The organism is Pseudofrankia sp. DC12, assembly GCF_000966285.1.
Taxonomy (GTDB): Bacteria; Actinomycetota; Actinomycetes; order Frankiales; family Frankiaceae; genus Pseudofrankia.
In genome coordinates this window covers 1,086,580-1,197,404 of record NZ_KQ031391.1, presented here as the reverse complement: position 1 = coordinate 1,197,404, position 110,825 = coordinate 1,086,580, and the positions used below count along the sequence as shown (strand labels likewise).

The window sequence follows — 110,825 nt, the reverse complement described above, 5'->3', positions numbered from 1 at the left end:
CGCAGGTCCGCAGGTTCCATTCCACGGCTCCCGATGCTAGGGAGCCCCAGGAACCAGCGCTATCGGCGAGCCTGTCGGCTTGGAGTCAGTGTCCTGCCGCGAGTTTCAGGTGGGGAGATCGACCAGTTTGGCCGAGAGATCCCAGAGCTCGCGGGCCAGGTCGGGGTCGCGGGCCTGCGCCGGCGTAAGGAATCGGTCCCGTGGTCGATAGCGGTGGAGGTAGGCGCCGTTGACGGATTCCGGGTCCGGACGGGTCGCGACGGCGACCAGCGGCTCGGCGCCGTTGTCCACGGTGGTCGCCCTGCCGAGCAGGCCGAGCGGCCGGCGGTAGCAGTTGCGCACGATCCAGGCGTCCCGCCCGAACTCGCTGTTGATCAGTCCCGGGTGGACCGCCGTGGCGGTCGGCCCGGTGGATGCCGCACGGCGGGCGAGCTCCCGGGCGAACAGGATGTTCATCAGCTTGCTGTCGGCATAGGCGTGGAACTCGCCGAGGACCCGGGGGTAACGGTTCAGGTCGGCCAGGTCGACCCGGCCCGCGATGTTGGCGACGCTGCTCGTGATGACGACCCGTGAGCCCGGGGTCGCGACCAGCCGCGGCATCAGCAGGCCGGTCAGCAGAAACGGCGCCAGATGGTTGACCTGAACCGTCGTCCCGTGGCCGTCGTCGGTCGTGGTCGCGCCGGGGAACAGCCCGCCGGCGTTGTTGACCAGCACGTCGATCCGTGGGCAGAGCTCCGTTACCTCGGCGGCCGCCCGGCGCACCTCCGAGAACCGGGCGAAGTCCGCGACGACACCGGTCCCGCCGACCCGCTCCGCCACCGCCGCGGTCTTCGACGGCGACCGGCCCAGGGCGATGATCCGTGCGCCGAGCGCCGCGAGCTGGCCGGCCGCCGCGGCGCCGATCCCGGCGCTCGCGCCGGTGATGACGACCGTCTTGCCGGCCAGCGGCTGGCCGGGTGTCGTCGGATCGGCAATCGGCGTGTCCGCCATCGTTCTCCTTGTTCGGTTGCCCGCGGACCTGCTCGGCGTGCAGCATCCTTCGGCCCGGTATGGCGATTTCGGGCGATCAGGGCAGGCGTCGACCTGCAGGCCGGCGGCCCGCGGCGCCGAGTTCTGCGACGATGCGACGGGTTCGCCCGACGGTGGTCGAGCGTCCAGGTCTCGTGAGGCAGGTCGACCGGGTGCACCGACGGCTGTACCGCCACGCGGGCGCCGTACGTGTTCGGTACGTGGCTCCCCGTCGGCATTTTCGATCATGGTTCTGGGTGCGGGCCGGCCGCGCGGATAGCATGAACGGTCGCGGGGCCTGGTTCGGGCCAGCTCGCGGAGGCCTGGTTCGGGTCATGACGTAGGGCCAGTCGCGGGCCCATGACATAAGGCCAGTCGCGGGCCATGACGAACGGCGGACATGAAGACCTACGGAGACATCGCCGCGCTGACCGGCCCGGCTCGCCGGCGGTTGCTGGCCCGGCTTCGGGCGGTCGAGCCGGCCGTGACGGGCGTGGCCGCCGAGTACGTCCACTTCGTCGACCTGGTCGACGGAACCGGTGCCGGTGCCGCCGAAGGAGCCGGACCCGACGGGGACGCGAGCCTCGGGCCGCAGGACGAGGCGCGGCTGCGCGGCCTGCTCAGCTACGGCGAACCGTTCGACGGTGACCGGACCGCGGCCGCCTGCTCGCTGGTCGTGCTGCCGAGGCTGGGGACGACCTCGCCCTGGTCGTCGAAGGCGTCCGACATCGCCGCGTCCGCCGGTCTCGCCGCGGTCCGCCGGATCGAGCGGGGCACGGTCTACTACCTGTACGGCGACGGTTCCGTCGACCCGATCCCGCTCGCGCCGTTGCTGCACGACCGGATGACCGAGGTCGTCGCGTCGTCGGTCGCCGCCGCCGACGCCCTGTTCGCCGCCGAGCGCCCACGGCCCCAGCTCGACGTCGACCTGCTCGGCAGGGGCCCGGCCGCCCTGCAGGAGGCCAACCAGACGCTGGGGCTCGCGCTCGGCACGGGCGACATCGCCTACCTCGTCGACCAGTACGGCTCCCTGGGCCGCAACCCGACCGACGTAGAGCTGATGATGTTCGCCCAGGTCAACAGCGAGCACTGCCGGCACAAGGTCTTCAACGCGGCCTGGTCGATCGACGGCGAGGCCCGGCCGAAGAGCCTGTTCTCCATGATCAGGAACACGTTCGAGCAGTCGGGCGAGCACGTGCTGTCGGCCTATTCCGACAACTCCGCCGTGCTGCGCGGCGCGGACGCCCCGTGGTTCTACGCCGACCCCGAGACCCACGCCTACGGCCGCCACGACGGCCCCGCGCACGTCCTGGTCAAGGTCGAGACGCACAACCACCCGACCGCGATCGCTCCCGGCCCGGGCTCGGCCACCGGCGTCGGCGGCGAGATCCGTGACGAGGGCGCGACCGGCCGTGGCGCCACCCCGAAGATGGGCCTGTCCGGCTACACCGTGTCCCACCTGCGGATTCCCGGTGACGACTCACCCTGGGAAGGCCCTGAGGACCGTCCGGACCGGATCTCCGCCCCGCTGGACATCATGGTCGAGGCGCCGCTCGGGGCCGCCGGCTACAACAACGAGTTCGGCCGGCCGAACCTCGCCGGCTACTTCCGGACCTACGAGAGCGACGGCGGCCCGGGCGGCCGTTGGGGCTACCACAAGCCGATCATGATCGCCGGTGGCGTGGGCAACGTCCGCGACGCCCTGGTCCACAAGAACCGGCTCCAGCCGGATGACCTCGTCATCGTGCTCGGCGGACCGGCGATGCTCATCGGCCTCGGCGGCGGCGCCGCGTCCAGCATGCAGACCGGCGCCGGCGACGCCGATCTCGACTTCGCGTCCGTGCAACGCGGCAACGCCGAGATGCAGCGCCGCGCGCAGGAGGTCATCAACGCCTGCTGGGCGCTCGACGAGGCCAACCCGATCGTCTCCATCCACGACGTCGGCGCCGGCGGCTGGTCGAACGCGCTGCCCGAGCTGGTGCACGACGCGGGCCGGGGCGCCGTCTTCGAGCTGCGCGACCTGCCCAACGCGGACGCCGCCATGTCGCCGCTCGCGATCTGGTGCAACGAGGCGCAGGAGCGTTACGTCCTCGGCATCGCCGCCGCCGACCTCGCGGCCTTCACGAAGCTGTGTGCCCGGGAGCGTTGCCCGTTCGCCGTTGTCGGCACGGTGACCGACGAGCCGCGGCTGGTCGTGCGTGACCGGTTGTTCGGCGGGTCGCCCGTCGACATCCCCATGTCGCTGCTGTTCGGCGACGCCTCCCGGCAGAGCCGCGCGGCGACGACGGGCGCCGTCACGGTGGGCACGTTCGACGAGACGGGCATCGAGCTAATCGAGGCCGTCGAGCGGGTCCTGCGGGTGCCGGCCGTCGGCAGCAAGAAGTTCCTCATCACCATCGGCGACCGGACCGTCGGCGGGCACACCGTGCGCGACCAGCTGGTCGGCCCGTGGCAGGTCCCGGTCTCGGACGTCGCGGTCACCGCGGCCGCTTATGGCAGCCGCACCGGCGAGGCGCTCGCGATGGGGGAGCGCACGCCGCTCGCGACGGTCAGCGCGCCGGCCGCGGCGCGGATGGCCGTCGGCGAGGCGATCACCAACCTGGCCGGTGCCGCGGTCGCCGACCTGTCCCGGGTCGCGCTTTCGGCCAACTGGATGGCCGCCGTGCAGGTCGACACGCAGCAGGCGGCGCTGTTCGAGGCGGTCCACACGCTGGGCGAGCAGTTCTGCCCGGCGCTGGGCATCCCTATCCCGGTCGGCAAGGACTCGACGAGCATGCGCACCGTCTGGTCCGACAGCGCCGGTGACCACGCGGTGACCTCGCCGGTGTCGCTGATCGTCACCGCGGCCGCGCCCGTCGCCGACGTCTCCCGGGTGCTCACCCCGCAGCTCGCCCGGGACGAGGCGAGCCGGTTGGTCTTCGTCGACCTGTCCGGCGGCCGGTCCCGGCTCGGCGGGTCGGCACTCGCCCAGGCCTACGGCCGCGACGGTGCCGCCGAGGTTCCCGACGCCGACGCGGCCACGCTGAAGGCGTTCTTCGCGGTGACCCGGGCGCTGGTCGCGGACGGCGAGGTGCTCGCCTACCACGACCGCTCCGACGGCGGCCTGCTCGCGACGCTGGTCGAGATGGCCTTCGCCGGCCGGGTCGGCCTGGACGTCGACCTCGCGGCCCTGCCCGGCACGCTGGTGGGCCGGCTGTTCGCCGAGGAGCTCGGCGCGGTCCTGCAGGTCGCGGGAGCCGGCGTCGAGCGGGTCGCCGCGACGCTGGCCGCGGCCGTCGGAGCCGGGAACGTGCACGTGCTGGGCCGGCCGACCTACCACCAGCGGGTTGTCCTGCGCGACGGCGGCGCGGTCGTCTACGAGCGCGGCCGGGCCGAGCTGGAACGCACCTGGGCGACGACCAGCTATCTCATCCAGCGGCTGCGGGACAACCCCGAGACAGCCGACCAGGAGTTCGACGCGATCCTCGACGACACCGACCCGGGCATCACCGAACGGGTCACCTTCGCCCTGGACCGGCGTGCCTACCCGGCCCGGCCGAAGGCCGCCGTGCTGCGCGACGAGGGAGTCAACGGCCAGGTCGAGATGGCCGCCGCGTTCGACGCGGCCGGGTTCGACGCCGTCGACGTCCACATGACCGACCTGCTGGCCGGCACGGTCACCCTCGACGAGTTCCAGGTGCTCGCGGCCTGCGGTGGCTTCTCCTACGGCGACGTGCTCGGAGCTGGCCTCGGCTGGGCGAAGTCGATCCTGGCCCACCCCGAGCTCGCCGCCGCGTTCCGCGCCTACTTCCACCGGCCCGACACCCTGACGCTCGGTGTCTGCAACGGCTGCCAGATGGTCGCCGGCCTCGGCGAGCTCATCCCCGGCGCGACCGGCTGGCCGACGCTGCTGGAGAACACCTCCGAGCGTTTCGAGGCCCGGGTCTCCAGCCTGCTCATCGAGGACTCGCCGTCGGTGCTGTTCGCCGGAATGGCCGGCGCGGTGCTGGCGGTGCCCGTCGCGCACGGCGAGGGCCGGATGGAGTTCGGCCCGCCCGGCCCGGGTGCCGTGTCGGCCCGCTACGCCGACAACCACGGCAAGCCGACCCAGGGGTATCCGGCGAACCCGAACGGCAGCCCCGGCGCCGTCGCCGCCGTCACCTCGGACGACGGCCGGGTCACGCTGATCATGCCGCACCCCGAGCGGGCGTTCCTGGCTCAGCAGCGCTCCTGGCTGCCGCTCAGCGCCGGTCCCGCCGGCGGCGACGAGTGGTACGGCCCCTGGCTGCGCCTCTTCCAGAACGCCCGCGCCTGGATCGGCTGACCTCGACACGGTCTGGCGGTGGCCTGGCCGCCGCCACTGGCCCGATCGACCGGTCGGCAGGACTGCCGGTCTGCCGGACCTGCCCAGCCGGCTGGGCTGGCCGGGCCGGCCGGGCCGGCCGGGCCGGCGACGGCGTGACGCTGTTGCTCGTCTCTGGCGACCGCCAGCAGTTCGCCACCCGGCGGGCCGTGTTCATGGTGAGCCCGTTCGTTCTCGCCGGGCTGCGTCGCGTTCGGGATGCTCGTCAGCTTCGCGCTGCTCGCGGTCGTCGCCGCGGTCTGGAACGCCGTTCTACGGTGGCCTCATCTGGAAGCTGCGCCGCCCCTACGTCGGCCGCGGCTTCGGCATCCCCAGCGCCGCCCCCGCATCGAGCGCCGCCCCGGGCTGAACGCGACGCCGCCAGGCTGACCCGAGGCGGAGCGACGCCCAGGCCATGGTCGGCCCGGCTTTCTCGTCCGGAGACGTGATCGCGCAGTGTCGCGGCACTCCTGGCGGCGTCGGCCGCCGGCTGACCGGTTCATCCCGCATGTGTGACATCGGCGAGACGGGGCACATGACCGATGGTTCTCGCTGGTCATGGGGTTGGGCTGAGGAGGTACAGCTGCGCATGGGGCCGACCAGGCCGGAGCCGTCGTGAGCCACAACGCGACCGGGCGGCCCGGGGAGGACGCGGGACCGCCTGTCCTGGTGCTGATGGGCGTCTCCGGCTGTGGCAAGTCCACCGTCGCCGCGATGCTGTCCGGGCGGCTGGGCTGGCCGTTCGCCGAGGGGGACGATCTGCACCCGCGGGAGAACGTCGAGAAGATGGCCGCCGGCCACCCCCTGACCGATCTTGACCGCTGGCCCTGGCTGCTGCGGGTCCGCGGCTGGATTCACGACCAGATCGAGGCCGGCGAGCCCGGTGTGATCACCTGCTCGGCACTGCGCCGCGGCTACCGCGACGTGCTGCGCGGCCAGGCCGTCGACGGCGCTGGGATCCCCGCGGGCGCGGACGCCGCCGCGGGCGCCGGTAGCGGCTCGGAGCTGTTCGTCTACCTGCGGGGCTCCCGCGAGGTCATCGGCCAGCGGCTCGCCACCCGCCACGGGCACTTCATGCCGTCGGCCCTGCTCGACTCCCAGTTCGCCACGCTTGAGGAGCCGGGGCCGGACGAGAACCAGCTGACCGTCGACATCGGCCCGGAGCCGGCCGAGATCGTCCAGACGATCGTCGACAAGCTCGGCCTCGCCGCCACACCACGGGCGGGGGAGGCCCGATGAACGCCGCGGTCGTCGCCGCCGGAGCGGCCGGGCGCTCGTCCTGGACCGGGCACGACACCCGGCTGATCACCGTCGCCGTGCTCGGCATCGCCCTGATCGTCGGCCTGATCGTGTGGGCGAAGCTGCACCCGTTCCTCGCGCTGATCCTCGGCAGCGCCTTCGTGGGTCTTGCCAGCGGGGTGGGGGCTCTCCAACGTCATCAAGAACTTCGAAACGGGCGTCGGAAGCACCCTGCAGGAGGTCGGCCTGCTCATCGCGCTCGGGGCGATGCTCGGGAAGCTGCTCGCCGACTCCGGCGGCGCCAACCGGGTCATCGACTGAAGGCGACCTGGTGCAGCAGGCGCGTCTGCCCGAGGTCGACCGACGGTGACGGCCGAGTGATCCCGGTCGGGAGAGTCGGGGCCTCGGGCACCGCGGGCAGTGGGTAGTCGGGGAACGACGGCGGTGGGCCCGGGACCAGCGTGACCCGCGGACCGTTCGCCGCGCCGAGGTTGAGCCGGACCTCACGGGTGACGTCGACGCGCCGGACCCGGTGGCCGTCCAGCCAGGTCCCGTTGGCGCTGATGTCCAGGACCGACCAGCCCTGCTCTGTCTGCCTGACCATGAGGTGCCGCCGGGACACCCGGGCGTCGGTGAGCCGCAGATCGGCCCCGGGCCCGCGACCGATGACGAACGGCCGGTCCACGGGCACCGCGGCGACCTCCGCCCCATGGCAGATCATGAGCTCCTCGGACATCGCTTCTCGACCTCCGTCTCGCCACCGCGCCGAGCGTCCCGGCGTCCCTGTCGAGGGTCGCCCCTCGCGGCCCTAGCGGACCAGTCCTTAGAAAGTCGCTTACTGTCGCCAACCCGACTCGTCCGTCCAGCAACCAGTCAACCCGCTTGCGATCGCCGTGGCCAGGCCTTTGTTGCCGTGACCGCGGCTACGGCGCCGACCAGGCCGCCCGACGGCCGCGCGTCCGGCGGTCGTCGCATGTGGGCTGGTGGGCTGGGTACACGAACCGTGATGAACGAGCGGCCGCAGGTGTGGGGGAGCCAGACCGACGGTGCCGGGCCGGTCGTTGACGATCTGCATCGGGTGCTGGCCGGCTTCGGGATCGGGATCTTCGACTGGGACGTCACCGGCGGGCGGATGTTCGGTCGAACGCCGGGGCTGGTCGCTGACGGCCCAGCTTGCGGCGCTGGCCGCTGCCGCCCTGACCGTGCCGGCGGTGTACCGGGACGACCCCGACGCGCTCTGTGACCACATCCTGCAGGCGGTCGCGCCGGTCGCGCCGGTCGACCGTGAGGACGACCTCTGCCTGCTGGCCGTCGTGATGGCCTGACCCTCGCCTGTGCCCAGATTCTCGCCTGGGCCCAACCGCCGGCCGGGCCCAGGCCTCCGGCGGGCTCAGGCCTCTGGCTGGATCGCGTGCCGGCGCTCGTAGCCGAACTTGCCGGCCCGCTTGAGGAACTCGGGGCCGCTCATCAGGCCGGTGACCAGAAGCCGGTCGATGTGCCGCTGGGCCGTCCGGTCCGAGATGTCGGCGTACATGTCGACGGCGAGCTTCGCGATGCCGAGGACCTCCGGCGGGATGTTCGTCAGGTCCCGGCAGAACGCATACACCTCGTCCATGAACGTCTCGCTCGGGAAGACGTCATGTACGAGGCCGATCTGCTTGGCCTGCTCCGCGCCGACCCGGCGACCGGCCATCGCCATCCACTTGCCCCAGGCCGGGCCGATCAGCCTGGTCAGGCGGCTGGTGCCGCCGCTGCCGGCGAGCATCCCGATGTGCACCTCGGGCACCCCGAACTCCGCGTCCGGCGTGCAGAACCGGAAGTCGCAGCTCACCGCCATCTCCACCCCGGCTCCCAGGCAGATCCCGTTCGCGGCGACGATGATCGGCTTCTCGATCGACTCGAACTCGTCGTAGAGCAGGTGGTGGCTGCGGTAGTTGCGCCGGAAGTTCCAGCCGGGGTGCAGATGCTCCGTCTCGGGGTTCGCCGGCCGGTTGCCCACCCTGGCGGACAGGTCGACCCCGGCGGTGAAGTAGGGGCCGACGCCCGTGATCACCAGGCAGCGCAGGTCGTCCCGGTCGCCGAGCATGGTCGCGGCCCGCCAGAGCAGGTCGGTGACCTGCGGGCTGATCGCGTTGCGCTTGCACTGCCGGTCGATCGTCAGCGTGAGGATGCCGTCCTGCTCGGTGAGCCGGGCGTGCTCCTCCGCGTCTGCCGAGGGCTTCTCTCGGGTCTGGCGGTCCTGGGCGCTCACGGTTCTCCCTGGTGATCCGGGCTGGCGCACCGAGGCGGCTGGCTGTTCCCGCCTGGTGTGTCCCGGGTGGTGTACGTCGTATCAAGTATTTGTTATACGTACCCCACTCGTGTCGGGTCGACCTGCCCGCCGTCCGCTACCCGGCGTCCGGCGGGGTGGCCAGCGTCGTCAGCGTCCCCTGCGCGAGCGCGCTCAGCATCGGCGGCGCCTCGGCACCGGCGTCGGCCGCGACCTCCAGCGTGATCCGGACATCCTTGCGCAGCAGGCCCTCGGCGCCGCGCAGCCCGGTGAGGTCGAACTTGCCCGCGGCCAGGATGCCGGCGGCCCGCGAGCCGCCGGTGCCGCCGGCCAGCACCTGCGCGGCCAACGCCCGGTCGATGCTGAGCCGGTCGGCGAACGCGAAGGTCTCCAGGGCGAGCCCCACCTGCGCGGTGAACACGAAGTTGTTCAGCAGCTTGGCCACCTGGCCGCTGCCGAGCGGGCCCAGATGCAGCAGTGGGTCCGCGAAGGTCTCCAGCACCGGGCGGGCGCGGGCGACGTCCTCGTCCGTTCCTCCGACCATCACCGACATCCGCCCCGCGGCCGCCGCGGGGCGGCCGCCGCTGACCGGCGCGTCGATCACCGCGACCCCCCGGTCGGCGGCGGCGTCGGCGATCAGCCGGCAGGTGTCCGGGTGGATCGTCGAGTGCAGCATCAGCAGGCCGCCCGCGTCCATGCCGGCGAGCACCCCGTCCGGGCGCAGCACCACGTCGGTCACGTCCACGTCGGCCACGACGCAGATCCCGACGATGTCGCTGGCGGCGCCGAGCTCGGCCGGCGTCGCCGCGGTTGTGGCCGCAGTGTCCGCGAACGGCTCGACGGCGGCCGGGCGCCTGGCCCAGACCGTCAGCGGGAAGCCGGCGTCCACGATGCGCCGTGCCATCGGCTCGCCCTGGCTGCCCAGCCCGATGAAACCGACCTTCGTCATCGGTCCTGTCCTCTCACGTCGGACGTCCCTTCGCGGCGTGTCAGCACGTCCGCGTGGCTGGCGAGGGCGTCCCGCGGCGAAGCCGCTCTGCCTTGCCTACCGCGCGGTCACCGCCGCGCGCATCCGAACTGGCGCTCCCGTGGCCCGGGCGCCGGGCGACCAGGCCGTTCCGCGAGTTCGAGGAGCCTCGACGGTGTGCGGCAGATCATGCGTGCCTGCGGGTCGTTCGCGGCCAGATCCCAGGGCGGGACAAGCCGCGGTCCGCGCGCACTCTTGAAGCGGTTTGTCGCCATACCGTCATTCCCACGACCGCTCGCCCGGTCGATGATGGTACGAGGGGATCCCCGAGCGACAGGTGTGCCGTGTCCGAGTCCAGCTGGCCATCGCCCGAGCCGACCTCGCGGTCCGAGCCGACCTCGCGGTCCGAGCCGACCTCGCGGTCCGAGCCGACCTCGCGGTCCGAGCCGACGGTGCGGCCTGAGGCGACGTCGCGGCCCGCGCCGCCGCCCGCTGGTCCGCCTCCCGCCGAGGCGGCCCCCCAGCCGGTCGCGTCCGGGTTCGAGGGTGCCGACGACGACGGCGACGTCACCCAGGTCCTGCCGCCTCCGCTGAAGCCGCCGCCCGCGGCCGCGCTCGCCTCCCCGGCGCAGCCCACCCCGCCCCAGGCGGCCTCGCCCGGGCCACCGGCCCCACCGCCCCAGCCGACGCAAAGCACGCCCTGGCCGCAAAGCACGCCCTGGCCGCAAAGCACGCCCTGGCCGCAAAACATGCCCTGGCCGCAAAACATGCCCTGGCCGCAAAGCATGCCCTGGCCGCAGGGCATGCCCTGGCCGCAGGGCACGTCCTGGCCGCAGGGCACGTCCTGGCCCGCGAGCCAGCCGCCGGCCGCGTCCGGGCCGTGGCCGTCACAGGGGCCGCCGGCCGCGTCGGGCCGGGGCCTGCGGATCCGGGCACTGCCGGTGTTCGACCAGATCGTCGCCGGTGTCGCGGGTGTCCTGGTCCTGGTCGCGATCGTGCTGACCGCGATCGCGCCGGTCTACCCGCCCCGGGGCCGGGTGGAGAAGCTGTACGCCGACCGGCTCCAGCCGCCGCCACCGGCCGCCACGGCCACGGCGCAGCCGGTCCCGAGCGGGTCACCGACGACCGCGGCCGACCAGCTGCCGGCCAACCTGGTCGGCACCTGGACCGGCAGCGTGACCCAGACCGACCCCGCGCACGACTTCGACGCGACCTACGACGTGACGCTGGTACTGCGCGGCGGAACGGTCGGCGAGGTGGTAGGCACCTCGAGCTATCCGACGATTCCCTGGTCCGGCGACCTGCAGTTGAACCAGGTCGGAACGGGCGTCCAGGTGACCGAGCACATCGTGAACGGCACGAACTGCTCCGATACCACGCTGTTGCTCAGCCTCGACGGGAGTGGAAATCTCGCGTACCACTTCGACGACGTCGGCGCCGGTACCGGCGACGGGCTGCTCACCAAGCAGCGCTGACCGTCGGGGCGTGATCACTCAGCCGGGGGCGACCAGCAGCATGGCCCCCTTCAGTAGGCACAACGTGCTGACGGCCCCGAAGGCGAACACCCAGAGAAACGCCGGGACGTGAGTGATCAGGGCAAGCTTGTCCGCGTCGGAACCGCTTGGCCCCATCCTGCGGACCTGCCGCAGAATGACGACGGACTTCACCCCGGACAGCAGCAGGAACCAGGTGAGGAAATAGGCGCACCACCGTCCGGGCCAGCCCGGCGCATACCGTTCCAGCCCGACGAGCCCGGCGGCGCTCGTCAGCAGGACGACGATGCCGAACCTGTTCTCGACGACGAGGAGCAGCCCGGCCAGCGCGAGCACGGCAAGAATGAGCACAGCGGTCTCGTTGCCCGCGGCCAGCAGGCTCGCCGACGCGAGCCCGGCCAGCGGTGGGCTGCTGTAGCCGGCGAAGAAGATCATGGACTGGCCAAATCCGCCCACCGACGAGATGTCGAAGTAGGTGGTCCCCCCATGGCGGCGGATGTGCACCTTCTTTACCCACCCACCGTGCGCCCAGGTGACGAGCGCGTGGCCCCCCTCATGCAGCGTCGTATCCAGGTGACGGCCCCACCAGTTGGCCGTCACCGCCCACAACGCCAACAGCCCAGTCATCACAGCCACAGCGCCACCCCCCGACAGCGCGTCCTGTTGTCTTTCGTCTCATGATGCGGCCGTGGGGCGGACTCTCGAAGAAGTTTTTCGTCGCGGCGGCGGCAGAAGCCCCGCCGCCAATCGGGACGGCCGGCCTCGGTCGAGGTCGTCAAAGCTCGCGCGTCAGCCAGATGGACTGTTCGAGCTGAAACCCGTGGCGGGCGTAGAACCGGCGGGCGGCGTCGTTGGGTGCCTCGGTCTCGAGGAAGACGCGCTGGACACCCGCGGCCCGGCAGGCGGCCAGGAGCGCGGGCATCGCGGCGGAGCCGAGGCCGAGCCCGCGCCCGTAGATCTCGTCGAGCACCGCCTCACGGCCGCCCGACTCGAGGCTGTATCCCCAGCACAGGACCGCATCCCCAGCACAGGACCGCATCCCCAGCACAGGACCGCATCCCCAGCACAGGACCGCATCCCCAGCACAGGACCGCATCCCCAGCACAGGACCGCGTAGCCGGCCGGCTCGGGGCCTGGACCGTTGATGAGCCAGACCTGGCCGTACTCGTCGCCGGTCAGCAGCGGGGCGAGCGCGCGGCCGGCCCGGGGGTCGTCGTGGTCATGGCCGTCGACCGCGTTGAACTCCGTTGAACTCCCGCACGAGCGCGAGAACGATCTCGGAGTCGGCGGGCCGGGCGCGGCGAATGGCGGTCACCCGCGCATTCTGCCGCTGGTCCTGGCCAACTCCACGCCCAGCCGGCCGCTGGCCGACGCCGGAGTGGTCCCCGGCCAGGGAGGGCAGGCGGTACGTCTCTAAGGAGCCGGTCGGCGGCCTGGCAGCGGGGACGCGATGGCCACGGGCCCGTGCCGCGGGCTCTGGGCGGCGGTGACTGGAATTTCGTTCCCGGCTTTGGCCGCCGCGGTCCCAAAGGAGGTCGCGCGGTCGAACGGCCGCAGATCGAACGGCCGCAGGCGTCAGAGATCGCTCATCGGGCGTGGATAACCCGCCCGGACCTGGGCTTGCGCAACCATCGGTCGCCTTCGGCACCCGTCACCGCTATCGTCGGAGGTGTGACATGGGTCTCTTCTGGAGGTCGCCTTAGATCGCGGCCAGAACGAGGTTCTTGTCACTGTCGTGGTCATCGCACCCGCCGCGCCACTGCCGGCCGCCGGCCTGGGGCCGCTACGGCCAGGCCGACGCCGGCCACTGGAGCCAGGGAGGGCCCGCCATGTACCCCGGCCAGTTCGCCGTGACCCATCCGGAGAAGACCGCGGTCGTCACGGGTGGCCCGGGCTGGCCGGCGGCCCCCGATGCCGCCGTCACGCGGCTGCGCTATGCGGAGCTCAACGCGCGCTCGGTCCGGCTGGCCCGGCTGCTGGCGCAGCGGGGGCTGCGGCCGGGTGACACGCTGGCGATTCTCGCCGAGAACCATCCGCACTATTTCGAGGCCTTCTGGGCCGCCATTCGCTCCGGCCTCTACCTGACCGCGGTGAACTGGCACCTGGCGCCGAGCGAGGTCGCCTACCAGGTGGCGGACTCCGGCGCCCGTGCGCTGGTCGCCACCCGCAGGTTCGGCGAGCTGGCCGCCCAGGCCGCGGCACAGGTACCCGGCTGCCGGGTCCGCCTGATGATGGACGGCGTCATCGACGGGTTCGAGCCGTACGAGGAAGCCGTCGCCGCGGTCTCCGCCGAGCCGCTGGCCACCGAGCCGGTAGGCGAGGTGATGCTCTATTCCTCCGGGACGACGGGGCGTCCCAAGGGCATCCAGCGACCGCTGGCCGACCGGCAGGTGACCGACCCGGAACGCAGCCGGATCTCGCTGTTCGGCGAGCTCCTCCTGCAGTGGACCGAGGATCTGGTCTACCTCTGCCCGGCTCCGCTTTACCACGCGGCCGGGCTGCAGTGGTCCGGAGCAGTCCACGAGGTCGGCGGGACGCTGGTCATCCTGGAGAAGTTCGATCCCGAGCAGCTGCTCGCGGTCATCGAGCGGGAGCAGGTCACCCACGTCCAGGTGGTGCCTACCATGCTGGTGCGTCTGCTGAAGCTGCCCGCGGAGGTCCGCGACCGCTATGACCTGTCCAGCCTGGTCAGCGTGCTGCACGCGGCCGCTCCCTGCGCGCCGGAGGTCAAGCGGGCGATGATCGACTGGCTTGGCCCGATCATCGACGAGTACTACGCGGCCACCGAGGGCAGCGGGCTGACGTTCATCGGCTCGGCGGACTGGCTCGCGCACCCCGGGTCCGTCGGCCGGGCGCTGGTCGGAATACCGCATATCTGCGCCGAGGACGGCGCCGAGCTCCCGGCCCGTGAGCCCGGCCTGCTGTTCTTCGAGCAGGAGCGGGCGTTGTTCGAGTACCACGGCGACCCGGAGAAGACGAAGGCCAGCCGGCACCCCGACCACCCGAACTGGGCGACGACCGGCGACGTCGGCTACCTGGACGAGGACGGCCTCCTCTACCTGACCGACCGGAAGAGCTTCATGATCATATCCGGTGGCGTCAACATCTACCCGGCCGAGGTCGAGGCCGCGCTGATCATGCACCCGAAGGTCGCTGACGTCGCCGTCTTCGGGCTGCCCGACCCGGAGATGGGGGAGTACGTCCACGCGGTCGTCGCCCCCGCCGCCGGCGTCGAGCCGGGCGACGAGCTCGCCGAGGAGCTACGCGCCTACGCCCGCGTGTCCGTGGCCCACTACAAGGTCCCGCACGCTTTCGCGTTCCGCCCCGACCTCCCGCGCATGCCCACCGGCAAGCTCAACAAGCTCAAACTCCGCGAGGAGTACCTCGTCGTCCCGTGATGATGTCCGGCGCCTGCCGCCACGCTTGCGCGCTGATGGAACTGGGTTGCAGAGGTCCTGCTGCTCGCCATGGCGCCCGCACGATCCACCTGCCCGACCAGCCCGGGCGAGCGCGGCCTGCCGCAGTACTCCGACCCGCGTTACGACCCGCTGTGGGCCCGGCTACAGGGGATGCGGATGCCGGTCTGCGTGCATCTGGGCGTCTCGGACGCCACCTGGGACATCGCGGCCCGCGACCCGACTCCGCGGATGGGCGACTTCGTCGAGGTCGGCTGTGGCGGAGCTCCGATGATCGGCCACAGCGAGACGCCGGCCGCCGGGCTGGCGGCCGACCCGGCGCAGCTGAGGGGCAGCCCGCTGGGCAAGCGGTTCGTCATCGACGGCGACACGTCGCTGGAGCTGCTCGTCACCCGCGGCGGCAAGGGAAGCCTGACCGCGGGTGGCGTGGCCCTGGTCGAGAAGGAAACGGCGCGGCTGCCGTCGAGCGACTTATCGTGCCGTGCGCCAGGCGGTCGGGTAATCCGCGGCCGCCTTTGGCGTTTTGGCCCGCGCCGTACCGAGGCCGGGCCGGTAATCCGGTTCGGTAGTCGAGGGGTACCCGATAGCGGTGGCCACGGACTGGTCGCGGCGGCCCCGTCTCGACCGCCGCGACGGCCGTCGCCGATCCAGCGACGGCCGGGTCGCGCGGCCCGGCGAAGCGGCGGCAGCCCGGCGGGAGTGGACCGCGCGATGGTCGCTTCCGGGCCCAATTGCTGCCGACAGTGATGGTGGCAGTCCACGGTCGTGAATGTTGTTGCGCACCGTCACATCGTTGTGGCGAAATTGTGGGGGTCTGACGCCCGTATCGAGGCCTAGGCTCATAGCTGGTGAACAGGCGACCCAGGCCCCTCAAGGGGCCTATAGCCCCACCTGGACAAAGCTTGACATTGACGTCGAAAACTGTAGCCTGACCCACACGCTGTAGCGGTAGCTGGCGTGACGGCGGTCCGCCCCGGCCGCCCCGGCAGACCCTTGCTGAAGGAGGCAGTTGGTGATACTCCGGGCGATCGAAGATCCCAACCGCGCTGTCGCGCCTTAATGATGAGCCGCCGGATGCCGGTGCGGAGGAAGTAGCATGCTGCAGTACATAGTGGCCGGTTTAGCCCTCGGGTCCATCTATGCGATCGCGTCGTCGGCCCTGGTCGTCACGTTCGTCTCGGCGGGGGTTTTCAACTTCGCCTTCGGGTCGATTGCCTTCTTCGTCGCCCGTTTCTACTACTGGCTGAACTCCGAGCACCACATGGGCACCTGGACGGCCGGCGTGCTGTCCATCCTCGTCCTCGCGCCGGCGCTCGGGGCCTTCCTCTACGGCGCGCTCTTCCGGCACCTGCGGGGCAAGACGACGCTGGTCAAGCTGGTCGCGACGATCGGCCTCTCGGTCGCGCTGCCGCCGGTCGCGAACCTCATCTTCGGCAGCCAGGCCATCACGGCCGCTCCCGGCCTCGCGGCGCTGACCGACAAGCCTTACCACGTCCTCGGCACCGCGGTCACCACGGACCAGGTCATCACCTACGGGTTCCTGATCTTCGTGGTGCTCGCCGGAACCGCCGTCCTGCGGTTTACCGACGTGGGCCTGCGGGTCCGCGCGATGGTCGACTCGGAGGCCATGGCGTCCCTGTCCGGCACCAACCCAGGCCGGGTGTCGCTCGGGGTGTGGACCGTCAGCACCGCGCTGGCCGGTCTCGCGGGCATCCTGGTCGCCCCGACCAGCGGGCTCTCGCCGATTGGTATGACGGCCCTGCTGTCGGCGGCCATCGCCGCGATGGTCGCGGCCCGGCTGCGCTCGCTGCCGGGAGCGGTCCTCGCATCGCTGGTCATGGGCGTCATCACCGACGTCATCCAGAAGTACCTGCCGACGAACAGCACACTGTCCGCCGCGATCGTGCCGAGCATCCCGTTCGCGTTCCTGACCGTGTTCCTGCTGTTCTACGTCCTGCGCAAGGGCACGATCGACGAGGAGGCCGCTGGCGGCGGCCCACTCGACGCGGCCATCAAGCCGGCCCACCAGGACGCCGACACTGTGATCACGGGCAACGAACGTGCCTGGGAGCGGTATTTCGGGCTGATCCCGTTCGTGATCGTGGCCGCCCTCCCGCTGCTCTTCAGCGGCTCGCCCTACTGGCTTGGCCTGACCGCGAGCGGCCTGACCTTCGCGATCACCTTCCTGACGTTCACGGTCTCCACCGGTGAAGGCGGGATGCTCTGGCTCTCGCAGATCATCTTCGCTGGCGTGGGTGTGCTGGGAGCTGGCCAGTTCGTAGAGATGTGGCATGTGCCGGTCCTGCTCGCGATCTTCCTGGCGGCGGTCGTCGCGGCCGTCGTCGGCGCGATCATCGGCCTGCTCACGATCCGCCTGGGCGACCTCTACGTCGGTCTCACGACGCTGACGTTCGGTCTGCTCGTCGAAACCCTGGTGTTCACGCGGGACCGGTTCGCCCACGGCGGTCTCGGTATCACGCTCAACAGGCCGAGCTGGGCCGTTGACGACCTGCCGTTCGCCTACCTGTCTCTCGGAATCTTCGTCATCCTGGCGCTGCTGATCCTCAACCTGCGCCGCTCGACCAGTGGCCTCGCGCTGCGGGGCGTGCGGGACAGCACTCCGGCGGCACGGACGCTCGGCCTGAGCGTCGTCCAGGTGAAGGTCGTCATCGGCGCGATCGGCGCGTTCGTCGCCGCGATCGGTGGCGGCATGCTGGGGCTGTACAACATGTCGGCACAGCCGGCGTCCTACGTGACGTTCGGCGGCCTCGTCTGGCTCGCCGTCGTGGTGACGATGGGGGTCCGCTCCATCACGGCCGCCGCGGTGGCCGGGGTCCTGTTGACCCTGTCCGGTGGGGCCGTCACCAACTGGCTGCCGGCCCGCTTCGGCGAGATCCCGGCGATCCTGTTCGGACTCGGCGCGATCGGCGTCGCCAGCAACCCAGAAGGAATCGTCCTGCAACAGGGCCGGCTGATCCGTCGCCAGGTCGCGAAGCTGGTCGACCGGATCGTGCCTCCCGCGCCGGTGCCGGCGGTGGTGGGGGCCGGTAGGCCCGGCATTCGCCCCACCGATGGCCCGGGCGGCCAGCCAGTCGCCCACGCCGGCTCCAACGCAACCAGCGCGACCGCGAAGGTGGAGTCATGACGGGAGGTCTCGTGGAGACGGCGGGCACCTTGAACGGTGCCGTCAGGGGCCGGCCGCGGCTGGAATGCGTCGACGTCACGGTGCGCTTCGGCGGTCTTGTCGCGGTCGACAAGGCGAACCTGGCGGTCCCGGCGGGCACCATCGTCGGACTGGTCGGCCCGAACGGCGCTGGGAAGAGCACCCTGTTCGGCGTGCTGTCCGGGCTGATCCGCCCCGCGAACGGCAAGGTGCTGCTCGAGGGCCAGGACATCACCGGCACCAGCGCCCAGTCCAGGGCCGCGAGCGGCGTCGCCCGTACCTTCCAGCACACCGAGCTTTTCGACAGCCTCACGGTTCGCGACCACCTTGTGCTCGCCTACCGGGCCAAGCACGAGAAGTCGCGGGTCTGGACGGACCTGTTCACGATCGGCAGCCTCCGGCCCGCTAGCAAGACGGAGCGCGAGACGGTCGACGAGCTCATCGAGCAGCTCGGCCTGGTCCCGGTCCGCAACCGCCCCGCGCTCGGCCTGCCGCTCGGCACCGCCCGGATGCTGGAGCTGGGCCGGGCGCTCGCGACCAGCCCGAGCGTGCTGCTGCTGGACGAGCCGTCGTCGGGGCTGGACCCGAACGAGACCGCGCAGATGGAGCAGGTGCTGCGCCGGGTCGTCGACGAGCGCGGCATCTCGGCGCTGCTCGTCGAGCACGACGTCGAGCTGGTCATGCGGTTGTCCAGCGCCGTCTACGTGCTCGAGTTCGGCAAGATGATCGCCAGTGGCCCGCCCGCGCAGGTCCGCAACGACCCCGCTGTCCGCGCGGCCTACCTCGGCGAGGAGGTCAGCTCCGAGGCCACGGCGTCCGCGGACGCGGAGGCCGACGAGTTCGGCATTCTCCCGGCGCCCAAGGTCTCGGCCCAGCCCCGGCGTCAGGTCGACACCGCTGGCGGTCCGCTGCTGACGGTCGAGAACCTGTCGCTGCACTACGGCGACGCCCTCGCCCTCAACGGGATCTCCTTCACGCTGGCGGCCGGCAAGGCGCTGGCGGTGCTCGGGGCCAACGGAGCCGGCAAGAGCAGCCTGGCCCGCGCGGTCTCCGGCCTGGTGCCGACCAGCGGCGGCAAGATCCTCATCGGCGGCGAGGACGTCAGCGGCTGGCCGGCGCACCGGGTGCGCAGGTCGGCGCTCGTCCACCTGCCCGAGGGCCGGGGTGTCTTCCGCGGCCTGACGGTGATCGACAACCTGAAGATGGCCGCGGCCGTCGTGCCCGGCCGCAAGGCCCGCAAGCAGGCCGTCGACCTGGCGCTGGAGATCTTCCCGGTCTTCGCCGACCGGCGCCGGCAGTCGGCCGGCCTGCTGTCCGGCGGTGAGCAGCAGATGCTGTCGCTCGCCCGGGCACTGGCCACCGCGCCGAAGCTCGTCATCGCCGACGAGATGTCCCTGGGCCTGGCCCCGAAGATGGTCGACCTGGTCTTCGACGGCCTGGACCGGGCCCGGCAGGCCGGCGTGACGGTGATCATGATCGAGCAGTACGTGCACCGGGCGCTGGCGTTCGCCGACGAGGCCCTCGTCATGCACCGCGGTGAGATCGCCTGGGCCGGGCCGACCGGCGCGGCGCACGGAGAGGTACTGCGGCACTACCTCGGTGACGCGACCACGGCCTAGGCCTAGCTCTCGCCGTGCTTTCCGGCCCGTCGGCTCTTTGCCGGCGGGCCGGATCTCCATTGTTCCGACACGCTCCGTGTTGGCGTGGCAGGAAGTCGCGAGATGAGGAGTGACAGTGATTCACGGCCGGAAAGGCTGTTCCCCGCCCCGCCGCGCAGAAGCTCGTCACCCAGAACCACGTGATCGCCGTCGTCGCCCAGGCGACCCTGGCCTTCAGTGCCGCGCACTACCTGACCTCGCACGGCGTTCCGGTGGTCGGCATCAGCGAGGACGGCCCCGAGCGGGTCGCCTCGAAGAACATGTTCTCGGTCAGTGGCGTGCTGCAGCCGACTCAGGTGACGACGACCGCCGGCAAGTTCTGGAAGGCGCAGGGCGTCACCAACCTGGCCTCGCTCGGCTACGGCATCTCCCTGTGGATGACCAAGCTGGTCGGGCAGAAGTTCGAGCTGGTCTCGGGCGCCGACCCGGTCTGCGGCTCGGTGATCCCGGGCAAGACGGTGGCGGCGGCGCAGTGACTCCAACGTTCGGTTAGACCGGTTGCCGCCGGTCGGGTCCGCCCTGCGGGCAGGATTCGACCGGCGGCGCCGCTCCCCCTGACCGGAGGCCGCGCAGCGCTGGCTCCTGCCGTCCAGCAAGGGCATGCTGTTCCGGGGAAGGACTGTCCCTTTCCGGGCAGCCGTGGCCTCGGCCAGCCAGGTGGGTCCAGACCGGCCGAGTCCCTTCCCGAGCAGGCAGAGTATGTCTCAGCAGGCAGAGTGCCCTTGGACGGGCAGAGTGCCTTTTCCGGTCGACGGCACCGGGGCCACGACCAGTACCAGGAGGACAGGATGGGCAAGCTCGACGGCAAGGTCGCCTTCATCACCGGAGCGGGCCGGGGGCAGGGTCGCAGCCACGCCATCAAGCTCGCCAGCGCGGGCGCTGACATCATCGCGGTGGACATCTGCGAGGACATCCCGAGCGTCAACTACGAGATGGCCAGCGCGGACGACCTGGCGCAGACCGTCAAGGAGGTCGAGGCGCTCGGCCGCGGCATCGTCGCCGTCAAGGGCGACGTCCGGATCAAGGAGCAGCTGAAGGCCGCGCTGGAGCAGGGCCTCGCCCGGTTCAGCCGGGTCGACATCGTCTGCGCGAACGCCGGCATCCTGCCGATGAAGGACAACACCCTCATCGAGGGCTTCATCGACGGCATGGACGTCGACTTCGTCGGCGCGCACAACACCGTCGCCGTCGTCGCGCCGCACCTGCAGGCCGGCGCCTCGATCATCATCACCGGCTCCACCGCCGGCCTGATGAAGAACACCACCGAGGCGATGGGCAATACCGGTGGCGTCGCCTACTCGTTCGCCAAGCGGCTTGTCTTCCAGTACATCGAGACGCTGGCACTGCAGCTCGCGCCGCACTCGATCCGGCTGAACGCGATCCACCCGACCAACGTCAACACCCGGCTGCTGCAGAACGACGACATCTACAGCGCGTTCCGGCCGGATCTCGTTGCCGAGGGCAAGAAGCCGACCCGCGAGGACGCCGAGGTTGCCTTCCCCTCCATGCAGCCGATGCCGATCCCGTTCATCGAGCCGGGTGACGTGTCCGCCCTGGTCCTGTTCCTGGCCAGCGAGGACTCCCGGTACATCACCGGCCTGAACATCCGGCTCGACGCGGGCTCGATGCTCAAGGGCGAGCGCGCCTTCTGAGCTGGGCGCATCCGCGCCAGGTTCGCCGCCCGGCCGGCCACCAGCCTCGCTGGTGGCCGGCCGGTGGCGTTTGCCGCGGGTGGCGTCCCTGCGCGTGCGGGGGCATCAGGTCCGGCGTAAAGTCCCGGCGCCGGGCGAGGCTTGGACCATTCGTGGATATAATATGCGATTGTTCTCCGCCCGCGGCCAGGCCGTCGAAGCCGTCCTCCTCCCACATGTTGATCACCTGCGGCCAGCGGCCCGTGGTCCCGATGACGCCCCAGACGGCGTAGCAGAGCTGGTCGCGCTCCTCCTGGGCGATCGGGCTCCAGCTCGCCGTCATGTGGTGGACGTAGCTCGCCCGGTTCGACCCGCGGATGTCGATGAACTCGTGTGTGTAGACCTTGGTGTTCTCGCTGGTCATCTGCTCGGCCCTTCTGCGCCCCGCGCCGCCGGCCGCGCGGCGAGAAGAGCGGTTGCGCGGGTCGGTGCTGGTGAGTCATGGTGTGGCCGCGAGCGGAGACGCGTCGCCCCAGCCGTCTTCTCCACCGCGGGGCTGGCGGTGGAGAAGACGGTGGCCGGGGCTCGGCGCTCGGTCGCGTCCCGGGCCGCCCAGGTGGCCAGGGACGGCGAGCCGCTCATGTGTAGATTGTATATAACATACCTTCCGGGTCTGGAAGGGACGAGAAGACGCATGGCACTGGGGGACTGGCTGAGCCGCCAGGGCATTCCGTTCGTGATCGAGACGCCCGGCGGGCCGGGGAGCCGGCCCATCCCGGGCCTGCGTTCGGTACCCGCCCCGGACCTCGACTGCGCGGGCGCGCTGGCCGAGGCCGTGGCGACGGTGGGTCCGGGCATCGCGGCGCTCTGGGACCGCGACGTGCTCACGGTCCTGTCCCGTCGGGTGGACCTCGGCGAGCCGACGGTCGCGCGCACGGCGCCGGAGCTTCCGGCCGCCCTCGAGGCCGCCCGCAAGCTCGGCTCCGGCGGACCTGCCGGCCCGCGTCGTCACGCTCGACCCAGCCGACCTTCCGGCCGCTGCCGCGACGCTGCGGGCCCGGACTCCCGTCGTCGAGGACGGCGAGCGTCCCGCGCTCTACCGCGACCTCTCCGCCGTCGTCGGCCCGCTCTACGCCGGGACGGCCGCGCCGCTGAACCCGCCTGCGCGGCCGCCGACCTCGCCGCCGTGCTGCCTGCGCACGGACCGGTTTTCTCCGAGCCGGGACCGGCCGCACACTGGTTGGGAAGGACCTTCTCCACGGTCCGGCTCGGCAGCGTCCGGGTGCCGGCGGCCGGCGGTGCCGGCCTGGCCATCGGCGGGGCGATCGCCGCCGGGCTGACCGGGGCGGGTGTCGCCGTGGCCATCCGACTTCGACAGCACGACCCGACCCCGGCGGCCACGACCCAACCGGAGCCCTGGCAGCCCACGACCTCGCGAGCGGAGACTGGCATGCAAGCCGATGACCTCATCCTGATCAGTGTCGACGACCATCTGGTCGAGCCACCCGACATGTTCAAGGGCAGGCTGCCCGGGAAGTTCGACGACGTCGCCCCGAAGGTCGTCCGCCGTGACGACGGCTCCGACGTGTGGACGTTCAACGGCACCGTCATCCCGAACGTCGGGCTCAACGCCGTCGCGGGCCGGCCGAAGGAGGAGTACGGCGTCGAGCCGACGGCCTTCGAGGAGATGCGCCCGGGGTGTTACGACATCCACGAGCGCGTCAAGGACATGAACGCGGCCGGTGTGCTGGGTTCGATGTGTTTCCCGTCGTTCCCGGGTTTCGCGGCGCGTCTGTTCGCGGCGGCGGAGGACAAGGAGCTGGCGCTGTCGGTGGTGCAGGCGTACAACGACTGGCATATCGACGAGTGGGCCGGTACCTATCCGGGCCGGTTCATCCCGATGGCGTTGCCGGTGTTGTGGGACCCGGAACTGGCGGCGGCTGAGGTCCGTCGGGCCGCGGCGAAGGGCTGTCACTCGTTGACGTTCACGGAGAACCCGGCGACGTTGGGGTACCCGAGTTTCCATGACAAGCACTGGGACCCGTTGTGGAAGGCGCTGGTCGACACCGGCACGGTGATGTCGATCCATCTCGGCTCGTCGGGGAAGCTGACGCTGACCGCCCCGGACGCGCCGATGGACGTCCTGATCACCCTGCAGCCGATGAACATCTGCCAGGCGGCGGCCGACCTGCTCTGGTCGCGTGTGATCAAGGACTTCCCGGACATCAGGATCGCGCTGTCCGAGGGCGGCACCGGCTGGATCCCGTACTTCCTGGAGCGTGTCGACCGGACCTACGACATGCACCACCTGTGGACCGGTCAGAACTTCGGCGGGAAGCTGCCGAGTGAGGTGTTCCGGGAGCACTTCCTGACCTGTTTCATCGAGGACCCGGTCGGTGTGGCGCTGCGGAACAAGATCGGTATCGACAACATCTCGTGGGAGTGTGACTACCCGCATTCGGACTCGACCTGGCCGTACCCGGGCGAGGAGCTGCTCAAGGCGTGTGACGGGGTGCCGGACGACGAGCTGAACAAGATGACCTACGAGAACGCGTGCCGCTGGTACTCGTTCGACCCGTTCGCGCACCGCTCCAAGGCCGGCTCCACGGTCGGGGCGCTGCGCGCCGAGGCCGCCGGCCACGACATCTCGACGCGGTCCTTCGACCAGGGCCGCTTCGAGATCACCCACGGCGGCATCTCCCTCGGCGAGATGACCGCACGCGCCACCGCCTGACCAGAACCCGAACCACGGTGGCCGGCGGCGTCCCGCGATGCCCGCCGGCCACCGATCGTCCCGTCACTCGGAAGCGAGCCGGTAGATGAGCGGCACCGTCCCGAACAGCGTCCCCGGCCTCGACGCCCGGCCCGCCGGCGTGGACCCCCCGGTCCCAGGGACGTTCTGGGAGATGGTCGAGCGGCGTGCCGCCCTGACACCTGACACCGAGCTGTTCGCCGACGGCCTGGGCCGCAGCTTCACCGCGGCCCAGTTCAAGGTGGCCGCCGAGCGCACCGCGGTGGCGCTGGCTGGCCGCGCGATCGGCGTCGGCACGGTGGTCAGCTGGCAGCTGCCGACGACGCTCGAGTCGGTCGTGCTGATGATGGCGCTGGCCCGGCTTGGCGCGACCCAGAACCCGATCATCCAGACCCTGCGCGAGCGCGAGGTCGGCTCGATCACGGCCAAGGCCGCGACCTCGGTGTTCGTCACCGTGCCGAGCTGGCGCGGCTTCGGCCACGGGGCGCTGATGTCCGCGCTCATCGCCGAACGGGGTGCGGTGGGTCAGCTGCTGCTCGTCGACCACCGCGCGGCGGCGGCCGAGGGCCGGCTGGCGCTGCCGATGGCCGACGCGGGGGAGCCACTACCGCCGCCAGCGCCACCCGCCGCCCCGGGCGAGGCCCGCTGGATCTACACCACCTCCGGCACGACGGCAGACCCCAAGGGCGTGCTGCACACCGACCACTCGGTGGCCGTGGCGGCCCGCGGCAACGTCACCGGGGCCGCGCCGACCCCAGCGGACCTGTACCCGATCGCGTTCCCTCTGGCACACATCGGCGGCGCGGTCATGCTGGCCGCCTCGTTGCTGTCCGGCCTGCGCCTGCTGCTGCTCGACAGCTTCGACCCCGAAGCCACCCCGCGGCTGATGGCCGCGGCCGGGGCCACGATGCTCGGCTCGGCGGCGCCGTTCCTCAACGCCTACCTCGCCGCGCAGGCCGCGGACCGGGTGGGCGACCCCGGTTCCGTTCTCTACCCGAAGCTGCGGGCCGCCTACAGCGGTGGCGCGCCCAAGCCGCCGGGGCTGCACGCGGCCATCGCCCGCGAGCTCGGCGGCCGTGGGGTGCTCTCCAGCTGGGGGATGACCGAGTTCCCGCTCGCCACCCACGCCCGGCTCGACGACACCGACGACGAGCTCGCCGCGACCGAGGGGCGCGCGGCCCCGGACGTCGAGATCCGGGTCGTCGGGCCCGACGGCACGACTTGCCCGCCGGGGGAGGAGGGCGAGCTGCTGCTGCGCGGGCCGCAGCTCTTCTCCGGCTACCTCGGGGCTCCGGCCGAGGAGCTCGCCGAGCTCTTCGACGCCGACGGCTTCTTCCGGACCGGCGACCTCGGCGTCGTCGGGCCTCGCGGGCACGTCCGGGTCACCGGCCGGCGCAAGGATGTGATCATCCGCAACGCCGAGAACATCGCGGCTCCCGAGGTCGAGGAGATCCTCGCGACCCATCCGGCCGTGGCCGAGGTGGCCGTCATCGGACTGCCCGACGAGCGGACCGGCGAGCGCTGCTGTGCCGTCGTCCGGCTCGCCGGCGGTGCCGCTCCGGTCACCTTGGAGGACCTGGCCGCCCATGCACTGGCGGGCGGCCTCGCGAAGTTCAAGCTCCCCGAGCAGGTCGAGCTCGTCGACGTCCTGCCCCGCACCGACATGGGCAAGGTCGCCAAGAACCTGCTGCGCAAGCGCTACCTCGCCTGACCTGACTCGACGGCTCAGCCGCCGGCGAAGGTGAGGGTGGGCGCGGCCCGAGCCGCCTCGAGGGCGAGCAGGTGGCGCTTGCGGTCGAGACCACCGCCGTAGCCGGTGAGGTCGCCGGCCGAGCCGACCACCCGGTGGCACGGCACGATGATGCTGATCGGGTTGCGGCCGTTGGCGAGGCCGACGGCGCGGGCCGCGCCCGGCCGGCCGACGCGCGCGGCCAGCTGGCCGTAGCTCACGGTCTGGCCGTAGGGGATCTCGCGAAGCGCGGCCCAGACGGTTCGCTGGAACGGCGTCCCGCCCGGCGCGAGCGGCACGTCGAAGGCCGTCAGGGTGCCGTCGAAGTACGCCCGCAGCTGGGCGGCGACCGGGCCGAACGGCTCCGCGTCCCGGTCGCCGAACCTTTCCTCGGCTGGCCGGTGTCGATGTTGTTCCATGTAGAGGCCGGCCAGTGCGCCGTCGACGGCGACCAGCGTGAGGTCCCCGATCGGGCTGTCGATAACAGTGTGGGTCACGGGGGGCTGGTCAGGAGGCATCGCTCGTCCTCGCGGTCGGTATCCGATTGATCGGGTGGTCGCTGGTGGACCACAGGTACTGCACGGCGTAGGCCCGCCACGGCCGCCAGGCCGCGGCCCGGGCCGTCAGCGCCGCCGGCCGCGCCGGTAGGCCGAGACCCTCGGCCGCCCGACGGACCCCGAGGTCGGTGGCCACGAACGCGTCGGGGTCGCCGAGGGCCCGCATCGCCACCGACTCGACGGTCCAGGGGCCGATGCCCGGCAGTGCCGCGAGCTGGGCCCTGGCGTGCTCCCAGTCACCGCCTACGTCGAGCTCCAGGTCACCCGTGGCAAGAGCGGTGATCAGTGCGGTCATCGTCGCCCGGCGTGACCGAGGCATCGCCAACGCGGCGGGGTCCAGCTCGGCCAGCGCGGTCGGTGTCGGGAACAGATGAGTGAGCCCGCCCTCCCGGTCCTCGACCGGCTCGCCGTGCGCGGCGACCAGCCGGGCGGCGTGCGTGCGGGCTGCCGCCGTCGAGACCTGCTGGCCGAGCACCGCCCGCACGGCGAACTCGGGCGGGTCCGTGGTGCGCGGCACCCGCCGACCGGGGCTCTTGGCGACCAGCGGAGCCAGCGCCTCGTCGGCGCCGAGCTGGGCGTCGACAGCGACCGGGTCGGCGTCCAGGTCGAGCAGCCAACGGCAGCGGCTGATCGCCGTGGTGAGGTCGCGCAGGTCGGACAGGGTCAGCCGGCACTCGACGTGGTCCGGCGTGGGCCGCAACGCCACGATGCCGTGCCCGCGCGGCAGCCGCAGAGTCCTGCGGTAGGCGCCGTCGCGCCACTCCTCGACGCCCGGCACCGCGGTGGCCGCTAGGTGCCCGAACAGGTTGTCCGGGCACAGCGGGCGCCGGAACGGCAGCCGCAGCACGAGGGTGCCCTGCGTCCTTGGGTCCACCGTCGTCTTCGCCCGGGCCCGCAGCTCGCTGGGCGTGAGGGCGAAGACCTCGCGGACGGTGTCGTTGAACGTGCGCACGCTGGCGAAACCGGCCGCGAAGGCCAGGTCGGTCATCGGCAGCGTGGTGGTCTCGATGAGCAGCCGGGCCGTCTGCGCGCGCTGGGCGCGGGTGAGAGCGAGCGGCCCGGCCCCGAGCTCGGCGAACAGCTGCCGTTCGAGCTGGCGCACGCTGTAGCCGAGCCGGGCGGCCAGCCCCGGCACGCCCTCGCGGTCGACCAGCCCATCGGCGATCAGCCGCATCGCTCGCCCGAGCAGGTCGGCACGCTCGTTCCACTGCGGGGAACCGGGCACGGCACCCGGCCGGCAGCGCTTGCAGGCCCGGAAGCCGGCCTGCTGCGCCGCCGCGGCGCTCGGGTAGAAGCGCATGTTCTCGGGCCTGGGCGGCGTCGCCGGGCAGCTGGGCCGGCAGTAGATCCCGGTGGTGAGCACCGCCGTGAAGAACCAGCCGTCGAACCGCTCGTCCTTCGCCTGGACGGCCCGCACGCACCGCTCGACGTCCTGGTACATAGGACCAGCCTGCTCGCCGACGCCGCCCAGGTCTCGCGGAAAAACGACATGACGGTGCCGCCTCGTGGTCATCTGCTTCTCGCGAGTCCCGTCCCGCTCGAGAGGCAGCCCGCCCTGCGTGTGCGCGTACGTGCACACTCCGACTACTGTGCGCGTACGTGCACACTCCGACTGCTGTGCGCGTACGTGCACATCGACTAGGCTGTGCACGTGCGCGCACAGCCAGGTCCCGAGGTGCGGCTCGACAACGCCCGAAATCTTGGACTGTTCGTCCGTTCGGAGCGCCAACGCCACGGCATGACGCAGACCCAGCTGTGCGCGGCGGCCGGCGTGAGCCGGCGCTGGCTCGCCGACCTCGAGGCCGGCAAGCCCACCGTCGAGATCGGGCTCGTCTTCCGAGTCATGCACGCCCTCAGCAGAGTGCTCCTCGCCGCGAACGTCGAGTTGGCTCCGGACGGCATCGACCTGGACGAGGTCCTCCGGGACTACGAGAACCCCGGCCGCTCCGCCGGAGTCTCAGATGGCTGACGAACGCCGTCTCGTGGTGCTTCTCGGTGGACATCGCGTCGGCGAGGCGCACATGGACGCCGCGGGCACCTTCCGCTTCGGCTACGACGCCGCCTGGCTGGCTGATCGTGCTGCGACCCCGTTGTCGCTGTCGATGCCAGTCACGCGCGCGACCTACGGTGATGGGCCCGTACGCGCCTTCATCTGGGGCCTTCTTCCCGACAGCGAGCGGGTGCTGGAAAGGTGGGCGAGGGAGTATCAGGTCTCACCGCGTAACCCTTTCGCCCTGCTGCGGCACGTCGGCGAGGACTGCGCAGGCGGCGCGCAGTTCGTTCGGTCTGAACGGGTCGACGCCCTTCTCGCCGGTGAGGGCTCAGTCACCTGGCTCGAAGACGGGGAGATCGAAGAGCGACTTCGAATCCTGCGGGCCGACCCGACGGCGTGGCATGTGCACAGCACGGGCCAGTTCAGCCTTGCTGGTGCGCAGGCCAAGACGGCGCTGCACTTTGACGAGCGAACCGGTCGATGGAAAGATCCGTCGGGAGCCACGCCGACCACGCACATTCTCAAACCTGCCATCACCGGCCTGGACGATCACGACCTCAACGAACACCTGTGCCTGTCAGCCGCTGGCCTCGCTGGCCTGCCGGCCGCGCGGACCGAGGTCGTTTCCTTCGGCGCCGAGCGGGTCATCGTGGTGACCCGATATGACCGCAGGCAGACCGGCCAGGGCCAGGTCATCCGCATCCACCAGGAGGACATGTGCCAGGCGACAGGGATAGCGCCGATGGTGAAGTACCAGAGCGAAGGAGGCCCCAGCCCCGAACTGGTCATCGACCTGCTGCGGCGAAACGTGCGGCCGGCCGCGCTGGCCACTGACCACCTGAATCGGTTCGTCGACGCGCTGGCCTTCAACTGGATCATCGCCGGGACCGATGCGCACGCCAAGAACTACTCGGTGCTGCTTGCGGGCAGCCAGGTACGTCTCGCACCGCTCTATGACGTGGCCAGCATGCTTCCCTACGACGATGTCTATCTGCCGAAACTCCGGCTGGCTATGAAGATCGGTGGCGAGTACCGCGTCGAGTTCATCCACGGCCGCCACTGGCGTCGCTTCGCGGCGGCGAACGGTCTGGACCCGGAGGATGTTCTCGACCGGGTGAGCCGTCTCGTCGCGCGGGTTCCCGACGCGTTCGCCGAGGCCGCCGCCACCCCGGCCGTCCGGTCGCTGGGCAGCAACCTGCCCGCGCGACTGGCCGAGCGGGTCGCCGACCGCGCGGAGTCTCGTGCTCGGGCGCTCCTTGACTGACAGACCGGGTGTACCGGGTGGGTCCGTCGCCGGAGCGCGCTGAGGCCGAGGCGGCCTTTCGGCCGCCTCGGCCTCAGCTGGTGCGGGTCTGCCTGGATCGGTTCGGGCCGCTCGGACGTCAGGAGGTCCCCGCCGCGGAGGGGGTGAGCAGGCCCGCTTCACGCAGGTAGTTGACGACGGCCTCGGCCGAGGATTCCGGTGTGGTGGTTCCGGAGGCGTCGAGGTGGATCTCGGGGTTGTGGGGTGGTTCGTAGGGGGAGTCGATGCCGGTGAAGTTGGCCAGCTCGCCGCGGCGGGCCTTGGCATAGAGGCCCTTGCGGTCGCGGGACTCGGCGACCTCCAGCGGGGTGTCGACGTGGACCTCGACGAACTCGCCGTCGTCAAGCAGGTCGCGGGCCAGCTGGCGTTCGGCCCGGAACGGGGAGATGAACGACGTGAGGACGATGAGGCCCGCGTCGGCCATGAGCCGGGCGACCTCGGCGATGCGGCGGATGTTCTCGACACGGTCGGCCTCGGTGAAGCCGAGGTCCTTGTTGAGGCCGTGGCGGACGTTGTCGCCGTCGAGGAGGTAGGTGTGGAAGCCCTCGTCGTGGAGTTTCTTCTCGACGAGGTTGGCGATGGTGGACTTCCCGGCGCCGGACAGCCCGGTGAACCAGACGACCGCGGGCCGTTGGCCCTTGCGGGCGGCCCGGGCGGTCTTGTTGACCTCGACGGCCTGCCAGTGGATGTTGTGTGCCCGCCGGAGCGCGAAGTGAAGAAGGCCGGCGGCGACGGTGGCGTGGGTGAACTTGTCGATGAGGATGAATCCGCCGGTGTCGCGGTTCGCCGTGTAGGGGTCGAACGGGACGGCGCGGTCGAGGTTGAGGTTCGCGACGCCGATCTCGTTGAGCTCCAGCGTTTTCGTCGCGGTGCGTTCCAACGTGTTGACGTTGACCTTGTACTTCGGCTGGGCGATCGTCGCGTTGACGGTTCGGGTGCCGAGCTTGAGCAGGTAGGGCCGGCCGGGAAGCATCGGTTCGCCGGCCATCCAGACGAGGTGGCATTCGAACTGGTCGGCGACCTCGGCGGGGGCCTCGGCGGCGGCCAGGACGTCGCCGCGGGAGACGTCGATCTCGTCGGCGAGAGTGAGCGTCACCGACTGGCCCGCGTAGGCGGCGTCGAGGTCGCCGTCGGCGGTGACGATCCGGGTGATGGTTGATTCCTGGCCTGAGGGCAGGGCCCGGACCTTCTGTCCGGGGCGGATCACGCCTCCGGCGACCTGGCCGGCGAAGCCGCGGAAGTCAAGGTTCGGCCGGTTGACCCACTGGACGGGGAGCCGGAACGGCCCCTCGCTGGCGGTGTCGGCGATCTGCACCGATTCCAGGTAGCCGACGAGGGTGGGCCCGGTGTACCAGGGGGTGTGCGCCGAGTGTTCGGTGATGTTGTCGCCGCGCAACGCCGAGAGCGGGATGGCGCGGATGGCGTCGCCTTCCAGGCCGATCCGGGCGGCGAACGTCCGGTAGTCGGCCTCGATCTGGTCGAAGACATCCTTCGAGTAGTCGACCAGGTCGAGCTTGTTGATTGCCAACACCACATGGCGGATACCGAGCAGCGACACCAGGTAGCTGTGGCGGCGGGTCTGGGTCAGGACGCCTTTGCGGGCGTCGATCAGGATGACGGCGAGGTCGGCGGTCGAGGCGCCGGTGACCATGTTGCGGGTGTACTGCTCGTGCCCCGGGGTGTCCGCGACGATGAACTTCCGCTTCTCGGTGGAGAAGAACCGGTAGGCCACATCGATCGTGATGCCCTGTTCCCGCTCGGCGGCCAACCCGTCGACCAGCAGCGCGAAGTCCAGCTCCCCGCCCTGCGTGCCAACCTTCTTCGAGTCGGACTCCAACGCGGCAAGCTGGTCGGAGAATACGAGTTTGGCGTCGTAGAGCAGCCGCCCGATCAGCGTGGACTTGCCGTCGTCGACGCTGCCGCAGGTGATGAACCGCAGCATCGGCTTGTCTTCATGCCGGCGCAGATACGCCTCGACGTCGGTCGTGAGGAGATCGTCGGTCGCGTGCGCCATGTCAAATCCCTTCGGAGGTCTCCGGGCGCGCGAAAGAAAACCAGTTTCGCGCGCCCTCCGACCTGGTCAGAAGTACCCCTCGTGCTTCTTCTTCTCCATCGACCCTGAGGAGTCGTGGTCGATGACCCGGCCCTGACGCTCCGAGCTCGTCGTCAACAACATCTCCTGGACGATCTCCAGCAGGGTCGACGCCTCGGACTCGACCGCCCCGGTCAGCGGATAGCAGCCGAGCGTGCGGAACCGGATCGAGCGTTGCTGCGGAACCTCGCCCGGGTTCAGCGGAATCCGGTCGTCATCCACCATGATCAGCGCGCCGTCGCGTTCTACCACCGGCTGCGGCGCGGCGAAGTACAACGGGACGATCGGAATGTTCTCCCGATGGATGTACAGCCAGATGTCCAGCTCGGTCCAGTTCGACAGCGGGAACACCCGGATCGACTGCCCCGGCGCCTTCCGCGCGTTGTACAGCCGCCACAGTTCAGGCCGCTGGTCCTTCGGGTCCCACCGGTGCTGCGCGGAGCGGATCGAGAACACCCGCTCCTTCGCCCGCGACTTCTCCTCGTCCCGGCGGGCACCTCCGAACGCCACGTCGAACCCGTATTTGTCCAACGCCTGCTTCAGACCCTCGGTCTTCCAGATATCGGTATGCATCGCCGACCCGTGGTCGAACGGGTTGATCCCCCGCTGCAGCGCATCCGGATTCTGGTGCACCAACAGATCCAGCCCGAGGTCAGCGACGTGCTGGTCGCGGAAGGCGTACATGGCCTGGAACTTCCACGTCGTGTCGACGTGGAGCAGCGGGAACGGTGGCTTCGACGGGTAGAACGCCTTCATCGCCAGGTGCAGCATCACCGCGCTGTCCTTGCCGACCGAGTACAGCATCACGGGCCGCTCCGCCTCGGCGACAGCCTCCCGGAAGATCTGGATACTCTCCGCCTCAAGCCGCTGCAGATGCGAGAGGTGGGCGGTGCCCGGGCGCAGTGGCCGGGGGGCGTCCGTCCGCGTGGTCACGCCCATTCGATCAGATCCCGCACCGTGGACCGTTCGAGCATGTCGTACGTCTCCTCTCCGTCCCAGCCGTACCGGCACCCGCCCTGGAACAACACAGGGAAGTTCGGCATCTCCGGCCGGTGGACGGTGTCGTGCGTGGTGTTCACGGTGGTGCCTTCGATGCCGGTGATGCCGAGCCCGGACTCGAACACGACGGGGACTGGGTCGCCCGACGGTACCAACCGGCGCGGCCAGGGAGCCTCGACTTCGCGGGCCGGGATGAGCTTCCCCTCGCCGAGAAACAGGTAGCCCTCGTTGGATACAGGACGACCGTCGGGGTGCGGCGGGTGCGTGATGAAGCCGAAGCCCCTGCCGCTGGGGAACACCGCGGACTGCCAGGCGTGGCCGCGGAACTCGTCCAGGTTCCGGACGCCCTGCCGCTTGATCCGCAGGCCGCTGCCGGTGAAGGTCTTCTCCTCGCCGGGCACCCGAACGACGGCCTGGGCGGTGCACAGCTGCTCGCTGCGCGGGCCGTGGCCCATCATGTCGCCGTCGGAGGTGTTGGTGTGAGCAGGTCGGCCGCGTCGGCGCGCAGCGCGCCCTGCTCCCACGGCAGGACGGCCATCGTGGTGAGGACCTCGACCTGCAGGTTCACCATCGAGCTCCAGGCCCTCCCGGAAGCTGTCGCCTCCGAAGTCGTCGAGGCCGGTCGCGGACCGGGCCTCGTCGATCAGACCCTGGGCTGATCGCATGTGGTGGCTCCCTTCACGCCGGCAGCGTCAGCCGGCACGATCGGGACCCACGCGGGGAGGCGGATCCCGTGAGCGTCGTCGGCACCGGGTGGGGCAGGTGCCAGACAGCGGCGGGTTCGGGACGATGGGAGGACCGGCCGCGACGAGCAGCCGGCAGATTTGGTGACAGTAGGGTGCCATGAATGGCATCGCGCCGCAACCACCGCCAAGGAGGCGAACCCGACCATGGCGACCGAGGCAGTGAACGAGCGTGGCGCCGGCGACCGGGCCGGGTCCGGCGGTGACGAGACCGCCGGTCGCCGTCGCTACGACAGCCCGCTGCGGCGCCAGCAGGCCGCCCAGACGCGGGAACGGATCCTCACCGCCGGCTCCGAGCTGGTGCACGAGTTCACGACCTGGGACTGGCGCGGCCTGACGTTCCGCGCCGTCGCCGAGCGGGCCGGCGTGGGGGAGCGGACCGTCTACCGGTACTTCGCCACCGAGCGGGAGCTGCACGACGCGATCATGCGTCGGTTGGGCGAGGAGTCCGGGATCAGCTACGACCATCTGAGTCTGGACAAGATCGGCGTGGTCACCGCGCGACTCTTCGCGATGCTGCCGTCGTACGCGGTCATGCGATGGGACGTGACGGAGCCGGTCGGGCCGACGCTGCTGGCCGAGGAGATGCGCCGGCGGCAGGCCATGGTCGACGCGGTCGCCGCGCCGACGGCCGACTGGACCGACGAGGAAGGCCGCATGGCCGCCGCCATGCTCGACCTGCTCTGGAGCGTGCCCTCCTACCAGCGGCTGGTAAGCGCCTGGTCACTGGACGGCCAGCAGGCGACCAGAGCAATCACCTGGGCCATCGGCGTCCTCGCCGACGCCATCCGCGCCGGCCGCCGCCCACCCCCCGCCAGCGAGCCCACCGCGGACAGCGACCAGAACCCGCCCTAAAGCGAAACGCAACCGAGTTCGCGCCCTTGAACGGAACGCAACCAGGTTGGGGAGTGTCTCTATGACGTTGTCAAGCGCTCATCGGCGACCTCATCGACCGACCGCAGCTCCGCCACAAGGGCTCGCCCTGGCTCGACGCTCAGACCGTGCGGGCGAGGTCAGGAAGGGGCTTCCTGGTCAGCGTTCGGGGGAGCGTCGAACGCGCTGAGGTACTCCTCGATGAGAGCCAGCGTCTCCTCGTGGCCGGTGGCGACGCCGAGGACGTCCTCGGAGATGAGGATGCGGCCGACGCCGGTCATGAGGACCGTGAGCACCGGCGGCGAGATCCCCGCCAGGCCCGCGCCGGTGCCGCCGGCCAGCAGGTCCGTCAGCGCCTTGACCTGCAGGGCGCGGAACCGTTCGGCGTAGTCCGCGATCTCGGTGCGAATGGCCTTGCGGTGGTTGGCCAGCGCCTGGAACTCGGACAGCAGGACGTTGCCCTCGGGTTCGCTGGCCAGCTCCCACAGCGCCCGCACGGGGTTCGCGGCGGCGAGCGCCTGCTCGTAGCGCTTCAGGTTCGCCTCGGCGCCCTTCCGGAACAGTGCCAGGAAAAGGTCGTCCATGGTACGGAAGTAGTAATGGACAAGGGCGGGCTTCACTCCAGCCCTGGCGGCGACCCGCCGCGAGGTCGCGGCCGCGTAGCCTTCCTCGATCATGATCGAGGCGGTGACGTCGAGCAGCGTGACCCGGGTCTTCGAGTCGGCTGCGCCCATCCGCCGGGGAGTCGTCATCGCGCCGCGAGCCCGGCGGCCGGTAACTGGGACGAGGGCCCGGCCAGCCTCGACGGCACACCCCTTGACGGACAGGGCGGCCGGAGGATAGGCATCGGCCCAGCATAGCGATTGGGCGGGCGCTCAGCACCGGCTCGGCGCCACGGGCAGTACCCAGGTCCACCTCGGCACCCTCCAGCTCAGCACTCAGGGCCAGCTCGACGGCCAGCGCCACCCGACGGCCAGGCCACCTGGCAGCACGCGTCGCGAGGAGCGAGACACATGACCGACACCGTGACGGCTCCGGCCGTGACGCAGCCCCCCTTCGCCGGCCGCAGGGTGCGCCGAGTCGAGGACGCTCGGCTGCTCACCGGGCACGGCACGTTCGTGGACGACATCCAGCGGCCGGGAATGCTGCACGCCTGCTTCGTGCGCAGCCCGTTCGCCCGGGCGACTATCAACAGCATCGATGTCTCGGCGGCGCTCGACCTGCCGGGGGTTCACGCCGTCTTCACGGCGGCCGACCTCAACCACGAGGTGCACGCGGCCTGGTACAGCTCGTACGGCCCGAAGGTCCCGGACACGCCGCGCCCGCCGCTGGCCGTCGAAGAGGTCCGGTTCGTAGGTGACCCGGTCGCGCTGGTCATCGCCGAGAGCCGGTACGTCGCCGAGGACGCGGTCGAGCTGGTCGACGTCGACTACGAGCCCCTGCCGGCCGCCGCCGACTACCGCCAGGCCCGCGGCTCGGACGCCGTGGTGCACGCGGCCTTCCCGGACAACGTCGCGGGCGGGCTCGCCGGCCCACCGCTGGCGGTGGTCGAGCCAGCCTTCGCCGCCGCCGCGTACGTCGCGGACGAGACCTTCTACCAGCAGGCGTACCAGGCGGTCCCGATGGAGACCCGCGGCCTCGTCGTCGAGTGGGCGCCCGGTCCCGGCGGCCCGGACGACGGCGAGCTGACGGTCTGGGCCGCCACCCAGACACCGCACGAGGTGCGTGCGTTCGGTGCCCGCCTGCTCGGCCTCGACCCGGACCGGGTACGGGTGATCATGCGGGACACCGGTGGCGGCTTCGGCCAGAAGGTCGTCCCGATGCGCGAGGACATGTGCCTCCTGCTGGTGGCGCGCAAGGTCCCGGCGCCGGTGAAGTGGGTCGAGGACCGCCGGGAGAACCTGATGGCCGCCGGCCAGGCCCGCCACGAGCACGGCCGGGCCCGGATCGCCTTCGCCGCCGACGCCGCCATCACGGCCGTGAGCCTCGAACACGTCCAGGACTGCGGCGCCTACCCGACACCGTGGCCGGTCGGCGCGTCCGGGGCGGTCGGGCTGCTCTACCCGGGGCCGTACAAGGTGCCGCTGGCCGCCTGGACGACCTCCACGGTCTTCTCGAACACCGCCGGGCGCACCGCCTACCGCGGCCCGTGGCAGTTCGAGTCGGTCGCCCGCGAGGTGCTGCTGGACATCGCCGCGCGCGACATGGGGCTCGACCCGGTCGAGCTGCGCCGCCGCAACCTGATCGGCCGCGACGACCAGCCGTACCCGAACCCGGCCGGCATGCCGCCCTATGACCACTCGTCTCCGCTGGAGACCTTCGAGCTCGCCCTGAAGATCCTCGACTACGACGCCTTCCGGGCGGAGCAGGCCGCCGCCCGCGAGCAGGGCCGCTACCTGGGGGTCGGCACGGGCACGTACATCGAGCCGACCGCGACCGGCCAGCCGTACTACGCGTCCGAGGGAGCGGTGATCCGGATCGGCCCGACCGGCCTCGTGACGGTCATCGTCAACGGCGGAGCGGCCGGCAACAGCCTGGAGACGACCGTCATCCAGCTGACCGCCGACGCGCTCGGGGTCGACTTCGACCAGGTCGTGACCATCCAGGGCGACACGGCGGTGACCCCGTTCGGCGCGGGCACGGCCGGTAGCCGCAGCGGCTCCGCGATGGCCGGAGCGGTCGCCGAGACGGCAAGGGTGCTACGGGCGAAGCTGACGGCGCTCGCCGCCGAGCGGCTCGGCGTCCCCGAGGACGCCGTGACCCTGGGCGACGGCCGCGCGAGCGCCGGTGCGGCCTCGGTCAGCTACGGCGAGCTCGCGTCGCCGGACGGCGTGGCGGCGACGGCCACCCATACCCAGAAGGCGCCGATGCTGTGGTCGAACGCGACCCATGTCTGCACCTGCGAGGTGGATATCGCCACCGGCAAGGTGACGCTGCTGCGCTACGTGGTCGGCGAGGACGTCGGCCCGATGATCAATCCGAATGTGGTCGAGGGCCAGATCGCCGGCGGCACCGTCCAGGGGATTGGCGGCGCCCTGCTGGAGCACATGGTCTACGACGACGACGGCAACCCGATGGCCAGCACCTTCGTCGACTACCTGCTGCCGACGTCCACCGAGGTCCCGCACATCGAGTACGGCCACATGGAGACGCCGGCGCCGGGTCCCGGCGGTCACAAGGGCGCCGGGGAGGGCGGCGCGATCGGCGCCCCGCCGGCCGTCATCAACGCGGTGGCTGACGCTTTGGCCCCTCTGGGCGTGAAGCTCACCGAGCTGCCCCTGAGCCCGTCGGCCCTGGTCGAGCTGCTCGTCGCCGCTGGCCACTAAGCCGGGCCGCCCGAGTGCTGGGCAGTCGCCCAACAACCGGTTATTGTTCGGGTGAGCCGGTTCGTCCCCCCATCCGGTTCCTGCTCGATGCCACCCCGCGAGGCGGGGCCGGAAGGGGCGCGGCGAACGGGCCTGAGCGAACGCCCAGCAGCCGATCCCAGGGCCGACGTGGAGGACGCACGCAGGTGGAGTTGGTCAACGAGTTCCGAGTTCCGCTGCCCGTCGAGAGGGCGTGGGAGCTGCTCACCGATCCGGAACGGATCGCGCCGTGCATGCCCGGTGCGCAGCTGCTCTCGGTCGACGGCGAGGACTTCCACGGCGCGGTCAAGGTGAAGGCAGGCCCGATCGTCGCCCAGTACAAGGGCAAGGCCACCTTCCAGGAGAAGGACGCGACGGCACACCGGGCTGTCATCAAGGCGGACGGCAAGGAATCCCGCGGCCAGGGCAACGCGAGCGCCATCGTCACGATGGGCCTCACCCCGGACGGTGACGAGACGGCCGTTCACCTGACCACCGATCTCACCATCTCCGGGAAAGCGGCCCAGTTCGGCCGGGGTGTGCTCGCTGACGTCAGCTCGAAGCTCGTCGCGCAGTTCGTCCGCAACCTGGAGGCCGACATCCTGGCCTCGCGCGACGCACCGGCCGTGGCTGAGGCGCCCGTAGCTGAAACTCCGGCCGTCGAACAGCCAGTGGTCGATGCGCCGGCCGCCGAAGCGCCTGGTGCCGAGACCACGGCCGCCGCGGCTCGGCCCGTGGAAGAGGCTTCGGCGCCCGAGGTTCCGGCTGCCGCCCCGGCGAGCGTCGCGGCGCCGGTCGCGGCGCCCCCCGCGGCGCCGGTCCGCGCGAAGGCCACGCCCGAACCGGCCGGCCCGTCGGCTCCAGTGGCCCCGGTCGCGGCGGTCCAGGCTCCCGCGGCCCAGGCGGCTTCGAGCGCGGCGCAGCCGCCGCCCGGGCGGCCGGTCGTCGTCGCGCCGGTGGCGGGCGCTCCGGTCAACCTGCTCGGCGTCGTCGCCTGGCCGCTGCTGAAGCGAGCGCTGCTGGTGATCGGCGCGGTGGTGCTCGCCCTGCTCATCTGGCTGGTGGTCCGCGCGGCCCAGAGCTGACACGGAGCGCCCAGTTCCTGTTCCGGCGGTCCCGCCCGCCGCCGTACCGACCCAGAAATCGTCGCACCGAGCCGCGGAAGGGCACACCAGTGACGACCGACACCGCGATTGCCTGGGATCCCTACACCCAGGCCTACGCCGCGGACCCGTACCCGATCTTCCAGCGGCTTCGCGAGGAGGTCCCGCTCTACTACAACGAGCAGTACGACTTCTTCGCGGTCACCCGGTTCTCCGACATCGAGCGCGGCCTGCCGGACTGGCGGACCTTCTCGTCCGCCAAGGGCGGCATCCTGGAAATCATCAAGTCCGGCATGGAGCTGCCGCCCGGGACCCTCATCTTCGAGGACCCGCCGGCCCACGACATCCACCGCAAGCTGCTGTCCCGCGTCTTCACGCCGAAGCGGGTCCTCGGGATCGAACAGCAGGTCCGTGATTTCTGTGTCCGCACGCTCGATCCGCTGATCGGCGAAAAACAGTTCGACATGTGCAAGGCCTTCACCATCGAGTTCCCGATGCGCGTCATCGGCATGCTGCTCGGCATTCCCGAGGCCGACCAGGCGGGGATCCGCGACGCCGGCAACGACCGGCTGCGCACCGAGGAGGGCGGACAGATGGATCTCTCCGAGGGCGCCCTGCTGTCGGGCGAGGTCTTCGGCGAGTACATCGACTGGCGGCGCGAGCACCCGTCGGACGACCTGATGACCGAGCTGCTGAGAGCCGAGTTCACCGACGAGAACGGCGTCACCCGGACGCTCACCCGCGACGAGATCCTGACCTACGTCACCGTCGTCGCCGGCGCCGGCAACGAGACCACGGGCCGGCTGATCGGCTGGGCGGCCTCGACGCTCGCGAAGTTCCCCGAGGCCCGCGCCGAGCTGGTCGCCGACCCGTCGCTGATCCCGAACGCGATCGAGGAGCTGCTTCGGTTCGAGCCGCCCGGCCACGCGATCGGCCGCTACGTCACCACCGACGTCGAGTTCCACGGCCAGCAGGTCCCCGCGGGCTCGGCGATCCTGTTCATCGTCGCGGCCGCGAACCGGGACCCGGCTCGTTACCCAGACCCGAACACCTTCGACATCCGCCGCCAGATCGGCCAGCAGCTGACCTTCGGGCTCGGCGGCCACTACTGCCTCGGCGCCGCGCTGGCCCGCCTCGAGGGCCGCGTCGCGCTGGAGGAGATCCTCAAGCACTTCCCCAGCTGGGACGTGGACTGGGACAACGCCAACCTGGCCTCGACGTCGACCGTCCGCGGCTGGGAATCCCTTCCCATCACGATCGGCTGAGCCGCGATGAAGTCGGCGTCGTTCGAGTACCACCGACCGGAGACCGTCGAGGCGGCGCTCGCGCTGCTCGCCGAGCTCGGCGATGAGGCCAAGCTGCTGGCCGGGGGGCAGAGCCTGGTGCCGATGCTGGCACTGCGCCTCGCCTACTTCGACCATCTGATCGACATCGCGCGCCTGCCCGAGCTGCGGGGGATCACCGTGGCGGACGGCTGGCTGCGGGTCGGCGCCGGCGAGACAGAGGCGGCGGTGGGGCGCGACGCGGCGGTGGCGAGTGCCGTTCCGCTGCTGACCCGGGCGACGCCGCTCATCGGGCACTTCCAGATCCGCAACCGCGGCACGCTCTGCGGCTCGGTCGCGCACGCCGACCCGGCCGGGGAGTACCCGACCGTCGTGCTCACCCTCGACGCGGAGATGATCGCCGCCTCGGCGGCGGGCGGTGAGCGCACGATCCCAGGGGCCGAGTTCTTCACCGGCCTGTGGAGCACCGCGCTCGAACCGGACGAGATGCTCGTCGCCGTGCGGTTCCCGGTGCGGGCCGGCCGGGCTGGTTTCGCGGTCGAGGAGTTCGCCCGCCGGTCGGGTGACTTCGCCATCGCCGGCGCCGCCGTCGCGGTCGAGCTGGACGGCGACGACCGGGTCGCGCGCGCCGCGATCGGCCTGCTGGGGATGGCCTCGGTGCCGTTGCGTGCCGCGGGGGCCGAACTGGCCGCCGTCGGGCAGCGGGTCGACGCGCTGGACGCGGCGGAGCTCGGGGCGCTCGCGATGAGCGAGCTGGACGACGTCCCCGCCGATCTGCAAGGCTCGGCTGCCTACCGGACCCGGGTCGGCGCGACGATGGCCGCCCGGGCCTGGACGTCGGCGATCAAGGAGGCTGCCGGCGCGGCCGCCGGAGCCGGAGGAGCCGTCCATGGCTGAGCTGCCGGTCCGCCTCACGGTCAACGGCCAGGCGGTCGAGAACCTCGCCGAGCCCCGGATGACCCTGGCCGACTTCCTGCGCGAGCGCTGCGGCCTGACGGGCACCCATCTCGGCTGCGAGCATGGCGCCTGCGGTGCCTGCACGGTCCTGGTCGAGGGCGCCGCCGTCCGCTCGTGCCTCATGTTCGCCGTCCAGACCGACGGGCTCGACGTGACGACCGTGGAGGGCATCGCCGCCCCCGACGGGACGCTTTCCCCGGTGCAGGCGGCGATGCGTGACTGCCACGGCCTGCAGTGCGGCTTCTGCACCCCGGGCTTCGTCGTCTCGATCACGGCGCTGCTGCGGGACAGCCCGGCCCCGACCGACGAGCAGATCCGCGAGGGCCTCTCCGGCAACTTCTGCCGCTGCACCGGCTACCAGGGCATCATCGCCGCCGTGCGCCAGGCCGCGACGGCGACCGCGCCGGCTTAGCCGACGGCGAGCAGGCCAACCGTCGGCGGGCGCCCTACCGGTCCGTCGACGTTGGGCCATGCCTGTCGGCAGCCGACCGTGGCGGTGTGGGGCCGGGCCTGTGGCCAGCTCCCACCCCCGGCCCGTGGCCGGCGTCCTGTGTGTTCTGCGTCCCGGTGCCGCGGCACTCCGTGGCTTCGCTTGAGTCCGACACTCGTCAGGTGAGAACGTTCTTCTCAATCCTAGAGAGGATTGCTATCATGGGCCTCTGTCCGGGTACGGAAAGGAACCGCACAACATGGCTCACTTCCCGAAGCCAGCTGAGGGCAGCTGGACGGCGCACTATCCCGGCCTGAGCACGGCGGATGCCTCCTACGAGGACTCGATCTCGCCCGAGCACTACGAGCTCGAGCGCAAGGCGGTCTTCGGAAAGACGTGGCTGAACGTCGGCAGGGTCGAGCGGCTCCCCAAGGTGGGCAGCTACTTCACCAAGGAGATCGACGCCGCCCGGTCCTCGGTGATCATCGTGCGGACCGCTGACGGCATCAAGGCGTTCCACAACGTCTGCCGGCACCGTGGCAACAAGCTGGTCTGGCAGGACTACCCGCGCGAGGAGACCTCGGGCACGGCGCGGCAGTTCATCTGCAAGTACCACGCCTGGCGTTACGACCTCGGCGGCGCCTGCACCTTCGTCCAGCAGGAGTCGGAGTTCTTCGACCTGGACAAGGCGAAGTACAGCCTCGCCGACGTCCGCCTGGACATCTGGGAAGGCTTCATCTTCATCAACTTCGACAAGGACGGCACCCAGTCCCTTGCCGACTACCTCGGGCCGCTGGCCGCCGACCTCGTCGGCTACCCGTGGGGCGAGATGACCTCGGTCTTCAAGTACAAGTCCGAGATCGGCGCCAACTGGAAGCTGTTCATCGACGCGTTCGCGGAGTTCTACCACGCGCCGGTGCTGCACAACCGCCAGGCGACGGCGGAGGAGTCCCGCAAGCTGCAGCAGTACGGCTACGAGGCGCTGTACTACAAGATCGACGGCCCGCACTCGATGGTCTCCAGCTGGGGCGGCATGTCCCCGCCGAAGGACCCGAGGATGGTCAAGCCGATCGAGCGGGAGCTGCGCACCGGCCTGTTCGGCCCGTGGGACAAGCCGTTCGACATCACGCTGCCGCCCGGCCTGAACCCGGCCCGGCACAAGGCGTGGGGCGTCGACTCGTTCGTCTTCTTCCCGAACTTCATGATTCTGGTCTGGGAGCCGGGCTGGTACCTCACGTACCACTACTGGCCGACGTCGGTGAACTCGCACACCTTCGAGGCCGCGCTGTACTTCGCGCCGCCGAAGGACGCCCTTGAGCGGCTCCGCCAGGAGATGGCGGCCGCGACGTTCAAGGAGTACGGCCTGCAGGACGCGAACACCCTCGAGGCGACCCAGACCATGCTGGAGTCCCGGGCGGTCAGCGAGTTCCCGCTGAACGACCAGGAGATCCTGCTGCGTCACCTGCACCAGACCGCGCGCGCCTTCTGCGCGGAGTTCGTGAAGAGCACCCCCGGCGCCACGCCGTCGCCGGCGCTGGTCTGACCCGCCCGCTCAAAGAGGGGAGACACCCGTGGCTACCCTGCCCGCGGACTTCGCGGATCTGGAGCCCTTCGCCGACTGGGCCCTCCCGACGGAGGACGAGCGGTTCGCGAAGCGCTACGCGGCCAAGATGGACGACCTGCAGGCGTTCTACGACGCCGCTCTCCCGCGGATCCAGGACGCGATCGCGTACCTGAACAGGTTCCCGCTGGAGGAGCTGCCCGAGGATGCGTACAACCTGCTGCTCGTCTACTACTCGCTGTGCAGCGTCTCGTTCTCGGTCGAGGCCTGGCACCAGCCGCGGGTGCCGGACGCCGGCGCCGCGCACATCTCGAACGTCTTCGCTCCCGCGGTCTGACGTCCGAGTCGACCACTGGCCCCTGTGGGCCGGTGCTGGCCGCGTCGCTGTGGACGTCGCCGGGTGGGCTGGCCCCCGACCCGGCGCCGCCACCGACGTCCGGCCGCCCGGGTCAAGCAACCGGCCCGACCGGTGCCGGCGGTTCCGCGTAGACCAGCCCCGTCGACGCGGAACCGCCGGCATTGGCATGTGGGTGACCTGGCCGATCGATGGCACGTCGACGCGGGAGCGCGAAAGACTGGACTGACCGGTCGCCTCACAAACCGCCCAGACCGCCGCACACGGCGCCGCTGTCCACCGATCATGGCAAAGGGGACGTCGCATGGCACGCATCGAGCCGCTTCCGCTCAAGCAGTGGCCGAAGGAGATGCGGCAGGTGCTGGCCGCGCTGGAGCCGCCGGGTACCCCGGCGAGGCTGTCGCCGGAGGGTCGCTCGAAGGCGTTGAACACGCTTGGGGTGTTCGCGTACCACACGACCCTTTCGCAGGCGTTTTTCACGTTCAACGGGCACATCCTGTCGACGAGCACGCTGACCGGCCGGCAGCGGGAGCTGATCGTGTTGCGGGTCGCCGCGCAGCGCCAGGCGGGCTATGAGTGGTTGCAGCACACCTTCATCGCCCGCGACGCGGGCCTTTCGGATGAGGAGATCCAGCGGATCGCGCTCGGGCCGGACGCGCCGTTGTGGGACCCGCTGGACGCGGCGATGCTGCGCGCGGTGGACGAGCTGGTCGGTGATGGCAAGATCGGCGACGAGACCTGGGCGGTTCTGGTCAAGGAGCTTGAGGTCAAGCAGATCCTGGACGTGATCTTCACGGTTGGCGCCTACGAGACGCTCGCCTACATGATCCGTTCGTTCGACATCGAGATCGACGACGACATGCGCGAGGCCGTCGCCCGCCGCCAGTCGCCGACAGCCTGAGCGGGCGCGCCCCGCGCCCCGATCCGACGGGAGCCTCCGATGTCCGTCACCGTCAGCCCGATCAGCGCCGAGGTAGGCGTCGCGGTCACGGGCCTTGCCGGCCACCAGCTGGCGGACCCGGCCGTCGCCGCCGACACCCTCAGGTACCTCGACGAGCACGGCGTCGTCATCTACCGCGAGGCGCACATCGGCGACGCCGACCTCGTCGCGCTCAGCCGGCTGCTCGGTGAGGTGGTCGTCGCTCCGATGGGCGGCGAGGAGGAGTTCCCGGAGGTCTCGGCGATCTCCCTCGACCCCGCCCAGAGCGCCCTGGCGGCCTATCGGACGGGCACCTTCTACTGGCACATCGACGGCGCGAACGACCTGGTGCCGCAGAAGGCGACCCTGCTGACCGCGTTGGAGGTCGCGACCGAAGGCGGCGACACCGAGTTCGCCAACCTCTACGCCGCCTACGACTCGCTGTCCGCCGAGGACAAGGCCCGGTACGCCGAGCTGCGCGTGGTCCACAGCTTCGCGGCCACCCAGCGGCTGGCCCACCCGGACGCGTCGGCCAAGGTGCGTGCCAGCTGGGAGAAGGTTCCCTCGCGGGAGCACCCGCTGGTCTGGACCCGGCGCAACGGGCGCAAGTCGCTGCTGGTCGGGGCGACGGCCGACCACCTCGTCGGCTGGCCGGAGGACGAGAGCCGCGCGCTGCTCGACCGGCTCCTCGGCTGGGCCACCCAGCCGCGCTTCTCCCTGCGCCACCACTGGACGCCGGGCGACCTCGTCATCTGGGACAACACGGGCATCCTGCACCGAGCACAGCCCTACACCGCTCTGTCTCGCCGGCTCATGCACCGCACCACCCTCGTCGGCGAGGAAGCGGTGGCCTGACTGGCCCGCGCCGCCGTGAAACAGACTCGGCATGTGAACCGTTGCCGACCGAAGGGAACCGCGCGCAGATGACCGCGGCAGCAAGCGACAGCCTGGCCGGCAAGGTCGCGATCGTCACTGGTGGTGGCTCGGGCAGCGGGCGTGGCTGCGCCGTGCGCCTGGCCGCTGACGGCGCGAAGGTCGGTGTCTTCGACCTGGACCCGGGCAACGCCAAGGCGGTTGTGGACGAGATCGTCGCGGCGGGTGGCGTGGCGCACCCGGTCACGTGTGACGTGACGAGCCGTGAGCAGATCGACGCCGGGGTGGCCGAGATCAGGGCGCTGTACGGGCCCGCCACGATCCTGGTGACGTCGGCCGGCCGCGAGGGCTTCCGCCGCCTTCGACGTCGTCGCTCTCGCCGGACCGGCCGAAGAACTCAGGGTCATGGCGGGGAGCCCACTCGCACGGCGCATCGCACCAGCCCGCGGTGCCCGCGGGTGTGGCCTGGCGTTCCAGGTAACGCGCGGGCCTCGGGATTCGCGCCGTCGGCGCCGCGCCCAGGGGCGGTTACGGGCGGTCGAAGTCGCGGGTGATGGCGTGGAAGCGGCGGCTGGCCTCTTCCTCGTCGTCGGGGGTGCGCGTGTCCTGCCGGACGACGTCGGCGATGCACAGGTAACAGGAGACGGCCGCGACGACGGCGTAAGCGAGCCAGATCGGGTTCTTCCCGTGGGCGATCACCGAGTACACCGGCAGCACGGTCAGCGCGAAGAAGAAGGCGCTCACGACGGCCGCCGTGACGCGAGTGACCGGGTGCTTGCGCCAGTGGGGTGTCCGGCGGACGGGCCAGGCCTCGACGGAGTCGGCCTCGGCTGTGCCGGCTGCCGGCGCCTGACTGGTGGAAAGCTCGGTCATGGCGGAGACGGACGGCTGAAGGTCGGTCACGAGGTCACCTCGTCTTCGGTTCGGTGGCGGATGGGTAATTGGATCAACACTACCCGTAATGCTGGCGCCTCGGTACCTCCCTGGGGGTATCTGGCGGAAGTCTTTACCTCCCGCCGCGATCTGCCGAGTCGACCTCGGCACGATCCCCAGGGAACGCGCGTCCGGTCCGACCTGATGACTCAGGTACTGACTGGTTCGACTCCGGGTAGCTCTTGTAGGTGGTGTGCGGGAAGAGCAGCGGGACCAGGTCCGCGGCGGAGCGGATCTCCTCGACGCCTTCGGCCTTGGCCCGCTGGGCGAGCACCGGTACCTCGGTGTTCAGCTGGGTGATGGGCCGTGCCGACTGGCCGGCCCCGGACCCGGGGGCGCATCCAGGCCGCCGTCCGGCTCCTCGTCGGCGTCCTGCGCCCGTGACACGCCGCCCGCCCCGCCCGCCCCCGGCCCTGACACGCCGCCCCCGCCGCCTTGCCGCCGGCCGGACGGTCAGTACCTGAGCGACAGGATGGTACGGCTGGGCGCCTCGGCCGGGACGGTCAGACCGAGGACGACGGCCAGCTCCGGGTTGGCGGCGTCGCGCAGGGCGGCGAGCGGCGCCAACCGCGCGCGGACCGCCGGGTCCCGGGAGGCGCCGCCGCTGAGCACCAGAGCGTTGATCTTCTCCCAGCCCAGGTCGTTGCGGGCGAGCATCGCCGCGCAGTGCTCGATGGCCGGCGCGAGCACGGGCTCGACCAGCTCCCCGAGCTGCGCCGGCGTGAGGGTGAGCTCCAGCAGCAGATCGGGCAGGAAGACGTCCGCCGACCGCTGCTCGGCCAGCTGCTCTCGCAGCATCCGGGCGGCGTCGCGCAGGTAGCCGGCCCGCCGCCGGCCGGCCTCGCCGTCGCCGTCGTCGATCTGGTATCGCTCGCGCAGCCGCGCGACGATCGCCGTGTCGATGGCGTGGGCGCCCGCCCGGTCGTCGCCGACCTGGTCGATCACGGCGGCCACTCCGCGGTCGGCCGTCACGAGGGCAGCGTCGAAGGTTCCGCCGCCGATGTCGGCCACCACCCAGGTGCCGTCCTCGGGCCGCGGGCCGAGCACGGACCGGGCGGCCGCCGCGCCCTCGTCGACGATTGTGATGGTGTCCGGGGCGAACCCCGCGTTCTCACCGGCCTCGACCAGCACCGCGCGCTGCTCGTCCGAGAAGATGACCGGCGCCGAGAGGGTGAGCCGGTCGAACCCCCGCCCGGCCTGACGGCGAGCCTGTCGAGCCGCGTACAGCAACGGCTGGGTGACGGCCTCGACCGGGCCGAACGGGTGTCCGCCCAGCATCCGGGGCTCGTGCTGGCCCAGCTCCCGCTTGACCTCGCTCCAGCACCAGTCGGGCCGGCTGGTCCGGCGGGCCTGGGCCGCGTCGCCGACCAGCCAGCGCCCGTCCGACGAGCGGGCCACCGCCGTCGGGAACCAGGCCAGCTGGGTCGCCGGTACCCGGACGAGGACCGGGTCAGTACTGTCCGCGGTCGTGTAGGCGGCCTTGGTCCAGGTGGTCCCCAGATCGACGGCTAAGAGCCACTCGCGCGCCATTCTTCGCCCGTCCTCTCGGCAGTTCCGTCCCTGTCGAGGAACGACATCGAGTGTGGGGCACCCCAGGGGGTGGCGAGGGCGCGCACCCGTGTGCCCCGGTCGCCGTAAGGCCCCGGCGCGGGGTGGAACGGCGGTGTGGTCATGACTACCACACGGCACCGGGTACCACGGCGTGTCCCGCTGCTCTGTGTCACGAGGACCACCCGTTGGGGGCGTCCGCCGGCCCAGGAAGGGCGTCTCGACGGGGAGTGGATAACGTATCCAATATCGGATCGTCGCTCGGGTCGCATCGTTCCGACGCCGACACTGCCGAACCGCTGATGACCATCGAGGTGCCGCTCATGCCCGACGAGACTGCTTCCCGGCCGTCCGCGACCACTCTGCTGGCCGGGGTGCGCATCGTCGACGTGTCGATGCTCGGCCCCGGGGCGCTGACCACGCGCCTGGCCGACCTGGGCGCGGACGGCTGCGCGCGGCCGGCGCGTTCGGCCGGGCCTGAACGCGGGGCGGGCCTGAACGCGGGGCGGGCCTCGCGCGGCCGTCGTCGGGCGTTCCGCGGCGCCCGAGACAGTCTTATGATATTTTATACAATCTGATTGCTGAAGGTAGCCGCAGCTGAAGGTGGCCGCACCTGCGCGCGGTCGTCCGGCGCCGTCGCGCCAGGCAGTTGTGGTGCGCAGTTCGTCTGGTCAGTAGTGGAGCGAAACCGAGGTGCTGGGCATGGGGCTGCTCGACGGCAAGGTCGCGATCGTCACCGGGGCCGGGCACGGCATCGGCCGGGGCCACGCCCTTGAACTGGCGAAGCAGGGCGCGAAGGTCGTCGTCAACGACCTGGGCGGCACGCTGCGCGGCGAGGGCCAGGGCCGCGCGGCCGACGAGACCGTCGCGCTCATCGAGAATCGCGGCGGCATCGCGGTCGCCGACTACTCCGACGTCGGCGACTTCGACCAGTGCGGCGAGCTGATCGCCCGGGCGGTGGACGTCTTCGGCAAGCTCGACGTCCTGGTGAACAACGCCGGGATCGTGCGTGACTCGGTGATCTGGAACATGCCGGTGGACGACTTCGACGCGGTCATCCGGGTCCACCTGCGCGGCACCTGGGCGACCTGCCAGCACGCCGCCAAATACTGGCGCGCCGCGGCAAAGGCCAAAGGCGGCCCGGCCGGCGGCCGGATCATCAACACCACCTCCGGGGCGGGCCTCGGGGGCAACTTCGGCCAGTCGAGCTACGCGGCGGCCAAGGCGGCGATCGTCGCCGTCACCCAGACGCTCGCGCTGGAGCTGCTGCGCTCCGGCGTGACGGTGAACGCGGTGGGCCCATCGGGGCTCACCCGGATCACCGCCACGATCCCGGGCATGGGCCCGGCGTTCGAGCCGGACGAGCTCGCCGAGGGCGAGTACCACCCGATGGACCCGGCGAACAGCTCCCCGCTGGTCGCGTGGCTCGCCAGTGACGAGGCCGACCATGTGACCGGCCAGGTCATCCGGGTGATCGAGGACAGGATCATCTGGATGCGGGGCTGGACCGAGCGCAAGGTCATCTCGGCCGGCGGCAAGCGCTGGGACCCGACCAGGCTCGGCGGGGTGCTGGCCCAGGACGTCTTCGAGACTCGTGGCCGCGGGATGCGGTTTCCTCAGTCCTGACGGGCGCTGGTCCGGACGAGCGCGAGCCGGACGGTGGCTGGGAGAAGAGGTCCGATGGCGGTAGATCTCGCCGAGTTACTGAGCCCTGCGCACACCGTCCTGCTCACGCAGGAATGCCAGAACGGTGTCATCGGCACGCCCAGCTCGCTTCCGGTCCTCGCCGAGGTCGCCCGCGAGTCGGGGATGATCGCCAACGTGGCCCGGCTGGCCGCCGGCGCCCGGGCCGCCGGTGTCGGCGTGCTGCACGCGGTGGCGGCGCGCCGGCCGGACGGCCGCGGTTCCAGCACCAATGCCCTGCTGTTCCTCGGCACCGACAAGGCTCCGGTCACGCAGCTGCTCGGCACGCCGGCGGTCGAGGTCCTCGACGAGATCGGCCAGCAGCCCTCGGACCTGGTCTCGGTGCGGCTGCACGGCGTCTCGCCGATCGCGGGGACAGACGTCGACGCGCTGCTGACCAACCTGGGCGCGAAGACCGTGGTGATCGTCGGGGTCTCGTCGAACGTCGCCATCCCGGCGGCCGTCTTCGACTCGGTGAACCTCGGCTACCAGGTTGTCGTGGCCCGGGACGCGATCGCCGGCGTGCCCACCGAGTACACCGACCTGGTGCTGCGCAACTCGCTGTCGTTGTGCGCCACGATCGTCGGCACCGACGATGTTCTCGCGGCCTGGAAGAAAACCTCCGCGGACTGACGGCCAGTCGGTAGCGTGGGCCGGGGCCCGTCGCCTCCCAGGCGGGTGAGGCCACTGCCGCTGAGCGCCCCGACCTGATCGGCGCTGGGCGGCAGGTGCCTCCCGGCGAAACTCAATGTTGACGTCGGTGTCAAATCCATCTAGCGTGGGAGGGCCACGGCCCACGTGGTGAACACCCGACGACGGGAGGACGACATGGCAGCCCTGAAGGCCGGCGCCCGGCTGAAGGACGAGGCGACTGGCGTGGAGGCGGTCGTCGTCCGGGTCACCGCCGAGTCGACCCTCGAGCTGCGTCCGGGCGGCCCGGCCGCGCTGGGTAAGCGCTACACCTGCGCCGTGTGCGAGGCCCAGGTTCTCGTCGCCAAGGCCGGCGCCGCCGAGCCGGTGTGTCACGGCGAGCCCATGTCCCTCGCCCAGGCGAGGCCGCTCCCGTCCTCGGACTGAGCGAGCGCCTGCTGTTCCTGGGCTGGGCCAAGGGGTCACGTCCTCAGGGACATGGGCCCGGCTGAACGTCCGGCACCCGGTTGGCGGGCGCTAAGCGTCCGCCGCCGGCTCCGCCAGCTGGAGCGCGTTCAGGCAAAGGCGGACGAGTTGTTCCACACCGTCGTCGAAATCGAACTCGAACAGCTTCTGTACAAACCACATCTCGGCGAAGCGGTTCATCATCGCGCTCATCGCCGCCAGCGCCACCTCGGGGATGATGCTCGGGTCGGCCCAGCCCTGCTGTTGCATCCGGCGGACAGCCCGGGCGGCGCGGATACGATCCGCCTCCTGATATTCGAACCGGATACTCGTCAGTTCCGGGTCGTATCTCGAGACCATCTCGATGACGCCGATGATCCGGGCCTCGTCCCGGTAGCTCGCCAGGAACTGCGTGGCCAAGTGCCGGATCGTCTCGGCGGGAGTGCCGGCGCGTGGCCCGTTGAACACAGAGGTGTACATCGGCTGCTGGAGAAGGTCGCCGACCGCCATGGCGACCTCGCGGAAGACCTGCTCCTTCGAGTCGAAGTAATGGTAGAACGAGCCGTGTGACATTCCGGCGCGCTCGGCTATGTCGGAGATCCGGGCGTCCAGAAAACCGTCCTCCTCGAAGACGGCCTTCGCCGCGTGCACCAGGCGGGCCCTGGTCGCGGCACCCTTGCGGGAACGCGGTCCGCTCGCCTTCGCTCGCCCCTCCGGCCTGGCACCGGGCACCGGCGCGGGCGGGGACACATTATCCGTGGACGCCACGGCAGCCTTCCACGAATGGCCCTCCGATCGACACCGGTGTTTACCGGTGAGTCTACCGGTGGATTGTCATTGACGTCGACGTTAAAATGAGCAGAGCGTGTCGGGTACCAGAGCTCGCGGCGTCTCGGCCCTTCGGCCGGCCGCGGACCCGGCCCGAGCGCGGCTCGCCAGCGGCCTCGCCACGCAGTGTCATCGTGGTCCCGCGTCGTGGTCAGCCTCTCCATTGGCGTCACCAGGCTCAGGGGAGATCAATATGTCGGTCCACTACCTGCTGGGCAAGTCTTGAGCGAGTCAGGCGAGGTCCTCGACGGCATCCCCGGGCCTGGGGCGATTCCGTCGCTTGAGATCGAGACAGTTGACGTGCCGGGCATTCCCAACGCCCGCCAGGTCCGCCACAGCGCGCGGGACGGACACACCCTCGGCCCGATCATGATGGCGACGCGCCGGGCCGGCGACGAGCTGCGCGGCTCCTGCCCGGTCTCGCCCGGAATGTGCGTACCGGGGACGACCACCGTCCAGCTCGCTCCGCTCGTGGTCTGGGCGGATGTCATCGGCGGGCGGCTCGCGGTCGGCGAGCTCGCGCCGCGGGTGCCCGTCACCCTCGACCTGGACGTGCAGCTGACCGTCCCGCCGCGCCCGAGCAGCCAGATCAACGCGACCGGACGAGTCATCAAGACTGGTCGGTCGGTTGTCGTCATCGGCGCGGAGTTCACCGATGAGGCGGGTGAGCTGGTCGGCGTTGCGGCGGCGGCGTTCATGGCCGCGGGCGACCCGTCGCTCGTGATGCCGCCGATCGTCTGGGAGGACCCGGACGAGGCGCCGCCGCGCCCGCCGCTGCTGACGAGCCTCGCCGAGCACGCCGGCTGCCAGGTCAGGGAGCCCGGTGTCGCGGCCGTCCACCGGACCGTGCACGGACTGAACTCGTCGAACACCGTCAACGGCGGGCTGATCGCGCTCGCCGTCGAGCAGGCGGCGCTCTCCCTGAACCCGAGCGTTCCGCTTGCGTCGATTACGTTGCGTTATCTGCGGCCGGTCCGAATCGGGCCCGCGGTGGCGACGGCGACGGCCCATGGCGGGATGACGACCGTCGAGGTCCGCGATGCGGGCGCCGACGGGCGGCTGGCGGTCCGAGCGGTCACGAGAAGCTTCTAGTCCCGGCCGGGGTCTGGATCGTCCGGTTTGTGCGCCTGCTCAGGTGCCGGGTGCTGGGAAGCCTTGCAGCCGCGGCCGGCCAGCCAGCAGGCGTCCGCGCCGGTGCCCGCCCCCGCGTCGAGGACGGTCCCGGCCGGCAGGCTTGCGACCTGCTCGGCCAGCACCGGGCTGGGCTGGTCCCCAGCCGGGTGCGCCTCGGCATGGACCCGGTGCCGAGCGTCCCAGGCGTCCGGGCCGAAGACGAGGTCCTGGCGGCCGGCGTCGGGCGTGACCTGGGCGGTCGCGTCGATCGGATCCCCCATGGTGTGGGGCCCGGTGGCGAGCTCGCCACCCCGCGGCTCGTCAGCTGTCTCGATCGGCAATGCCTGCCTCCTGTGCGAGCCGCGGGCCCGCCTGTTGTCGCGAGGCCGTGGACCCCTCGCCTCGACCACTGGGCGCGACTGTGCGCCAGCGCGGCCGGGTTGACAAATATCTTTGCCAGAATGGCAAACTGGCTGCATGGTGGACCAGCGACTGGGCGACACGCCTGAGCCCGCGGACGAGCCCGCGTTCGACGACGTGCTGGCGGCGGTGGGCCCGCGGCTGCGGGCGCTGCGGCACGAGCGTGAGGTGACGTTGCCGCAGCTGTCCCAGGCGACCGGGATCTCCGTCAGCACGCTGTCGCGGCTGGAGTCCGGGCAGCGCCGGCTCACCCTGGAGCTGTTGCTGCCGCTGGCCCGGGCACATCAGGTGCCGCTCGACGAGCTGGTCGGCCACCCGCCGACCGCGGACCCGCGCATCCATCCGCGCCCGTTCCAGCGCAACGGCATGACGTTCCTGCCGCTGACCCGCCGCCCCGGCGGGCTGCAGGCGTACAAGATGCTCATCCCGGCCCACTGGCCCGCGAGCGAGCCGCAACCGCAGGTCCACGAGGGCTACGAGTGGCTCTATGTGCTCTCCGGCCGGCTGCGCCTGCTGCTCGGTGAGCACGACCTCATGCTTGGCCCGGGCGAGGCCGCCGAGTTCGACACCCACCTGCCGCACGCCTTCGCGAACCCGACCGAACGCCCGGTCGAGATCCTCAGCCTCTTCGGCCCGCAGGGCGAGCGCCTGCACCTGCGCGCCCGCCCGACGGCACGGGCCGACGGCTGACCGGCCTCGCCGGCGGTCAGCCGGAACCCGCCAGGCCAGCTACCCGGCGTCGGTGCCCGGCCGGCGGCCCGATTGCCCCGGTGGCGGGATAACCGAATTGCCTGAGCACGTTCGCGACCTTTCCGGCGCGACCTCGCCGCGCTGGGGAAACGGGATCAGGATCACGCCATTGGCGGCGGTCCTTTACCCGTCGTCCCGCCGGCGTGGGTTAGCGACGGCGCCGGGTCGGCTCAAGGGCCGGGAAAAAGCCCTTCACCGTGCTCCGCGAGACCAGGGTGACGGCCCGGTCCTTGTTGAACAGGTCGTTGTGCCGGGTTTCCAGCGCGAGCACCAGCGCGATGCCCATGACGGCCCGGGCGGAGATGTCCGGCGACTCGAACTCGAAGCCGTACCTGTCCTCGACCTCACGCCAGGCCTCGGCCAGCCGGTCCATCGCGACGGTGAAGTGCTTGCGGTAGAAGCGGCGGGCCACCTTCGGGTCGCCGAACAGCACCAGCCCGAGCAGCGGGAGGATCTCCTCCAGGGTGGCGATGAGCCGGCGGTACAGGCCGTTGAGCGCCTCCAGCTGGCGTTCCGGGGTGAGTGGCTCGTCGAGGTCGACCACATCGGTGGCTGCGACGAGCTCGTCCACCGCCTGGCGCAGCGGCTCGAAGACCGCCTCGTAGAACAGCTGGTCCTTGCTCTCGAAGTGCCGGTAGATCACACCTTCGCTGATACCGCCGCGTTCGGCGATCTGCTTGATGGTCGTCCCGTTCATGTCACCGGTCTCGACGAACGCCTGCCGGGCGGCCTTCAGAATAGAGCTCTTGCGGGCCTCGGCTGTCAGCCGTCGCGGCCGCGGCCTCGCCTCGGCGGCCGCGCTCGCGCCGTCGGACGCCGCCGTCCGCTCCACGGTCGGCTGGTCGGCCATTGGTCCTCCAGTAGCGGTGGTTCTCCCGACACGGAGCTCCTCCGGATGCGGGGCACAGTCGCCAGGTGAATGAACGTACGCTATCTTACTCACCCGATCATGAGAGTTTTGGCAACCGCCCCGCCCGCCGCCGCGCTGATCTCGACATCAATGTCGGTCGCTTGACGCGCGCGGATCCACGATCTTAGGCTCGTCAGTGAAATGAGGACTTACTTACTTCACTACGTCGTGGGCGAGCGCAGCCTCGACGACGCCCCGGCCGGCGACGACTACCTGGCCGCGATGGCCGCCGTCGTCGGAACGGCGATCGACGCGGGTGCGCTGGGCTTCTCCACGTCCCGCACTTTCCTGCCACGGTTCCCGACGGCCGCCCGGTGCCGGGGGCCCACGCCCGCCCCGAGGAGCTGGCCGCGATCGCGGGGGCGCTCGCCGCCCGAGGCCGCGGCGCGATCGAGGTCGTCCCGCGCATCGGCGAGCGCGACCGTGCCACCCGGCAGAACTCGGTCGCGGAGCTCGCCTGGAGGGAAGACGTCAGCCGCTCCTCAACTCGCCCGCTCACCTTCGCGGTCACCCAGGGTGATCGTCGGCGCGACCTGTGGGCCCGCGAATCGGGCCGGCTTCGGAGAGTGACGCGAAAAGTTCGTCGTCGGTCGATTCCAGCGCCTGTCGTCCGTCAGCGTGCTCGTCGATGGGTCGGGAAGTGGCGCCCTGGGGCCGGCCTCGGACCGGGCCGACGCGCTGCTGGAGACCATCCCGCGGAGGTGCGACACCGCCGCCGCGCTCGGCCGCGTCCCACTGGAGCTCGGCGTCGCCGGCAAGCTCCCGAACGTCCCCGGAACCGACGGGACGCCTGACCTGACGGCGGCCATCGACGGCCTGCCGGCGCTGGTCGAGGCCGGTCACCGACGTCCGCCTGCAGCTACCAGTCCCGGCCGACGTCAACGCAGCCGAGGACTACCTGACCCCATGGGTGACGGCCTTCCGCAAGGCCACTGCCTGACCCGAGCAGCCCGGCTCCCGCCCGCTGGCACGAGAGGGCTGGTCCTACGTCGGGGTTGCCGATTCGGGCCGGGCCGGCGCCACGGCGAATGCGTGAACGAGCGCTCGCGTCCGGACGGGCCCAACTGGCGTCCCGAGGCTCGATGGAGGCCGGCCGGGACGCAGCGCTAGCCCGTGGTGAGGCGCAGGCTGGTGAGGCCCAGCTCGGGGGAGGTCTTGCGGGCGGTCTCGGGGGGCTCGCCGCAGACGAGGACGGGGACGTCGCGAGTGACCGCGACGGTGGCGATCGCCGAGCCGGTGCCGGTGGGCCCGTCCCAACCGAGATGGACGGTGGCGGAGCGGCGGTCGGCCGCGACGTCGCTGCTGGCCGACGTCAGCCGGTGCTCCAGCCAGGCCCAGCCGAAGCGGTCGAACAGCTCGCGTTCGGCGACCTGGCCCCACTGGTCGAGCGCGGTCGTACCCCGGTAGCTGCCGCGTACCGGCGGCGGACCGGACCGGCGCACCACGGAGTCGAGTACGGCCGCGTCGAGGAATCCCCAGGCCAGGCCGTCGGGCAGGGTGAAGCCGGTCGGCGCGTACCGGTGGCCGCCGGTGTGGCTGCAGCGCCGGACCCGGACTCCCGACCAGGTTCCGCCCGCGTCGAGCGCGAGCCGGGTGCCGAGCCGTCCGCAGCAGACGTCGCGCGAACCGTGCCCGCACAGCAGCACCTCCGGCGGCGCCGGCTGTCCCTGGCCCGCCGGGCGGCCGTTCTCGATGGGCGCCGTGGCCAGCCGGGCGACCTCGTCGACGAGCCGCTCGGCCGGGATGAGGTGGTCGGTACCGGTGAAACGGCTGGTCTCGGCTCGCCGCCAGATCGTCACCGCCACCTGGGCGGCACCGGTGGAAGCGCCGACGGCCCCGGAGCCGTCCATGCTGGAGCCGAGGGCCGGGCCTTCGTCCGGCGGACGCACGGCCAGCAGGCGGGTCGAGCGCAGCCCCCGCTTGGACAGCTCCGCGAAGATCGGGATCTCTCCGATGTCCTGAGGCCACGGCGGGGGCGTCTCGATGAGAACGAACGTGTCGCAGGTGAGCGCTGACCCGACGGGGTCGACTCCCTGGGCCAACGTCCACGGCGCGCAGCGGTAGGAGATCGCAGGGCTGGAGACGGTGACGGTCACAGCGGCCTCCCGATCGTCACGGTGCTTGCTCAGCGGACGGACGGTCCACCGCTCGCGTGAAGGAACGTGCACGGTTCACGTGAGGTTCCAGCCAGGCTGAGGACCGAGACCGGCGCCAACGGTGGTTCTCGCGACACTGCCACCGCCGTCCTGCCGGCCTTGGCGGGCCGGCGCGGGCATGAACGCCAGTTGCGCCCTTTCATGGCTCTGGCCAGGCCCGATTCACGACCACGAGCGGGTGAAGGCGGCGAGCGCGGGACGGTCGCGTAGACCGAGGCCGAGCTCTGGTTGACTCGACCTGGCCCAACTCGCAGGAGTTGCTGCGCAAGCGCTTCGCCGGCATCCCCCAGCACGAGGCAATGATGACGGCGGGCGACGGGCTGGGCCGAAGCCGGCGTCTGCTGCGCCGAGCCCGCCGTCGATGCCTGCTCGACGGGCGCGGCTGGCTGCAGCGGTCTGACGGAGAGGGCGAGCCGACGAAGGTCTCGCCAAGGCGATACGACGTCAGCCGGACGATCCACAGATCCACAGACAGTCTTCACCCGACCAGGGTGCGCCGTCAGGCGCACGGACTACTGATCCCGCGTACCGACGGGGAAGACCTTCATGACCCACGAGGACTGATCTCCGTACATCCCGTTCGGGTTGGCGTCGTGACGAAGAAGAAGCCGCGGTCCGAGGCGGACGACTTCGCGGGGATGAGCCGCGGTGGGGTGGCCGTCATGCTGGCGATCGTGGCCCTGGGACACCCGTGGCAGGCCCTCCGGGAACTGTTCGCGGCGGTCCGTCGGCTGGGCCGACGGATGCGACGGCTCGCACTGGCACCTGCCGGGCCGGTGGCGGCGGTGCTGTGGTCACGCCACAGAGACCGGCGCCCCACCTTCGAGGACTACCTACATGGCCGCGATGCGGACGGCGGTCCTCCATCGCTCGGGAGAGCAGTACGTCGACCGCCAAGGTCAGCCGCCGCGTTGATCGCTGTTTCGGTCCTCCCGTGGCCGCGAAACAGGCCCGGTTGCAACCATCGGAGAGCCGAAGCAGCGATCATGGGGACGCGGGGACCGGTCGAACGTCGGGCGAGGCGGCAGTAGTGAGAACTGACGCGGACGGCCACCGCGTGACGGCCGGTGCCAGCAGGGCGAAGAACGCGATGCAGGCAGTTGTGGAAAGGGCGACGGGTCGTAGTGAAAGCTTTCGACACAGCCGTCCCACGACTCTCCTCTTTACGCGGAGCAGGTGATCGGCCTATCCGGTGCTCTCCTTTTGTTCCCTTCGAGGGCCGGGGGTACACGTGCTGTTTCAGCTGTGCGCGGCGGCGATCCCGTTGCTCGGCTGGCCGGCCGTGGCAGACCCCTCGGTGCGCTGCCGCCCGGCGCGCTGCCGGCGCCGGGCCAGCAGCACGTCCGCGAGCGCGTCCGCGCGCTCCATGTCGTCGAGAGTCGCGCGGGCCCGCCCGTCGACCGCGAGGATGGCGGCGAGCAGCTCGGCGGACAGCCTCGTCCGGGCCGCCAGCCGCGCCACGCTCGGGGGCAGGCTGGCCGGCGCCGACGCGGCCGGCGGTTGCGAGCCGGTGTCGATCCGCGCCGGGATCCGCTGGTACGGCACGAGCCGGCCTTCGCGGACGACGCGGACGTGGGCGCGAGGCCGGGTTCCCAGGTGGGAGCTGAGGAGATCGAACATACATTCGATCCTGGCGGCTGGCGGATCACCCTGTCAAGTAGCTGCGACCCAGGACGCGATGACCGTCCGTCAGCCGGGCCGCTGCGCCGGGGCGGCTCGGTCTGCGCGTCGCGGCACCGCCCGCGGGGGTGCCGTGCGGGCCGGGCGGGACGGTTGGGGCTCAGCAGGCGAAGTGCAACGGCAGGCCCGGCCAGGGCCACGGGAAGGAGTACAGAATGCCGCGGCCCGCCGAGCAGAGGAACGCCGTGTCGCCTTCGGGGCCGCCGAAACAGATGTTCGTCACGAACGGGTCGTGCTCCGGGGTGGCGAACTCGCGTAGCACCTGGCCCTCGGGGCTGATGACCGTGACGCCCGACTTCCCGAGGTTCGCCACGCACACGTTGCCGGCTCCGTCGATCGCGAGGCCGTCCCAGTGGTGCTCGCCGCCGGTGGAGTACAGCTCGGCCCTCGCGGCGAGAACGCCCGGCGCGGTCACGTCCCAGGCGAGCACTCGCCCCGAATAGGTCTCGGAGACGTAAAGCCTCGTACCGTCGGGAGAAAGACCCATGCCGTTCGGGTAGGAAAGGCCTTCCGCGACGACCTCGATTGTGCCGTCGATAGGGTCGGCGTAATAGATGGCGCCGTGCGTGGTATCGACGAGATAGCAGGATCCGGCGGCGTCGAAAACGATGTCGTTGAGGTTTCCGATACGGCTTCCCGCCACGTGGGTGAACACGACCTCGACGTCGCCGGTCTCGAGGTCGACCCGCTGGACGTAGCCGCCCGCGTTACCCTCGGCGTGGTCGACGGGGAAACGGATGCCGTCCTCGGTGGTGAACGCCAGCCCACCGTCGTTGCAGACGTAGATCGCTCCGTCGGGACCGGCGGCGGCTCCGTTGGGGCCGCCGCCGCAGTGGATCGGCGTGACCGTGCCGTCCGCCGCGACGCGGGTCAGCGCACCACCCTCGATCTCCACCACGAGGACCGAACCGTCGGCGAGGGCGATCGGTCCTTCGGGGAAACGCAGCCCGCTTGCTAAGACTTTCATTCCGAACCTCCGGCACGGCTCGACAGCGATGGCGAGGCCTGATCCTCGCATCCGCCGGGCGCCGGATGTCGGTCTACGGAGGTCCGCTGGTCCGCGGCCGGAAGGCGGCGAGCAGGCCGGGCGCATGGGGCTGGTCGACGAGCCGCGGGAGAAGGTTCTCGCCGTGCTCGAGGCCCAGGGTGCGATGTTCGCCGAACCCGGCCACCGGGGCTGCGCCTTCGTCGCCGCCAGCGCCGCGGCACCTCCCACCGGCACGATCGACGACGACGCCACCGCCTTCCGCGGCTGGATTCGGGCGTTGTTCGTCGACCTGGCTACCGCCGCCGGCGCACCCGATCCCACCACGCTGGGACGAAGGCTGCACCTGCTCTACGACGGCGCCAGCCTCTCCGCCGGATGGACCGTGACCCCACCGTCGTGGCCGACGCCCGCGCGGCCGCCGAGACGTTGCTCGACGCGGCCCTCCCCGGCTGATCGGAGCGGTCGCGGCCGCGCCGCCAGGAGGCCGGCCCGACGGGTCGACGGGCCGGATCCGTGCTCTCGTTGTGGGAATCGGGCGCCCGGGGGCGGGCCTCGCCGGAGGTGGCCGGATGCGAGAGAACCTGCTGGATGCCTGGCGCACCATCGTGCCGGCGCGCGACGACCCGTCCGGGCCGCTTCCGGCGCTGCTGGTCGTGCTGACCTTCGTGACCGGACTGGTCGATGCGTTCAGCTATCTGGAGCTTCGGCATGTCTTCGTCGCGAACATGACGGGCAACGTCGTCTTTCTCGCATTCTCGCTGGGCGGGTCACGCGAGTTCGTCTGGTGGGCCTCACTGCTCGCGATCAGCGCGTTCGTGGTGGGTGCGCTGGCGGGCGGCCGGATCGCGCACCTCCACGGCGGGCACCGAGGCCACCAGCTGTTCGTCGCGGTCAGCGGACAGACGGTACTGGTCGTGCTCGCGTTCGTCCTCGATGTCACCCTGGCCCGTCCCTACTCGGATGGCGCCGCGACGGCGATGATCAGCCTGCTCGCTGTCGGCATGGGTCTTCAGAACGCGACCGTCCTGACGTTGGCCGTGCCCGGCCTGACGACGACCGTGATGACCCGGACGATCACCGGCATCCTGGCGGACACCGCCGCCAACGGGAGTGGGAACCGCCAGATCGGCCGGCGAGTCGTGTCGGTCGGGTGCCTGTTCGTCGGAGCGCTGACCGGCGCGATGGTGATCGAGCACGGCCACGGCCGATGGGAGCTGCTGATCGCGGTCGCCCTGCTGATCGCGGTCGTCGCCGCGACCGCCCGCGTCCACGCGGCGACCGGTGGCTGGGCGAACAAGCGGTCCTGAACAGGGCCTGGGCCAGGGCCGGTCCGCGCGGGATGCTCTCATAGCGATATGCGGACACCTGGGAGCGGCGCGGCGACGGGCCCGGAGATCGACGGCGCTGAGGCGGGCGCCCGGTGAGGACCAGCCGGCTGGAGGCCTTCAGCGACGGCGTCCTGGCCATCATCATCACGATCATGGTCCTGGAGCTGAAGGTTCCCGAGGGGGACACGTTCGCCGACCTTCGGCACACCGCAGGCAAGGCCCTGCTCAGCTATGTGCTCAGCTTCGTCTACGTCGGCATCTACTGGAACAACCATCACCACATGTTCCAGCTGGTCCGCCAGGTCGCTGGCGGGGTCCTGTGGGCAAACCTCGGGCTGCTGTTCTGGCTCTCGCTCTTCCCGTTCACCACCGCCTGGATGGACGAGACAGACTACGCCCGCACCCCGGTCGTCATCTACGGGGTGAACCTGCTTTTCGCGGCGATCGCCTATTTCGTCCTGCAACAAGTGATCATCCGCGGCCAAGGGGCTGAGTCCCAGCTCAGGCAGGCTGTCGGCCGGGATCTCAAGGGCAAGCTGTCACCGTTGTTCTACCTTGCCGGCATCCTGTCCGCGCAGTTCGTCAGCACCCCGCACGAGCTCGGTGTCGCGATCGCCATTGGCTGCTACGTCCTCGTCGCCCTCAGCTGGATCGTCCCGGACCGCCGCATCGACCGGGCCGTCCGTGAGTTCGGCTCCCCGGACTGACGTCGCTGGCCGCGTGAGACCGGAACCAAGGACAGGAGAACGAGCGATGGTGACGACCGGGACCCGGGTGGTGCCGTTGGAACTGTTGCCACACCTGCGGCGGGTCCGGGACCACATCGACCGGCACTACCGGGAGCCGCTGGACCTCGACGAGCTGGCCAGGGTCGCGGCCGTGTCGAAGTACCACCTGGTCCGCTGCTTCGAGGCCACCTACGACGAGACGCCGATCCGTTACCTGACCCGTCGCCGGATCGAGCGGGCCCAGGACCTGTTGCGCCACGCCAACCTGACCATCACCGAGAGCTGCATGATGGTCGGTTTCGCGAGCCTTGGCTCGTTCTCCGCGCGCTTCACGCAGCTTGTCGGCGAGAGCCCGACGGCCTACCGGGACCGCTGGGCCGCCCGCGGCGCCCCGCATGTTCCCGGCTGCTTCCTGTTCATGCGCGGCTCGATGGACCTGCGCGGCACCGCCGGCGGCAGCGATCCCGCCGGCGGCGCGACCGGCCGTGCCGACCGGTGATCGGCCTCGGGACATGCGCAATCTCGGAGAAGCCCGAGCCGGACCGGCTGCCCTAGGCTGAGTTCATGATCACAAACATCTCGCTGGTGACCAGCTACTGCCTCGACCAGGAGAAGGCTCGCGACTTCTACGTCGACGCGCTCGGCTTCGAGGTCCGCACCGACGTGACCATGGGTGAGGGCTTCCGCTGGCTGGAGGTCGGCCACCCGAGCCAGCCGGAGCTGACGATCACCCTGATGATCCCCGGCCCGCCGCTCGACGCGGAGGCCGCCGACTTCTACCGCCGCCAGCTCGGCAAGGGCCAGCTCGGCGGCCTCGGCCTCAAGGTCGACGACTGCCGCAAGACCTACGAGGAACTGAGCGCCAAGGGCGTCGAGTTCGTCCAGGAGCCGGCCGACCGTCCCTACGGGGTCGAGGCCGTCATCCGCGATGTCTCCGGCAACTGGCTGGTGCTGGTGGAGCCCAAGGCGTTCAGCCCGGCTGACTTCGGCTGACCGCCGCGGCCGTCGTCTCAGCCGGCCCGCGAACCGGGCTGGCCTGGACCCGCCGAGCCCGCGCGGCCGCGCGCCGGGTGGCCCGGACGCGGGCTGCCCGGCGCCAGTCGTGACGCGGGTGCCCACCGAGGCCGGCCGCCGTGGCGACGGCCTCCGGTCCCTCGCCGGCCGCGATGGCCGACTCGCCGGAGCGGACGGTCATGATGCCGGCCAGGACGAGCAGGCCGCCGACCAGCTGGACTGGTCGTGGCAGCTCGCCGAGCAGCAGCCAGGCGAACACGAGCGCGGAGAGCACCTCGAAAAGGGAGACGAACGAGGCCAGGCGGGGCCCGAGCAGCCGGCTGGCGGCGATCCCGGCCCAGTAGGGCAGCGCGCAGGTCACCAGCCCGAGAAGCGCGACCGGCAGCCACCACGGCATCGTCAGGTTCTGATACCTGACCGGCCCCGTCGACATCGCCATCGGCACGATGCCGACAACCCCGGCCGCGAGCAGACCGAGAGCGCCCACGACCAGAGCGCCGGCGGCCAGCACGATCGGCGGCAGCCCGGTGTCGTCCGCCGCCGACAGGACGAAGTAGATCGCCGCGCCGACCATCGCTCCGGCCGCCCACAGCACGCCGATGAAGCTCACCTGCAGGCCGGCGACCAGGTCGAGAACCCCCACCAGTCCGAGCGCGCACAGCACGGCGCCCAGGACGGTGCGCGACCCCGGCCGCTGGCCCCGCCGGGCCCACAGCCACAGCACCACGGCCACCGGCGAGGTGTACTCCAGCAGCAGTGCCGCGGAGACCTCCATGTGCATGACGGCGTTGAAGTAGCAGAGCTGGCAGCCGGCGATGGCGATGAGCCCGTAGGCGATGATCAGGCCGACGTTGCGCCGCAGCAGCCACCAGCGCCGCCGCAGCGCGACCAGGGCCGGCCCCAGCAGCGCCAGTGCCGCGAGCGTCACCCTGGCCAGGACGGCGGCTCCGGCGGTCCAGCCGGAGTCCAGCAGCCCGCGGGCGAGCGCCCCGGAAAGCCCGAACGACCCGGCCGCCACCAGCGCCAACGCCGTCCCGGCAGCCGGCCCGCCGGCCACCCTCGCCGCCCGGGCTCCGCCCGAGCCCTGGGCCGTACCCGTCTCGCTACCCACGCGCCGCCGCCTTTGTGTCATGTGTCAAGGACCCCGTGGCTCATGACGGTATGGGGCGGAAGTGTAATATGTCAACATGCTGTTCGCTCATGACACCGAGGCGTCGCTGCTTGCGGCGGTGTGGCTGGTCAACTCGGCCGAGCATCCGGACACCCTGGAGACGGTCGGACAGCTGGACGACTTCTTCGACGAGTTCCACTACACGGGCCGCCGGGACGACGACGAGGTCGAGCTCGCGGCCGTCCGGGCGCTGCGCGCCGACCTGCGCCGGCTGCTCACCAGTGACCGCGACGACGCCGCCGAACTGGTCAACCGCCTGCTCGCCGCCGCCCACGCCGTCCCGCTGCTCGTCCGCCACGGCGGCTTCGACTGGCACGTCCACGCGATCTCCCCCGACGCGCCGTTCGCCGAACGGATCATGGTCGAGACCGCGATGGCGATGGTCGACCTGATCCGCGCCGACGAGCTGTCCCGGCTGGCCGTCTGCGCCGCCGACGGCTGCGACGGCCTGGTCATCGACCTCTCCCGCAACCGCTCCCGCCGCTTCTGCTCCACCACCTGCGGCAACCGCGAGGCCGTCGCCGCGTACCGCGCCCGCCGCTCGACCCAGAAGGTGCCCGGAGGCAGCCAGTGAGCCGGCGAGGGTGGTTGCTGTTCGCCGCGATGAGTGTGATCTGGGGAATTCCGTATCTTCTGATCAAGGTCGCGGTGCAGGACGTGTCGGGGCCGGTGATCGTGCTGGCGCGCACGGCCGTCGGAGCGTTGGTGCTGCTGCCGGTGGCGCTGCGCGACCGGCCCGGGCTGGCGCAGGTGCGCCGGCACTGGAAGCCGATCGTCGCGTTCGCCTGCATCGAGATCGTCGGGCCGTGGATTCTGCTCTCGGACGCCGAGCGGCGGCTGTCCAGCTCGCTGACGGGCCTGCTGATCGCGGCGACGCCCGTCGTCGCGGTGGTGCTGAGCCGGTTCGCGGGTGGCGCGGAGCGGGTCACCCCGGCGCGCTGGCTGGGCCTCGCGGTCGGGACCGGCGGCGTGACCGTGCTCGCCGTCCCTGGCATCAGCCATGTCGGTGTCTGGCCGGTCGCCGAGGTGCTGATCTGCGCGGTCTGCTACACGGTCGCCCCCATGATCGCCGCCCGGAAGCTCGGCGACGTGCCGCCGCTGCCGATGACCGCCGCCTGCGTGTCGCTCGCGGCGCTGGTCTACGTAGGCCCGGCGATCGCGACCTGGCCGCACGCCATGCCCAGCGGGCGGGTCCTCGGCGCGCTGGCCGGTCTCGGGCTGGTGTGCACCGCGACGGCGTTCGTGCTGTTCTTCGCGCTGATCCGCGAGGCCGGCAGCGCCCGCTCGGTCGTGATCACCTACGTGAACCCGGCTGTCGCGGTGGCGGCCGGCGCGGTCATTCTCGGGGAGCCGCTGACCTGGACCATCGGCGCCGGCTTCGCGCTGATCCTCGCCGGCTCTGTCCTGGCCACGAGCACCAGCCGACTGCCCGACGAGGCGACGCTGGCGCCGACGCCAGCACTGGCACCGACTGGCTGTCGCGGGCCGCGCGGCCGGCTCACGGTCCTACGCCGGCCCGCCCGCTGACCGGCTGGCTTGCTGACCACGGCCCCGAAACGGGCGTGGAGGTCCACTTCGCGGATCTTGCCGCCGGCGTGGCGGGAGAGGGGATCGACGATCTGGGAGCCCCATTCTGGCCCCGCGATCGCCCGCGGCACGCGTCAGCGTCCGCCTTCCGGCGCCGTTCCGTGTGCCGTCAGCGTCCGAGGCGGGCGCGGACCTCGGGGCGACGCAGCGGCGGGACCGTGGCCGGCGGCTGACGGCGGGCCGGCAGTGCCTCCAACAGCCGGTGGACCGAGGCCGCGACCTCGGCCGCCGCCGTCTCGAAGGCCTCGGCGGCCCCAGGCGGAGGCTGCCGCAACCCGCTGACCTTGCGGACGAACTGCAGCGCGGCCGCGGCGATCTCCTCGTCGGTCGCCGGCGGTTCCAGCCCTCGTAGCTCAGTGATGTTCCTGCACATACGTCCACGGTAGGTCCGAGCACCGACAGGCCGGGTCGCGGCGCGGGGGTCACCGGGGCGGCGAGGCCCCGTCGACCGGCGGGAAGACGTCGAGGAACGCCGCGCCAGGCCCGGCGAGCGGGTCGTTGAAGTACTCGTGGCCACCGAGCAGCGCGAACAGTGCCACAGGCAGGCGGACGGCCAGGCGGCGCAGCCTGGCGGGCGCGGAACGGCCGCGCAGCTGGGAGCCGTGGGCGGCGAGCGCCGCCCGCTTCCGCCGGGCGAACCGGCCGACGTCGACCCGGTACGCGATCTCCCGGCGGGGCGTGAACATCGGCGGGTTCGGCGAGTAGGCCCGGTCCAGGTCGCCGGCCGGCCGATCGCCCGGCTGCTGACCCGACGCGGGGCCGTGCGGACGACTCGGCCGCAGGGACGCGAGAAGCCGGGCGAGGCGGACGCCCCGGTCCACGGTCTCGCGGGGGAGGGTCGCCTCCAGCACCCGCACGCCACCAGCGAGTTCGGCCGCGCGGGCGCCGACCTCGTGGACGCGGACATGGTCACGGTGGCCGTAGCCGCCGCGGGCGTCATAGCTGACCAGCACGTCAGCCGCCTCGGCCCGCAGCACGGCGGCCAGCCTCCCGGCCGCCTCGTCGAGATCGGCCCGGGCGAACCGCCGCCGGCCGACCGGGTCCGGGTAGAGCAAAGCCCCGTGCCCACTGTCGGCGTAGCCGAGATACTCGACCTGGGCGACCCCCAGCGCCGCGGCGCTCGCGGAAAGCTCGGCGAGCCGAGCCCCGGCCGCCGGCCCATCGCCCATGTCCCCGTCCGTCGCGACCACGATGACGACCCGGTGGCCCGCCGTGGCCAGCAGGGCCAGCGTTCCCCCGGTCCACAGCGCCTCGTCGTCCGGGTGCGCGTGGAACGCGACCACCGTCGCCATGGCGCCGATCCTGCCAGGCTGCCAGCCCGGTCCGGCGCTCGGGCGGGTGGCATCAGGGCCTACGGGCGACCGCGGACCACAGCGGCATCGGGGGCCGGGCCGGCGCCGGGGCCGGGGCGCATGAGAATCCCGGCCCGTCGGTCAGCGGTGGCATGGCTGAGGATCAGGTATGGCTGTGTTCAGCCCGGCGGTGCTTGCTGCTCCGGCGCGACGTGCCCACCCACCCCCGCCGGTCGGTGCCTGCCTGTCGGCGAACGCCCGGTGACCCGGGCGTACCGGGCCAAAGTCGCAGAGCATCGGGCCAGGTGGGGCAACCTACTCCTCGCCGACGGGGGACAGGTTGTCGTAACGCTGGTGCGCGAACGGGATGACGTCCTCCTGTGGCAGGCGGCGCACGATCGCGCCGGTCTGGACGCTGGACCGCTCGGCGATCTCGATCCCGACGAGGCGACGGACCGGCAGGTCCGCGACCGGGTCGAACCGGGACTCTCGCAGGATGACCTCGCCGTCGACCCTGAACAGCGCGCGGGTCTTCTCCCGGCGCTGGACGTGCACCAGGCCGGGGTCGTCGTCGAAGCCCTTGCCGTCCGGGGCGGGCTGGAACTTCAGATAGAAGCTGGTGCGCACCCGGTCGGCGGGCAGCGGCAGCGCCTCGACGAGCCTCCCGTCGATCTCGACATAGGTGACGCCGAGCCGGGCGAACGAGCCGGTCAGCCGCGTGCCGACGGCGAGCTCGCCGTCAAGGTCCAGGCGGACGCCGGCGATCTTCTTGGGTTCGCCGAACGTCTCCCGGCCGCCGATGACGGACTGTTCGGTGGACATCGGCATCGTCAGCGCGTAGTCGCCGGTGATCCCGTCGTGGCCGGCGCCGACGGCGAACGTGCCGGCGCCGAACGGCGGCAGGTCGCGGATGTCGACCCGCGCGATCGTGACCCGGACGTGCTCCGGCACGGACGCCACCAGCGGAGGGGGTAAGACGGCCGCGACGAGCGCGGGGTCGGTCTCGTAGATCGCGACCAGCGAGGTCGCCCAGGTGCCGACGGAGGTCGCCTCGACCTCGCGGTTGCGCAGCTGCTCGGGGGTGCGGGCGCCATATCGGATGCGGGTGGCCACGGCGTCTCCTCCTGGGGATCGCGATCGTCCTGGGACCTGGTCGTCACGGACGGGGTGGATCAGTTGGCGGGGGTGCCGTAGCCGATCAGGGCCGGACACTGCTCGGCCTCGGCCGGCAGGGACGCGGGTTTCAGCGGCTCGGCGATCTCGGCGACGGTCGGGCCGCACCGGTCGGCGACCGGCCGCAGCGCGTCGAGGTCGAAGCCGTACGCGGCGGCGGCGTTCGTCGCGAGCATCCGCTCGACGTCGACCGGGTCGACGCCGGCGAACGCGGCCCGCAGCGCCTCCCGCGAGAACGGGTGGCTGCCCTCCCGGTGTGGGTAGTCGCTGCCCCACATGATCTTGCCGAAGCCGACCTGGCTCGCGGCCGGCATCTCGTGGCCCCGGATGAAGCTCGCGCCGATCGACACCTGCCGGGCGAAGTACTCACTCGGCGTGCACGACATCCGGCCGACGAGCTCCTGGCCCCAGACGGCCTCCTGCGAGCCGGACCGGTCGGTGCCCATCCGGTCGAAGAAGTAGTCGAGCCGGGCCAGCTCGGCCGGGATCCACGCGGTGCCCTGCTCGGCCAGGATCAGCCGCAGCCCGGGGTGGCGCTCGAGCACCCCGCCGACCAGCAGGTGTGAGAAGGCCCGGTGCGCCCACCAGGTGACCTCCAGCAGGAGAATCACCTTGTCCTCGGCGCGTTCGCCGGCCGGCGGCGCGGCCGATCCGGCGTGGTGGTTGACCGGCAGGTCCAGCTCGGCGCAGACCGCCCACAGCGGCTCGTAGTACTCGGGGTCGTAGAGCGCCGGCACCCCCGACCCGGGCGGCGCCCCCGGCAGCAGCACCCCGCCGGTCAGCCCGTTCTCCTTGGCCCACCGCACCTCGGCGACGGCCGCGGCCACGTCGTGCAGCATGATCTGCGCGATCCCGGCGCGCCGGCCCGGGGCGGCGGCGCAGAAGTCGGCCATCCACCGGTTGTGGGCGCGCAGGCCGGCCCAGCGCCGGTCCAGGTCGCCGGAGTTCGGCGCCGGCGGCTGCTCGACCAGGGAGCTGTTCGGGTAGAACGGCGGCACCGTGTTGGGGTAGATCACCTCGGCGACGATGCCGTCGGCCTCCAGGTCGGCCAGCCGCCGGGACGAGTCCCAGTTTCGCGGGCCGAGGTCGCCTTCGAGGTCCGAGTACGGGTTGACGTAGTCGCGGGCCCAGGCGTCGAAGTCGTCGAGGAAGCGCTTCTCCAGGTACGGGCGGTAGCCGAGAATGCTGCCGCCCCCGTGGCAGTCGGCGGAGATGACGACGTACCGGTCGTCGGGCGCGAGCCGCGTCCCACTCATTCGGCGACCCCCATCGGCAGGTCGTCGCCGGTCAGCCAGTGCCGGCCCGCGGCTTTCGCGCGAGCCCAGCTGGCGATATTGGCCGCGTCGTCGGTCTGGCCGAGGCTCTCCGGGGTGACCGCGAGCCGGTCGGCGATGGGCCGCAGCTCGTCGAGGTCAAACCCGAAGACCTCGGCCGCGGCCGCGCCGAGCATCCGGCGGGTCTCGTCGACCGGCACGTCGTGGAAGGTCTTCTTCAGCCATTCGCGCGACCGTGGCCAGGTGCCCTCGGGGTGCGGGAAGTCGTTTCCCCAGAGCATGTTGTCGACGCCGATCTCGTAGCGCATCCCGATCTCGCGCCGCTTGGTGTTCGACGAGCAGATGAAGATGTTCCGGTCGAAACAGTCGCTCGGGGCCATCGTCAGGTCGCCGAGCGAGCCGAGCTTCTCCGCACCCTTCGAACCGAGGTACAGCCGGTCCCAGAACCACAGCAGGTTCGCCACCCACCAGCAGCCCGCCTCGGCGACGCCGAACCGCAGCCGGGGGAATCGTTCGAACACGCCCGACCAGAGCAGGAACCACATCGGGCGGGCCGGCCACCAGGTCACCTCGGTGACGTAGATGCCCAGGTGGTCGCCGTAGCTCTCCTTGTCCGCCGGGCCGGAATGGGTCAGCACCGGCATCTCCAGGTCCTGGCACAGCGCCCAGACCGGGTCGTAGCGCCGGTCGTGGTACGGCTCCTGGCTCATCCACATCGCCGGGATCATCACGGCCCGCAGTCCCGATTCGTGGGCCCGGCGGATCTCGGCCAGCACGTCGTCCAGCGGGGCCGTGATCTGCACCAGCGCGACCCCGCGACGGCGCTGCGGCGAGCCGGCGCACAGCTCGGCGAGCCAGCGGTTGTGCGCCCGGGCACCCGCGAGGCCGAGCGCCGGGTCGAGGTCACCGGAAAGCCCAAGCCCGGTGCCGAACGGCGCGCAGGTACGGCTTTCCACGGCGTCCGCGTCCGGGAAGATGATCTCGGCGCAGATACCGTCGGCGTCCATCTCCTTGTTGCGCCGCCCCGCCTCCCAGCCGCCCTCCAGGCCTTCGGCGTTCTCGGTGAACCATTTCCGCGCGAACTTCTCGTCGGTCACGCCCCTGCGGCGGATCTCCTCGACCGCGGCCGGGCGGCCGGCGAGGAACTCGTCGAATGCCGGGTGGAACTCCTTCTCCAGATAGTCCCGGTACTGCTCGGTGGGTAATCCCGCGTGGCTGTCGGACGAGATGACGACGTACGCGCTGGTGTCATGCGCGCTTTCGGGGTTGGGCATGGGGATGTCCCTCCGGCTCGGCCGGCCGCATCGGCGTGACGGCGGGCCCTGTCCGCCGCCCGATCAGGGAACCTCCTTGCATAAAGCGTGTCAATGTTTGCACTATGCAAAATCGTGCGACTAGAGTGCGGCGCATGTCGTCCCGCCCGTCGCCGCAGACCGACCGGGTCGTCGCGGTCGTCGAGATGCTCGCCGGCGCGGCCGGCGGCCTGAGTCAATCGGAGATCGCCCGGCGGCTCGACGCGACGCCCGCGACCTGCTACCCGACGCTCGCCGCCCTGGAGCGCGCCGGCTGGCTGCGCCGCCACCCGACCCGGCGCACCTACGCGCTGGGACCCGGCCTGATCGCCGCCGGCCAGGCCGCCGCCGCGGGAACCGACGCGCTGTCCGCCGGGCGTGCCCTGATGGCCGACCTGCACCGCCGGCTCGGCCTGTCCGTCGTCGCGCTCGTCCCGGCCGTCGAGTACGCGACCGTCGCGCACCTCGTCGTCGACCCACACGGCCCGCGCCCGGTCGCGACACTGCGGGTCGGCGACCGCATCCCGTTCCACCCGCCGCTCGGCGCCACATTCATGGCCTGGCAGCCCGACGCCGTCGTCGATGCCTGGCTGGACCGCGGCGCGCAGGACGCCGCCGACCGCGCGCAGTACCGCGAGATCCTCCCCGTCATCCGCGCCCGCGGGTACTCCGTGGAGCTCGCGGCCTCCCTCGACGAGCGCATCCGCCGCCAGGTGGGCGCGGCCGCCGCGGCCAACCTGCGGGCCCAGCTACCCGCGCTGCTGTGTGAGCTCGCCGCCCACCTCCCGCACCCGGCCGACTTCGTTGCCGGCGAGCTCGACCCGGCGGCCACCTACCGGGTCGACTCGCTCTCGGCCGCCGCCTTCGACGCCCATGGCGAGGTGGCGCTGATCCTCTCGCTGCGCGGGTTCGACGCCGACCTCACCGGCGCCGAGGCCGCCCACGTCGGCGCCGCCCTGCGTACCGCCACCATCGCCCTCACCGCCGACACCGCGGGCCGCCACCCGCCTCCGCGCACCCCTGAGAACCAGCCACAGGCTCTGGCGACGACCGGGCTCTGTCTCAGGCACGCAGATCGCTTTGGACGGGGATGACCGGCCTGATACTGTCTGCTCGGACAGTGGTTGAGTCGTCAGTGTCCGACCGAGCAGCCCTGGCTGGGTAGGGCTCGCTTGCGATGGAGCGGAGGGATCGCTGTGGCTGGGCTGGACGGATGCTGGGGCCGCGCCGGACGAGGACCGCGATGGCGGATCAGGTGCACGGCTGGGCTGCCACGCGGGACCACGTCGGAGCCGGTGGGCCCTGTCCTGTGGGGCGAATACGTCCTGTTGCCGCAGGTGCCGCCTGATCATGTTGCGGCCCTGCGTGCCCTGCTCCACGATCCGGGCGGTGCGGGCGGTGCAGGCGTCGAATCTGATTGTCAGATTACACTGGCCCTCATGAGGACCATGACGGCGACCGAGGCATCGCGGCGGTTCTCGGACCTGCTGGATGCGGTCGAGGCCGGCGAGACCATCACGATCACGCGCGGGAACCGTCGGATCGCCGAGATCGGGCCGGCGCGTCGTCGGACCGGCGCGGACCTGGACGCCGCGCTGGCTGGTACGACGCCGCCGGACGACGCGTTCCAGGAGAGCATCGCCGCCGCGATCGCCCTGCTCAGGCCGTATGAGGGTGACCCGTGGGCAGACGCCTGATCCTGGACACAAATCTCCTGATTGATTACGAACGCCGAGTCATCGATCGTGCGGCCCTGGACGACGACGAGATCGCCATCGCGGGCGTCACTCTGGCGGAGTATCGCGTGGGTATCGAACTGGCCAGCACCGCGCCGCGTGCCACGGACCGGGCTCGAACCTTGGCGGCGATGATGCCGAACCTGGAAGTGCTGGCCTACACGGAGAGCACGGCGGTGCATCACGCCCGCCTGCTCGCCTGGGCCCGCAGAAGCGGGCGACCGCGGGGGGCGCACGATCTGATCATCGCGTCTCATGCCGCCGAGACCGACCGGGTGATCGTGAGCAGCGACGCGAAGGCGCGGTTCGCGGATCTTCCAGGCGTCCTCGCCATCGAACCGTCGTAGGTCGGCGGGTGCAGCGGCCTTCCCGCCGGTCGGCGGCCTACCGGCCCCAGTGGTTGGAGTCGGCCGGGACGGGCCAGGTGGCCTGCGGGGTGGTGGAGCGGGTCGGATCCTCCCCGGAGAGCCTGACCAGGCCTTTGGTGCCGCCCAGGTCGCAGACGGCGTAGAGGGCGAAGGTTCGGTCGCCGGCGGTGCGGTGGGCCCAGCCGAGCACGTCAGTGACGTCGGTGTCGGTGATCTCGAACTCGGTGGCGGTGGGCGCGGCGTTCGAGTGCGCCGGACGGGTCCAGAATTGGACGCGGTACGACGGCTGGTCGATCTCCCAGCCGACGTCCCGGACGTCGATACGGCGCACTCGCACGATCCGCAGGCTAACGGCGAATGTCGGCCGATCCGCCGAAGCGCGCGGTGTCGGGCAGGGTGAGCCCCCTGGGAGGACGCGCGCACAGCAGGGCCCAGGCCGCGAGCGTGTTCACGTCCTGGATGGTCGCCGGAGGCGAGAAGCTCGGCCCACTCGTCGAATCCGATGCGCCGGGCGACCAGGTCCTGCTCCTCGACCAGCAGCTCGCGCGGCCCGGCGGCCAGCTTGGACGCGACCCAGACCTGGCAGCCCTGCGTGCGTCACTTACGGATAACTAGGTGTGGCTCGGCGAAGCAGTGTTCTCGGGTTCCGGTGCGGTCACGCTCGCCCCGCTGTGCCATCGGGCTCATTCGTCTGGTGGGAGGCCGGAGGAGTACCGGCGAGGGAGGTGTAGACGACGACGTTGGATCGGTAGCTTCGTGCTTTGGGGTCGAAATCGCCGCCGTAGGTGACGAGTTGCAGGGCGCTGTAGCCGTGCGAGCCGTATACCTGGCGAGCCGGGAACTGTGTCTTCGGATAGGTCGCCACGGCGTCGACGAGGAACCGGGCGACCGTGCAGTCTGCGCGGGTCACCGTGACCTGGTCGCCGGCCTGCAGGGATCGCAGCCGGAAGAAGACGGCCGGGCCCTGTCGCGAGTCGACGTGTCCCAGGATGACCGCCGAGCCCACTTCGCCGGGCGACGGTCCGAGCCGGAACCAGCCCGGTTCTTGGGCGTTGTCGGGTACCTGTACCGTCCGGTCGGCGTTCAGCCCGAGTTGGGTCAGCGGTGCGTCAAGGCCGATGGCCGGGATGCTCAGGGCTACCGGGATCGAACGGGCTAGCCCTGGTTGCCCTGTGCCGGGTGCGATCTCCCGGGTCGGACCGGTGGTGGCCGGTCGGGCGGCCCAGGGCCTGACGGAGCACCGGTCTGCGGGGAGGAGCCGCGCAGGACGGCACCGAAGCAGCCCAGCGCGATGAGAAGCAGCCGCCCAAGGTGATCGAGCCGTCCCGCGCGGCGGCCGGGTGGCCCGTCCCGGCGGGTGTGACGTCCCGGCGGGTGTGACGTCCCGGCGCGGCCGCTGACGCCGTCGCGCCTCGTCGGGCGGGACGCGGAGATCGGCGAACTACGCCAGGCGTTCACCGACGTGATGGCCGGCCGGTGCAGCGGGGTGCTGCTCAGCGGCGTGCCCGGGGTGGGCAAGACGTCGCTGGCGGCGGTGGCATCAGCGGGCAGGTACGGCGCGACACCGAGCTGGCGCTGGCCAGGCACCTGGCCCGGCGTCCCGAGTTCGTCGCCGCCGCGGCGCAGCAGTACCTGCGGGTGGCCGCCGACGCGGTGCACGCCGTCGACGAGCGGCGCCGGATGGGTGCGCTCTTCCGCCGCGCGGCCGTCGAGGCGGTGGTCCTCGGCGACTTCGCGCTGGCGGAGCGGTTCCTGACGGCCACCCTCACCGCGGGCACCAGGAGGCCATCGTCACCGTGAGCGTCGGCGCGGTATCGGCCGTGCCGGGGCCTGACCGCTCGGCCGCGCAGCTCGTCGACCTCGCCGACGCGGCCCTCCCTTTACCAGGCGAAGCGGGACGGCCGGGGCCGCGTCAGCGTGGCGGCGGCCTGACCGCCCGGCCGGGTCAGAGCCCGAGGTGGCGGGCGATGAGCATCTTCTGGACCTCGGAGGTGCCCTCGCCGATCTCCAGGATCTTGGCGTCCCGCCAGTGCCGGGCCACCGGGTACTCGTTCATGAAGCCGTAGCCGCCGAAGATCTGCGTCGCCTCGCGGGCGTTCGTCACCGCGGCCTCGGAGGAGAACAGCTTGGCGATCGCGGCCTCCTTCTTGAACGGCAGACCGGCTAGCATCCGGGCGGCGGCGTCGTAGTAGGCGGTCCGGGCGACGTGCACCCGCGTCTCCATCTCGGCGATCTTGAACTGGATCGCCTGGTGCTTCCCGATCGGGACGCCGAACGCCTCGCGCTCCTTGGCGTACTTCACCGACTCGTCGACGCACGCCTGCGCGAGGCCGACCGACAGCGCCGAGATCGCGATCCGGCCCTCGTCCAGGATGCGCAGGAAGTTCGCGTAGCCGCGGCCCTTCTCGCCGAGCAGGTTCGCCGCCGGCACCCGCACGTCGGCGAAGGACAGCGGGTGGGTGTCCGACGCGTGCCAGCCGACCTTCGAGTACGGCGGCTCGGCGGTGAAGCCAGGCGTCGGCACCGGGACGATGATCGTGGAGATCTCCGGCTTGCCGGCCGCGGAACGGCCCGTGACGGCGGTGACGGTGACGACCCTGGTGATGTAGGTGCCCGAGTTCGTGATGAACGCCTTCGAGCCGTTGATCACCCACTCGTCGCCGTCGAGCCTGGCTGTGGTCCGGGTCCCGCCCGCGTCGGAGCCGGCGCCCGGCTCGGTCAGCCCGAACGCGCCGAGCGCCTTGCCGCTGGCCAGCAGCGGCAGCCACTCCTTGCGCTGCTCCTCGGTGCCGAACCGGTAGATCGGCATCGCGCCGAGCCCGACCCCGGCCTCCAGCGTGATCGCGACCGACGAGTCGGCCCGGGCCAGCTCCTCGATCGCCAGGCACAGCAGGAAGTAGTCGCCGCCCTGGCCGCCCCACTCCTCGGGGAAGGGCAGCCCGAACAGCCCGAGGTCGGCCATCTGGTCGATCACCGCGTAGGGGAACGTCTTCGTCTCATCGTGATGGGCGGCGACCGGCGCGACGACCTCCCGAGCGAAATCCTCGACGGTCCTGCGCAGCGCCTCCTGCTCGCCCGTGAGCCGGGTGTCAGGCATCGGTCCGCTCCTTCGTGCTTTCCGGCAGTGCTCCTCGGGTGGGGCCCACTGTTCTGGGCGGTCAGGCTCCGTCGGCGACCGGCTCGACGACGGCGAGCAGCGCGTCCAGGGCGACCCGGGCGCCGACGGCGACCAGCACGTCCTTCACCAGTCCGGCGACCGGTGCCGTGATCGCGTGCTCCATCTTCATCGCCTCGACGACCACGAGCCGCTGACCGGCGGCGACGGAGTCCCCGGCCGCGACGTCGACCGCGATGACCGTGCCGGGCATCGGGCTGCGCGCCTGCCCGTCGCCGGCCGCCGCCGCGACCGTGCCCGGCTCGCGGACCCACTCGCCGAGCGGCCAGGCCGCGCCGCCGGCGCCGACCCACAGCGCGCCGCCCACACCCTCGGCGAGCCGCCAGCGCGACGTGACGCCGTCGAGGGTGACGAGCAGTTCGGTGCCCGCGGTGGAGGCGCCGGCGACCGGCCGGGCGGCCGCGGCGACCGGCGCCCGCCCGTCGATCCGCACCGAGGCCGCCGCGGGCGTGCCGCGTACCTCGACGCTGGGCCGGCTGCCGCCGCCGAGGTCGAGGGTCCAGCGCAGCCAGCTGTCCTCGCCGACCCGCCAGCCGGACGGCACGTCCCATGGGTCGGTCACCGGGCCGGCCGGCTCCAGCCGCAGCAGCTGGGCCAGCGCGTAGACGGCGAGCGCGTCGGCCGTCGGCCCGGCCCCGCCGCCGGCCGCGCCCGCGTCCGCCACGGCGCCCGGTGCCTCGGCGCTCTGCGCCACGGGCGGGAGGGCGGTCAGCTCGGCGAGATGGCGCTCGACCAGGCCGGTGTCCAGCCGGCCGGCCCGGACATCCTGGTTCGCGAGCAGCGTCCGCAGGAAGCCGATGTTGGTGGTGACGCCGAGCAGCACCGTGTGTGCGAGGGCCGCGTCGAGACGGCGCAGCGCGCCGGCCCGCTCGGGCGCCCAGGCGATCACCTTCGACAGCATCGGATCGTAGTCCGAGCCGACGACTGTGCCGACGGTGACACCCGAGTCGACCCGGACCCCCTCGCCCGCCGGCTCGGTCAGGACGAGGATCTCGCCGCCCGTCGGCAGGAAGCCGCGGCCCGGGTCCTCGGCGTAGACGCGGGACTCGACCGCGTGCCCGGTCAGTGTCACGTCCTGCTGGCCTATCCGCAGCGGCTCGCCGGCCGCGACGCGCAGCTGCTCGGCGACCAGGTCGATGCCGGTGACGAGCTCGGTCACCGGGTGTTCCACCTGCAGGCGGGTGTTCATCTCCAGGAAGTAGAAGGTCTCCGGCTCGTCGCCCGCGACGATGAACTCGACGGTCCCGGCGCCGACGTAGCCGACCGCGGCCGCCGCGGTCACGGCGGCCTGGCCGATCCGCTCCCGCACGGCCGCGCCGTCGGGCAGCGCCGTGAGCAGCGCCGACGGCGCCTCCTCGATGATCTTCTGGTGGCGTCGCTGCAGGGAGCACTCGCGCTCACCGAGGTGGATGACGTTCCCATGGGCGTCGGCCAGGACCTGGACCTCGATGTGGCGCGGGCTGTCGACGTAGCGCTCCAGGAACAGCGTGTCGTCGCCGAACGCGTTCGCCGCCTCCCGGCGGGCCGACGCCACCGCGTCGGCCATCTCGGCCGCCGCGCGCACGACGCGCATGCCCTTGCCACCGCCGCCGGCGGACGGCTTGAGCAGCACGGGGAAGCCGATCTCCTCGGCCGCCTCCGTGAGCGCCGCCGCGTCCAAGCCCGGCTCGGCCCGGCCGGGCACGACCGGGACGCCGGCCGCCACCATGGCCTTCTTGGCGGTGATCTTGTCGCCCATCACCTCGACGGCGTGCGCCGGCGGCCCGACGAAGACGATCCCCTGCTCGGCGCAGGCCGCGGCGAAGGCCGCGTTCTCCGACAGGAAGCCATACCCGGGATGGATCGCCTGCGCGCCCGTCGCCCAGGCGGCGGCGAGCACGGCGGTCGTGTTCAGGTACGACTCGCGGGCGGGCGCCGGGCCGATGCGGACCGCGACGTCCGCCTCACGCACATGCCGGGCACCGGCGTCCGCGTCCGAGTAGACCGCGACCGACCGGATGCCCAGCTCCCGCAGCGTCCGGATGACCCGGACGGCGATCTCCCCGCGGTTCGCGACGAGCACGGTGTCGAACATCGAGTGCGTTTCTCCTCCTGCTACATCCGGAAGACGCCGTAGCCACGATCGTCGATCGGGGCGTTGGCGGCGACGGAAAGGGCGAGCCCGACGACGGTCCGGGTGTCGGCCGGATCGATGACGCCGTCGTCCCAGAGCCGGGCAGTCGAGTGGTAGGGGCTGCCCTCGGCGTCGTACTGGTCCCGGATCGGCTGACGGAAGGCCTCCTCGGCGTCGGTCGGCCAGTCCTGGCCCTTCGCCTCCAGCTGGTCGCGGCGGATCGTGGCCAGCACGGCCGCCGCCTGGTCGCCGCCCATCACCGAGATCCGGGCGTTCGGCCACATCCACAGGAACCGAGGCGAGTACGCCCGCCCGCACATCGAGTAGTTGCCCGCGCCGAAGGAGCCGCCGATCACCACGGTGAACTTCGGCACCCGGGCGCAGGCGACGGCCATCACCATCTTCGCCCCGTGCTTGGCGATCCCGCCCGCCTCGTACTCCCGGCCGACCATGAAACCGGTGATGTTCTGCAGGAACAGCAGCGGGATCGACCGGGCGTCACACAGCTCGATGAAGTGCGCGCCCTTGAGCGCGGACTCGGAGAACAGCACCCCGCTGTTCGCGACGATCCCAACCGGATGCCCGTGGATATGGGCCGTCCCGCAGACCAGCGTCGAGCCGTACTCCGCCTTGAACTCCGCGAACCGGCTCCCGTCGACCAGCCGCGCGATCACCTCGCGGACGTCGTACGGGATCTTCGCGTCGGTCGGCACGGCGGCGTAGAGCGTCTCGGGGTCGACGGCCGGCGGCTCGGTCGGGACGACGTCCCACGGCCGCGGCGCCCGCGGCCCGAGCGCGCCGACGATCTGGCGGACGATCCGCAGCGCGTCCGCGTCGTCCTCGGCCAGATGGTCGGTCACGCCGGACGTACGTGAATGCAGCAGGCCGCCACCCAGCTCCTCGGCGGAGACGACCTCGCCGGTCGCGGCCTTCACCAACGGCGGGCCGCCGAGGAAGATCGTGCCCTGGTCGCGGACGATAACGGCCTCGTCGCTCATCGCCGGCACGTACGCGCCGCCGGCCGTGCACGAGCCGAGCACGGCCGCGATCTGCGGGATGCCGCGGCGCGACATGGTCGCCTGGTTGAAGAAGATCCGGCCGAAGTGCTCCCGGTCCGGGAACACGTCGTCCTGCAGCGGCAGGAACGCCCCGCCCGAGTCGACCAGGTAGACGCAGGGGAGCCGGTTGTGCAGCGCCACCTCCTGCGCGCGCAGATGCTTCTTGACCGTGATCGGGTAGTACGTGCCGCCCTTGACAGTGGCGTCGTTGGCGACGATCACGCACTCCCGGCCGGCGACCCGCCCGATCCCGGTGATGATCCCGGCCCCCGGCGCGTCACCGCCGTACATCCCGTCGGCGGCGAGCGGCGACAGTTCGAGGAACGGGCTGCCCCGGTCGAGCAGCCCGTCGACCCGGTCGCGGGGGAGCAGCTTGCCGCGCTCGACATGCCGGAGCACCGCGGCCTCGGGGCCGCTGCGCGCCCCGGCCAGCCTGGCCCGCAGCTGCCGGACCAGCTCCGCGTGCCGGTCCGCGTTCGCCTTGCCCTCGGCCGAGTCCGCGTCGACGCTGCTCCTGAGCACCGCCCCAGCCGCCGGCCCGAACGGGTGGGACAGGTTAGTGGCCGCTAACATGCCGCCAGGTTAGCGCCCATTAACCACCCGCGCCAGTTCTGCGAGCCAGGAGCGCCTACGTCACACCTCATTCTTGCGGCACCAGCGCTGGCGAGCCCCGGTGGCCGGCTCTGGCCCAGTCATGATCCGTCCCGTTGCGCGATCTCGGGCGCTATTGGGTCAGACAGTGGCGGAGCCGGCAGTCGATGGCGGACGCTGGTGGGCTACACCGTGGAGGATCAGCAGTTCAGGCTCAGCTGGGTGATGCCTTGGGCGAGATCATGCCCGGCTGCGGACGCTGGTGGCCATCTTTCAGCAGCAGGTGAACGGGCTCCGCGCGGCCATGGCTGGCGGGCTGGCGGGCCGGCGGTCGGTCAGGAGGCCCAACTGGGTCGCTGCCGCTGGTGGCCGCGTGATCCGTGGCGCACCGGTCCGGGATGGAGCCGCCTTCGGGAGTCGCCGGATCGACTGGATGGTGGCGCTGTTCGCCGGTCGTCCATCGGCCTTCGGGCTGGCCGCGACCGGATGATTCCCAGATCCCGGTGTACAGGGGTGTACAGGTGGGCCAGGCTCCGATGGAGCGGATTTCGGCGCGGGCGGCGCAGTGCGTCGACAGAATAGGGTGGGATGAACAGTGGGTGGGCGTCGAGCCCCATCTGGCCCTCCTTCACGCAATTGACGCGGGCGTCCCCCTGGAATGGCCGGTCTCTGCGGCCAGGGCTGGTGCATTCAAGCGGCCAGTACGCCCCAGACCGGCCGGCCCGATCATCATCTTGGCCGCCCCCGCCGTCGTCGCATTCGGGCCGGACCGGCAGCAGGCGCACGCCATCGCAGCCTTGACCGGTACCGTTGAGCCGTTGCCTCGTCGGCACATGGTCGTGTGCCGACGGAGCCCAGGTACGAAGGCTCAGCCGAGGAGATCTTCAGTGCGGGTTGTCAGGGTGGAGCGCCGACCGCTGTAGCCGGGCCGTCCTGCGTGGGTGGCCCGGCGGCGACGTCTGGCGACGCGTCGGGTGACGACGCGCGCAGTCCGGTGGCCACCCTCGAAGCGTCGTCCGTCGATGACGCCTCACCGCAACGATGGAGTCTCCTCCCATGCCTGTTCAGGCTTCCATTTCCCGCGTTGACCTCCTTTCGTGCACCTTCGTCCGCACCCTGCGCGAGGACCCGGCGGAGGCGGAGACCGCCAACCACCGCCTGCTGGTGCGCGGCGGCTATGTCCGCAAGGCCGCGTCCGGGGTCTATAGCTACCTGCCGCTCGGGCTGCGGGTGCTGCGCCGGATCGAGGCGATCGTCCGGCAGGAGATGGCCGCGGCCGGCTGCCGGGAGCTGCTCATGCCGGCGCTGATGCCGCGCGATCTGTGGGAACGCAGCGGCCGGTGGGGCGACTACGGCGACCTGATGTTCCGGGTCGTCGACCGGAAGGGCACCGAGTTCTGCCTTGGCCCGACGCACGAGGAGCTGGTCACCAGCCTGGTCGCGAACGAGCTCGGCGGCCACCGAGACCTGCCGCTGCGCCTCTTCCAGATCCAGACGAAATACCGGGACGAGCTGCGGCCCCGATCCGGGCTGATCCGTTCCCGGGACTTCGTGATGAAGGACGCCTACACCTTCCACGCCGACGAGGAATCGCTGCGCGAGACCTACCAGGAGATGTACGCCGCCTACGAACGGGTCTTCACCCGCTGCGGCCTGCGGTTCCGGGCCGTCGAGGCGCAGGCCGGCGAGATGGGCGGTGGCCGCAACCAGGAGTTCATGGCGCCGACGCAGGTCGGCGAGGACCTCGTCGCATTCGCCCCGGCCGGCACGTATGCGGCCAACCTGGAGACGGCCTCGGCGGCCCAGCCGGCACCGGCCGGGCCTGGCACTCAGCCCCTGGCCCGGGTGCACACGCCTGGCGCGCAGAGCGTCGAGGACGTCGCCGCCTTGCTGGGGACGTCGCGGCGCCAGGTTCTGAAATGCCTGCTGTACAAGGTTCCCGCGGCCGAGGGCAGTGAGGTCGTGGCGGTGCTGTGCCCGGGAGACCGGGAGGTCAACGAGCTCAAGCTGGCCCGGGTGCTCGGTGCGACGCCGGCCCTGCTGGACGCGGCCGACTTCGCGGCCCACCCCGGCCTGGTACGCGGGTATGCCGGCCCCCATGGCCTCGCGTCCCGGGTCGGCCGGATCCTCGCGGACCATCACGTCGCGGCCGGGCGGGACTGGACCATCGGCGCGAACGAGCCCGACTACCATCTCACCGGCGCCGATCTGGGCCGAGACTTCGAGGTGGACCTGTTCGCCGACGTGGTCAACGTCCGCGCCGGTGACCCCTCGCCGGACGGCTCCGGGCCCCTGACGCTTGAGCGAGCCGTGGAGATAGGGCACATCTTCCAGCTCGGCACCAAGTACTCGGTGCCCCTGGGGGCCACCTTCCTCGACGCGGCCGGCGTGGAGCGCCCGGCGCTGATGGGCTGCTACGGCATCGGGATCAGCCGGCTGATGTCCGTCGTGATCGAGCAGCATCACGACGAGCACGGCATCCGCTGGCCGGCCGAGCTGGCGCCCTATGACGTGCAGGTGATCCCGCTCGGCCGCAAGATCGACGAGGAGCTGGTCCGGTCGGTCGCCGACGCGCTCGCCGCGGCCGGCCTCGACGTGCTCGTCGACGACCGGGCCGGCGCGTCCGCCGGCGTCAAGTTCGCCGACGCCGACCTCATCGGTGCCCCGTTCCAGGTCGTCCTCGGCCGCCGCGCCGCCGAGGGCATCGCCGAGCTTCGCACCCGCGACCGTTCCACCGTCACCGAAGCCGCCCTCGCCCAACTTCCCGACCTGATCGCGGGAATCCCCATGACCGGCTAGGGGTCCCGGTCATCCTGCCGGGTCGGGTACTGTCTTAGCCATCACCAGTCGCGAAGGGGGTGGGACGATGTCCGCGCTGGTGCAGCCGTTTGACCTGTACGCCGACCAGGCACACGCTTGGGGTGTGGCGGCGGTCAAGAGTTCCCGAATCGCTGTGCGCTTGGCCGAGGAACAGGCTGCGCTGATCCGCGCGGCGGCCGAGGCCGAGGGGACGACGGTTACCGAGTTCACCGTGGCCGCGGCCGTCGCCAGGGCGAAGGATGTCCTGGCCGACCAGCGCCTGTTCACGCTCGGGGACGAGGCGTGGGCCGAGTTCCTCTCCGTCCTCGACCGCCCGGTGGTCAGCAAACCGCGGCTGGAACGCCTGTTCGCCGAGGAGTCACTCTTCGAGTGAGCGGCTCTTCGGCTCCCAGGCCCATCGCCGCCTCCGACGACCTGGCGACCTTCGACAGCGGTGAGCACTCGCTGAACGAATGGCTACGCCAACGCGCCCTGGGCAATCAGGCGGCGGGCGTCTCTCGCTGTTTCGTCACCTGCCGTGACGGACGTGTGGTGGGTTACTACGCCCTGGTCACCGGCGCGGTCCAGCGACAGGAGGCCAGCCGCAGAATCGGTCGGGGTATGCCTGATCCCATCCCGGTTATCTTGCTGGGACGGCTCGCCGTCGACCTCAAGGAGCAGGGCCGCGGGCTGGGCTCCCACCTGTTGCGGGACGCGATCAGCCGTACTGTCGCGGCGGCTGAGATCGTCGGCGTCCGAGCGCTGCTGGTCCACGCGCTGCACGAGCAGGCAAAACGGTTCTACCTGCACCTGGGGTTCGAACCGTCCCCGGCCCATCCGCTGCACCTTTTTCTGCTCCTGAAAGACGCCCGAGCGCCGATGGGCGGAGCCGCGTCGACCTAGCTGGTGCCCGCTCCCGGCAAGGTAGGTCCGGCGGAGAAGCCCAGTCAGACCTGGTGGTCGTTAGAGGACCCGTGCGGACGACCACGAGGTAGGACAGCGAGGAGGTGGGTGAGCCCCGCCCCGGTCGGCCTGGCCCGAGTTAGGACAGTGTCGGAGCAGCGACCGCGATCATGGCAGCTACCCGCCCAACTTCTGGCTTTCACTTGTCCGGCCGCCCTGGCGTCTCGGTCGCGCCGGGTTCGAGCGGAGGCCTTGGCGCGAGCCGGCCGGCCCGTCAGCTGTTGCGGGGGAAACGGTTCGGGTCGGCGCGTCCCGGGTTCGCGAGGGCGGTGATGGTGCAGGAGCCGAGCAGCCCGGCGGCGTCGTGGATCGTGGCCCGGCCGAAGGAGATGCCGTCGACGCCGAACTGGTCCTCGGCGAGCACCCCGAGGAACTCCCCGACGGGCTCGCGGACCAGCGTCAGCGTCCAGTCGGTGTTGATGTGCTGGATGCCGCCGGTGCCCTTGTGGGTCATCGGGCTGGTCAGGTCGGCCACCATCGCGGCCCGGACCAGCCCGGTCATCGGCCGGCCCTCGACGATCGCGCTCAGCTCGCGCACCCACATCCCCCCGCGCTGGACGACGCGGACCGGGCCGAGCGGGGTGTCCGGCGCCACCACGTCGGGCAGCATCGGCCGGCCGTCGATCCGGGGGTTGAGCTGCTGCGGCCGTGGTGTCGGGGCGGTGGGGTCGGGCGTGTGCCACACGCCGCGCTCGGGCTGCCAGATCTCGCCCGGCGGGTTGGCCCCCGGCCGCAGGAACACCGCCGTCGCCCGGCCGAACAGGTTCCCGTCATGCGCGAGCAGCACGTCCACGACGCGAATCCGTCCGCCGTCGCGGACTGTCTGCGTCGTGAGCGAGACCGGCGCGAACGGGAGCGTGCGGAACATGTCGCAGTTCAGCCGCGCCAGCCGGTAGCCCGGGCGCGACTGCTCCCGTTCGACGACGTGTGCGACCAGCCCGCCCAGGATGCGGCCGCTGATCGAATTCGCGGCCCACACCCCCGCGGCGACGTCGTTCGGCAGGTACGTGCCGTCGCCGACGGCCTGGAAGTATGCCGTCCGCGTGGCCGGCGCGGCGGCCGGCGCCGGGGGAGTGGGCTCTGTCGTCGTCATGGCGCGGCCTCGCTGAGCGCCCGGGTGATCGCGTTGTTCGCTCGCGGCCGGCGCAACGTGATCGTCATGATCCCGCCACCGGCCTCGACGAGCACTCCGTCGGACATTCCCCTCCTCGGCTGGGGTTGGGCGGGCCGGACAAGTGCCGTTCCTGTCGTACCGCCGGCCGGCCACCGGCCGCAACCGTTGGCCCAGTACGCCCCGCTATGCCCAGGTGTGGCCTGGCCAAGTTGTGGAGGATGACACTCCGGTTCCCAGGCCTCCGTGGATTTCGCGAGAGTACGGTGAAATTTGGTTGTCAATGATCAACAATCAACCGGCCGGGGCGCTCGACCAACGGGCGCCCGCCGGCGCGGGAGCGCCGGAGCCAGTGCGCGGCTCGGGGGCGAGCCGGGACCAGGCGGCCGGTCCGCCGTGACCGCCCGGAGGGCCGGATGACCTCGCTGACCCAGCCGCCCAGTGTGGAGCTGCCGCCGGTCGAACGGCTGCGGCCGGGGCTGTGGAGCATCCCGGTGCCGCTGCCGTCCGCCGGCCTGCGCCACGTCTTCGTCTACCTGTTCGAGGCCGATAACGGCGGCTACATCGTCGACGCCGGCTGGGACACCGAGGAGGCCTACGACGCCCTCAGCGCCGGCCTCGCGCTCGCTGGCTACCAGGTCAGCGACATCCGCGGAGTCCTGGCGACCCACATGCACCACGACCACTACGGCCTGGCCGACCGGGTGCGTACCGAGTCCGGCGCCTGGGTCGCGCTGCACCCGGCCGACGCGGCGGCGTTGCGGTTCTTCACCAGTGAGCCGGCGGACCTGGTCGCCGGCATGAACCGGCTGCTGGTCCGAGGCGGCGTCCCCGCCGCCGACATCGCCAAGATGACCGCGGCGCTGCCGCCCGGGTCCGCCGGCGCCAAGCCCGCGCTGCCGGACGTGCTGATCGAGGACGGCGACCGCCCGGACGTCCCCGGCTGGGACCTGCGCGCCATCTGGACACCCGGCCACTCGCCCGGCCACCTGTGCTTCTGGGAGCCGGCCCACCGGCTGCTGCTCGCCGGCGACCACGTGCTGCCCCGGATCACGCCGAACATCCCGTTCGCCGCGGCCGAGAGCGCCGACCCGCTCGGTGACTTCCTGCGCTCGCTGGACAAGGTCGAGCAGTACCCGGCCGACGAGGTGCTGCCGGCTCACGAGTTCCGCATCCCGGACCTGTCCCGGCGGCTCGCGGAGCTGCGCGCCCATCACGAGCAGCGGTTCCGTGAGATCGTGACGGCGATCCGTGGCGGGGCGGTCACGGCCTGGGAGATCTGCCAGCGGATGACCTGGTCACGCCCGTGGCACGAGGTCGAGGGATTCATGAAGCGCGCCGCGCTGGCCGAGGGTATGGCCCACCTGCGCGCACTGCAGAAGCGCGGCGTCCTGCGCGAGCTCGACGGCGAGCCGCCCACCTGGCAGCTGGTCGGCGAATGAGCGAGCGCCGAGCCACCGGCTAGAACTATGTTCTAGCTCGACAAGCCGGGAGGTCTGGTCATGGCGATCGCCATCAGTGAGGAGCATCGCGAGCTGGCCCGCACGACGCGGGCGTTCCTCACGTCGCACGAGGCACGCGCCGCGGGTCGGGCGTTACTCGAAGCGGACGAGGAAGGCCTGCCCGCCTTCTGGAAGCCGTTCGCCGACCTGGGGCTGCTTGGCGTCCACCTGGCGGAGGAGCACGGTGGCGGCGGAGCCGGGCTGAACGAGCTGGTGGTGGTGGTCGAGGAGCTCGGCCGCGCCGTCGCGCCGGGGCCGTTCGTGCCGACCGTCGCCGCCTCCGCCGTTCTCGCGGCCGCCGGCTCGCCGGACCAGCAGGCCAGCCTGCTGCCCGGCCTCGCCGCCGGAGACACCGTCGGTGCCGTCGGCCTGCTCGGCGAGCTGGCCCTGGCTGACGGGAAGGTCTCCGGCGACGGCGGAGTGGTCCTCGGCGGTGGGCTCGCCTCGCTGTTCGTCCTGGTCGCGGGGGACGACGTCGTCGTCGTGCCGGCCACCGCCACCGGCCTGACGGTCACCGTCCCGCAGGCGCTCGACCCGGGCCGCCGGTCCGCTCGCCTGACGCTCGACGGGGTCACGCCCGCGGAGGTTCTTCCCGGCGCCGCGCCCGTTGCGGTCGCGCTGACCCGGGTGATCTACGGCGCCGAGGCCGTCGGCGGCGCGCTGGAGGCTGCCGAGGCCGCGACCGCGTACGCCAAGGTCCGCGAGCAGTTCGGCCGGCCGATCGGCTCGTTCCAGGCCATCAAGCACCACCTGGCGAACATGCTGGTCGCCGCGGAGCTCGCCACCGCCGCCGTCTGGGACGCGGCCCGCGCCGCCACCGACGGCGCGAGCGCCGACGAGCTGTCGCTGGCCGCCGCGAGCGCCGCGGCCCTCGCGCTGCCCGCGTACGCCGGCAACGCCTCGCTCAGCACCCAGGTCCACGGCGGCATCGGCTTCACCTGGGAGCACGACGCCCACCTGCTGCTGCGCCGCGCGACGACCCTGACCGCGGTGCTCGGCGCCCAGGCCGCCGCGGCCGACCTCACGAGGCTGTCCGCCGCCGGCGCCGCCCGGGCCGCGTCGCTGGACCTGCCGGATGAGGTCGAGGCCGCCCGCGCCGGGGTCCGCGCGCTGGCCCAGGAGCTCGCCGCCCTGCCCGAGCAGGAGCAGCTCGAACGGCTCATCGACACCGGCTACGTCCAGCCGCACTGGCCGAAGCCGTGGGGCATCGAGGCGCCGGCCGGCCTGCAGCTCGTCATCGGCGAGGAGTTCGCCGCGGCCGGCGTGCGGCGCCCGGACTACGGCATCACCAGCTGGAACATCCTCACCCTCGTCCAGCACGGCACCCCCGACCAGATCTCCCGGTACGTCCGCAAGGCGCTGACCCGGGAGGAGATCTGGTGCCAGCTGTTCTCCGAGCCGGCCGCCGGCTCCGACGCGGCCGCCGTGCGCACCCGCGCCGAGAGGGCGGACGGCGGCTGGGTCGTCAACGGCCAGAAGGTCTGGACCAGCGGGGCCCAGTACTGCCGGCGCGGCCTGGCCACCGTGCGCACCGACTTCGCCGCCGCGAAGCACGCCGGAGTCACGGTCATGATCATCGACATGAACGCCCCCGGCGTCGAGGTCCGCCCATTGCGCCAGACCACCGGCGACAGCGGCTTCAACGAGGTCTTCCTGACCGACGTGTTCGTGCCGGAGGCGGACGTCGTCGGCGAGCCGAACCACGGCTGGAAGGTCGCCCGCGCCACCCTCGGCAACGAGCGGGTCAGCATCGGTGGCGGGGTCGGCGCCCCCGCGCCCGGCGACCCCATCGAACTCTACAAGGCCCAGCCCGACGCGTTCCCCGGCGCGGCCGAGTGGGTGGGCCGCTGCCTCGCCACGGGGCTGGCGCTGCGCCAGCTCAACCTGCGTTCCGCGGTACGCGCCGTCGCCGGCGGCGAGCCGGGCCCCGAGGGCAACATCACCAAGCTGGCCCTGGCGGAGCACATCGGCGACGCCGCCTACCTCGCGCTCGCGTTCGCCGGGCCGGACGCCGCGTTCCTGGAGGGCCCCGGCGCGATGGCGGCCCGCTCGGCGCTGTCCTGGCGCGCGATGACGATCGCCGGCGGTACCTCCGAGATCACCCGCAACCAGATCGCCGAACGCATCCTCGGCCTGCCCCGCGACCCACTGCTGAAGTAGCAGCGTCTCCGCCGGCCCGGCATCCGCGCTGCCCGCGGGCCGGGACCGGCGGGATGCGACGCCTCGGCCGGAGCCGATGGGCGGGCTCGCACTGGCCGGCGATTCGCCCGAATCGCTATGGTTGGCGCCGGGTTCGAGCGGGCGCGGCAGGCGCCCGGCGCGAGATGAGGAGATCACAGTGGGGCGGCGTGGGCGGGTGGACGTCGAGGCGCGCGCGGACGCGGCGGCGCACATGCGGCGGGCGGCGCGCTCGCTGCGGGCCTTCGACGTCGACACGTTCGTGTTGGACGCCGCCGGTCCCCGGACCTCCCGGGAGCCGGAGCCTGGCACCGAGGGCGACCACTCCGTGGTCGCCGCCGGCGCGCTGGTCACGGCGTGTACGACGTTCGTCGACGACCTGTGCGCGGACATCGCCGCGCTGCTGTCCACCAGCACGCGCGTCGCGTCCGACCTCCTGGTGGACGGGCCGCTGCTGCGGCTGCCGCCGGCATACGGCCATCACTACACGGTCGAGTTCGCCAAGAAGCTGCTGGTCGCGACGGTCAGCGTCACCGGCCGGCTGGCCGAGCCGGACTGGATCCCGATCGCCTGCCTCGCGGAGCAGCTGGCCCTCTACCTGGTCGTCGAGGAGGCGGCGAGCCTGCTCGACCGTTACGGGCTCGACGACGACCCACGGGCGCGCTACCAGTTCTTCGAGGAGCAGGCCTTCGAGAACGACGCGCACCTGCGCCTTTTCGACGAGGCCCCCGGGCTCGGCGGCTCCCGGGCCGCGGACCCGATCAGCGCCTGGTTCACCCCGTTCTACGATGGCTTCTACGTCCACCCGTACGTGGAGCCGCGTTCCTAGGGCCAGCCGCGGGCCCCGGCTGGCCCTACGTGGCCGAGCACGAAGGTGAGCCTCGGGCTGGCCTTGCGGGCGTTGTCGAGGAACTGTTTGATCTTGGCGACCGTCTGCGGCGCGTTCGTCCGGAACTCCAGGTCGTTCCCGCCGAGCAGGACCACGTCGGCCGGAACCTGCTTCAGCACACCCTCGACCTTGGGGTTCTCCAGGTAGAGCGAGTCGCCCCAGACGGACGAGTGCTGCCTGTCGAACATCGGGTCGAGGTACGCGTGTGAGCCGGCCGTGTCGGAGACGTTGTCGTGCACGTCGTCGCGGGTGCCGACGAAGTCGACCCGGCCGGGCGCCGAGAGCGACAGATGCGCGGCCAGCCGGTAGCGCCAGGTGTAGTCGCCGGCCGTCCCCTGAGTGAGCGAGTCGCCGATGATCATGATCCGGGTCCGCGGGTCCGCGGACGTCTTGCCGCCCGCCGCGCCCGAGCCTCCGCAGGCCGCCGCGGTGACCGCGACGGCGAGTCCCCCCACGGTGACCCGTAACGCCTTCCGCAGCCGTCTCCTGAGGCTGAAGCCACGGCCAACCTCACCCATACCGGACACGCTCCGATTCTCGGAAGCGACGTTCCGCCGCCGCGCTACCGTCTGCCTCCCCACATAGTCTGCGTTCAGCGCGGCCCTGCGGGACCGTTGGCGAGATGGCTGTCGATGGTGATGTGCCTCGACTGGACTGGAGGCGGGCTCATGTCGGTCGCGGTGGGCGATCAGGTTCCGGATGTCGAGGTCCAGCTGATGGGCGAGGAGGGGCCGGTGACCGTCCGCAGCGCCGAGCTGCTCGGCTCCGGCAAGGTGGTGCTGTTCGCGGTTCCGGGTGCGTTCACGCCCGGCTGTTCGAGGATCCACCTGCCGGGGTTCGTGGCCCAGGCGGACGAGCTCGCGTCGAAGGGCGTCGACAAGATCGCCTGCGTCTCGGTGAACGACCCCTGGGTGATGCAGGCCTGGGCCGCGTCGCAGGGCGTCGGTGGCAAGATCGTGATGGTCGCCGACGGCAGCGCGAAGTTCGCCGAGGCCATGGGCCTCACGGGTGACATGACCGCGGCCGGCCTCGGCGTCCGCTCCCAGCGCTACGCGGCCGTGATCGAGGACGGCGTCATCCGCAACCTCGACGTCGAGCCCAAGCGCGGCGTCGACGTCAGCTCGTGCGAGGCCGTCCTCACCCGCCTGTGACGCCGGGCCGTCATCCGGCGCCGGGGGCTCACCCGTCAGCCGGGTCGAGGGCCTTCTCGAAGAAGTGGGTGGCCCAGGGGCTGTCGTTGTAGCGGGCGGTGCGGCGGTAGCCGCAACGCTCGTACAGCGCGATCGCCTCGACGAGCGCCCCATTGGTGTCGAGGCGGGCGGACCGGTGGCCCAGCGCGCGGGCGGCGGCCTCGATCTCGAGCAGCAGCCGGGAGCCGAGGCCCGCCCCGCGCCAGGCGTCGTCGACCCACATGCGCTTCACCTCGCCGACACCGTCGGCGATAGCCCGCACGCCGCCGCAGGCGACCGGCTCGCCGTCGTCGCAGGCCACCAGCAGAATCCCGCGCGGCCGGGCCAGGTCGGCGGCGTCCTTCTCGGGCTCTCCGCTCGCGTCGAAGCCGAACCGGCGGCCGATCTCGGCGAAGTAGCGGCCGACCGCGGCCTGAGCCACCGGCCCGGCCGGGTCGACCGCGGCGAACGTCACCGTGGCCGCACGGACCAGCAGGTCGGCCTCGGCCAGCGCCGCGGCCAGCCGGGCCCGCGGCCGCGCGGAGAGGGGCTCGACCAGCCGGCGGGCACGGTCCTCGGACCGCTCCTCGGACCGCTCCTCGGACCGCTCCTCCAGCTCCCGCCAGCGCCGCCGCCCAGCCTCGGTCACGCCGACGCACCGGCGTCTGCGGTCCTGCGGGTCCGGCTTGACGGCGATCAGCCTGTCGTCCTCCAGCCGGCGCAGCAGGCGGCTCAGATATCCCGAGTCCAGACCGAGGCGCGCCCGCAACTTCTGCGTCGTCGTGGGCCCCGACCCGATCTCGAACAGCAGCCGCGCGGTCCCGAGCGGCAGCCCCAATCCGAGAAACGACTCCTCCAGCGCGCCGATCCGCTGCGTGTACGCCCGGTTGAACCGCCGCACCACCGCCGTCGCATCCTCCATATCCTCTGACTTTGGGCAGAGAAATCTGGCGTCGACGCACTTCGGGTCGATCGAACGTCGAGCCGAGGGCTGTGCCGGGGCCGGAGCGTGTCCCCAGGTCGGTGGACGTCGAGGCTTGTCCCCAGGACTGACCGTGCCCCGTCGGTTTCTCAGGCCCCCGCGTCCGCAGGTCGTCGGCGAATGTCGCCGGTGTCGGACCGGTGTCCGGGTGCTCCCGGCCGGTCGGGCCCGAGGCGTTTTCCACCGCCTCGCTGCTTGTCCACAGCCGCGGTGACTGGCTTGCCTGCCCTGGCTCGGTCGCGCAGCCTTTGGGGCCGTGACAGATCGAGAACGCCGGCCACAGGCGGACCTGACCCTGGCCGAGTCCCTCCGGGTGGCCCGCAGCCAGGACGGAATGATCACCCGCCAGCAGGCATTGCAGGCCGGGCTCAGCGAGGGGCGGCTCAGGTGGCTGGTCCGCTCTGGCGCGTGGGCGCGGGCGGCTCGGGCGACCTACCTGGTCCCCGGCGCCGATCCGGTGCGGGGACGGGCGCGCGCGGTGATTCACCGGCGGCCGGACGCGGTGGTCTGCGGAGTCACGGCGGCCCGGCTTGCCGGCCTGGACGCGCTTCCGTTGGCCGGGCCCGCGGAGCCCGTGCATCTGTTGGTCGGCCGCCGCGGTACGCGAGATCCTTTCTCGGGGGCCGTCATCCATGTCGGCGAGATCGAGGCCCGGGACGTTCACAGCCTGGCTGGAATACCCATGACGTCGCCGGCGCGGACGCTCGCGGACCTCGCGCTGTCGTTCGACCGGGCGCATGCGGTGGCGGCACTCGATGCCGGGTTGCGAGCGGGCTGGGTTCCTGACATGGGGCCGGTTCTCGCGCAGATGTTCGGCCGGCGCGGCGCGGCCGGCCGTCGTCCTTGGCTCGCGGAGGTGGATAGGCGGTCCGAATCGCCGCTCGAGACCCACGTTCGCCTGATCGTCGCAGATGCGGGCCTTCGGCCCGAGGAATTGCAGTACCGGATTTTCAGCGACGAGGGCGCGTTCGTGGCCCGAGTCGACCTGGCCTGGCCGTCCCGCAGGGTGTGCCTGGAAGCTGACGGCGTCGGATATCACTCGGCCCCTGCCCCCGCGTATCGCGATCGTGATCGACAGAACGCGCTGGTCAGGCTCCACTGGCGGTTGCAGCGCGTCACCTGGCGGGATGTGGAGCACCGGCCCGGCTGGATCGTCGCGCAGGTAGCTGCCCTGTTGGCGACTCCTCCCGCGACCTTCTAAGCCGGTACGTCATTGACCGCCGGACACCGGCCGGTCTCCCGGCTTGCCCAGACTGCGCCTGGCTCGCTGTTGCGGTCCCGGCCGATCCGTGGCGCCGATTTGCCTGCGCAGACGCCGATCATCCGGCTGGCTGGGCAACTGCGGCATCTTGATCGAGAACTGCGCAGGAAAAAAGGCGACAAATTGGGGTATACGACGTCGTTTTGCCTGCGCAACGAGTGATCAAAGCGTCCTGGTGGGGCGGAAGGCCACCTTGATCACTGGCTGCGCAGGGGAATTTGACCAGTTTGGGGGCTGGGCGCGGGGGATGAGGTCGGGCTGGCTGCGGGGTCGGTGCTCGAGGGTGGCGGAACTGGCGCCGGGTGCGGAGTGCCGTGCGATCGAGCCCGTCGCGGTACTGGCGCCGTGCACCGCGCGTCGCGCGGTCGAGCCCGGCGCGGCATTGCCGTCGCGCGCCCGCGGTCGAGCCCGGCGCGGCATTGCCGTCGCGCGCCCGCGGTCGAGCCTGATACGGCACCGGCGCCTCGGGCCGGACGGTCGAGTCGGTCGGGGGCGCGAGTGTGAGGGAGAAGGCGGCCCAGATCTCACGTTGACGTGAGATGGAGGTAGTAGCGTCGGGAGTCGTGACGGCGTCGGAGAGCACAGCGCTGAACGGGACCGGGTCACGACTACGGAGCGCGGCGTCGCCACCGGGAGGTGCGGGCGGCCGGGGTGATGGCTACAAGTGGACCGTGCTGATCAACACAACCATCGGCATCCTGATGGCCACGGTCAACGCGTCGATCCTGCTGATCGCGTTGCCGGACATCTTCCGCGGGATCGGCATTGATCCGCTGGCCCCGGGCAACACCTCGTACTTCCTGTGGATCCTGATGGGCTTCATGCTCGTAACGTCGGTGCTGGTGGTGAGCCTGGGCCGGGTCGGCGACATGTTCGGCCGGGTCCGCTGTTACAACCTCGGGTTCGCGGTGTTCACGGCCGCGTCGATCCTGCTGGCCGTCACCTGGATGCACGGTGACGCGGCGGCGCTGTGGATCATCATCGTCCGGGTGGTGCAGGGCGTCGGCGGCGCGATGCTGATGGCGAACTCGTCCGCGATCATCGCGGACGCGTTCCCGGCGAACGAGCGTGGCTTCGCGATCGGCGTCAACGGCGTCGCGGCGATCTCCGGCTCGTTCCTGGGACTGCTGATCGGCGGTCTGCTGGCCCCGATCGAGTGGCGCCTGGTGTTCATCGTCTCCGTGCCGTTCGGGGTCTTCGGCACCGTCTGGGCGTACGTGAAGCTGCGGGACAACGGCGTGCGCACCCCAGCCAAGATCGACTGGTGGGGCAACCTGACCTTCGCGGTCGGGCTCATCTCGGTGCTGGTCGGCATCGTCTACGGCCTGCAGCCCTACGGCGGCCACACCATGGGCTGGACGAACCCGTGGGTGCTCACCGCCATGATCGGCGGGGTCGTCGTGCTGGCCGGGTTCTGCTTCATCGAGACCAGGGTCAGCGACCCGATGTTCGCCCTGGAGCTGTTCAAGAGGCGCGGCTTCACGATGGGGGTGATCGCCGGTCTGCTGGGCGCGCTCGCCCGCGGTGGCCTGCAGTTCATGCTGATCATCTGGCTGCAGGGCATCTGGCTGCCGCTGCACGGCTACAGCTTCGAGCGGACGCCCCTGTGGGCGGGCATCTACATGATTCCGATGACGGTCGGCTTCCTGATCTCCGGGCCGATCGCCGGCCGGCTGTCCGACCGCTACGGCGTCCGGCCCTTCGCGACGGTCGGCATGCTGGTCAGCGCCGCCGGCTTCGGGATCTTCGACGTCATCCCGATCGACTTCAACTACATCGGGTTCGCGCTCGCCCTGATGCTCATCGGCATGTCGATGGGCCTGTTCGCCGCCCCGAACACCGCGGCCGTGATGAACGGTCTGCCGCCGAACCGGCGTGGCGCCGGTGCAGGCATGCTCAACACGTTCCAGAACTCCGCGCAGGTGCTCTCGATCGGCGTCTTCTTCACGGTGATCGGCCTGGGCCTCGCGGCCTCGCTGCCGCACACGTTGTTCTCGGGCCTGGCCGCCCAGGGGGTGCCCGCCGCGAAGGCGCACGAGATCGCCGGCATTCCGCCGGTGGGCAGCCTCTTCGCCGCTTTCCTCGGCTACAACCCGATCCAGCAGCTGATCGGCTCGTCGACCCTCTCGACCCTGCCGCCGGACAAGGCCAGCTACCTGACCGGGCAGGAGTTCTTTCCACACCTGATCTCCGGCCCGTTCGGCGACGGCCTGCACCTCGCGTTCGCGTTCGCGGCGCTCGCCTGCGTGATCGGGGCGGTCGTCTCCTGGCTGCGCGGCGGCAATGAGCAGCCCGTGCACCGCTCCCTCGTCGCGGAGACGGCCGCGGGCCTGGCCGCCGCGGCCGCCGCGGCCGCCGCGGCCGCCGCGGCCGCCGCGGCCGCCGCGGCCGGCGCGGCCGGCGTCGGCGGCGGCGTGGGTGGCGTGGCCGGCGTCGGCGGCGGCGTGGGTGGCGTGGCCGGCGTCGGCGGCGGCGTGGGTGGCGTGGCCGGCGGCGGCGGCGTCGGTGGCGTGGGCGGCGTCGACCCAACCGAGGCGACGGACTCGACCGGCGCGATCGGGCTGCCGGCCGGCAACCGGGCGACCTGACGACGGGCTGGAACCGGCCGACATGGGGCTCTGGGCGGCGCGCGGCGCGCGCCCAGGGCCGTCCAATGGGAATACTTAGGCCATGACGGACAGTGGGACGATCGCCGCCACTCGCGGCGACACTGCCGGCGGCCCGGCCTTAGCCGGCAGTCCCGGCGCTGACGCCCCGGCAACGGCCGACGGCGCGACGAGCCCCGCCGGCGCGGCCACGGAGCCGACGCTGCTGGCGATCGGGCTGGCGTCCCGCGAGGTGGGCGTGTCGGTGCGCTCGCTGCGCTACTACGAGGAGATTGGCCTGCTCACCCCCTCGGGACGTACCAGCGGCGGCAACCGGCTCTACGGCCCGGACGACCTGGCCCGGGTCCGGCGCATCCGGGAGCTCCAGCAGCTGCTCGGCTTCAACCTGGACGAGGTGCGCGACATCCTCGGCCATGAGGACCGGCTGGCCCGGGTCCGGCAGGACTGGGCTGTGGCGAGCACAGAGGACCGGGTCCGCCTGCTCGACGAGGCCCGTGGCGTGTACCTGAACCTGCGCGACCAGGTCGAACGGAAGATCAAGAGCCTGGTCTCGTTCCGCGACGAGCTGGACGCCCGCGTGGCCCGCAACGACCGGCTCCGCGAGACCCTGCCCGGCTGACGGCCGGCCGGCGGCCCGACTGGCGGCGCGATCGGGTCCCGAACCTCAGGCCAGCGGAAATTCCGTGGACGTTGCGGGCCGGGTGTCGTGGACTTGGGAGGCCCCGCAACCACCCGCCGCCCAGTGCGAGCGACAGGAGACCCGGACCGGGGCCCGACGGGGTCGGTCCGGCCGGTGTCGCGCTCCTCGGTGGCCGACGCCGGCTCAGGAGGCTCGCGTGACCGCCCCGACGGCCGGCGACTTCGACTACGAGACCCACGGCGGCGGCTACGCGCAGCGCCGGCGCACCGACCCGCGCATCGCCGCGTTCGCGCATGCCGCCCTGGGTGACGCGTGCACCGTCGTCAACGTCGGCGCCGGTGCCGGCTCGTACGAGCCCGTCGGCCGGTGCGTCGTCGCGGTCGAGCCGTCGGCCCGGATGCGGGCGCAGCGGCACACCCGCCACGCCCAGGTCGTCGCCGCGGTCGCCGAGGCGCTGCCGTTCGGCGACGGAGCGTTCGCCGCGGCGATGGCGACGAACACGGTCCACCAGTGGGCCGACCTGGAGCGTGGCCTCAGCGAGCTGCGCCGGGTCAGCCGCGGCCCGGTTGTCCTGCTCACCTTCGACGGCGACGCCTTCGACCGGAACTGGCTCGTCGAGTACGTGCCCGAGCTGGTCGCCTACGAGCGCCGTCGGATGCCCTCAATCGGGCGCATCGTCGCGGCCCTCGGCGGTACGACGGTCGTCACGCCCGTGCCGGTGCCGGCCGACTGTTGCGACGGCTTCATCGAGGCCTTTCTGGGCCGGCCCGAATGCTTCCTCGACCCGATGATCCGGCGAGCGCAGTCCCCGTGGGTCTTCGTCGGGCCCGAGATCGTCGCCCGTGGCGTGGCCCAGCTCCGCGCCGACCTGGTGTCCGGCGCCTGGGATCGCCGCCACGCCGCGCTGCGCCTCCAGCACGAGTTCACCGGCGCACTGCGCCTGATCACCGCCTATCCCGGCTAGCCAGGGTCAGTCCAGGCCGCGGCGTCCCGGCGTCCAGAACGGGTGGGTCAGGACGTTGCGGCGCGGCCAGCCGCGCTCCTCGACCAGATGGCGCCGCGCGCTCTGGATCGCTCGGGCCTCGCCGGCCAGGTAGGCGACGCCGGGCTCGGCCGGCAGCGGCAGGTCCGCGAGCGCGGCGGGCAGCCGGGGCGAGTCGGCGGCGGGCTCGCCCGCGCGGTAGACGAAGGTCAGCTCGTCCCGGCGGGCCAGCGGCAGCGCGTCGTCCCTGGTGTCGTGCTCGATCGCGCCGAAGACGGGCGCCGTCGAGGGCAGGGCGCGCAGGATCGCGCCGAAGGCGACCGCCGCCGTGTCATCCCCGGCGAACAGGTGGTAGGGCGCCTCGGGCTGGGCGACCAGGTGGCCCTCCGGGCCCTTGACCAGGACGCCCCGGCCGGCGGTGGCCTCGCGGGCCCACCGGGCACCGGGGGCGTCGCCGCCATGATCGTAGACGGCCAGGTCGAGCCGGCCGTCGGGGGTGTAGTCCCACACCGAGTAGGTGCGCTTGAGATCCCGTGGGCTGCGCAGCCAGGAGCCGGGCGCCGACGGGTCGGCGAGCACGACGCTCACGTGCTGGCCGGGCGTCCAGTCCAGCCCGGCGAGGGCGTCGCCGGTCAGGGTGATCCGGCGGGTCCGGGCGGCCAGCTGCTCGACCGCCGTCACCTCCGCTCGGTGCAGCACCCGCGCCAGCGGGTTGCGCGGCGAGCGGCGGGGCCGCGCCATCGGGGCGGGGGTTGTCGCGTCCATGACTCCTCCGGAGGTACCGAGCAAGCTAGCTAGCTATACGATAGCTAGCGATCGAACCGATCCGTGCGGCGGTTGCCCGAATGCGTGGCCGCCACGCCGCACGGGAACCTCAGGAGGCCGGGATGACTCCCTCCGAACCGACCAGGGCCGTCTACGTCCGGATGCCGGACAAGCTCGCGCAGAAGCTCGACAAGGCCGCCGAACGCTTCGGCGTCAGCAAGCGCGACCTGCTCGCCACCCTCGTCTCCGACCACCTCGACATCGAGGGTGACGAGATCGTCTTTCGCCCGCACGGCCGGGACGGGGCCAGCCAGTCGCACGGCAAGCGTGAGGGAGCGTCCCGGCCGCCCCGCCCGGGTGACCTGTGGCGCAAGCGTCCCAGCGCCGACGAGCCGGACGCCGACGACGCTGAGCCGAAGGTGCGGATGAGCAAGGCCACGGGGCCCGAGCCGCCCGCACCCGCGGCGCCAGTGAGCGAGGTGCTGACCCTTGAGGAGGCCGCGGAGCTGCTGCGCGTCCCGGTGGACGACGTACGGGCACTGGTCGAGTCCGGCGAGCTTCCCGCTCGTCACATCGGGGCGACCTGGCGCCTCACCCGCACCGCGGTTCTCGCCTGGCTGGCCGGCCCCGGCCCGGCCCCCACCGCCTGACCCGGCGGCCGGCCCCTGGCTCAGCCCAGCAGGATCGCGACGAGTCCGGCGAGACACAGGGCGGTAGTCAGGGCCGCGGTGACGGCCAGGGTGCGGTGGTCCGCGGGGGAGCGCCCGAGGCGGGCGACAGCCACGGTCGAGCGGTAGCGCACCTGGGCCCGGCCGACGAGCAGGGCGGTGACGACCAGCGCGACCAGCCCGGGGACGACGAGCGCCGTCCGGCCGTCCAGGGCGGCGTGCACCAGCAGGGCGCCGTTGGCGGCGAACCCGAGGCCGGTGCGCTGCCAGGCCAGATAGGTGCGCTCGCTCTGCATCCCGGGGTCGAGGGCCTCGGCCGGGTGCCGCGCGGCGTCGGTCACCGGCGGCCCTGGGCCACGTCGACCAAAATGAACACCAGAGCGCTGATCATGACCGCGGCGATCCCCAGGCCGACCAGGCGGGGGAGCAGGGACGGGGGCAGCGGCCCGCCTTCGCGGATCGCGCGCTCGCGCCGCTCCCAGCGGGCGTAGCTGGTCGCGGCGATCAGGGTCGCCAGCAGGATCAGCGCGATCCCAAGCACGTGACGGCCCAGCCGATCGAGAAGCTCGGCACGATCTGCACGACCGCGATCCCGCCGGCCAGCAGGGCCAGCGCGGTGCGGATCCAGGCCAGAAAGGTGCGCTCGTTGGCCAGGCTGAACCGGTAGTCCGGGTCCGTGCCGACGGTGTGTACGGGCGGCTTGCCGCCGCCGGTCCGCCCGGCGGGCCGCCGCAACCAGTCCACGGCGCCAACCTAGCCGGGCCGCTTCGGGCCGGCCTTGGCGAACTTTCCAGGTCGGCCAGGTGGGATTTCGGGCCTTCTTACGCCAGGTTCCGGCCGTTCAGGACGGTGCTCCGGGCTCGGCGCGGCTACAGCCAGGCCGGGTCGGTGTCGAGCGTCGTGCGGTCGAGGCTCGCGAGCAGGTCGAGCTGGGGCGCGGTCCTCGGCAGCTCGTAGCGGTAGAAGTAGCGGGCGGCCACGCGCTTGCCGTCGTAGAACGGCCCGTCCTTGCCTGCGGCGGCGAGGCGCCTGCTCCAGCCACAGCCAGGCGATCACGGCGTGGCCGACCGCCTCAGGTAGACGCTCGCGTTCGCCAGCGTGACGCAGCCGTAGCCGCCGTGAATCTGGATCGCACGTCCGCGTGCTCCTGATCGGGATCTGCGGGGCGCGGGCATCCTTGCCGGCCGGCTGGCGGCCCTGCGGGCGCTCCTTGGCGTACTTCAGCGACTTCAGGTAGCCGGTGTAGCCGAGCGCCGTCGCGCCCGCGCCGACCTTGAACCGGGCCTCGTTCATCATGCGGAACATGTAGGAGAGGCCCTGGTGCGGCTGGCCGACCAGGTAGCCGACCGCGCCGGGCTCGCCGCCCTGGGGGTGTACCGGCCCTCACCGAAGTTCAGCAGCGTGTTGGTGGTGCCGCGCGTCGACGGCCGCCGCGATTTCGGGGATCAGGTGCACGCGCTCGCCGTCGAAGGTCGGCTCGTTCAGGTCCGAGCGACGCAGGTGCGGGTAGAAGTGTTCGGTCGCGCCCTCCTCGGCGAGGTCGAGGAGGGCGTCGAACGTCTCCCGGTCGTGCTCGGCGAACCGTTCCCGCGCCGTCAGCGCCGTCAGCGCCGTCACGTCGAGCCACTCGTACAGCAGGAAGTCCAGGTCCCGCCGGGAGAAGATCACGGACTCGGCACTGCCACCTGGCGGCATGGACAACCCCTCGCGGCTCTCGGAACGGCCCGGACGGCCCGCCCGGCGACCGGCCGTAGCTGTCGCTCGGGGCCCGATTTCATCCAGTATCCGACGGTCGGCCGGCCATGGCGATGAGTCTGCGGGGGTGCGGCGGTCTGGAGTCGTGAGTGCGGCGCCGTACGGTTCTGTGGCGCCCGGTTGGTAGGCGGCTCGATCGGTCCGGGAGGTCGGATGACGGCGACGGCACTGCTCATGATTGGTACCCGCAAGGGCCTGTGGCTGGCCCGCAGCCAGGACGGGCGCGCGAGCTGGGAGGTCACCGGGCCGCGGTTCTCGATGACCGAGGTGTACTCGGTCGCCATCGACACCCGCCACCAGGTGCCGCGGCTGCTGGCCGGGGTCTCGAGCGAGTGGTTCGGTCCCAACGTGATGATCAGCGATGACCTCGGGGAGAGCTGGGAGGAGGCGGCCACGGCCCCCGTCGCGTTTCCGCCCGGTACAGACGCCTCGCTGCGGCGTGTCTGGCAGATCACCCCTGGGCCGCGCGCGGAGCCCGGTCTGGTCTTCGCCGGCACCGAGCCGTCCGCGTTGTTCCGGTCCACCGACGGCGGCCGCAGCTTCGAGCTGGTCCGTGCCCTGTGGGACCACCCGCACCGGCCGGACTGGCAGCCCGGCTTCGGCGGCCAGGCGATTCACACGGTCGTGCCGCACCCGGCCGACCCGAGGCGCATCACCGTCGCGATGTCGGGCGGTGGGGTCTACCGGACGGCGGACGGCGGGGCGAGCTGGTCCGCGGCCAACGTCGGCATCCGGGCACCCTTCCTGCCCGAGGGCATGCAGTACCCCGAGTTCGGGCAGTGCGTCCACAAGGTCACGCCCTGTCCGGTGCGGCCGGAGCGGCTCTACGCGCAGAACCATCACGGCGTCTACCGCAGCGACGACGGCGCCGACACCTGGGTCTCGATCGCGGCCGGCCTGCCGAGCGACTTCGGGTTCGCGATGGTCGCGCATCCGCGCCGCGAGGGTGTGCTGTACAACTTCCCGCTGCAGGCGGACGCGGAGCGGTTTCCTCCGGCCGGGCGCTGCGCGGTATACCGCGCCACGGACGCGGGCGCCCGTTGGGAGGCCTGCACCGAAGGCCTGCCCGACGACGGCTTCTGGACCGCCGTGCTACGCGACGCGATGTGCGTCGACGACGCCGACCGGACCGGCGTGTACTTCGGGTCCCGCACCGGCGAGGTGTACGCCAGCCGGGATGAGGGCGACAGCTGGAGCCGCGTCGCCGCCCACCTGCCCGACGTCACCTGCCTCCGCGTCGCCGTCCTCTAGAGAGCGGGGCGACGGATGTGGGTCACGTTGGTCCTGCCGGGCGCGCTGCGCACGCACGCCGGTGGCGTCGGCCGCCTGGACCTGGAGCTGAGGCCGGGCGCGACGCTCGGGATGGCACTCGACCTGCTGACCGAGCGGCACCCCGCGCTCGAACGGCGGCTACGCGACGAGCGGGGCGCGTTGCGCCGCTACGTCAACCTCTTCGTCGACGGTGAGGAGTGCCGCCGCCTCGCCGGCGCCGACACCCCGCTGCACGCCGGCGTGGAGATCCAAGTGATCCCGTCCATCGCCGGGGGGTAGGCCACGTCGGCCGGTCCCGCCGAGGCCCTCACCTCAGACCAGGACCGCGCCGATGCGGCGGCGGGTCTCGGCCTCGCCGAGGGCCTGGGTGACGAGGTGGAACGCGGGGCTGCGGTTCGAGCCGGTCAGCAGGACGCGGAAGACCTGCGCGGCCTCCTTCGTCGAGCCGACGAAGGCGTCCTTGTCGGCCTTGTACTCCTTGGGGCTCGCGGCGAACCGGTTCGCCACGGCGGCCGCGCGGATCTGGTCGAACCAGGCGTCGCCGTCGTCGACGGGCTGGTAGTCGCGCAGGAAGTGCTCGCACAGCGCGCGGACCACGTCCGCCGGCAGGCCGCCGAGCCGTGGGTCGGCCGGGTCGGTGACCGGCTCGAACAGCGCCGCGAAGAAGTAGCCATAGACGGAACGGAAGTCCGACCACTTGCGCAGGTCCTTGCGCGGGTTCGCCACCCCGGTCCGCTCGATGTCCAGCGCACGCAGCGCGACCAGCGGCTCGGCGCGGACCGCGGCCGCGAGCTCCGTGTCGTGGACGTCGGCCCAGGCGAGCACGTCGTCCACGATCGTCTGGCCGGCGAGGGCCGCGATGTGGTCGGCCGCGATGTCCTCCAGCTTGACCAGGTCGACCAGTGCGCCCGAGACCCCGGCCTCCGACAGGCGCAGCGGCTCGGCGAGCGCCTGGTCCATCGGCAGGTCGGCCAGCCGGCCGTTGATCAGCCCGCGCAGGTAGTAGAGGACGGCGTCCGCCGGGTAGCCTGCGGCGATGTAGTACTCGACGGAGGCCTCCGGGTCCTTGCGCTTGGAGAGCTTCCGCTTGCCTGAGCCGTCCTGCTTCAGCAGCGGCGCGATATGCGCGTACGGGATCCGCTCGAAGCCGCACGCGTCGAACAGCTGCAGGTGCAGGGGCACCGACGACAGCCACTCGTCGCCGCGGACGACGTGGGTGACCCGCATCAGGTGGTCGTCGACGGCGTGCGCGAAGTGGTAGGTCGGCAGCCGCAGCGGGCTGTCCGAGGCCTTCAGCAGGACGACGTCGTTGCGGTTCGCGTCCGCGGTGATCTCGCCGCGGATCAGGTCGGTGTACGTGACCCGGTCGAAGCCGCCGGGGGAGCGGAACCGGACGACGTAGGGCCGGCCCGCCGCGAGTGCCTCGCGGACCTGCTCGTCGGGCGCCTCCCGCCACAGCGCCCACCGGCCGTAGTAGCCGGTCGGCACCTTCGCGGCGCGCTGCTGCTCGGCGGACGCCGCCAGCTCGTCCTTGGTCGCGAAGCACAGGTAGGCCCGGCCGGCACGCAGCAGCTCGCGGGCGTACGAGAGGTAGATCTCGGCCCGCTCCGACTGGGTGTAAGGGCCGTAGGCACCGTTGTCGGGTGTCTCGTCGGCATGCACCCCGAAGTAGGTGAAGGCCGCGTCGAACTGGAGGAGCGCGCCCTCGACGGTCCTGGCCTGGTCGGTGTCCTCGACCCGGATGAAGTAGACGCCGCCCGAGTTCCGGGCCAGGTCCTTGTCGAGCATCGCCACGTAGACGCCGCCGAGGTGGGCGGCGCCGGTCGGGCTCGGCGAGAACCGGGTGACCATCGCGCCGGCAGGCAGGTCCCTGGGCGGGTAGCGCAGCTCCCAGTGCTCCGGGCCGGGCAGATCGCCGTCCGTCTGATCGGCCGAGGCCGGTCCGGCGGGGACCCTGGGAAACAGGGCGTCGATCTCGTCCCGCTCAAGCATGACGGGTCCTTCCAAGGGCCGGTTGTCGTCCGGGCGCGTTCGGGATCGCTCTCGTCCGAACCCGCCGGGTTCCCGTCGAGCGGCCTACCGGCCCGCGTCGGCGCTGAACGTTCGGATGGGTGGGGTTCGGCGGATCAGTCCTGGCCACCGTGGACCCGTGTCGATGTTAGTACGCGTCGCCACGACGTCGGCGGCCCGCGCGGCGCCGGCCGCGTCCGTCTGTGCGGCCGGGCGGGGAGGCGAGCCGCCGACGTCGCGGCCGACCGGGGCTCTCGCTGCCGCACAGCACTTTTGGAGGCTCGTCGGTGCTCCCTTCTGGCCGGTCGCGGGCGCGTGGGCGTCCGTATCCGACCGATCGGTCCAGCTCTGCCGGGGACCCTCGTAAACTGCCCCTTTGTGACCTCGCCGCGCCGGACAATCGGGCCGGACCACCATGGGCCGGACCACCATGGGCCGGACCACCATCCGGCGCATCCGCTGGTACCGCCCCAGCGGCCGGCACTGCGCGCGCTCCCGACGCACCCCGAGGTCGACCTGCCGCGCACGCAGGAAGGCCCGCAGCCGCAGCGGCTGCTGACCACGCTGCTCGGCGACTACTGGCACGGCCGGCGCGAGCATCTGCCGTCCGGCGCACTCGTCGCGCTGCTCGGCGACTTCGGCGTGACCACGGTCGGCGGCCGCGCCGCGCTGTCCAGGCTGGCCCGGCGCGGCGTCCTCGAGTCCTCCAAGGTCGGCCGCCACACCTACTACGGCCTGACCGCCGCCGCGTCCGGGGTCGTCCTGGAGAACGTCCACCGGCTGCGGTCCTTCGGCGAGCGGCACGAGCCCTGGGACGGCCGGTGGACCGTCGCGGCGTTCTCGCTGCCCGAGGACCTGCGCGACGTCCGGCACACCGTGCGCAGCCGGCTGCGCTGGCTCGGGTTCGCCCCCCTCTACGACGGCATGTGGGTCAGCCCCCGACCGGTCGCGGAGCCCGCCCGCCGGGTGTTCGCCGAGCTGGGAGTGCTGGCGTCCACGGTGCTGACCACGACCGTCGACGCCCGCCGCAGCGACCCGCACCCGCCGATGGCCGCCTGGGACCTCACCGAGCTGCGCGGCCAGTACGAGGAGTTCGTCGCGGCCACCACGCCGCTGCGGGAGCAGCTGCGGGGCTGCGGGGTCACCGGCGCGCAGGCGCTCGTCGCCAGGACCGCGCTGCTCAACGCCTGGTGGCGGTTCCCCAGCCTCGACCCGGACCTCCCGCTCGACCTGCTGCCCGAGCGCTGGCCGCGCCGCGCCGCACGTGACCTGTTCGCCGAGACCTACGACGCCCTCGGCCCGCTCGCGGCCGGGCGGTTTCGTGCCGTCGTCGGCGAGTCATCGCCCGAGCTGGCCGCTCTGGTCGGCTACCAGCGTTCCGAGGGCCCCGCCAGCGGCACGGCCAACCGGCGCTAGGCGAGCGGGCCGGCGGCTGCCACCACCGTCCGGTGACCGTCGCCGTACGGTTGGCGGGTGAGCCTGTTCGACACGGTTGCTCCCGGCCCCGACGCCTCGCCGCCCCCTGCTGAGCCGGCCGGGCCGCTCGCGCCGACAGGCCCGCTCGCCGACCGGCTGCGGCCGCGGGGCCTCGACGAGCTCGTCGGCCAGCGCCACCTGCTCGGCCAGGGCAGCCCGCTGCGCCGCCTCGTCGAGGGCGGCGGGACCACCTCCGTCGTGCTGTGGGGACCGCCGGGCACCGGGAAGACCACGCTCGCGCACATCGTGTCGCAGGCGACCGGGCGGCGGTTCCGTGAGCTCTCGGCGGTCACGGCCGGCGTGAAGGACGTCCGGGCGGTGATCGACGAGGCGCGCGAGGCACTGTCGAGCAGCCGGCCGAACCAGTCGCGCCGGGCCGTCCGCGATCCCGGCCTGTTCGGGGAGGCGGCCCAGCCAGCCGATGGGGAGGCTCCCGCCGACCTGCGGACCGTCCTGTTCATCGACGAGGTGCACCGGTTCACCCGGACCCAGCAGGACGCGTTGCTGCCGGCGGTCGAGCGGGGCTGGATCACGCTGGTCGCCGCGACGACGGAGAACCCGTCGTTCTCGGTCGTGGCCCCGCTGCTGTCGCGCTCGCTGCTGTTCACGCTCACGCCGCTGACCGACGGCGACATCCGCGCCCTGGTCCGCCGGGCCCTGGCCGACCCGCGTGGGTACGGGGGCCGGGTGCGGATCGCGGACGACGCCCTGGAGCACCTGGTCCGTCTCGCCGGTGGCGACGCCCGCCGGGCGCTCACGGCGCTGGAGGCGAGCGCCGAGGCGGCGCTCGCCGTGGCGCCGACCGCGGCGAAGCCCACCCCACCGGCGGCCGAGCCGGCGGCGAGCGACTTCGCGCAGCCAGGTCCCACCACGGCCGGCCTGGCGGCCGGGGATGTGGCGGTGGAAGGCGCGGCGCGGGACGCACAACCGGCGGCGGTGGACCTCGCGCTGCTGGAACAGTCGGTCAACCGCGCCGCCGTCCGCTACGACCGGGACGGCGACCAGCACTACGACGTCGTCAGCGCCTTCATCAAGTCGATGCGCGGCGGCGATGCCGACGCCGCGCTGCACTACCTGGCCCGGATGATCGAGGCGGGGGAGGACCCGCGCTTCATCGCCCGCCGCATGATCATCCTGGCCAGCGAGGACATCGGCATGGCCGACCCGGGCGCCCTCGGGGTCGCCGTCTCCGCCGCGCAGGCGCTGGAGCTGGTCGGCCTGCCTGAGGCGAGGCTTGCCCTCGCCCAGGCTGTGATTCACCTCGCGCTGGCACCGAAGTCCAACGCGGTGATCCGGGCGATGGACGCCGCCGCCGCGGACGTGCGCGCCGGGAAGGCCGGGCCGGTGCCGGGGCACCTGCGCGACGCGCACTACCAGGGCGCCCGCAGGCTCGGCCACGGCGACGGCTACTGCTACCCACACGACTATCCCGAGGGCGTGGCCCGCCAGCAGTACCCGCCGGACGAGCTGGTCGGCGTCGACTACTACCGTCCGGGCGACCTCGGCTTCGAGCGCCGGGCCGCCGCCCGGGCGGCCGAGCTGCGCGCGGTGCTGCGGGCCCCGACGCCCGCTGACGCCCCGGGTGGGCCCCTTGACGGGGCTCGCGCGGACGGGTCCTGACACGACCTGGTCTGCGGGCCATGCCGTGCTGAGGCCCGTCCGGTCGGTAAGGTCCTCTCACGACCGGTGTTCGCGGTCCGGGCCGACCCCGGCGGTGACCACCGGCCGGCACAGCACTGGCCGGCACAGCACTGGCCGGCACAGCACTGGCCGGTAAGGCACTGGCCGGCCAGGTACCGGCCGACCCCGCATTGGAGGCGCGTGACGATGTCCGCTGGCGCGATGGCCGGCCTGATCGCGTCGGGTGCCTTCGCGGTGCTCGTCCTCTTCGGCTGCTACGCCCTCTACAAGCTGGGCAAGATCTTCGACGAGACCGCCGCCCGGGTCCGCCAGACCGGCATCGCCATCGACGAGGGCACCGCGCGGGTCCGCCAGGCCGGCGCGACCGTCGACGAGGTCAACGTCGCGCTCGCGCACGTGAACAAGGAGCTGGACCGGATCGACGCGATCACGGAGAACGTCCAGACGATCACCACCAACGTGTCGTCGATGTCGTCGCTGTTCGCGGCGACCATCGGCGGGCCGATCGTGCGGGTCGCGGCCTTCTCCTATGGCGTCCGCCAGGCGGCCTCGAAGCGGGCCCGCGCCGAGGTCAGCTCCCGGGTGGAGGCCGAGATGAAGGCGGAGAAGACGTCGGCCAGGCGGGCCCGGCGCGCGACGGCGCCGGCGCAGCCGACCGGCACCGACGTCGACGAGCCGGTCCGGGGCCGCTAGATGCCGCGCCGGCTGTTCTACGTCACCTTCGGCGCGGTCGCCGGGGTCCTGGCCGTCCGCCAGGCGGCCAAGGCGGTGTCGGCGCTCGCGCCGGGCAGCGTCGTCGGCTCGCTGGCCGCGTCGGTCCAGGAGTTCGTGGCCGACGTCCGCGAGTTCATGGCCGAGCGGGAGGACGAGATCCGCGAGGCGCTCGGCCTGTACGAGGCCGACGAGGACCCGGCGACGCCAGGGCTTCCCGCTGCCGACCCGGAGGACACGGTCCGCCTGGAGCGGCTGCGCCAGCGCTAGCCCGAAACTCCTTGGAGCCGCCGCGGTCCGCGGCGGTACGGTTGCGGTGGCCGGCCGGGCGCGCTGCGCGCGGAACCTCACGTACTAGGTTGGACGGCGTCACCCCGCCGGCCCCGCCTGTCCGGTCGGTCGCCGGCATTGCCCGCCGCAACCTGGCTGCCCCACCGCAACCTGGCTGCCCCACCGCAACCTGGCTGCCCCGCCGCAACCCTGCCTGCCCGCTGCAACCTCGACTCTGGACGACGTGAGAAACCGATGGAAACGGCTGAGATCCGCCGGCGCTTTCTGAACCATTTCGAGCAGCGCGGCCACCTTGTTGTCCCGAGCGCGTCGTTGATCGCTGAGGATCCGACGCTGCTGCTGGTCAACGCGGGCATGGTGCCCTTCAAGCCCTACTTCCTCGGTGACCTGACTCCGCCCGCGCCACGGGCGACCAGCGTGCAGAAGTGCGTCCGGACCGTCGACATCGACAACGTCGGCCAGACCGCCCGGCACGCGTCGTTCTTCCAGATGTGCGGCAACTTCTCCTTCGGTGACTACTTCAAGGCCGAGGTCATCCCCTGGGCCTTCGAGCTGCTGACCGAGGGCTACGGCTTCAAGCCCGACGACCTGTGGGCGACGGTCTACCTCGACGACGACGAGGCCGAGGAGATCTGGAAGGGCCTGCTGCCCGCGGAGCGCATCCAGCGCCGCGGCAAGGAGGACAACTACTGGTCGATGGGCGTGCCCGGCCCGTGCGGGCCCTGCTCGGAGATCTACTTCGACCGCGGCCCGGCGTACGGCCGCGACGGCGGGCCCGAGGCGGACGAGAATCGTTACCTCGAGGTCTGGAACCTCGTCTTCATGCAGTTCGAGCGGGGCGAGGGCGCGGGCTACGAGTTCCCGATCCTCGGCGACCTGCCCGCGAAGAGCATCGACACCGGCATGGGCCTGGAGCGGATGGCGACTCTGCTGCAGGGCGTCGAGAACCTCTACGAGATCGACATCTCCCGCCCGGTGCTCGACCGCGCCGGCGAGCTGACCGGCAAGAGCTACGGCGCCCAGCACGGTGACGACGTCCGGCTGCGCGTGATCGCCGACCACACCCGCACCGCCGCGATGCTCATCGCCGACGGCGTCGTGCCCTCGAACGAGGGCCGCGGCTACGTGCTGCGCCGGATGCTGCGCCGCGCGGTCCGCAACGTCCGGCTGCTCGGCGGCCGCGAGCCGGTGATGGAGAACCTGTTCGGGGTCGTCCAGTCGGCGATGGGCCCGATCTACCCCGAGCTCGTCGACCGGGCGGCTGCGATCACGTCCGTCGCGGTCGGCGAGGAGCTGGCGTTCCTGGAGACGCTGCGCACCGGCACCACGATCTTCGATGTCGCGGTCGGTAAGGCGAAGTCCGCCGGCGCGGCCCAGCTGGCCGGCGAGGAGGCCTTCCAGCTGCACGACACCTACGGCTTCCCGATCGACCTGACCCTGGAGATGGCGGCCGAGCAGGGCCTGACCGTCGACGAGGCGGGCTTCCGCCGGCTGATGGACCGCCAGCGTGAGCTGGCCAAGGCCGACCGCGCCGCGCGCCGGATCGGCAACGTCGACCTGTCGGTGTTCCGCCCGATCCTGGCCCGCTCCGGCCCGACCAGCTTCACCGGCTACACCGAGCTGACCCGCACCGCGACCGTCGTCGGGCTGGTCTCGGCCGTCACGGGGCTGGGCGTGCCGGCGGCCGGGCAGGGCGAGGACGTCGGCGTCGTCATCGACACCACGCCGTTCTACGCCGAGTCCGGCGGCCAGGAGGCCGACCTGGGCCGGATCGTCTTCGACGGCGGCGAGGTCGAGATCATCGACGTGCAGAAGCCGATCCCGGACCTGGTGCTGCACCGCGGCAAGGTGGTGCGCGGCGAGATCCGGCTCGGCGCCGAGGTCGAGGTCACCGTCGACGCGGACCGCCGGCGCGCGGTCTCCCGCTCGCACACCGCGACCCACCTGGTCCACTCGGCGTTCCGCCGGGCGCTCGGCGAGTCCGCCACCCAGGCCGGCTCGCTGAACTCGCCGGGCCGGCTGCGCTTCGACTTCCACGCGCTCGGCGCGATCCCGGCGGCGGTGCTCGCCGACGTCGAGGACGAGGTCAACGAGGTCGCCCTGCGGGACCTCGACGTCACCGCCTTCGTGACCACGCAGGACGAGGCCCGTCGGATCGGCGCGATGGCGCTGTTCGGCGAGAAGTACGGCGAGCGGGTCCGCGTCGTCGACGTCGGCGACTACTCGCGTGAGCTGTGCGGCGGCACGCACGTCGCCCGCTCGGCGCAGCTCGGCGCCGTCAAGCTGCTCTCGGAGTCGTCGATCTCGGCCGGCACCCGGCGCGTCGAGGGCCTCGTCGGGCTGGACGCGTTCCGCTACCTGGCTCGTGAGCACCTGCTGGTCTCGCAGCTGTCCGGGCTGCTCAAGGTCCGCGCCGACGAGCTGCCCGACCGGGTCTCCGACGTCGTCACCCGGCTGCGCGACGCCGAGCGGGAGCTGGAGCGGCTGCGGGCCGAGGCGGTCCTCGCCGGCGCCGCTGGCCTGGCGAGCAGCGCCGTCGACGTGGGCGGTGTCGCGCTGGTGGCCGCGGAGGCGCCGAACGGCACGTCCGCCGACGACCTGCGCAAGCTCGCGCTCGACGTCCGCGGCCGGCTCACCGACCGCCCGGCGGTCGTCGCCGCCGCCAGTGCGGATGGCGATCGGGCCTTCCTCGTCGTGGTCACCACGGAGGGTGCGCGCGCGCGTGGCCTGAAGGCCGGCGACCTGGTGAAGGTCGCGACCGCTGAGCTCGGCGGCCGCGGTGGGGGCAAGCCGGACGTCGCGCAGGGCGGTGGCGGCGAGATCGCCGGCGTCGGCCGGGCGCTGGCCAAGGTCCGCGAGCTGGTCGCCGCGTCGACCGGCTCCTAGCAGTGCCGGGGCGAGACGTGGCGGCAGACGAGTCCGGCGAACCGTCGGAACCGGGCCCGGGCGGTGTGTCCGGGCCCGCGGCGGCCCGGCGGCGCAAGCCGCGCCACCGGGCCGCCCGGCGGCCGCTGCCGGCGGGCGTGTGGCTCGGGGTCGACGTCGGCACGGTCCGGGTCGGGGTGTCGGTGAGTGACCCGGATGGGGTTCTCGCGCTACCGATAGGTACGCTTCGTCGCGACGTGTCAGACAGCGGCGATCTCGCGCAGCTGGCCGAGCTCGTACACGAACGGCGGGCGGTAGCGGTGGTGGTCGGTCTGCCCATGACCCTCTCCGGTGAGGAAGGCCCGGCGGCCCAGCGGATCCGCCAATACGCACAGTTGCTGTCCGCCCGCGTCGCCCCGGTTCCGGTCCGTCTCATCGACGAGCGGCTGACGACGGCGGCCGCGCATCGCAGAATGGCCGAGCGAGGGCTGAGCTCACGAGCCCGCCGCGGTCTCGTCGACCAGGAGGCAGCCGTGCAGATCCTGCAACACGCGCTGGACGTGCGGCGCGCCGCGCCGGGCGCGCCCGCCGCCGGCGGCTCGACGGAAGATCGGTGAGCGAGCACTGGGACCTCGACAACGGTGTCGGGGGCACGGCCGGATACGGGAACGACCCGTGGGCCGCGCACCGCACGGGCGCACGCCCGGTAGACCCGTTCGCGGTCGGTTCGCCTGACGACGGGGCCGACATCTCCGTCGGCGGTGGCCCGGTTCCGGGCGGATCCCCCGGTGGCCCGACTGGCGCCTACCCGGCGGCCGGCGGCGGGTACGGCGCCGACGCGTTCACCGTCGGTGACCAGAGCTATGCCGCCAGCGGCTACCCCCCGGCCGCGTCGCCCACGGCCGGCTCGGGGCCGGGCTACCGTGACACCACGGCTGCCTTCTTCGGCGCGGGAACCGGGGCCTGGCCCAGCGACCAGGCGCCCGAGGCACCCAGCGGGTATGACATCCCCGGTCCGGCGGTCGGGGCACCCTATGTCGGCGGCCCCTACCTCGGTGACGCCGCGGCCAGCGGCGCCGACGGCAGCGCCGTCGCCTACACGGAGACCTCCACCGGGCACCACGCCGCGCTCGGCTACACCGACGGCGGCCCGGGACCGGCGGCGCCCGGCTACGGCGCGTCCCAGGCTGGCTACCAGCAGGCCGGCTACCCGACGGGTTACCTGGAGCCGGTCCAGACCGGTTACCTGGAGCC

At 72.0% G+C, this 110,825-nt stretch carries 109 protein-coding genes, 1 other RNA gene and 4 pseudogenes (2 of these 114 only partly in view); 68 read left to right on the top strand and 46 right to left on the bottom strand.

Features of this window, described 5'->3' with window-relative positions:
• Together FRADC12_RS04955 and FRADC12_RS04950 are read right to left on the bottom strand one after the other, a co-directional pair.
• Window positions 1–25, bottom strand: partial view of a DUF2127 domain-containing protein gene (locus tag FRADC12_RS04955; RefSeq protein ID WP_045875747.1) — the start only. It extends 788 nt beyond the left edge of the window; only the first 25 of its 813 coding nucleotides appear in the window; its start codon is at window positions 23–25; its stop codon lies beyond the left edge, outside the window.
• 80 nt (window positions 26–105) lie between these two features.
• Window positions 106–990: an SDR family NAD(P)-dependent oxidoreductase gene (locus FRADC12_RS04950; RefSeq protein ID WP_045875746.1), complete on the bottom strand. Its 885-nt coding sequence runs from the start codon at window positions 988–990 to the stop codon at window positions 106–108.
• A gap of 418 nt (window positions 991–1,408) precedes the next feature.
• Between FRADC12_RS04950 and purL the strand changes: the two genes are divergently transcribed.
• From purL to FRADC12_RS34785, 4 genes and pseudogenes are all read left to right on the top strand, one after another.
• A complete protein-coding gene (purL, locus tag FRADC12_RS04945) occupies window positions 1,409–5,311 on the top strand; it encodes a phosphoribosylformylglycinamidine synthase (protein ID WP_045875745.1) in 3,903 nt (1,300 codons plus the stop codon).
• A gap of 633 nt (window positions 5,312–5,944) precedes the next feature.
• Window positions 5,945–6,568 (top strand): gluconokinase, encoded by a 624-nt coding sequence (locus tag FRADC12_RS04940; RefSeq protein ID WP_232303618.1) that lies wholly within the window; start codon window positions 5,945–5,947, stop codon window positions 6,566–6,568.
• Window positions 6,565–6,726 (top strand): annotated as a pseudogene (locus tag FRADC12_RS34790) (GntT/GntP/DsdX family permease); the annotation flags it as partial. The gene FRADC12_RS04940 and the pseudogene FRADC12_RS34790, both read left to right, overlap by 4 nt.
• Before the next feature lie 10 nt (window positions 6,727–6,736).
• Entirely contained in the window at window positions 6,737–6,889 is a 153-nt protein-coding gene (locus tag FRADC12_RS34785) for a GntT/GntP/DsdX family permease (RefSeq protein ID WP_232303617.1), read from the top strand.
• Here FRADC12_RS34785 and FRADC12_RS04935 read toward each other — a convergent pair.
• On the bottom strand, window positions 6,879–7,304 hold the full coding sequence (locus tag FRADC12_RS04935; protein WP_052710687.1) for an FHA domain-containing protein: 426 nt from the start codon (window positions 7,302–7,304) through the stop codon (window positions 6,879–6,881). The two genes, FRADC12_RS34785 and FRADC12_RS04935, sit on opposite strands and share 11 nt — an antisense overlap.
• Window positions 7,305–7,779: 475 nt before the next feature.
• Here FRADC12_RS04935 and FRADC12_RS32815 point away from each other — a divergent pair, with 475 nt between their 5' ends.
• Window positions 7,780–7,893, top strand: a complete 114-nt coding sequence (locus FRADC12_RS32815; RefSeq protein WP_232303616.1) for a serine/threonine-protein phosphatase — start codon at window positions 7,780–7,782, stop codon at window positions 7,891–7,893.
• A 65-nt stretch (window positions 7,894–7,958) separates the two neighbouring features.
• On the opposite strand, the gene FRADC12_RS04930 is transcribed toward FRADC12_RS32815, so the two are convergent.
• Both FRADC12_RS04930 and FRADC12_RS04925 read right to left on the bottom strand, forming a co-directional pair.
• Window positions 7,959–8,819: an enoyl-CoA hydratase/isomerase family protein gene (locus FRADC12_RS04930; RefSeq protein WP_052710686.1), complete on the bottom strand. Its 861-nt coding sequence runs from the start codon at window positions 8,817–8,819 to the stop codon at window positions 7,959–7,961.
• Window positions 8,820–8,955: 136 nt separating this feature from the next.
• Window positions 8,956–9,786, bottom strand: coding sequence for an NAD(P)-dependent oxidoreductase (locus tag FRADC12_RS04925; RefSeq protein ID WP_045875744.1), 831 nt, complete (start codon window positions 9,784–9,786; stop codon window positions 8,956–8,958).
• A gap of 803 nt (window positions 9,787–10,589) precedes the next feature.
• Between FRADC12_RS04925 and FRADC12_RS04920 the strand changes: the two genes are divergently transcribed.
• Window positions 10,590–11,279 (top strand): hypothetical protein, encoded by a 690-nt coding sequence (locus FRADC12_RS04920; RefSeq protein WP_045875743.1) that lies wholly within the window; start codon window positions 10,590–10,592, stop codon window positions 11,277–11,279.
• 18 nt (window positions 11,280–11,297) lie between these two features.
• Here FRADC12_RS04920 and FRADC12_RS04915 read toward each other — a convergent pair whose 3' ends face one another.
• Entirely contained in the window at window positions 11,298–11,924 is a 627-nt protein-coding gene (locus FRADC12_RS04915; RefSeq protein WP_232304116.1) for a M50 family metallopeptidase, read from the bottom strand.
• Window positions 11,925–12,072: 148 nt separating this feature from the next.
• Window positions 12,073–12,336 (bottom strand): GNAT family N-acetyltransferase, encoded by a 264-nt coding sequence (locus tag FRADC12_RS32810; RefSeq protein ID WP_232304115.1) that lies wholly within the window; start codon window positions 12,334–12,336, stop codon window positions 12,073–12,075.
• Between the two features lie 105 nt (window positions 12,337–12,441).
• Here FRADC12_RS32810 and FRADC12_RS32805 point away from each other — a divergent pair, with 105 nt between their 5' ends.
• From FRADC12_RS32805 to FRADC12_RS04875, 7 genes and pseudogenes are all read left to right on the top strand, one after another.
• A complete protein-coding gene (locus FRADC12_RS32805; protein ID WP_045875741.1) occupies window positions 12,442–12,714 on the top strand; it encodes a hypothetical protein in 273 nt (90 codons plus the stop codon).
• Between the two features lie 412 nt (window positions 12,715–13,126).
• A complete protein-coding gene (locus FRADC12_RS04900) occupies window positions 13,127–14,695 on the top strand; it encodes an acyl-CoA synthetase (protein WP_045875740.1) in 1,569 nt (522 codons plus the stop codon).
• Between the two features lie 69 nt (window positions 14,696–14,764).
• Window positions 14,765–15,460: a hypothetical protein gene (locus FRADC12_RS28080; RefSeq protein WP_052710684.1), complete on the top strand. Its 696-nt coding sequence runs from the start codon at window positions 14,765–14,767 to the stop codon at window positions 15,458–15,460.
• 349 nt (window positions 15,461–15,809) lie between these two features.
• Complete coding sequence (locus tag FRADC12_RS04890; protein ID WP_045875739.1) at window positions 15,810–17,858, top strand: ABC transporter permease; 2,049 nt, start codon at window positions 15,810–15,812, stop codon at window positions 17,856–17,858.
• The gene (locus FRADC12_RS04885; RefSeq protein WP_045875738.1) at window positions 17,855–19,495 is read left to right on the top strand and encodes an ATP-binding cassette domain-containing protein; all 1,641 of its coding nucleotides are present in this window, start codon (window positions 17,855–17,857) and stop codon (window positions 19,493–19,495) included. Before FRADC12_RS04890 ends, FRADC12_RS04885 begins: the two co-directional genes overlap by 4 nt.
• Window positions 19,496–19,644: 149 nt before the next feature.
• Window positions 19,645–19,905 (top strand): annotated as a pseudogene (locus FRADC12_RS04880) (ABC transporter substrate-binding protein); the annotation flags it as partial.
• Between the two features lie 417 nt (window positions 19,906–20,322).
• Complete coding sequence (locus FRADC12_RS04875) at window positions 20,323–21,186, top strand: mycofactocin-coupled SDR family oxidoreductase (protein ID WP_045875736.1); 864 nt, start codon at window positions 20,323–20,325, stop codon at window positions 21,184–21,186.
• On the opposite strand, the gene FRADC12_RS32800 is transcribed toward FRADC12_RS04875, so the two are convergent.
• Window positions 21,164–21,589 (bottom strand): hypothetical protein, encoded by a 426-nt coding sequence (locus tag FRADC12_RS32800; RefSeq protein WP_232303615.1) that lies wholly within the window; start codon window positions 21,587–21,589, stop codon window positions 21,164–21,166. The two genes, FRADC12_RS04875 and FRADC12_RS32800, sit on opposite strands and share 23 nt — an antisense overlap.
• Window positions 21,590–22,615: 1,026 nt before the next feature.
• On the opposite strand from FRADC12_RS32800, the gene FRADC12_RS04865 reads away from it, so the two are divergent.
• On the top strand, window positions 22,616–23,899 hold the full coding sequence (locus FRADC12_RS04865) for an amidohydrolase family protein (protein WP_045879092.1): 1,284 nt from the start codon (window positions 22,616–22,618) through the stop codon (window positions 23,897–23,899).
• An 85-nt stretch (window positions 23,900–23,984) separates the two neighbouring features.
• Complete coding sequence (locus FRADC12_RS04860; protein ID WP_084010450.1) at window positions 23,985–25,628, top strand: class I adenylate-forming enzyme family protein; 1,644 nt, start codon at window positions 23,985–23,987, stop codon at window positions 25,626–25,628.
• A gap of 14 nt (window positions 25,629–25,642) precedes the next feature.
• On the opposite strand, the gene FRADC12_RS04855 is transcribed toward FRADC12_RS04860, so the two are convergent.
• Together FRADC12_RS04855 and FRADC12_RS04850 are read right to left on the bottom strand one after the other, a co-directional pair.
• Window positions 25,643–26,164 (bottom strand): methylated-DNA--[protein]-cysteine S-methyltransferase, encoded by a 522-nt coding sequence (locus FRADC12_RS04855; RefSeq protein ID WP_045875735.1) that lies wholly within the window; start codon window positions 26,162–26,164, stop codon window positions 25,643–25,645.
• Window positions 26,154–27,155 (bottom strand): DNA-3-methyladenine glycosylase family protein, encoded by a 1,002-nt coding sequence (locus FRADC12_RS04850; RefSeq protein WP_084010449.1) that lies wholly within the window; start codon window positions 27,153–27,155, stop codon window positions 26,154–26,156. Before FRADC12_RS04850 ends, FRADC12_RS04855 begins: the two co-directional genes overlap by 11 nt.
• A 2-nt stretch (window positions 27,156–27,157) precedes the next feature.
• Between FRADC12_RS04850 and FRADC12_RS29150 the strand changes: the two genes are divergently transcribed.
• An RNA gene (locus tag FRADC12_RS29150) (hammerhead ribozyme type II) lies at window positions 27,158–27,224 on the top strand.
• 222 nt (window positions 27,225–27,446) lie between these two features.
• On the opposite strand, the pseudogene FRADC12_RS34780 reads toward FRADC12_RS29150, so the two are convergent.
• Window positions 27,447–27,644, bottom strand: a pseudogene (locus FRADC12_RS34780) (Ada metal-binding domain-containing protein); the annotation flags it as partial.
• Between the two features lie 210 nt (window positions 27,645–27,854).
• On the opposite strand from FRADC12_RS34780, the gene FRADC12_RS28075 reads away from it, so the two are divergent.
• Together FRADC12_RS28075 and FRADC12_RS04840 are read left to right on the top strand one after the other, a co-directional pair.
• Window positions 27,855–28,172, top strand: coding sequence for a helix-turn-helix domain-containing protein (locus FRADC12_RS28075; protein ID WP_198152772.1), 318 nt, complete (start codon window positions 27,855–27,857; stop codon window positions 28,170–28,172).
• Window positions 28,165–29,460 carry a type II toxin-antitoxin system HipA family toxin gene (locus tag FRADC12_RS04840; RefSeq protein WP_045875733.1) on the top strand — a complete coding sequence of 432 codons (1,296 nt, stop codon included), beginning with the start codon at window positions 28,165–28,167 and terminating at the stop codon, window positions 29,458–29,460. Before FRADC12_RS28075 ends, FRADC12_RS04840 begins: the two co-directional genes overlap by 8 nt.
• A 118-nt stretch (window positions 29,461–29,578) precedes the next feature.
• On the opposite strand, the gene cysN is transcribed toward FRADC12_RS04840, so the two are convergent.
• The 3 genes from cysN to FRADC12_RS04825 all read right to left on the bottom strand — a co-directional run bounded on the left by cysN (window position 29,579) and on the right by FRADC12_RS04825 (window position 33,045).
• The gene (gene cysN, locus FRADC12_RS04835) at window positions 29,579–31,513 is read right to left on the bottom strand and encodes a sulfate adenylyltransferase subunit CysN (protein ID WP_045875732.1); all 1,935 of its coding nucleotides are present in this window, start codon (window positions 31,511–31,513) and stop codon (window positions 29,579–29,581) included.
• A gap of 66 nt (window positions 31,514–31,579) precedes the next feature.
• Window positions 31,580–32,530: a sulfate adenylyltransferase subunit CysD gene (cysD, locus tag FRADC12_RS04830; protein ID WP_045875731.1), complete on the bottom strand. Its 951-nt coding sequence runs from the start codon at window positions 32,528–32,530 to the stop codon at window positions 31,580–31,582.
• On the bottom strand, window positions 32,521–33,045 hold the full coding sequence (locus tag FRADC12_RS04825) for a hypothetical protein (RefSeq protein ID WP_232303613.1): 525 nt from the start codon (window positions 33,043–33,045) through the stop codon (window positions 32,521–32,523). The genes cysD and FRADC12_RS04825 overlap by 10 nt, the downstream gene beginning before the upstream one ends.
• 435 nt (window positions 33,046–33,480) lie before the next feature.
• Here FRADC12_RS04825 and FRADC12_RS04820 point away from each other — a divergent pair, with 435 nt between their 5' ends.
• The gene (locus FRADC12_RS04820; RefSeq protein ID WP_045875730.1) at window positions 33,481–34,188 is read left to right on the top strand and encodes a TetR/AcrR family transcriptional regulator; all 708 of its coding nucleotides are present in this window, start codon (window positions 33,481–33,483) and stop codon (window positions 34,186–34,188) included.
• Window positions 34,189–34,346: 158 nt separating this feature from the next.
• Here the strand turns inward: FRADC12_RS04820 and FRADC12_RS04815 are convergent, their stop codons facing one another.
• The gene (locus tag FRADC12_RS04815) at window positions 34,347–34,958 is read right to left on the bottom strand and encodes a TetR/AcrR family transcriptional regulator (RefSeq protein ID WP_045875729.1); all 612 of its coding nucleotides are present in this window, start codon (window positions 34,956–34,958) and stop codon (window positions 34,347–34,349) included.
• 261 nt (window positions 34,959–35,219) lie between these two features.
• On the opposite strand from FRADC12_RS04815, the gene FRADC12_RS04810 reads away from it, so the two are divergent.
• The 10 genes from FRADC12_RS04810 to FRADC12_RS32795 all read left to right on the top strand — a co-directional run bounded on the left by FRADC12_RS04810 (window position 35,220) and on the right by FRADC12_RS32795 (window position 45,585).
• Window positions 35,220–37,532, top strand: a complete 2,313-nt coding sequence (locus FRADC12_RS04810) for a xanthine dehydrogenase family protein molybdopterin-binding subunit (RefSeq protein WP_045875728.1) — start codon at window positions 35,220–35,222, stop codon at window positions 37,530–37,532.
• Window positions 37,533–37,717: 185 nt separating this feature from the next.
• Window positions 37,718–38,635 carry an SRPBCC family protein gene (locus tag FRADC12_RS04805; protein WP_045875727.1) on the top strand — a complete coding sequence of 306 codons (918 nt, stop codon included), beginning with the start codon at window positions 37,718–37,720 and terminating at the stop codon, window positions 38,633–38,635.
• A gap of 89 nt (window positions 38,636–38,724) precedes the next feature.
• The gene (locus FRADC12_RS04800) at window positions 38,725–39,918 is read left to right on the top strand and encodes a cytochrome P450 (protein WP_045875726.1); all 1,194 of its coding nucleotides are present in this window, start codon (window positions 38,725–38,727) and stop codon (window positions 39,916–39,918) included.
• A 6-nt stretch (window positions 39,919–39,924) separates the two neighbouring features.
• Window positions 39,925–40,833, top strand: coding sequence for an FAD binding domain-containing protein (locus FRADC12_RS04795; RefSeq protein ID WP_045875725.1), 909 nt, complete (start codon window positions 39,925–39,927; stop codon window positions 40,831–40,833).
• Window positions 40,826–41,305, top strand: coding sequence for a (2Fe-2S)-binding protein (locus FRADC12_RS04790; RefSeq protein WP_045875724.1), 480 nt, complete (start codon window positions 40,826–40,828; stop codon window positions 41,303–41,305). The genes FRADC12_RS04795 and FRADC12_RS04790 overlap by 8 nt, the downstream gene beginning before the upstream one ends.
• 277 nt (window positions 41,306–41,582) lie before the next feature.
• Window positions 41,583–42,866 (top strand): aromatic ring-hydroxylating oxygenase subunit alpha, encoded by a 1,284-nt coding sequence (locus FRADC12_RS04785; RefSeq protein ID WP_045875723.1) that lies wholly within the window; start codon window positions 41,583–41,585, stop codon window positions 42,864–42,866.
• Window positions 42,867–42,894: 28 nt separating this feature from the next.
• Entirely contained in the window at window positions 42,895–43,221 is a 327-nt protein-coding gene (locus FRADC12_RS04780) for a hypothetical protein (RefSeq protein WP_045875722.1), read from the top strand.
• A gap of 322 nt (window positions 43,222–43,543) precedes the next feature.
• Window positions 43,544–44,140 carry a carboxymuconolactone decarboxylase family protein gene (locus FRADC12_RS04775; protein WP_045875721.1) on the top strand — a complete coding sequence of 199 codons (597 nt, stop codon included), beginning with the start codon at window positions 43,544–43,546 and terminating at the stop codon, window positions 44,138–44,140.
• A 39-nt stretch (window positions 44,141–44,179) separates the two neighbouring features.
• Window positions 44,180–45,013, top strand: coding sequence for a TauD/TfdA dioxygenase family protein (locus FRADC12_RS04770; protein ID WP_045875720.1), 834 nt, complete (start codon window positions 44,180–44,182; stop codon window positions 45,011–45,013).
• Window positions 45,014–45,081: 68 nt separating this feature from the next.
• The gene (locus tag FRADC12_RS32795) at window positions 45,082–45,585 is read left to right on the top strand and encodes an SDR family NAD(P)-dependent oxidoreductase (protein WP_232303612.1); all 504 of its coding nucleotides are present in this window, start codon (window positions 45,082–45,084) and stop codon (window positions 45,583–45,585) included.
• On the opposite strand, the gene FRADC12_RS04765 is transcribed toward FRADC12_RS32795, so the two are convergent.
• The 3 genes from FRADC12_RS04765 to FRADC12_RS04755 all read right to left on the bottom strand — a co-directional run bounded on the left by FRADC12_RS04765 (window position 45,560) and on the right by FRADC12_RS04755 (window position 47,494).
• Window positions 45,560–45,934 (bottom strand): hypothetical protein, encoded by a 375-nt coding sequence (locus FRADC12_RS04765; RefSeq protein ID WP_045875719.1) that lies wholly within the window; start codon window positions 45,932–45,934, stop codon window positions 45,560–45,562. The genes FRADC12_RS32795 and FRADC12_RS04765 overlap by 26 nt on opposite strands.
• A 103-nt stretch (window positions 45,935–46,037) precedes the next feature.
• Window positions 46,038–46,238, bottom strand: a complete 201-nt coding sequence (locus FRADC12_RS04760; protein ID WP_045875718.1) for a hypothetical protein — start codon at window positions 46,236–46,238, stop codon at window positions 46,038–46,040.
• Window positions 46,239–46,417: 179 nt separating this feature from the next.
• Window positions 46,418–47,494: an Hsp70 family protein gene (locus FRADC12_RS04755; RefSeq protein WP_045875717.1), complete on the bottom strand. Its 1,077-nt coding sequence runs from the start codon at window positions 47,492–47,494 to the stop codon at window positions 46,418–46,420.
• A gap of 320 nt (window positions 47,495–47,814) precedes the next feature.
• Here FRADC12_RS04755 and FRADC12_RS31990 point away from each other — a divergent pair, with 320 nt between their 5' ends.
• The 4 genes from FRADC12_RS31990 (at window position 47,815) to FRADC12_RS04735 (ending at window position 50,272) form a co-directional block, all read left to right on the top strand.
• Window positions 47,815–48,090 (top strand): hypothetical protein, encoded by a 276-nt coding sequence (locus FRADC12_RS31990; protein ID WP_045875716.1) that lies wholly within the window; start codon window positions 47,815–47,817, stop codon window positions 48,088–48,090.
• A 124-nt stretch (window positions 48,091–48,214) separates the two neighbouring features.
• On the top strand, window positions 48,215–49,138 hold the full coding sequence (locus FRADC12_RS04745) for an SDR family NAD(P)-dependent oxidoreductase (protein ID WP_045875715.1): 924 nt from the start codon (window positions 48,215–48,217) through the stop codon (window positions 49,136–49,138).
• Between the two features lie 54 nt (window positions 49,139–49,192).
• Window positions 49,193–49,828, top strand: a complete 636-nt coding sequence (locus tag FRADC12_RS04740) for a cysteine hydrolase family protein (protein ID WP_045875714.1) — start codon at window positions 49,193–49,195, stop codon at window positions 49,826–49,828.
• 195 nt (window positions 49,829–50,023) lie between these two features.
• Window positions 50,024–50,272: a desulfoferrodoxin gene (locus FRADC12_RS04735; RefSeq protein WP_045875713.1), complete on the top strand. Its 249-nt coding sequence runs from the start codon at window positions 50,024–50,026 to the stop codon at window positions 50,270–50,272.
• Between the two features lie 90 nt (window positions 50,273–50,362).
• Here FRADC12_RS04735 and FRADC12_RS04730 read toward each other — a convergent pair whose 3' ends face one another.
• Window positions 50,363–51,058, bottom strand: a complete 696-nt coding sequence (locus FRADC12_RS04730) for a TetR/AcrR family transcriptional regulator (protein ID WP_045875712.1) — start codon at window positions 51,056–51,058, stop codon at window positions 50,363–50,365.
• Window positions 51,059–51,340: 282 nt separating this feature from the next.
• Here FRADC12_RS04730 and FRADC12_RS04725 point away from each other — a divergent pair, with 282 nt between their 5' ends.
• Window positions 51,341–52,210: a PaaI family thioesterase gene (locus tag FRADC12_RS04725; RefSeq protein ID WP_052710682.1), complete on the top strand. Its 870-nt coding sequence runs from the start codon at window positions 51,341–51,343 to the stop codon at window positions 52,208–52,210.
• On the opposite strand, the gene FRADC12_RS31985 is transcribed toward FRADC12_RS04725, so the two are convergent.
• Window positions 52,207–52,572: a class I SAM-dependent methyltransferase gene (locus tag FRADC12_RS31985; RefSeq protein WP_045875711.1), complete on the bottom strand. Its 366-nt coding sequence runs from the start codon at window positions 52,570–52,572 to the stop codon at window positions 52,207–52,209. The two genes, FRADC12_RS04725 and FRADC12_RS31985, sit on opposite strands and share 4 nt — an antisense overlap.
• Before the next feature lie 136 nt (window positions 52,573–52,708).
• On the opposite strand from FRADC12_RS31985, the gene FRADC12_RS04715 reads away from it, so the two are divergent.
• The gene (locus tag FRADC12_RS04715; protein WP_045875710.1) at window positions 52,709–53,341 is read left to right on the top strand and encodes a helix-turn-helix domain-containing protein; all 633 of its coding nucleotides are present in this window, start codon (window positions 52,709–52,711) and stop codon (window positions 53,339–53,341) included.
• 208 nt (window positions 53,342–53,549) lie between these two features.
• On the opposite strand, the gene FRADC12_RS04710 is transcribed toward FRADC12_RS04715, so the two are convergent.
• The 5 genes from FRADC12_RS04710 to FRADC12_RS33735 all read right to left on the bottom strand — a co-directional run bounded on the left by FRADC12_RS04710 (window position 53,550) and on the right by FRADC12_RS33735 (window position 59,319).
• Window positions 53,550–54,251, bottom strand: coding sequence for a TetR/AcrR family transcriptional regulator (locus tag FRADC12_RS04710; RefSeq protein WP_045875709.1), 702 nt, complete (start codon window positions 54,249–54,251; stop codon window positions 53,550–53,552).
• A gap of 1,166 nt (window positions 54,252–55,417) precedes the next feature.
• On the bottom strand, window positions 55,418–56,407 hold the full coding sequence (locus FRADC12_RS04700) for a ferredoxin family protein (RefSeq protein WP_045875707.1): 990 nt from the start codon (window positions 56,405–56,407) through the stop codon (window positions 55,418–55,420).
• Between the two features lie 1,299 nt (window positions 56,408–57,706).
• On the bottom strand, window positions 57,707–58,087 hold the full coding sequence (locus FRADC12_RS04695; RefSeq protein ID WP_045875706.1) for a hypothetical protein: 381 nt from the start codon (window positions 58,085–58,087) through the stop codon (window positions 57,707–57,709).
• 160 nt (window positions 58,088–58,247) lie between these two features.
• The gene (locus tag FRADC12_RS04690; RefSeq protein ID WP_045875705.1) at window positions 58,248–59,114 is read right to left on the bottom strand and encodes an SMP-30/gluconolactonase/LRE family protein; all 867 of its coding nucleotides are present in this window, start codon (window positions 59,112–59,114) and stop codon (window positions 58,248–58,250) included.
• Window positions 59,115–59,187: 73 nt separating this feature from the next.
• Entirely contained in the window at window positions 59,188–59,319 is a 132-nt protein-coding gene (locus tag FRADC12_RS33735; RefSeq protein WP_255355167.1) for a hypothetical protein, read from the bottom strand.
• Between the two features lie 385 nt (window positions 59,320–59,704).
• Between FRADC12_RS33735 and FRADC12_RS04680 the strand changes: the two genes are divergently transcribed.
• The 4 genes from FRADC12_RS04680 to FRADC12_RS04665 all read left to right on the top strand — a co-directional run bounded on the left by FRADC12_RS04680 (window position 59,705) and on the right by FRADC12_RS04665 (window position 62,184).
• A complete protein-coding gene (locus FRADC12_RS04680; RefSeq protein ID WP_045875704.1) occupies window positions 59,705–60,442 on the top strand; it encodes a YoaK family protein in 738 nt (245 codons plus the stop codon).
• A gap of 113 nt (window positions 60,443–60,555) precedes the next feature.
• Window positions 60,556–61,170 carry a TMEM175 family protein gene (locus FRADC12_RS04675; RefSeq protein ID WP_045875703.1) on the top strand — a complete coding sequence of 205 codons (615 nt, stop codon included), beginning with the start codon at window positions 60,556–60,558 and terminating at the stop codon, window positions 61,168–61,170.
• A 46-nt stretch (window positions 61,171–61,216) separates the two neighbouring features.
• Entirely contained in the window at window positions 61,217–61,690 is a 474-nt protein-coding gene (locus FRADC12_RS04670; protein WP_045875702.1) for a helix-turn-helix transcriptional regulator, read from the top strand.
• Window positions 61,691–61,755: 65 nt separating this feature from the next.
• Window positions 61,756–62,184, top strand: coding sequence for a VOC family protein (locus FRADC12_RS04665; protein ID WP_045875701.1), 429 nt, complete (start codon window positions 61,756–61,758; stop codon window positions 62,182–62,184).
• Here the strand turns inward: FRADC12_RS04665 and FRADC12_RS04660 are convergent.
• On the bottom strand, window positions 62,162–63,316 hold the full coding sequence (locus tag FRADC12_RS04660; RefSeq protein WP_198152771.1) for an EamA family transporter: 1,155 nt from the start codon (window positions 63,314–63,316) through the stop codon (window positions 62,162–62,164). The two genes, FRADC12_RS04665 and FRADC12_RS04660, sit on opposite strands and share 23 nt — an antisense overlap.
• Window positions 63,317–63,392: 76 nt before the next feature.
• Between FRADC12_RS04660 and FRADC12_RS04655 the strand changes: the two genes are divergently transcribed.
• The gene (locus tag FRADC12_RS04655) at window positions 63,393–63,950 is read left to right on the top strand and encodes a CGNR zinc finger domain-containing protein (protein WP_045875700.1); all 558 of its coding nucleotides are present in this window, start codon (window positions 63,393–63,395) and stop codon (window positions 63,948–63,950) included.
• Window positions 63,947–64,903 carry a DMT family transporter gene (locus tag FRADC12_RS04650; protein WP_045875699.1) on the top strand — a complete coding sequence of 319 codons (957 nt, stop codon included), beginning with the start codon at window positions 63,947–63,949 and terminating at the stop codon, window positions 64,901–64,903. Before FRADC12_RS04655 ends, FRADC12_RS04650 begins: the two co-directional genes overlap by 4 nt.
• Window positions 64,904–65,072: 169 nt before the next feature.
• Here FRADC12_RS04650 and FRADC12_RS04645 read toward each other — a convergent pair whose 3' ends face one another.
• From FRADC12_RS04645 to FRADC12_RS04625, 5 genes are all read right to left on the bottom strand, one after another.
• Window positions 65,073–65,336 (bottom strand): DUF2277 domain-containing protein, encoded by a 264-nt coding sequence (locus FRADC12_RS04645; RefSeq protein WP_045875698.1) that lies wholly within the window; start codon window positions 65,334–65,336, stop codon window positions 65,073–65,075.
• A gap of 49 nt (window positions 65,337–65,385) precedes the next feature.
• On the bottom strand, window positions 65,386–66,255 hold the full coding sequence (locus FRADC12_RS04640; protein WP_045875697.1) for a PIG-L deacetylase family protein: 870 nt from the start codon (window positions 66,253–66,255) through the stop codon (window positions 65,386–65,388).
• Between the two features lie 315 nt (window positions 66,256–66,570).
• Window positions 66,571–67,368, bottom strand: a complete 798-nt coding sequence (locus FRADC12_RS04635; protein WP_045875696.1) for an acetoacetate decarboxylase family protein — start codon at window positions 67,366–67,368, stop codon at window positions 66,571–66,573.
• Window positions 67,369–67,427: 59 nt separating this feature from the next.
• A complete protein-coding gene (locus FRADC12_RS04630; RefSeq protein WP_045875695.1) occupies window positions 67,428–68,684 on the bottom strand; it encodes an amidohydrolase family protein in 1,257 nt (418 codons plus the stop codon).
• Window positions 68,681–69,976: an amidohydrolase family protein gene (locus FRADC12_RS04625; protein ID WP_045875694.1), complete on the bottom strand. Its 1,296-nt coding sequence runs from the start codon at window positions 69,974–69,976 to the stop codon at window positions 68,681–68,683. Before FRADC12_RS04625 ends, FRADC12_RS04630 begins: the two co-directional genes overlap by 4 nt.
• A 134-nt stretch (window positions 69,977–70,110) precedes the next feature.
• Here FRADC12_RS04625 and FRADC12_RS04620 point away from each other — a divergent pair, with 134 nt between their 5' ends.
• From FRADC12_RS04620 to FRADC12_RS04610, 3 genes are all read left to right on the top strand, one after another.
• Window positions 70,111–71,088, top strand: a complete 978-nt coding sequence (locus FRADC12_RS04620) for an IclR family transcriptional regulator (RefSeq protein WP_232303611.1) — start codon at window positions 70,111–70,113, stop codon at window positions 71,086–71,088.
• A gap of 354 nt (window positions 71,089–71,442) precedes the next feature.
• Entirely contained in the window at window positions 71,443–71,691 is a 249-nt protein-coding gene (locus FRADC12_RS04615) for a type II toxin-antitoxin system Phd/YefM family antitoxin (protein ID WP_232303610.1), read from the top strand.
• The gene (locus tag FRADC12_RS04610) at window positions 71,676–72,077 is read left to right on the top strand and encodes a type II toxin-antitoxin system VapC family toxin (protein WP_045875692.1); all 402 of its coding nucleotides are present in this window, start codon (window positions 71,676–71,678) and stop codon (window positions 72,075–72,077) included. The genes FRADC12_RS04615 and FRADC12_RS04610 overlap by 16 nt, the downstream gene beginning before the upstream one ends.
• 37 nt (window positions 72,078–72,114) lie before the next feature.
• Here FRADC12_RS04610 and FRADC12_RS04605 read toward each other — a convergent pair whose 3' ends face one another.
• Window positions 72,115–72,429 carry a hypothetical protein gene (locus FRADC12_RS04605; protein ID WP_045875691.1) on the bottom strand — a complete coding sequence of 105 codons (315 nt, stop codon included), beginning with the start codon at window positions 72,427–72,429 and terminating at the stop codon, window positions 72,115–72,117.
• 65 nt (window positions 72,430–72,494) lie between these two features.
• Between FRADC12_RS04605 and FRADC12_RS30860 the strand changes: the two genes are divergently transcribed.
• Window positions 72,495–72,713 (top strand): hypothetical protein, encoded by a 219-nt coding sequence (locus tag FRADC12_RS30860; protein WP_157488691.1) that lies wholly within the window; start codon window positions 72,495–72,497, stop codon window positions 72,711–72,713.
• A 40-nt stretch (window positions 72,714–72,753) separates the two neighbouring features.
• On the opposite strand, the gene FRADC12_RS04600 is transcribed toward FRADC12_RS30860, so the two are convergent.
• A complete protein-coding gene (locus FRADC12_RS04600) occupies window positions 72,754–73,284 on the bottom strand; it encodes a class F sortase (protein ID WP_255355240.1) in 531 nt (176 codons plus the stop codon).
• Window positions 73,285–73,563: 279 nt separating this feature from the next.
• On the opposite strand from FRADC12_RS04600, the gene FRADC12_RS30855 reads away from it, so the two are divergent.
• A complete protein-coding gene (locus FRADC12_RS30855) occupies window positions 73,564–73,854 on the top strand; it encodes a hypothetical protein (RefSeq protein ID WP_502685229.1) in 291 nt (96 codons plus the stop codon).
• 189 nt (window positions 73,855–74,043) lie between these two features.
• On the opposite strand, the gene FRADC12_RS04590 is transcribed toward FRADC12_RS30855, so the two are convergent.
• The 3 genes from FRADC12_RS04590 to FRADC12_RS04580 all read right to left on the bottom strand — a co-directional run bounded on the left by FRADC12_RS04590 (window position 74,044) and on the right by FRADC12_RS04580 (window position 79,017).
• The gene (locus FRADC12_RS04590) at window positions 74,044–75,195 is read right to left on the bottom strand and encodes an acyl-CoA dehydrogenase family protein (RefSeq protein WP_045875689.1); all 1,152 of its coding nucleotides are present in this window, start codon (window positions 75,193–75,195) and stop codon (window positions 74,044–74,046) included.
• A gap of 61 nt (window positions 75,196–75,256) precedes the next feature.
• Window positions 75,257–77,347 (bottom strand): acetyl/propionyl/methylcrotonyl-CoA carboxylase subunit alpha, encoded by a 2,091-nt coding sequence (locus FRADC12_RS04585; protein WP_045875688.1) that lies wholly within the window; start codon window positions 77,345–77,347, stop codon window positions 75,257–75,259.
• Between the two features lie 20 nt (window positions 77,348–77,367).
• Window positions 77,368–79,017 carry a carboxyl transferase domain-containing protein gene (locus tag FRADC12_RS04580; RefSeq protein WP_045875687.1) on the bottom strand — a complete coding sequence of 550 codons (1,650 nt, stop codon included), beginning with the start codon at window positions 79,015–79,017 and terminating at the stop codon, window positions 77,368–77,370.
• A 1,074-nt stretch (window positions 79,018–80,091) separates the two neighbouring features.
• Here FRADC12_RS04580 and FRADC12_RS04570 point away from each other — a divergent pair.
• From FRADC12_RS04570 to FRADC12_RS04560, 3 genes are all read left to right on the top strand, one after another.
• Window positions 80,092–81,834 (top strand): proline--tRNA ligase, encoded by a 1,743-nt coding sequence (locus tag FRADC12_RS04570; RefSeq protein ID WP_045875685.1) that lies wholly within the window; start codon window positions 80,092–80,094, stop codon window positions 81,832–81,834.
• 67 nt (window positions 81,835–81,901) lie between these two features.
• Window positions 81,902–82,228: a type II toxin-antitoxin system TacA family antitoxin gene (locus FRADC12_RS04565; RefSeq protein WP_157488689.1), complete on the top strand. Its 327-nt coding sequence runs from the start codon at window positions 81,902–81,904 to the stop codon at window positions 82,226–82,228.
• On the top strand, window positions 82,138–82,737 hold the full coding sequence (locus tag FRADC12_RS04560) for a GNAT family N-acetyltransferase (protein ID WP_502685228.1): 600 nt from the start codon (window positions 82,138–82,140) through the stop codon (window positions 82,735–82,737). The genes FRADC12_RS04565 and FRADC12_RS04560 overlap by 91 nt, the downstream gene beginning before the upstream one ends.
• A gap of 274 nt (window positions 82,738–83,011) precedes the next feature.
• Here FRADC12_RS04560 and FRADC12_RS04555 read toward each other — a convergent pair whose 3' ends face one another.
• Entirely contained in the window at window positions 83,012–83,890 is an 879-nt protein-coding gene (locus tag FRADC12_RS04555; RefSeq protein WP_045875683.1) for an acyl-CoA thioesterase domain-containing protein, read from the bottom strand.
• Between the two features lie 434 nt (window positions 83,891–84,324).
• Here FRADC12_RS04555 and FRADC12_RS04550 point away from each other — a divergent pair, with 434 nt between their 5' ends.
• From FRADC12_RS04550 to FRADC12_RS04540, 3 genes are all read left to right on the top strand, one after another.
• The gene (locus tag FRADC12_RS04550; RefSeq protein WP_045875682.1) at window positions 84,325–85,350 is read left to right on the top strand and encodes an MBL fold metallo-hydrolase; all 1,026 of its coding nucleotides are present in this window, start codon (window positions 84,325–84,327) and stop codon (window positions 85,348–85,350) included.
• Between the two features lie 60 nt (window positions 85,351–85,410).
• Window positions 85,411–87,570 (top strand): acyl-CoA dehydrogenase family protein, encoded by a 2,160-nt coding sequence (locus FRADC12_RS04545; RefSeq protein WP_045875681.1) that lies wholly within the window; start codon window positions 85,411–85,413, stop codon window positions 87,568–87,570.
• Between the two features lie 178 nt (window positions 87,571–87,748).
• A complete protein-coding gene (locus tag FRADC12_RS04540; protein ID WP_045875680.1) occupies window positions 87,749–88,417 on the top strand; it encodes a hypothetical protein in 669 nt (222 codons plus the stop codon).
• Here FRADC12_RS04540 and FRADC12_RS04535 read toward each other — a convergent pair.
• Window positions 88,414–89,004, bottom strand: coding sequence for an SGNH/GDSL hydrolase family protein (locus FRADC12_RS04535; RefSeq protein ID WP_502685227.1), 591 nt, complete (start codon window positions 89,002–89,004; stop codon window positions 88,414–88,416). The two genes, FRADC12_RS04540 and FRADC12_RS04535, sit on opposite strands and share 4 nt — an antisense overlap.
• A 141-nt stretch (window positions 89,005–89,145) precedes the next feature.
• Here FRADC12_RS04535 and FRADC12_RS04530 point away from each other — a divergent pair, with 141 nt between their 5' ends.
• On the top strand, window positions 89,146–89,628 hold the full coding sequence (locus FRADC12_RS04530) for a peroxiredoxin (protein ID WP_045875679.1): 483 nt from the start codon (window positions 89,146–89,148) through the stop codon (window positions 89,626–89,628).
• Window positions 89,629–89,656: 28 nt separating this feature from the next.
• Here the strand turns inward: FRADC12_RS04530 and FRADC12_RS04525 are convergent, their stop codons facing one another.
• A complete protein-coding gene (locus tag FRADC12_RS04525) occupies window positions 89,657–90,550 on the bottom strand; it encodes a GNAT family N-acetyltransferase (protein WP_232303609.1) in 894 nt (297 codons plus the stop codon).
• 334 nt (window positions 90,551–90,884) lie between these two features.
• Here FRADC12_RS04525 and FRADC12_RS33730 point away from each other — a divergent pair.
• The 5 genes and pseudogenes from FRADC12_RS33730 to FRADC12_RS04505 all read left to right on the top strand — a co-directional run.
• A pseudogene (locus FRADC12_RS33730) lies at window positions 90,885–91,061 on the top strand (type IV toxin-antitoxin system AbiEi family antitoxin domain-containing protein); the annotation flags it as partial.
• A 141-nt stretch (window positions 91,062–91,202) separates the two neighbouring features.
• Complete coding sequence (locus FRADC12_RS04520) at window positions 91,203–91,829, top strand: endonuclease domain-containing protein (RefSeq protein WP_232304215.1); 627 nt, start codon at window positions 91,203–91,205, stop codon at window positions 91,827–91,829.
• Window positions 91,830–92,428: 599 nt separating this feature from the next.
• Window positions 92,429–94,477: an MFS transporter gene (locus FRADC12_RS04515; protein WP_232303608.1), complete on the top strand. Its 2,049-nt coding sequence runs from the start codon at window positions 92,429–92,431 to the stop codon at window positions 94,475–94,477.
• Window positions 94,478–94,559: 82 nt separating this feature from the next.
• Complete coding sequence (locus tag FRADC12_RS04510; RefSeq protein WP_052710681.1) at window positions 94,560–95,114, top strand: MerR family transcriptional regulator; 555 nt, start codon at window positions 94,560–94,562, stop codon at window positions 95,112–95,114.
• Between the two features lie 217 nt (window positions 95,115–95,331).
• Window positions 95,332–96,099: a class I SAM-dependent methyltransferase gene (locus FRADC12_RS04505; RefSeq protein WP_045875676.1), complete on the top strand. Its 768-nt coding sequence runs from the start codon at window positions 95,332–95,334 to the stop codon at window positions 96,097–96,099.
• Between the two features lie 6 nt (window positions 96,100–96,105).
• On the opposite strand, the gene FRADC12_RS04500 is transcribed toward FRADC12_RS04505, so the two are convergent.
• A complete protein-coding gene (locus FRADC12_RS04500; protein ID WP_052710680.1) occupies window positions 96,106–96,882 on the bottom strand; it encodes a siderophore-interacting protein in 777 nt (258 codons plus the stop codon).
• Between the two features lie 122 nt (window positions 96,883–97,004).
• On the opposite strand from FRADC12_RS04500, the gene FRADC12_RS04495 reads away from it, so the two are divergent.
• Window positions 97,005–97,532 carry a helix-turn-helix domain-containing protein gene (locus tag FRADC12_RS04495; RefSeq protein ID WP_045879081.1) on the top strand — a complete coding sequence of 176 codons (528 nt, stop codon included), beginning with the start codon at window positions 97,005–97,007 and terminating at the stop codon, window positions 97,530–97,532.
• A 20-nt stretch (window positions 97,533–97,552) separates the two neighbouring features.
• On the opposite strand, the gene FRADC12_RS04490 is transcribed toward FRADC12_RS04495, so the two are convergent.
• From FRADC12_RS04490 to FRADC12_RS34770, 5 genes are all read right to left on the bottom strand, one after another.
• Window positions 97,553–97,891 (bottom strand): DUF202 domain-containing protein, encoded by a 339-nt coding sequence (locus FRADC12_RS04490; RefSeq protein WP_052710679.1) that lies wholly within the window; start codon window positions 97,889–97,891, stop codon window positions 97,553–97,555.
• A complete protein-coding gene (locus FRADC12_RS33995; RefSeq protein ID WP_283215115.1) occupies window positions 97,888–98,091 on the bottom strand; it encodes a YidH family protein in 204 nt (67 codons plus the stop codon). The genes FRADC12_RS04490 and FRADC12_RS33995 overlap by 4 nt, the downstream gene beginning before the upstream one ends.
• Entirely contained in the window at window positions 98,073–98,294 is a 222-nt protein-coding gene (locus FRADC12_RS33990; RefSeq protein ID WP_283215114.1) for a YidH family protein, read from the bottom strand. Before FRADC12_RS33990 ends, FRADC12_RS33995 begins: the two co-directional genes overlap by 19 nt.
• Before the next feature lie 125 nt (window positions 98,295–98,419).
• Window positions 98,420–98,530 (bottom strand): acyl-CoA dehydrogenase C-terminal domain-containing protein, encoded by a 111-nt coding sequence (locus tag FRADC12_RS34775; RefSeq protein WP_232303607.1) that lies wholly within the window; start codon window positions 98,528–98,530, stop codon window positions 98,420–98,422.
• 403 nt (window positions 98,531–98,933) lie between these two features.
• Complete coding sequence (locus FRADC12_RS34770; RefSeq protein WP_232303606.1) at window positions 98,934–99,245, bottom strand: acyl-CoA dehydrogenase N-terminal domain-containing protein; 312 nt, start codon at window positions 99,243–99,245, stop codon at window positions 98,934–98,936.
• A 213-nt stretch (window positions 99,246–99,458) separates the two neighbouring features.
• Between FRADC12_RS34770 and FRADC12_RS04475 the strand changes: the two genes are divergently transcribed.
• Window positions 99,459–100,556, top strand: a complete 1,098-nt coding sequence (locus FRADC12_RS04475) for a sialidase family protein (protein WP_045875673.1) — start codon at window positions 99,459–99,461, stop codon at window positions 100,554–100,556.
• Between the two features lie 15 nt (window positions 100,557–100,571).
• Window positions 100,572–100,856, top strand: coding sequence for a MoaD/ThiS family protein (locus tag FRADC12_RS04470; protein ID WP_045875672.1), 285 nt, complete (start codon window positions 100,572–100,574; stop codon window positions 100,854–100,856).
• Between the two features lie 33 nt (window positions 100,857–100,889).
• Here the strand turns inward: FRADC12_RS04470 and FRADC12_RS04465 are convergent, their stop codons facing one another.
• Window positions 100,890–102,569 carry a glutamate--tRNA ligase gene (locus tag FRADC12_RS04465; RefSeq protein WP_045875671.1) on the bottom strand — a complete coding sequence of 560 codons (1,680 nt, stop codon included), beginning with the start codon at window positions 102,567–102,569 and terminating at the stop codon, window positions 100,890–100,892.
• A gap of 396 nt (window positions 102,570–102,965) precedes the next feature.
• Between FRADC12_RS04465 and FRADC12_RS04460 the strand changes: the two genes are divergently transcribed.
• The 7 genes from FRADC12_RS04460 to mltG all read left to right on the top strand — a co-directional run.
• Window positions 102,966–104,003: a PaaX family transcriptional regulator gene (locus FRADC12_RS04460; RefSeq protein ID WP_084010444.1), complete on the top strand. Its 1,038-nt coding sequence runs from the start codon at window positions 102,966–102,968 to the stop codon at window positions 104,001–104,003.
• A gap of 57 nt (window positions 104,004–104,060) precedes the next feature.
• A complete protein-coding gene (locus FRADC12_RS04455) occupies window positions 104,061–105,683 on the top strand; it encodes a replication-associated recombination protein A (protein WP_045875670.1) in 1,623 nt (540 codons plus the stop codon).
• 207 nt (window positions 105,684–105,890) lie between these two features.
• Window positions 105,891–106,397, top strand: coding sequence for a DUF948 domain-containing protein (locus FRADC12_RS04450; protein ID WP_045879078.1), 507 nt, complete (start codon window positions 105,891–105,893; stop codon window positions 106,395–106,397).
• On the top strand, window positions 106,398–106,685 hold the full coding sequence (locus FRADC12_RS04445; protein WP_045875669.1) for a hypothetical protein: 288 nt from the start codon (window positions 106,398–106,400) through the stop codon (window positions 106,683–106,685). It begins immediately after the preceding gene.
• Between the two features lie 255 nt (window positions 106,686–106,940).
• A complete protein-coding gene (alaS, locus tag FRADC12_RS04440) occupies window positions 106,941–109,592 on the top strand; it encodes an alanine--tRNA ligase (protein ID WP_045875668.1) in 2,652 nt (883 codons plus the stop codon).
• Between the two features lie 17 nt (window positions 109,593–109,609).
• On the top strand, window positions 109,610–110,188 hold the full coding sequence (gene ruvX, locus FRADC12_RS04435) for a Holliday junction resolvase RuvX (protein WP_052710678.1): 579 nt from the start codon (window positions 109,610–109,612) through the stop codon (window positions 110,186–110,188).
• Window positions 110,185–110,825, top strand: the beginning of a protein-coding gene (mltG, locus tag FRADC12_RS28070) for an endolytic transglycosylase MltG (RefSeq protein ID WP_052710677.1). Its footprint extends 2,242 nt past the window's final position; the window shows 641 of its 2,883 coding nt (coding positions 1–641); the start codon lies at window positions 110,185–110,187; the stop codon falls past the right edge of the window. The genes ruvX and mltG overlap by 4 nt, the downstream gene beginning before the upstream one ends.

Bases quoted from the DNA above. Each gene is read 5' to 3' on its own strand.
- FRADC12_RS04590 (WP_045875689.1), bottom strand. From the start codon at position 75,195: ATGCCTGACACCCGGCTCACGGGCGAGCAGGAGGCGCTGCGCAGGACC.
- cysD (WP_045875731.1), bottom strand. From the start codon at position 32,530: ATGGGCGTGACCACGCGGACGGACGCCCCCCGGCCACTGCGCCCGGGC.
- FRADC12_RS04500 (WP_052710680.1), bottom strand. From the start codon at position 96,882: ATGGACGCGACAACCCCCGCCCCGATGGCGCGGCCCCGCCGCTCGCCG.
- FRADC12_RS04825 (WP_232303613.1), bottom strand. From the start codon at position 33,045: ATGGGCCACGGCCCGCGCAGCGAGCAGCTGTGCACCGCCCAGGCCGTC.
- FRADC12_RS04885 (WP_045875738.1), top strand. From the start codon at position 17,855: ATGACGGGAGGTCTCGTGGAGACGGCGGGCACCTTGAACGGTGCCGTC.
- FRADC12_RS04670 (WP_045875702.1), top strand. From the start codon at position 61,217: ATGGTGACGACCGGGACCCGGGTGGTGCCGTTGGAACTGTTGCCACAC.
- FRADC12_RS32800 (WP_232303615.1), bottom strand. From the start codon at position 21,589: ATGACCAGCGAGAACACCAAGGTCTACACACACGAGTTCATCGACATC.
- FRADC12_RS04515 (WP_232303608.1), top strand. From the start codon at position 92,429: ATGGAGGTAGTAGCGTCGGGAGTCGTGACGGCGTCGGAGAGCACAGCG.
- FRADC12_RS04555 (WP_045875683.1), bottom strand. From the start codon at position 83,890: ATGACGACGACAGAGCCCACTCCCCCGGCGCCGGCCGCCGCGCCGGCC.
- FRADC12_RS04470 (WP_045875672.1), top strand. From the start codon at position 100,572: ATGTGGGTCACGTTGGTCCTGCCGGGCGCGCTGCGCACGCACGCCGGT.
- FRADC12_RS04475 (WP_045875673.1), top strand. From the start codon at position 99,459: ATGACGGCGACGGCACTGCTCATGATTGGTACCCGCAAGGGCCTGTGG.
- FRADC12_RS04865 (WP_045879092.1), top strand. From the start codon at position 22,616: ATGCAAGCCGATGACCTCATCCTGATCAGTGTCGACGACCATCTGGTC.
- FRADC12_RS04680 (WP_045875704.1), top strand. From the start codon at position 59,705: ATGCGAGAGAACCTGCTGGATGCCTGGCGCACCATCGTGCCGGCGCGC.
- FRADC12_RS04900 (WP_045875740.1), top strand. From the start codon at position 13,127: ATGTACCCCGGCCAGTTCGCCGTGACCCATCCGGAGAAGACCGCGGTC.
- FRADC12_RS04655 (WP_045875700.1), top strand. From the start codon at position 63,393: ATGCTGTTCGCTCATGACACCGAGGCGTCGCTGCTTGCGGCGGTGTGG.
- FRADC12_RS04855 (WP_045875735.1), bottom strand. From the start codon at position 26,164: ATGCCTCCTGACCAGCCCCCCGTGACCCACACTGTTATCGACAGCCCG.
- FRADC12_RS04695 (WP_045875706.1), bottom strand. From the start codon at position 58,087: ATGTTCGATCTCCTCAGCTCCCACCTGGGAACCCGGCCTCGCGCCCAC.
- FRADC12_RS04735 (WP_045875713.1), top strand. From the start codon at position 50,024: ATGGCAGCCCTGAAGGCCGGCGCCCGGCTGAAGGACGAGGCGACTGGC.
- FRADC12_RS04810 (WP_045875728.1), top strand. From the start codon at position 35,220: ATGACCGACACCGTGACGGCTCCGGCCGTGACGCAGCCCCCCTTCGCC.
- FRADC12_RS04690 (WP_045875705.1), bottom strand. From the start codon at position 59,114: ATGAAAGTCTTAGCAAGCGGGCTGCGTTTCCCCGAAGGACCGATCGCC.
- FRADC12_RS04740 (WP_045875714.1), top strand. From the start codon at position 49,193: ATGGCGGTAGATCTCGCCGAGTTACTGAGCCCTGCGCACACCGTCCTG.
- FRADC12_RS04860 (WP_084010450.1), top strand. From the start codon at position 23,985: ATGAGCGGCACCGTCCCGAACAGCGTCCCCGGCCTCGACGCCCGGCCC.
- FRADC12_RS04620 (WP_232303611.1), top strand. From the start codon at position 70,111: ATGTCGTCCCGCCCGTCGCCGCAGACCGACCGGGTCGTCGCGGTCGTC.
- FRADC12_RS04465 (WP_045875671.1), bottom strand. From the start codon at position 102,569: ATGCTTGAGCGGGACGAGATCGACGCCCTGTTTCCCAGGGTCCCCGCC.
- FRADC12_RS04815 (WP_045875729.1), bottom strand. From the start codon at position 34,958: ATGACGACTCCCCGGCGGATGGGCGCAGCCGACTCGAAGACCCGGGTC.
- FRADC12_RS31990 (WP_045875716.1), top strand. From the start codon at position 47,815: ATGACCATCGAGGTGCCGCTCATGCCCGACGAGACTGCTTCCCGGCCG.
- FRADC12_RS04795 (WP_045875725.1), top strand. From the start codon at position 39,925: ATGAAGTCGGCGTCGTTCGAGTACCACCGACCGGAGACCGTCGAGGCG.
- FRADC12_RS34770 (WP_232303606.1), bottom strand. From the start codon at position 99,245: ATGCCGCCAGGTGGCAGTGCCGAGTCCGTGATCTTCTCCCGGCGGGAC.
- FRADC12_RS04645 (WP_045875698.1), bottom strand. From the start codon at position 65,336: ATGTGCAGGAACATCACTGAGCTACGAGGGCTGGAACCGCCGGCGACC.
- FRADC12_RS32810 (WP_232304115.1), bottom strand. From the start codon at position 12,336: ATGCGGTCCTGTGCTGGGGATGCGGTCCTGTGCTGGGGATACAGCCTC.
- FRADC12_RS04745 (WP_045875715.1), top strand. From the start codon at position 48,215: ATGGGGCTGCTCGACGGCAAGGTCGCGATCGTCACCGGGGCCGGGCAC.
- FRADC12_RS32795 (WP_232303612.1), top strand. From the start codon at position 45,082: ATGACCGCGGCAGCAAGCGACAGCCTGGCCGGCAAGGTCGCGATCGTC.
- FRADC12_RS04770 (WP_045875720.1), top strand. From the start codon at position 44,180: ATGTCCGTCACCGTCAGCCCGATCAGCGCCGAGGTAGGCGTCGCGGTC.
- FRADC12_RS32805 (WP_045875741.1), top strand. From the start codon at position 12,442: ATGAGCCAGACCTGGCCGTACTCGTCGCCGGTCAGCAGCGGGGCGAGC.
- FRADC12_RS04570 (WP_045875685.1), top strand. From the start codon at position 80,092: ATGCCTGTTCAGGCTTCCATTTCCCGCGTTGACCTCCTTTCGTGCACC.
- FRADC12_RS04875 (WP_045875736.1), top strand. From the start codon at position 20,323: ATGGGCAAGCTCGACGGCAAGGTCGCCTTCATCACCGGAGCGGGCCGG.
- FRADC12_RS04915 (WP_232304116.1), bottom strand. From the start codon at position 11,924: ATGACTGGGCTGTTGGCGTTGTGGGCGGTGACGGCCAACTGGTGGGGC.
- FRADC12_RS04580 (WP_045875687.1), bottom strand. From the start codon at position 79,017: ATGTTAGCGGCCACTAACCTGTCCCACCCGTTCGGGCCGGCGGCTGGG.
- FRADC12_RS30855 (WP_502685229.1), top strand. From the start codon at position 73,564: ATGGCCGGCCGGTGCAGCGGGGTGCTGCTCAGCGGCGTGCCCGGGGTG.
- FRADC12_RS04950 (WP_045875746.1), bottom strand. From the start codon at position 990: ATGGCGGACACGCCGATTGCCGATCCGACGACACCCGGCCAGCCGCTG.
- FRADC12_RS04890 (WP_045875739.1), top strand. From the start codon at position 15,810: ATGCTGCAGTACATAGTGGCCGGTTTAGCCCTCGGGTCCATCTATGCG.
- FRADC12_RS04550 (WP_045875682.1), top strand. From the start codon at position 84,325: ATGACCTCGCTGACCCAGCCGCCCAGTGTGGAGCTGCCGCCGGTCGAA.
- FRADC12_RS04785 (WP_045875723.1), top strand. From the start codon at position 41,583: ATGGCTCACTTCCCGAAGCCAGCTGAGGGCAGCTGGACGGCGCACTAT.
- FRADC12_RS04790 (WP_045875724.1), top strand. From the start codon at position 40,826: ATGGCTGAGCTGCCGGTCCGCCTCACGGTCAACGGCCAGGCGGTCGAG.
- purL (WP_045875745.1), top strand. From the start codon at position 1,409: ATGAAGACCTACGGAGACATCGCCGCGCTGACCGGCCCGGCTCGCCGG.
- FRADC12_RS04565 (WP_157488689.1), top strand. From the start codon at position 81,902: ATGTCCGCGCTGGTGCAGCCGTTTGACCTGTACGCCGACCAGGCACAC.
- FRADC12_RS04530 (WP_045875679.1), top strand. From the start codon at position 89,146: ATGTCGGTCGCGGTGGGCGATCAGGTTCCGGATGTCGAGGTCCAGCTG.
- FRADC12_RS04665 (WP_045875701.1), top strand. From the start codon at position 61,756: ATGATCACAAACATCTCGCTGGTGACCAGCTACTGCCTCGACCAGGAG.
- FRADC12_RS04545 (WP_045875681.1), top strand. From the start codon at position 85,411: ATGGCGATCGCCATCAGTGAGGAGCATCGCGAGCTGGCCCGCACGACG.
- FRADC12_RS28080 (WP_052710684.1), top strand. From the start codon at position 14,765: ATGGCGCCCGCACGATCCACCTGCCCGACCAGCCCGGGCGAGCGCGGC.
- alaS (WP_045875668.1), top strand. From the start codon at position 106,941: ATGGAAACGGCTGAGATCCGCCGGCGCTTTCTGAACCATTTCGAGCAG.
- FRADC12_RS04715 (WP_045875710.1), top strand. From the start codon at position 52,709: ATGGTGGACCAGCGACTGGGCGACACGCCTGAGCCCGCGGACGAGCCC.
- FRADC12_RS04775 (WP_045875721.1), top strand. From the start codon at position 43,544: ATGGCACGCATCGAGCCGCTTCCGCTCAAGCAGTGGCCGAAGGAGATG.
- FRADC12_RS04510 (WP_052710681.1), top strand. From the start codon at position 94,560: ATGACGGACAGTGGGACGATCGCCGCCACTCGCGGCGACACTGCCGGC.
- FRADC12_RS04625 (WP_045875694.1), bottom strand. From the start codon at position 69,976: ATGCCCAACCCCGAAAGCGCGCATGACACCAGCGCGTACGTCGTCATC.
- FRADC12_RS04710 (WP_045875709.1), bottom strand. From the start codon at position 54,251: ATGGCCGACCAGCCGACCGTGGAGCGGACGGCGGCGTCCGACGGCGCG.
- FRADC12_RS04925 (WP_045875744.1), bottom strand. From the start codon at position 9,786: ATGACGAAGGTCGGTTTCATCGGGCTGGGCAGCCAGGGCGAGCCGATG.
- FRADC12_RS04755 (WP_045875717.1), bottom strand. From the start codon at position 47,494: ATGGCGCGCGAGTGGCTCTTAGCCGTCGATCTGGGGACCACCTGGACC.
- FRADC12_RS04445 (WP_045875669.1), top strand. From the start codon at position 106,398: ATGCCGCGCCGGCTGTTCTACGTCACCTTCGGCGCGGTCGCCGGGGTC.
- FRADC12_RS04495 (WP_045879081.1), top strand. From the start codon at position 97,005: ATGACTCCCTCCGAACCGACCAGGGCCGTCTACGTCCGGATGCCGGAC.
- FRADC12_RS04820 (WP_045875730.1), top strand. From the start codon at position 33,481: ATGGCGACCGAGGCAGTGAACGAGCGTGGCGCCGGCGACCGGGCCGGG.
- FRADC12_RS04840 (WP_045875733.1), top strand. From the start codon at position 28,165: ATGGCTGACGAACGCCGTCTCGTGGTGCTTCTCGGTGGACATCGCGTC.
- FRADC12_RS04450 (WP_045879078.1), top strand. From the start codon at position 105,891: ATGTCCGCTGGCGCGATGGCCGGCCTGATCGCGTCGGGTGCCTTCGCG.
- FRADC12_RS04615 (WP_232303610.1), top strand. From the start codon at position 71,443: ATGACGGCGACCGAGGCATCGCGGCGGTTCTCGGACCTGCTGGATGCG.
- FRADC12_RS04585 (WP_045875688.1), bottom strand. From the start codon at position 77,347: ATGTTCGACACCGTGCTCGTCGCGAACCGCGGGGAGATCGCCGTCCGG.
- FRADC12_RS04920 (WP_045875743.1), top strand. From the start codon at position 10,590: ATGCCCTGGCCGCAGGGCATGCCCTGGCCGCAGGGCACGTCCTGGCCG.
- FRADC12_RS04935 (WP_052710687.1), bottom strand. From the start codon at position 7,304: ATGTCCGAGGAGCTCATGATCTGCCATGGGGCGGAGGTCGCCGCGGTG.
- cysN (WP_045875732.1), bottom strand. From the start codon at position 31,513: ATGGCGCACGCGACCGACGATCTCCTCACGACCGACGTCGAGGCGTAT.
- FRADC12_RS04640 (WP_045875697.1), bottom strand. From the start codon at position 66,255: ATGGCGACGGTGGTCGCGTTCCACGCGCACCCGGACGACGAGGCGCTG.
- FRADC12_RS04630 (WP_045875695.1), bottom strand. From the start codon at position 68,684: ATGAGTGGGACGCGGCTCGCGCCCGACGACCGGTACGTCGTCATCTCC.